This is a genomic window from Streptomyces sp. NPDC028308 (genome assembly GCF_055565855.1).
In genome coordinates this window covers 112,994-228,336 of record NZ_JBVHTO010000011.1, presented here as the reverse complement: position 1 = coordinate 228,336, position 115,343 = coordinate 112,994, and the positions used below count along the sequence as shown (strand labels likewise).

Annotated in this window: 85 protein-coding genes, 2 tRNA genes and 5 pseudogenes (2 of these 92 running past the window's edge); 55 read left to right on the top strand and 37 right to left on the bottom strand. The window is 70.6% G+C overall.

Features of this window, described 5'->3' with window-relative positions:
* A protein-coding gene (locus tag ACZ4VA_RS26050; RefSeq protein WP_468082624.1) for a hypothetical protein crosses the window boundary here: on the top strand, positions 1–974 show its 3' portion. Its footprint begins 94 nt before the window's first position; the window shows 974 of its 1,068 coding nt (coding positions 95–1,068); its start codon lies beyond the left edge, outside the window; the stop codon is at positions 972–974.
* Here ACZ4VA_RS26050 and ACZ4VA_RS26045 read toward each other — a convergent pair.
* Positions 944–1,756, bottom strand: coding sequence for an SURF1 family protein (locus ACZ4VA_RS26045; protein WP_356163796.1), 813 nt, complete (start codon positions 1,754–1,756; stop codon positions 944–946). The two genes, ACZ4VA_RS26050 and ACZ4VA_RS26045, sit on opposite strands and share 31 nt — an antisense overlap.
* Before the next feature lie 188 nt (positions 1,757–1,944).
* Here ACZ4VA_RS26045 and ACZ4VA_RS26040 point away from each other — a divergent pair, with 188 nt between their 5' ends.
* Positions 1,945–3,774: a S9 family peptidase gene (locus tag ACZ4VA_RS26040; protein ID WP_355781801.1), complete on the top strand. Its 1,830-nt coding sequence runs from the start codon at positions 1,945–1,947 to the stop codon at positions 3,772–3,774.
* 318 nt (positions 3,775–4,092) lie between these two features.
* On the opposite strand, the gene ACZ4VA_RS26035 is transcribed toward ACZ4VA_RS26040, so the two are convergent.
* Positions 4,093–6,165, bottom strand: a complete 2,073-nt coding sequence (locus ACZ4VA_RS26035; protein ID WP_468082769.1) for an NAD-binding protein — start codon at positions 6,163–6,165, stop codon at positions 4,093–4,095.
* 132 nt (positions 6,166–6,297) lie between these two features.
* Positions 6,298–6,744 carry a (2Fe-2S) ferredoxin domain-containing protein gene (locus ACZ4VA_RS26030; RefSeq protein ID WP_355781799.1) on the bottom strand — a complete coding sequence of 149 codons (447 nt, stop codon included), beginning with the start codon at positions 6,742–6,744 and terminating at the stop codon, positions 6,298–6,300.
* A gap of 231 nt (positions 6,745–6,975) precedes the next feature.
* Here ACZ4VA_RS26030 and ACZ4VA_RS26025 point away from each other — a divergent pair, with 231 nt between their 5' ends.
* The 9 genes and pseudogenes from ACZ4VA_RS26025 to ACZ4VA_RS25985 all read left to right on the top strand — a co-directional run.
* The gene (locus tag ACZ4VA_RS26025) at positions 6,976–8,370 is read left to right on the top strand and encodes a TerD family protein (RefSeq protein WP_468082621.1); all 1,395 of its coding nucleotides are present in this window, start codon (positions 6,976–6,978) and stop codon (positions 8,368–8,370) included.
* A gap of 239 nt (positions 8,371–8,609) precedes the next feature.
* Positions 8,610–11,114 carry an aminopeptidase N gene (gene pepN, locus ACZ4VA_RS26020; RefSeq protein ID WP_468082619.1) on the top strand — a complete coding sequence of 835 codons (2,505 nt, stop codon included), beginning with the start codon at positions 8,610–8,612 and terminating at the stop codon, positions 11,112–11,114.
* Between the two features lie 156 nt (positions 11,115–11,270).
* Entirely contained in the window at positions 11,271–11,678 is a 408-nt protein-coding gene (locus ACZ4VA_RS26015; protein ID WP_355781792.1) for a hypothetical protein, read from the top strand.
* Positions 11,679–11,804: 126 nt separating this feature from the next.
* A pseudogene (locus ACZ4VA_RS26010) lies at positions 11,805–12,032 on the top strand (ATP-binding cassette domain-containing protein); the annotation flags it as partial.
* A gap of 122 nt (positions 12,033–12,154) precedes the next feature.
* A complete protein-coding gene (locus ACZ4VA_RS26005) occupies positions 12,155–13,390 on the top strand; it encodes a sensor histidine kinase (RefSeq protein ID WP_468082617.1) in 1,236 nt (411 codons plus the stop codon).
* A complete protein-coding gene (locus ACZ4VA_RS26000) occupies positions 13,387–14,007 on the top strand; it encodes a response regulator (protein ID WP_452923678.1) in 621 nt (206 codons plus the stop codon). Before ACZ4VA_RS26005 ends, ACZ4VA_RS26000 begins: the two co-directional genes overlap by 4 nt.
* A 134-nt stretch (positions 14,008–14,141) precedes the next feature.
* Positions 14,142–14,714, top strand: coding sequence for a helix-turn-helix domain-containing protein (locus ACZ4VA_RS25995; RefSeq protein ID WP_468082615.1), 573 nt, complete (start codon positions 14,142–14,144; stop codon positions 14,712–14,714).
* Complete coding sequence (locus ACZ4VA_RS25990; RefSeq protein WP_468082613.1) at positions 14,707–15,351, top strand: hypothetical protein; 645 nt, start codon at positions 14,707–14,709, stop codon at positions 15,349–15,351. Before ACZ4VA_RS25995 ends, ACZ4VA_RS25990 begins: the two co-directional genes overlap by 8 nt.
* 231 nt (positions 15,352–15,582) lie before the next feature.
* A pseudogene (locus ACZ4VA_RS25985) lies at positions 15,583–15,845 on the top strand (site-specific integrase); the annotation flags it as partial.
* 65 nt (positions 15,846–15,910) lie between these two features.
* Here the strand turns inward: ACZ4VA_RS25985 and ACZ4VA_RS25980 are convergent.
* The 3 genes from ACZ4VA_RS25980 to ACZ4VA_RS25970 all read right to left on the bottom strand — a co-directional run bounded on the left by ACZ4VA_RS25980 (position 15,911) and on the right by ACZ4VA_RS25970 (position 18,104).
* Positions 15,911–15,984, bottom strand: a tRNA-Pro gene (locus ACZ4VA_RS25980).
* A 49-nt stretch (positions 15,985–16,033) separates the two neighbouring features.
* Entirely contained in the window at positions 16,034–16,801 is a 768-nt protein-coding gene (locus ACZ4VA_RS25975; RefSeq protein ID WP_468082611.1) for a Pr6Pr family membrane protein, read from the bottom strand.
* A 376-nt stretch (positions 16,802–17,177) separates the two neighbouring features.
* Complete coding sequence (locus tag ACZ4VA_RS25970; protein WP_355794703.1) at positions 17,178–18,104, bottom strand: metallophosphoesterase; 927 nt, start codon at positions 18,102–18,104, stop codon at positions 17,178–17,180.
* A 276-nt stretch (positions 18,105–18,380) separates the two neighbouring features.
* On the opposite strand from ACZ4VA_RS25970, the gene ACZ4VA_RS25965 reads away from it, so the two are divergent.
* On the top strand, positions 18,381–18,845 hold the full coding sequence (locus ACZ4VA_RS25965; RefSeq protein ID WP_355794705.1) for a GatB/YqeY domain-containing protein: 465 nt from the start codon (positions 18,381–18,383) through the stop codon (positions 18,843–18,845).
* 333 nt (positions 18,846–19,178) lie between these two features.
* Here the strand turns inward: ACZ4VA_RS25965 and ACZ4VA_RS25960 are convergent, their stop codons facing one another.
* Positions 19,179–21,476 (bottom strand): transglycosylase domain-containing protein, encoded by a 2,298-nt coding sequence (locus tag ACZ4VA_RS25960; RefSeq protein WP_356163798.1) that lies wholly within the window; start codon positions 21,474–21,476, stop codon positions 19,179–19,181.
* Positions 21,477–21,884: 408 nt separating this feature from the next.
* Between ACZ4VA_RS25960 and wblA the strand changes: the two genes are divergently transcribed.
* Entirely contained in the window at positions 21,885–22,223 is a 339-nt protein-coding gene (wblA, locus tag ACZ4VA_RS25955) for a transcriptional regulator WblA (RefSeq protein ID WP_059133594.1), read from the top strand.
* Between the two features lie 261 nt (positions 22,224–22,484).
* Here the strand turns inward: wblA and bagB are convergent, their stop codons facing one another.
* Both bagB and bagA read right to left on the bottom strand, forming a co-directional pair.
* Entirely contained in the window at positions 22,485–23,984 is a 1,500-nt protein-coding gene (gene bagB / locus ACZ4VA_RS25950; protein WP_468082609.1) for an ATPase BagB, read from the bottom strand.
* Positions 23,981–24,958, bottom strand: coding sequence for an ATPase BagA (gene bagA / locus ACZ4VA_RS25945; protein ID WP_356163799.1), 978 nt, complete (start codon positions 24,956–24,958; stop codon positions 23,981–23,983). The genes bagB and bagA overlap by 4 nt, the downstream gene beginning before the upstream one ends.
* A 72-nt stretch (positions 24,959–25,030) precedes the next feature.
* Here bagA and ACZ4VA_RS25940 point away from each other — a divergent pair, with 72 nt between their 5' ends.
* The 4 genes from ACZ4VA_RS25940 (at position 25,031) to ACZ4VA_RS25925 (ending at position 27,453) form a co-directional block, all read left to right on the top strand.
* Positions 25,031–25,192 (top strand): DUF4177 domain-containing protein, encoded by a 162-nt coding sequence (locus ACZ4VA_RS25940; RefSeq protein ID WP_010986011.1) that lies wholly within the window; start codon positions 25,031–25,033, stop codon positions 25,190–25,192.
* Positions 25,189–25,656, top strand: coding sequence for a RidA family protein (locus ACZ4VA_RS25935; protein ID WP_355791573.1), 468 nt, complete (start codon positions 25,189–25,191; stop codon positions 25,654–25,656). The genes ACZ4VA_RS25940 and ACZ4VA_RS25935 overlap by 4 nt, the downstream gene beginning before the upstream one ends.
* A 100-nt stretch (positions 25,657–25,756) precedes the next feature.
* The gene (locus ACZ4VA_RS25930; protein ID WP_355791570.1) at positions 25,757–26,626 is read left to right on the top strand and encodes an NUDIX hydrolase; all 870 of its coding nucleotides are present in this window, start codon (positions 25,757–25,759) and stop codon (positions 26,624–26,626) included.
* Positions 26,623–27,453 (top strand): MBL fold metallo-hydrolase, encoded by an 831-nt coding sequence (locus tag ACZ4VA_RS25925; RefSeq protein WP_468082608.1) that lies wholly within the window; start codon positions 26,623–26,625, stop codon positions 27,451–27,453. The genes ACZ4VA_RS25930 and ACZ4VA_RS25925 overlap by 4 nt, the downstream gene beginning before the upstream one ends.
* A 17-nt stretch (positions 27,454–27,470) precedes the next feature.
* Here ACZ4VA_RS25925 and ACZ4VA_RS25920 read toward each other — a convergent pair whose 3' ends face one another.
* The gene (locus tag ACZ4VA_RS25920; RefSeq protein WP_356163800.1) at positions 27,471–28,289 is read right to left on the bottom strand and encodes a nucleotidyltransferase domain-containing protein; all 819 of its coding nucleotides are present in this window, start codon (positions 28,287–28,289) and stop codon (positions 27,471–27,473) included.
* Positions 28,290–28,409: 120 nt separating this feature from the next.
* The gene (locus tag ACZ4VA_RS25915; RefSeq protein WP_016642758.1) at positions 28,410–29,084 is read right to left on the bottom strand and encodes a Crp/Fnr family transcriptional regulator; all 675 of its coding nucleotides are present in this window, start codon (positions 29,082–29,084) and stop codon (positions 28,410–28,412) included.
* 329 nt (positions 29,085–29,413) lie between these two features.
* On the opposite strand from ACZ4VA_RS25915, the gene nth reads away from it, so the two are divergent.
* The 3 genes from nth to ACZ4VA_RS25900 all read left to right on the top strand — a co-directional run bounded on the left by nth (position 29,414) and on the right by ACZ4VA_RS25900 (position 32,529).
* Complete coding sequence (nth, locus tag ACZ4VA_RS25910; protein ID WP_468082607.1) at positions 29,414–30,505, top strand: endonuclease III; 1,092 nt, start codon at positions 29,414–29,416, stop codon at positions 30,503–30,505.
* A gap of 133 nt (positions 30,506–30,638) precedes the next feature.
* Positions 30,639–31,316, top strand: a complete 678-nt coding sequence (locus ACZ4VA_RS25905; RefSeq protein ID WP_355788200.1) for an NUDIX hydrolase — start codon at positions 30,639–30,641, stop codon at positions 31,314–31,316.
* Between the two features lie 13 nt (positions 31,317–31,329).
* Positions 31,330–32,529, top strand: coding sequence for a MarP family serine protease (locus ACZ4VA_RS25900; RefSeq protein ID WP_355788188.1), 1,200 nt, complete (start codon positions 31,330–31,332; stop codon positions 32,527–32,529).
* A gap of 82 nt (positions 32,530–32,611) precedes the next feature.
* Here ACZ4VA_RS25900 and ACZ4VA_RS25895 read toward each other — a convergent pair whose 3' ends face one another.
* The 6 genes from ACZ4VA_RS25895 to ACZ4VA_RS25870 all read right to left on the bottom strand — a co-directional run bounded on the left by ACZ4VA_RS25895 (position 32,612) and on the right by ACZ4VA_RS25870 (position 40,891).
* Entirely contained in the window at positions 32,612–32,791 is a 180-nt protein-coding gene (locus ACZ4VA_RS25895; RefSeq protein WP_355788191.1) for a hypothetical protein, read from the bottom strand.
* Between the two features lie 153 nt (positions 32,792–32,944).
* Positions 32,945–33,895 carry an alpha/beta fold hydrolase gene (locus ACZ4VA_RS25890; protein WP_355788194.1) on the bottom strand — a complete coding sequence of 317 codons (951 nt, stop codon included), beginning with the start codon at positions 33,893–33,895 and terminating at the stop codon, positions 32,945–32,947.
* Positions 33,892–34,380 (bottom strand): phage holin family protein, encoded by a 489-nt coding sequence (locus tag ACZ4VA_RS25885; RefSeq protein WP_355788197.1) that lies wholly within the window; start codon positions 34,378–34,380, stop codon positions 33,892–33,894. Before ACZ4VA_RS25885 ends, ACZ4VA_RS25890 begins: the two co-directional genes overlap by 4 nt.
* A gap of 43 nt (positions 34,381–34,423) precedes the next feature.
* Positions 34,424–35,875, bottom strand: coding sequence for a Na+/H+ antiporter NhaA (gene nhaA, locus ACZ4VA_RS25880; protein WP_356163801.1), 1,452 nt, complete (start codon positions 35,873–35,875; stop codon positions 34,424–34,426).
* 212 nt (positions 35,876–36,087) lie between these two features.
* Positions 36,088–38,088, bottom strand: a complete 2,001-nt coding sequence (gene acs / locus ACZ4VA_RS25875) for an acetate--CoA ligase (protein WP_355779574.1) — start codon at positions 38,086–38,088, stop codon at positions 36,088–36,090.
* 403 nt (positions 38,089–38,491) lie between these two features.
* Positions 38,492–40,891, bottom strand: coding sequence for a bifunctional SulP family inorganic anion transporter/carbonic anhydrase (locus tag ACZ4VA_RS25870; protein WP_468082606.1), 2,400 nt, complete (start codon positions 40,889–40,891; stop codon positions 38,492–38,494).
* A 339-nt stretch (positions 40,892–41,230) separates the two neighbouring features.
* Between ACZ4VA_RS25870 and ACZ4VA_RS25865 the strand changes: the two genes are divergently transcribed.
* A complete protein-coding gene (locus ACZ4VA_RS25865) occupies positions 41,231–42,502 on the top strand; it encodes a polysaccharide deacetylase family protein (protein ID WP_355779567.1) in 1,272 nt (423 codons plus the stop codon).
* A gap of 3 nt (positions 42,503–42,505) precedes the next feature.
* Here ACZ4VA_RS25865 and ACZ4VA_RS25860 read toward each other — a convergent pair whose 3' ends face one another.
* Entirely contained in the window at positions 42,506–43,507 is a 1,002-nt protein-coding gene (locus ACZ4VA_RS25860; protein WP_356163803.1) for an ATP-binding protein, read from the bottom strand.
* Positions 43,508–43,607: 100 nt separating this feature from the next.
* On the opposite strand from ACZ4VA_RS25860, the gene ACZ4VA_RS25855 reads away from it, so the two are divergent.
* Positions 43,608–44,432, top strand: a complete 825-nt coding sequence (locus ACZ4VA_RS25855) for a Fic family protein (protein ID WP_355779561.1) — start codon at positions 43,608–43,610, stop codon at positions 44,430–44,432.
* 420 nt (positions 44,433–44,852) lie between these two features.
* Here the strand turns inward: ACZ4VA_RS25855 and ACZ4VA_RS25850 are convergent, their stop codons facing one another.
* Positions 44,853–45,686, bottom strand: coding sequence for an HAD family hydrolase (locus ACZ4VA_RS25850; RefSeq protein WP_355779558.1), 834 nt, complete (start codon positions 45,684–45,686; stop codon positions 44,853–44,855).
* 573 nt (positions 45,687–46,259) lie between these two features.
* Between ACZ4VA_RS25850 and ssd the strand changes: the two genes are divergently transcribed.
* The gene (ssd, locus tag ACZ4VA_RS25845; RefSeq protein ID WP_355779556.1) at positions 46,260–47,354 is read left to right on the top strand and encodes a septum site-determining protein Ssd; all 1,095 of its coding nucleotides are present in this window, start codon (positions 46,260–46,262) and stop codon (positions 47,352–47,354) included.
* A gap of 149 nt (positions 47,355–47,503) precedes the next feature.
* Positions 47,504–48,472 (top strand): annotated as a pseudogene (locus tag ACZ4VA_RS25840) (TadA family conjugal transfer-associated ATPase); the annotation flags it as partial.
* Positions 48,473–48,827: 355 nt separating this feature from the next.
* On the opposite strand, the gene ACZ4VA_RS25835 reads toward ACZ4VA_RS25840, so the two are convergent.
* Positions 48,828–49,718, bottom strand: coding sequence for a hypothetical protein (locus tag ACZ4VA_RS25835; protein ID WP_468082605.1), 891 nt, complete (start codon positions 49,716–49,718; stop codon positions 48,828–48,830).
* A 17-nt stretch (positions 49,719–49,735) separates the two neighbouring features.
* Here ACZ4VA_RS25835 and ACZ4VA_RS25830 point away from each other — a divergent pair, with 17 nt between their 5' ends.
* Positions 49,736–50,203, top strand: coding sequence for a hypothetical protein (locus tag ACZ4VA_RS25830; protein ID WP_468082604.1), 468 nt, complete (start codon positions 49,736–49,738; stop codon positions 50,201–50,203).
* 71 nt (positions 50,204–50,274) lie between these two features.
* Here the strand turns inward: ACZ4VA_RS25830 and ACZ4VA_RS25825 are convergent, their stop codons facing one another.
* Positions 50,275–51,186, bottom strand: a complete 912-nt coding sequence (locus tag ACZ4VA_RS25825) for an ETEC_3214 domain-containing protein (RefSeq protein ID WP_468082603.1) — start codon at positions 51,184–51,186, stop codon at positions 50,275–50,277.
* Between the two features lie 312 nt (positions 51,187–51,498).
* Complete coding sequence (locus ACZ4VA_RS25820; RefSeq protein ID WP_468082602.1) at positions 51,499–52,794, bottom strand: hypothetical protein; 1,296 nt, start codon at positions 52,792–52,794, stop codon at positions 51,499–51,501.
* Between the two features lie 332 nt (positions 52,795–53,126).
* Here ACZ4VA_RS25820 and ACZ4VA_RS25815 point away from each other — a divergent pair, with 332 nt between their 5' ends.
* Positions 53,127–53,357, top strand: a complete 231-nt coding sequence (locus ACZ4VA_RS25815) for a hypothetical protein (RefSeq protein ID WP_468082601.1) — start codon at positions 53,127–53,129, stop codon at positions 53,355–53,357.
* Between the two features lie 468 nt (positions 53,358–53,825).
* Here ACZ4VA_RS25815 and ACZ4VA_RS25810 read toward each other — a convergent pair whose 3' ends face one another.
* Positions 53,826–54,668, bottom strand: coding sequence for a DUF6083 domain-containing protein (locus ACZ4VA_RS25810; protein ID WP_468082600.1), 843 nt, complete (start codon positions 54,666–54,668; stop codon positions 53,826–53,828).
* Between the two features lie 209 nt (positions 54,669–54,877).
* On the bottom strand, positions 54,878–55,141 hold the full coding sequence (locus tag ACZ4VA_RS25805) for a helix-turn-helix transcriptional regulator (protein WP_468082599.1): 264 nt from the start codon (positions 55,139–55,141) through the stop codon (positions 54,878–54,880).
* Between the two features lie 615 nt (positions 55,142–55,756).
* Here ACZ4VA_RS25805 and ACZ4VA_RS25800 point away from each other — a divergent pair.
* A complete protein-coding gene (locus tag ACZ4VA_RS25800) occupies positions 55,757–56,320 on the top strand; it encodes a hypothetical protein (protein ID WP_468082598.1) in 564 nt (187 codons plus the stop codon).
* 319 nt (positions 56,321–56,639) lie between these two features.
* Here the strand turns inward: ACZ4VA_RS25800 and ACZ4VA_RS25795 are convergent, their stop codons facing one another.
* Both ACZ4VA_RS25795 and ACZ4VA_RS25790 read right to left on the bottom strand, forming a co-directional pair.
* Positions 56,640–61,652 carry a hypothetical protein gene (locus tag ACZ4VA_RS25795; RefSeq protein WP_468082597.1) on the bottom strand — a complete coding sequence of 1,671 codons (5,013 nt, stop codon included), beginning with the start codon at positions 61,650–61,652 and terminating at the stop codon, positions 56,640–56,642.
* A 191-nt stretch (positions 61,653–61,843) separates the two neighbouring features.
* On the bottom strand, positions 61,844–62,821 hold the full coding sequence (locus ACZ4VA_RS25790) for an S-4TM family putative pore-forming effector (protein ID WP_468082596.1): 978 nt from the start codon (positions 62,819–62,821) through the stop codon (positions 61,844–61,846).
* A gap of 93 nt (positions 62,822–62,914) precedes the next feature.
* Here ACZ4VA_RS25790 and ACZ4VA_RS25785 point away from each other — a divergent pair, with 93 nt between their 5' ends.
* The 4 genes from ACZ4VA_RS25785 (at position 62,915) to ACZ4VA_RS25770 (ending at position 70,085) form a co-directional block, all read left to right on the top strand.
* A complete protein-coding gene (locus tag ACZ4VA_RS25785; protein ID WP_468082595.1) occupies positions 62,915–67,627 on the top strand; it encodes a WD40 domain-containing protein in 4,713 nt (1,570 codons plus the stop codon).
* Positions 67,628–67,889: 262 nt separating this feature from the next.
* Complete coding sequence (locus ACZ4VA_RS25780; RefSeq protein ID WP_468082594.1) at positions 67,890–68,441, top strand: hypothetical protein; 552 nt, start codon at positions 67,890–67,892, stop codon at positions 68,439–68,441.
* A gap of 42 nt (positions 68,442–68,483) precedes the next feature.
* Positions 68,484–69,326 (top strand): hypothetical protein, encoded by an 843-nt coding sequence (locus ACZ4VA_RS25775; protein WP_468082593.1) that lies wholly within the window; start codon positions 68,484–68,486, stop codon positions 69,324–69,326.
* 351 nt (positions 69,327–69,677) lie between these two features.
* Positions 69,678–70,085, top strand: coding sequence for a hypothetical protein (locus ACZ4VA_RS25770; protein WP_468082592.1), 408 nt, complete (start codon positions 69,678–69,680; stop codon positions 70,083–70,085).
* Here the strand turns inward: ACZ4VA_RS25770 and ACZ4VA_RS25765 are convergent.
* The 7 genes from ACZ4VA_RS25765 to ACZ4VA_RS25735 all read right to left on the bottom strand — a co-directional run bounded on the left by ACZ4VA_RS25765 (position 70,031) and on the right by ACZ4VA_RS25735 (position 76,436).
* Positions 70,031–71,092: a serine/threonine-protein kinase gene (locus tag ACZ4VA_RS25765; protein ID WP_468082591.1), complete on the bottom strand. Its 1,062-nt coding sequence runs from the start codon at positions 71,090–71,092 to the stop codon at positions 70,031–70,033. The two genes, ACZ4VA_RS25770 and ACZ4VA_RS25765, sit on opposite strands and share 55 nt — an antisense overlap.
* Positions 71,093–71,097: 5 nt before the next feature.
* Complete coding sequence (locus ACZ4VA_RS25760) at positions 71,098–71,583, bottom strand: hypothetical protein (RefSeq protein ID WP_468082590.1); 486 nt, start codon at positions 71,581–71,583, stop codon at positions 71,098–71,100.
* A gap of 113 nt (positions 71,584–71,696) precedes the next feature.
* Positions 71,697–72,788 carry a helix-turn-helix domain-containing protein gene (locus ACZ4VA_RS25755; protein WP_468082589.1) on the bottom strand — a complete coding sequence of 364 codons (1,092 nt, stop codon included), beginning with the start codon at positions 72,786–72,788 and terminating at the stop codon, positions 71,697–71,699.
* A 37-nt stretch (positions 72,789–72,825) separates the two neighbouring features.
* Positions 72,826–73,461, bottom strand: coding sequence for a hypothetical protein (locus ACZ4VA_RS25750; RefSeq protein ID WP_103508594.1), 636 nt, complete (start codon positions 73,459–73,461; stop codon positions 72,826–72,828).
* Positions 73,462–73,746: 285 nt separating this feature from the next.
* Entirely contained in the window at positions 73,747–74,937 is a 1,191-nt protein-coding gene (locus ACZ4VA_RS25745) for a TniQ family protein (protein WP_468082588.1), read from the bottom strand.
* The gene (locus ACZ4VA_RS25740; RefSeq protein WP_468082587.1) at positions 74,912–76,183 is read right to left on the bottom strand and encodes a TniQ family protein; all 1,272 of its coding nucleotides are present in this window, start codon (positions 76,181–76,183) and stop codon (positions 74,912–74,914) included. The genes ACZ4VA_RS25745 and ACZ4VA_RS25740 overlap by 26 nt, the downstream gene beginning before the upstream one ends.
* 7 nt (positions 76,184–76,190) lie before the next feature.
* The gene (locus ACZ4VA_RS25735; RefSeq protein WP_468082586.1) at positions 76,191–76,436 is read right to left on the bottom strand and encodes a helix-turn-helix domain-containing protein; all 246 of its coding nucleotides are present in this window, start codon (positions 76,434–76,436) and stop codon (positions 76,191–76,193) included.
* A gap of 66 nt (positions 76,437–76,502) precedes the next feature.
* On the opposite strand from ACZ4VA_RS25735, the gene ACZ4VA_RS25730 reads away from it, so the two are divergent.
* The 4 genes from ACZ4VA_RS25730 to ACZ4VA_RS25715 are packed head-to-tail and all read left to right on the top strand — an operon-like array spanning position 76,503 to position 82,388.
* The gene (locus ACZ4VA_RS25730; protein ID WP_468082585.1) at positions 76,503–78,293 is read left to right on the top strand and encodes a TniQ family protein; all 1,791 of its coding nucleotides are present in this window, start codon (positions 76,503–76,505) and stop codon (positions 78,291–78,293) included.
* Between the two features lie 29 nt (positions 78,294–78,322).
* Complete coding sequence (locus ACZ4VA_RS25725; protein WP_468082584.1) at positions 78,323–79,057, top strand: TnsA-like heteromeric transposase endonuclease subunit; 735 nt, start codon at positions 78,323–78,325, stop codon at positions 79,055–79,057.
* The gene (locus ACZ4VA_RS25720) at positions 79,027–81,195 is read left to right on the top strand and encodes a Mu transposase C-terminal domain-containing protein (RefSeq protein WP_468082583.1); all 2,169 of its coding nucleotides are present in this window, start codon (positions 79,027–79,029) and stop codon (positions 81,193–81,195) included. Before ACZ4VA_RS25725 ends, ACZ4VA_RS25720 begins: the two co-directional genes overlap by 31 nt.
* Positions 81,196–81,200: 5 nt before the next feature.
* Positions 81,201–82,388 (top strand): TniB family NTP-binding protein, encoded by a 1,188-nt coding sequence (locus tag ACZ4VA_RS25715; RefSeq protein ID WP_468082582.1) that lies wholly within the window; start codon positions 81,201–81,203, stop codon positions 82,386–82,388.
* A gap of 123 nt (positions 82,389–82,511) precedes the next feature.
* Here ACZ4VA_RS25715 and ACZ4VA_RS25710 read toward each other — a convergent pair whose 3' ends face one another.
* On the bottom strand, positions 82,512–83,378 hold the full coding sequence (locus ACZ4VA_RS25710) for a TIGR02391 family protein (RefSeq protein ID WP_468082581.1): 867 nt from the start codon (positions 83,376–83,378) through the stop codon (positions 82,512–82,514).
* A gap of 130 nt (positions 83,379–83,508) precedes the next feature.
* Between ACZ4VA_RS25710 and ACZ4VA_RS25705 the strand changes: the two genes are divergently transcribed.
* The 7 genes and pseudogenes from ACZ4VA_RS25705 to ACZ4VA_RS25675 all read left to right on the top strand — a co-directional run.
* Positions 83,509–84,633, top strand: coding sequence for a TniQ family protein (locus tag ACZ4VA_RS25705; protein WP_468082580.1), 1,125 nt, complete (start codon positions 83,509–83,511; stop codon positions 84,631–84,633).
* 252 nt (positions 84,634–84,885) lie between these two features.
* Positions 84,886–85,209: pseudogene (locus ACZ4VA_RS25700) on the top strand (TadA family conjugal transfer-associated ATPase); the annotation flags it as partial.
* Between the two features lie 34 nt (positions 85,210–85,243).
* Positions 85,244–86,122: a type II secretion system F family protein gene (locus ACZ4VA_RS25695; RefSeq protein WP_468082579.1), complete on the top strand. Its 879-nt coding sequence runs from the start codon at positions 85,244–85,246 to the stop codon at positions 86,120–86,122.
* A complete protein-coding gene (locus ACZ4VA_RS25690; protein ID WP_356163805.1) occupies positions 86,119–86,901 on the top strand; it encodes a type II secretion system F family protein in 783 nt (260 codons plus the stop codon). Before ACZ4VA_RS25695 ends, ACZ4VA_RS25690 begins: the two co-directional genes overlap by 4 nt.
* A gap of 50 nt (positions 86,902–86,951) precedes the next feature.
* Positions 86,952–87,227, top strand: coding sequence for a DUF4244 domain-containing protein (locus ACZ4VA_RS25685; protein WP_468082578.1), 276 nt, complete (start codon positions 86,952–86,954; stop codon positions 87,225–87,227).
* A gap of 124 nt (positions 87,228–87,351) precedes the next feature.
* Positions 87,352–87,747 carry a TadE family type IV pilus minor pilin gene (locus ACZ4VA_RS25680; protein WP_468082577.1) on the top strand — a complete coding sequence of 132 codons (396 nt, stop codon included), beginning with the start codon at positions 87,352–87,354 and terminating at the stop codon, positions 87,745–87,747.
* Between the two features lie 211 nt (positions 87,748–87,958).
* A pseudogene (locus ACZ4VA_RS25675) lies at positions 87,959–88,840 on the top strand (Rv3654c family TadE-like protein); the annotation flags it as partial.
* A gap of 46 nt (positions 88,841–88,886) precedes the next feature.
* Here ACZ4VA_RS25675 and ACZ4VA_RS25670 read toward each other — a convergent pair.
* Entirely contained in the window at positions 88,887–91,487 is a 2,601-nt protein-coding gene (locus tag ACZ4VA_RS25670) for a DEAD/DEAH box helicase (RefSeq protein ID WP_468082576.1), read from the bottom strand.
* A gap of 81 nt (positions 91,488–91,568) precedes the next feature.
* Between ACZ4VA_RS25670 and bldG the strand changes: the two genes are divergently transcribed.
* The 12 genes from bldG (at position 91,569) to ACZ4VA_RS25610 (ending at position 109,621) form a co-directional block, all read left to right on the top strand.
* Entirely contained in the window at positions 91,569–91,910 is a 342-nt protein-coding gene (gene bldG / locus ACZ4VA_RS25665) for an anti-sigma factor antagonist BldG (protein ID WP_010986038.1), read from the top strand.
* 129 nt (positions 91,911–92,039) lie between these two features.
* Positions 92,040–92,483 (top strand): ATP-binding protein, encoded by a 444-nt coding sequence (locus ACZ4VA_RS25660; RefSeq protein ID WP_355786702.1) that lies wholly within the window; start codon positions 92,040–92,042, stop codon positions 92,481–92,483.
* Between the two features lie 315 nt (positions 92,484–92,798).
* Positions 92,799–95,207, top strand: coding sequence for a sodium-translocating pyrophosphatase (locus ACZ4VA_RS25655; RefSeq protein ID WP_468082575.1), 2,409 nt, complete (start codon positions 92,799–92,801; stop codon positions 95,205–95,207).
* Between the two features lie 205 nt (positions 95,208–95,412).
* On the top strand, positions 95,413–96,003 hold the full coding sequence (locus ACZ4VA_RS25650; protein WP_355786708.1) for a small secreted protein: 591 nt from the start codon (positions 95,413–95,415) through the stop codon (positions 96,001–96,003).
* Between the two features lie 346 nt (positions 96,004–96,349).
* Positions 96,350–97,867 (top strand): DUF7059 domain-containing protein, encoded by a 1,518-nt coding sequence (locus tag ACZ4VA_RS25645; protein WP_355780762.1) that lies wholly within the window; start codon positions 96,350–96,352, stop codon positions 97,865–97,867.
* 528 nt (positions 97,868–98,395) lie between these two features.
* Positions 98,396–98,593: a hypothetical protein gene (locus ACZ4VA_RS25640; protein WP_355780759.1), complete on the top strand. Its 198-nt coding sequence runs from the start codon at positions 98,396–98,398 to the stop codon at positions 98,591–98,593.
* Between the two features lie 259 nt (positions 98,594–98,852).
* Positions 98,853–101,666: a type I DNA topoisomerase gene (gene topA, locus ACZ4VA_RS25635; RefSeq protein ID WP_356163808.1), complete on the top strand. Its 2,814-nt coding sequence runs from the start codon at positions 98,853–98,855 to the stop codon at positions 101,664–101,666.
* 144 nt (positions 101,667–101,810) lie between these two features.
* A complete protein-coding gene (gene tmk / locus ACZ4VA_RS25630) occupies positions 101,811–105,125 on the top strand; it encodes a dTMP kinase (RefSeq protein WP_468082574.1) in 3,315 nt (1,104 codons plus the stop codon).
* Between the two features lie 316 nt (positions 105,126–105,441).
* Complete coding sequence (locus ACZ4VA_RS25625; protein WP_468082573.1) at positions 105,442–106,647, top strand: DNA polymerase III subunit delta'; 1,206 nt, start codon at positions 105,442–105,444, stop codon at positions 106,645–106,647.
* Positions 106,648–106,856: 209 nt separating this feature from the next.
* The gene (locus ACZ4VA_RS25620; protein WP_356163811.1) at positions 106,857–108,515 is read left to right on the top strand and encodes an alpha/beta hydrolase; all 1,659 of its coding nucleotides are present in this window, start codon (positions 106,857–106,859) and stop codon (positions 108,513–108,515) included.
* A 107-nt stretch (positions 108,516–108,622) separates the two neighbouring features.
* Positions 108,623–108,696: transfer RNA gene (locus ACZ4VA_RS25615), tRNA-Thr, on the top strand.
* Between the two features lie 319 nt (positions 108,697–109,015).
* Positions 109,016–109,621, top strand: a complete 606-nt coding sequence (locus ACZ4VA_RS25610; RefSeq protein ID WP_356163812.1) for a toll/interleukin-1 receptor domain-containing protein — start codon at positions 109,016–109,018, stop codon at positions 109,619–109,621.
* Positions 109,622–109,861: 240 nt separating this feature from the next.
* On the opposite strand, the gene ACZ4VA_RS25605 is transcribed toward ACZ4VA_RS25610, so the two are convergent.
* Positions 109,862–111,598: an AAA family ATPase gene (locus ACZ4VA_RS25605; protein WP_468082572.1), complete on the bottom strand. Its 1,737-nt coding sequence runs from the start codon at positions 111,596–111,598 to the stop codon at positions 109,862–109,864.
* A 1,039-nt stretch (positions 111,599–112,637) separates the two neighbouring features.
* Between ACZ4VA_RS25605 and ACZ4VA_RS25600 the strand changes: the two genes are divergently transcribed.
* Positions 112,638–115,088 carry a P-loop NTPase gene (locus ACZ4VA_RS25600; RefSeq protein ID WP_356163814.1) on the top strand — a complete coding sequence of 817 codons (2,451 nt, stop codon included), beginning with the start codon at positions 112,638–112,640 and terminating at the stop codon, positions 115,086–115,088.
* A 25-nt stretch (positions 115,089–115,113) separates the two neighbouring features.
* Here the strand turns inward: ACZ4VA_RS25600 and ACZ4VA_RS25595 are convergent, their stop codons facing one another.
* A protein-coding gene (locus ACZ4VA_RS25595) for a macro domain-containing protein (protein ID WP_468082571.1) crosses the window boundary here: on the bottom strand, positions 115,114–115,343 show its 3' end. Its footprint extends 823 nt past the window's final position; only the last 230 of its 1,053 coding nucleotides appear in the window; the start codon falls outside the window, past its right edge; its stop codon occupies positions 115,114–115,116.

Below are 115,343 nucleotides of genomic sequence, written 5' to 3'. Positions count from 1 at the left end.
CCGAAGGGCTCGGCTCCGACGAGCTGGCGCTGCGCAGGCTGCTGCACAGCGCCGTGGAGGAGATCGAACCGACCGACGGCACCCTGGACCACCTGCGCCGGGCGGTGCCGGCCCGGCGCGCCCGCAAGCGCCAGGCCGTGGTGGGCATGGCGGCCGCCGCACTCTTCATCGGCACCGCCGTCCCGGCCCTGGTGCACGTCTCGAACTCCAACGGCTCGAACGCCAACCCGTCCGTCGTGGGCAACTCCCAGGAGACGCAGGGGGGCGTCGGCCAGAGCAAGGGACAGGACAGCGGCAGCGGCGGCTCGGGCGGCTCCGCGGGCACCTCCAAGGACAAAAACAAGCAGGGCAAGGGCAAGCAGGACAAGGGCAAGGCGGGCGCGGGTGCCACGAGCGGCGCCGACCCGAGCGCCCCGGTCGTGGGCGACGCGCCCTGCACGGCCGCCCAGCTCGGCGCCAACGGATCGGCGGGCTCCCCGGACTCCACCGGCGTGGTCTACGGCTCGTTCTCCGTCTCCAACGTCTCCGGTGTTCCCTGCACCGTCACCGGGCCCGGCACCGTGGGCGCCTCCGCGCTCGGCGCCGCGGACCCGGGCAAGGTCACGGCGGTGCGGCACGTCGCGGGCGACGCGGCCTCCGGACTGCCCGACCCCTCCCAGGAACAGGCCGCCCTGCTGCTCAAGCCGGGCACCTCGTACGTGGTGAAGTTCGCCTGGGTGCCCTCGCAGACGTGTCCGCCCGCCGGCGGCGGCGACCCCTCGCCGGACCCGACGCCCTCGGGCGGCACGGGCGACAGCGGCGGCGGCACCTCCACCGACTCCGGCGTCTCAACACAGCTGGTCAGGGAGGACACCGTGGACGGCAGCGTCGCGGTCGGGTATACCGCGTCGGGCGGGGCCCCGTCGACCTCCACCGTGGTGGCCAACGCCTGCTCGGGAACGGTCTACTGGACCGGGCTGCTGGCCGGTTCCTGAGCGCTCCGGGGGGCGGACTCCTCGTCCGGGACCAGGCCCAGCTCCGCGTCCCGGGCGAACTCCGCCTCCCGGCGCAGCAGCCGGAACCACATGAAGACGACGAAGCCGGCGAAGACGAACCACTCACCGGTGTAGCCGAGGTTCTGGAACGCCTTCAGGTCCAGGCCCGTGCCCTGGGGGGCCGTCGCGGGCACCGCCCGCATCCCGCCGTCCGCCCGGTCGAGGGTGATCCACGCGTCGTACACGTCGTACGGCACGAGGTTCACCAGGGACGCGGTGCTGATGGCGCCGGTCTGGCCGGCGGGCAGGCCGCCCGCGGCGCTCACCCCGTTCGACCCGGGGCTCTCGGACGCCTGGAGGGCACCGGTCACGGTGACCTCGCCGGCGGGCGCGGCGGGCGCCTTGGCCGGGTCCGCCTCGCCGGGCAGCCAGCCCCGCACGACGGGCAGCGCCTTGCCGCCGTCGGTCCGCAGCAGCGTCAGCACGTAGTAGCCGCGCCTGCCGTCCAGTTCGCGGCCCGGCACGAGCAACTGCCTGCCGTAGCGGCCGGTGGCGGTGGCGGTGGCGCCGGAGGTGCTGCGGTCCACGGGCAGCAGCTCGTCCAGCGGGCGTGCGGCCTGCTTCTCGGCGGACGCGGCCTGCTCGGTCGCCGTCCGGTGGTCCTGCACCCGGTCCTCGAACCGGCCCAGCTGCCATGACCCCATGAAGACGCAGAAGGGGATGGCCAACAGCACGAAGACGTTGATCCCCCACCAGCGGGGCGTCAGCAGAAACCGGTACACGCCGTCCACGGTACGGGGCCGCCGGGCGGAGCAGGGCCGCGGGGTCGCTCCGCCGGGCCCTCCCGACCGGGTGCCGTGAGGGGTCGCCGAGGACTCCCGGCGCCCGTCAGGGCCGGACCGGCGCGGAGTTTTCCACAGGCTGAGGACCTCCTCGGCGCGATGCCGGCCGGGCCAGGCACTATGGGGCCATGACTGAGAGCAACGGGACCACGCAGGAGCACGGGAGCGCGCAGACCGGCGCGGCGATGCCCGACTGGGAGAAGCGTTTCCGGGCGCCGCGGGTGTCCCTGCCGGACTGGGCGGAGGACGCCCCGCACCGCGCGCTGTTCGTCTCGAACGCGACGGGGACGTACGAGCTGTACGCGTGGGACCGCGGCACGGGTGAGCAGCGCCAGGTCACCGACCGGCCGAACGGCACGACGGACGGCGTGCTCTCCCCGGACGGCGAGTGGATCTGGTGGTTCGACGACAAGGACGGCGACGAGTTCGGCGTCTGGCGGCGCCAGCCCTTCGGCGGCGGCCCCGACGAGCCCGCGGTGCCGGGACTGGAGCCGTCCTACCCCTCGGGTCTGGCGATCGGCAGGGACGGGCGTACGGCGGTCGTGGGCCGCTCCACGGACGAGGACGGCTCGACGATCCACCTCGCCAGGACCGGCGAGGACCCCGTCGAGATCTACCGGCACCGCGAGTCCGCCGGCGTCGGCGACCTCTCGCACGACGGCTCCCTGATCGCCGTCGAGCACACCGAGCACGGTGACGCGATGCACTCGGCGCTGCGGGTGCTGCGTCCCGACGGCTCGCAGGTCGCCGAGCTCGACGACACCGAGGGCGGCACGGTCGAGCTGGGTCTGGAGGTGCTCGGCTTCGCCCCGGTGGACGGGGACACGCGGCTGCTCATCGGGCACCAGCGGCGCGGACGCTGGGAGCCCCTGGTGTGGGACGTGTCGACCGGCGAGCAGACGGACCTGGCGCTGGACCTGCCCGGTGACGTGGGCGCCGAGTGGTACCCGGACGGCTCCGCGCTCCTCGTCTCGCACAGCTTCGAGGCCCGCAGCGAGCTGTGGAGGTACGAGACGGCGACCGGCGAGCTGACCCGGGTGCCCACGCCTCCCGGCACGGTGTCCGGCGCGACCGCCCGTCCCGACGGCACCGTGGAGTACCTGTGGTCGTCCGCGGCCGAGCCCTCGGCGGTGCGCTCGACCACGGGGGACGTCGTCCTGGACCCGCCGGGCATGAGGTCCCCGGGCTCCGTGCCGGTGGAGGACGTCTGGGTGGACGGCCCCGGCGGCCGCATCCACGCCCTGGTCCAGAAGCCGGCCGGGGTGAGCGGCCCGCTGCCCACGGTCTTCGACATCCACGGTGGCCCGACCTGGCACGACAGCGACTCCTTCGCGGCGGGCCCGGCGGCCTGGGTGGACCACGGGTACGCGGTGGTGCGCGTCAACTACCGCGGTTCCACGGGTTACGGGCGCGAGTGGACGGACGCCCTCAAGCACCGCGTCGGCCTGATCGAGCTGGAGGACATCGCCGCCGTCCGCGAATGGGCGGTCACCTCCGGCCTCGCGGACCCCTCCCGGCTCGTGCTCACGGGCGGTTCCTGGGGCGGCTACCTGACCCTGCTCGGCCTGGGTACGCAGCCGGACGCCTGGGCCCTCGGCATCGCCGCCGTCCCGGTCGCCGACTACGTGACGGCGTACCACGACGAGATGGAGGCGCTGAAGGCCATGGACCGCACGCTGCTCGGCGGCACCCCCGAGGAGGTCCCCGAGCGCTTCGAGGCGTCGTCCCCGCTGACCTACGTCGACGCGGTCAAGGTCCCCGTCTACATCTCCGCCGGGGTCAACGACCCGCGCTGCCCCATCCGCCAGGTCGACAACTACGTCGCCCGTCTCGCCGCCCGCGACGCCGTCCACGAGGTCTACCGCTACGACGCGGGCCACGGGTCACTGGTCGTGGACGAGCGCATCAAGCAGGTACGCCTGGAACTGGACTTCGCGGCACGGCATCTGGGGGGTTAGGGGGCCGGTGGGGCGGACCCCGACGGGACGTACGTTCCCCGGGGCGGACCTCCACGGGGACATACGTTCCCCGGGGGCGGCGGGGGTTTCGGTCCCCGGGGGCCGGGCCGGTTCCGGGCATGGCTCCGGGCGCGAGCTCGTGGACGAGGGCGAACTCGGCGACGTGCACCGCTCGGAGTCCCGCGTCTGCGTGGGAAGGGCCTCCGCCCGCCACAGGGCTCGGTCCTGCGAGGCCAGCCTGCCCCACGCGGGTAGGGCCCTGGACCGACCGGCGTTCGGGCTGGGGCCGCGGCACCACCCCTCCCTCCGCACCTCCGGTCAGGACCCCGTCCGGTCCCCGGGGCGGCGGCCCAGGAGTTCCGCCAGCCCACGCCGGGTCGCCGCCAGCACCACCCGGTCCTCGGGGCGCAGCACATAGGTGGACGGCAGGTCCCAGACCAGCCCCGAGGAGCGCTCCCCGCCGGAGGAGGTGCCGGGTGCCGCCGCCAGGTCGGCGTGGCGCCCGCCCGGCGCCGCCGTGTCCAGCGCGAGGACCCGCCAGGCGCCCGCCCGGAACGCCTCGCCGACGGTCCGCCCGGCGAGCTGCGGATGCCCGCCCACGCTCAGGGCGGCGAACAGCAGCACCCGCCGCTCGACGGGGATCGCCCCGAGGATCTGCCGCCCCATCATGGCCCCGGCGAACGCGGGCGCCGCGAGATGGGAGACGCTGCGGCTGCGGGTGAGCGCCTGGGGGTGCGCGGCACGCAGGGTGCGGTACACGGCGGTCGCGAAGTCGTCGTCGTACAGCCGCAGCACGACGCGCAGGTCAGGACGGAGCGAGCGGGCGTACAGGGCCGCTTCGAGGTTCGTCGTGTCGGCGCTGCTCAACGCGAGCAGCGCGTGCGCCCGATGGATCTTGGCGGCCTCCAGGACACCCTCCTGGGTGACGTCACCGAGCACCACCGGCACCCGTAGCCGCCGCGCGGTCGCGAGCCCGCGCGCCTCCGGGTCGGACTCGACGCACACCACGGGGATGTGCAGCTCCCGCAGCCGGGTCAGCACGCGGGTGCCGATCTTGCCGATCCCGAGCAGCACCACGTGCCCGGACAGTCCCCGCGGGGGCCGGCGCACGGCGGACGCGCTGCGGAAGGTGCCGAGCGCTTCCAGGACCGCGGCGAGCAGCACCGGCAGGAGCAGCAGGCCGACGAGCCCGGACAGCAGCTGGAGCAACTGGCGGCCGAGGTTCTCCCCGAGCGCGGGGTCGTTGATCGCGAAGAGGTCGAGCAGGGTCAGGTAGGTGGCGTGCAGCGGCTCCTCGCCGGTGACGGCCATCGACGCCACCGCCAGTGCGACCACGCAGGCGACCAGGCCCACGAAGGACCAGCGCAGCCGGCGCGAGAGCAGCGAGGCGAACGGTACGACGCTGCGGCCGCCGGACAGCGGGGGACCGGAGTACGACACCGTCTCCAGCACGACGGTCCCGCGCCCGGTGGCCGCGTTCACCGCCTCCTGGTCGGGCAGCAGCCGGGGGCCCTGGTCACCGCTGCTCTCGGAACCGTCGGCGCCGGCCGGGTCGTGGGCGGTGGCGGACAGCAGCGCCAGCGTGCACAGGCCCGGATCGGCGACCTGGCCCGGCGCCGGTGGCTGGCGCTCGACGGCGCGCAGCAGCAGCCCGTCCGTCTGGACGACCTTGCTGGTGCCGGCCACGGCCGTCGCGGCGAGGGCGGGGGCGGCCGTGTCGGCGTCGGACAGGACGGTGGTGGAGGCGTCGAAGCCGTAGAACCCCTCGGGGCTGCCCTCGACACCGGCCGCGGCGAGGGCCGACGCCTGGTCGAGGAGCGCCTCGATGTGCTGACCCAGGCGCCGGTTGTAGAGGCGCAGGACCAGCCGCAGGCGCGGGTTGAGCCGGCGGGCGGTGAGCGCGGCCCGGATGTTCGTCTCGTCGTCGTCGTACACCAGCGCCAGCGCGGCGGCCCGCTCCACACCCGCCTCGGCGAGCACGGCCTCGGTGGCCTCGGCGGCCTCCAACACCCGCTCACCGCCCACGCGTTCGGCGCCACGCACCGCTCCGGCATCGCGATGGCCACCCGTACGGGCCGTGCCGCCGTCCCGGTTCGCGGGCGTACGCGCCGCCCCGGCACCGGCGTTCCGGTTCGGTGGCGTACGTCCCGTCCCGCCGCCGGGGTCGCGGTTGGCGGCCGTACGGCCGTTGCCCGCGTCGCCGTTGCCCGCCGCGCGTGTGACGACGGCGGAGACCCGGTCGAACAGGGCGGTGGCCCGGGTCCGGCCCACGACCGGAGGCTGCCCGCGATGGGCGGCGGGCGGCACGACGAGGGTCACCTGCTCGCCGTAGACACCGCGCAGTTCGGCGGCCAGCCGGTGCGCGAGACCGTCGTCGCCGCACACCACCATGGGCGCGGCGGCTTCGGGCGACTCGCTCTGACTCGGAAGGCTCCCCACGGAGGAGAAGACTGCCGCACCGGCACCACCGGTTCCACACCGCCCGCCCGTCGCCGGGCCCAAATACCGCTGAACAGCCGGGAGTCAGCGGCGGGCGCGAGTCCGGGCACGCTTGCGGGTCTCACCGGGCGGGCTGACGAACTGCAGCTCCAGCGCGACCGGCGGGACGGCGATGCCGGGGCCGCCGGCGGTCGCCCAGTCGATCAGCTCCTCGGTGCAGTCGTCGCCCATCGCGAAGCCGACCCAGGTGGCACGGCCGCCCCGCCGGCGGCCGGCGGTGGAGGGCTGTACGACGACGACGTTGGCCTGGTCGCAGGGCCCGAGACAGTCCGTCGTCCGCACGGCGAACCCTCCGCCCGACGCCTCGGCACCGGCGCGCAGCCGCTCCAGCTGCCATTCGTGGTCGATGCCGGGGTACTTGCGCGGGTCGCCGCAGCAGCACCCGCGGCAGACGACCAGGGTGCAGGGCCGAGCCCCGGCGGCCCCGACGAGCACCGAACCGGCCCTGCGACGCGGGACGTTGACTGCCACGGTGAAAGACCCTTCGCGAAAAAACGTGAACGGCGCCCGAACCCGGACGACCGCATCGGTCGTATTGCCGACGGAGACGAACAGGCCCACCGACCACAAGGCCCGCGAACCCCAGTACGGACGCCACGACCGCCACCGTACGAGACCACAAGCCCAACGGGCCAACGGGCCCGCCCCCACCGTGGCAGAGTGGCGCGAGCCATGGGGCGGACGGGTACGGGGGTGGCGGGCATGCCTGAACTGGGCAAGGGCTCGAACACGGCGGTGGGCTCGGGGACCATCACGGTCGCACTGGACGCGGTGGGGGACCAGGTCGACCTCAGCGCACTGCTGGTCGGTGGTGACGGCAAGGTCAGGTCGGACGACGACATGGTCTTCTACAACCAGCCCGCCGCCGAGGAAGGGGCCGTACGCCATATGGCAGCCGACGCGAGAGACCCTGAGCGCATCGAACTGGACCCGGCGGTGCTGCCCGCCGACGTGGACCGGGTGGTGCTGGTCGCCAGCTGCGATCCCGACGACGTGACCCGCACCTTCCGCGAGGTGAAGGAGGTGACGGTACGGGCGACGCAGGAAGGCACCGAGCCGGTCGCCTTCCGCCCGCCGGCTCTCACGGACGGCGAACGCGCGGTGCTGCTCATGGAGTTGTACCGCCGCGGTCCCGGCTGGAAGCTACGTGCGATCGGCCAGGGGTACGCGGACGGACTGGCGGGCCTCGCCACCGACTTCGGCGTCCGGGTGGAAGAACCCGAGGCCCCGGACGACGAGGCACCGGACGGCGAGGTATCGAGCACCGACGGACCGGACACCGAACGGACGATGGGCGAGCCGCCAACGGGCCCCGCGACCACCGTGCGGCCCGGCGCCATGCCCACCGCTACGCGCGCGAACCTGGTGAAGCCGCCCCTCGGCGCCATCAGCCTCGACAAGGGCGGCCGGGCCGCGATCGGACTGGACAAGCAGGACCGCGAACTGGTCGTCACCGCGACGCTGGAATGGGACGGCGGCAGCGAGCAGCGCCGGAAGAGGGGCGCGGACCTCGACCTGTACGCCCTGTTCGTGCCGTCCGCGCAGGCACTTCGGGGCGACCGGACGCCCGGCACGCTGGTCAAGGCGGGGCATGTCGCACAGGGCGAACCGCTGCGACCGGGCGCGCACCCAGGGACGTCCGCGGCGACTGCGGGTACGGCGAAGAAGGGCAAGGACGCCGACGTCGTCTACTACAAGCGGCTCGGATCCCTGAAGAAGAGTCCCTTCATCCGGCTGGACGGCGACTCGCGCGTCCCCGGCCGCGAGACCCTACGCATCGTCCGCCCCGACGAGCACGGTTACGTCCTCCTGTGCGCGTACTCCGCGCTGAGCAACGGGTTCGGCTCCTTCCGCAGCTTCGGAGCGAAGGTCGTCGTCACGGACGGCCGGGGTTCCACCGTCACCGTGCCCCTCTTCGAGAACACCAGGACCCGTTACTGGGTCGCCCTCGCGCTGGTCGACTTCACGGCGGACGAGGGGGCGGCCATCCACCACGTCGAGGCGTACAGCGCCCGCATGACCGAGCGCCGCCCGGTCCTCCACCCGGACGGCACCATCGAGATGAACGGCGGCCCGGTGGAGTTCAAACGGCGCTGACGACTGGCTCGTCGGCCGCCGGACGGACTTCAGGACCGGGCGCCGAGGTGTGACGCCCGGCCCCGGCAACTCCACTCGCCGGCGCACCCGTTGATGCCCTGGTTGGCTGAACCGGCGGCTGCCGTGGCCTGATCCCGTGCGGCAACGGCAGCAACCCTCTGCGGCCTTGATCGGGCGTCTACGCTGCGAGCGGGGCCCGCAACCGCACCCGCATCCACACCCGTACCGGAGGAGCACGCATGGCGTCGACGCGCACCAGGAGTCTGACCCGGGTCGAGGCCGAGCGGCGGGGCGCGCTGCTGGCGGTCGAGCGGTACGACGTGGAGGTGGACCTCACCGGGCTGGCCGAGGGCCCGGAGGTGCGGTGCGTGTCCACCGTGACGTTCACATGCCGCGAACCCGGAGCGCGGACGTTCGTGGACTGCGCCGCGCAGGTGCTCGGCGCCACCCTGAACGGCGCCCCGCTCACCCCCTCGGAGGACGGCCGGATCCCCCTGCCCGGCCTAGCGGAGCGCAACGTGCTCCGGGTCGAGAGCGTCCAGTCGGACACCGCCACGGGGGAGGGCGTGCACCGCGCGGTCGACCCCGCGGACGGCGAGGTCTACGTCTGGACGAGCTTCGAACCGGACGAGGCCCGCTTCGTCTGGGCGTGCTTCGACCAGCCCGACCTGAAGGCCCCGCACGCGTTCACGGTGACCGCGCCGTCCGCGTGGACGGTCACCAGCAACTCCGGGGACCCCCGCGTCGAGGAACTCGGCCCCACCCGCCGCTGGCACTTCCCGGACACCCCGCCACTGTCGCCGTACAACACGGTCGTCAACGCGGGCCCCTTCCACGAGATCCGCCGCGAGGCCGGCGGCCACGATCTGGGTCTGTTCGCCCGCCGTTCGCTCGCCGCGGTCCTCGACCGGGACGCCGACGACATCTTCACCCTCACCGCGCAGGGCCTCGGCTTCTACGCCGAGGCGTTCGGGATGCCGTTCCCGCAGCGGAAGTACGACCAGGTCTTCGTGCCGGAGTTCGGCGGGGCGATGGAGAACTACGGCTGCGTCACCTGGTCGGACGACTTCCTGCGCCGTGCCGCGCCCACCCCGGCGGAACGCGAACTGCTCGCGAAGGTCCTGCTCCACGAACTGGCGCACATGTGGTTCGGCAACATCGTCACGATGCGCTGGTGGGACGACCTGTGGCTGAACGAGGCGTTCGCCGAGTTCGCCTGCAACTGGGCCGCCGAGCGCGCGACTTCGCACACCGACGCCTGGGCGGGACACCTCGCGGTCGGCAAGCTCAGGGCGTACCTCGCCGACCAGGGACCGACCTCGCACCCGATCCGCCAGCCCATCCACGACGTCGCCCAGGCCGCCTCCATCTTCGACGCCATCACCTACCCCAAGGGCGCCTCCGTGCTGCGGCAGCTCATGGCGTACGTGGGCGAGGCGGCCTTCGTCACCGGCATGACCGCCTACTTCGCCCGGCACGCCTGGGGCACGACCACGCTCCAGGACCTGATCGCCGCGCTGTCCGAGGCGAGCGGCCGCGACCTGGACACCTGGCGGACGGGCTGGCTGGAGACGGCCGGCACCGACCGGCTGTCGCTGGAGCGGGACGGCGACGCGTTCGTGCTCGTGGCGGACGGACCGGCCGGCCGTCCCCGCCCGCACGTCCTGAACGTGGGCGTCTACGCCCGCCACGACGGCGCACTGGAACGCCGGGCGCTGATCGAGGTGGAGGTCGCGGACACGCGTACGCCGCTCGACCTGCCGCCGGGCTCGGACCCGGACCTCGTCCTCCTCAACGACGACGACCTCACCTTCGCCACGACGAGGCCCGACCCCGCCACGCGCGCCGCCCTGCTGTCGTCCGCCGCCGAGCTGCCGACCGCCGTCTCGCGCGGCGTCGCGACGGCCACGGTGTGGGACATGCTGGTGACCGGCGAGATCACCGCCGTCGAGGCGGGCCGCTGCGTCACGGCGGTCCTGGGCGCCGAGACCTCCGACGCGGTCATCGAGCCCTACCTCGCCCTCGCCGCCGACATCGCGGACCTGTGGGCCCCGGAACACCGGCGCCCCGAACTCACCGCGCTGGTGGCCGCGGCCTGCCGGCGCCTCGCCGGGCACCCCGGCCGCCGCCAGGTCGCACTGCGCGGACTGGCCCGCACCGCGACGACGCCCGACGACCTGTCCTGGCTGCGGGCGCAGGCCGGGGACGACGTGGACCTGCGGTGGCGCCTGCTGACCCGAAGGGCCGAACTCGCCGCCCCGGACGAGGACTTCGACGACGCCTGGGCCGCCGAGATCTCGGGACTCCTGGACCGGGACCCCGACCCCGACGCCTGGATCCGCGCCCTGACGGTACGGGCGGCCCGCCCCGACGCGGCCGCCAAGGCGGAGGTCTGGCAACGGCTGGTCAAGGACCGCACGGTCCCCTTCGCCGCCGTGGGCCCGGTGGCGACGGCCTTCTGGCGCCCAGGCCAGGACGCCCTCCTCGCCCCCTACGCCCGCCGCTACCTGGACCTGGTGCCCGGCTTCGCGCGCGGCGGCATGATCCCGGCGATGGTGTTCACGAACCGCCTGTTCCCGCCGTACGCCGTCGACGAGCCCTTCCTCAAGGCGGCCCGCACGGCGGCCGAGGACGCACCCCCGGTGGTCCGCACGACGCTCCTGGACCGAGCGGACACTCTGACCCGCATGCTCAACTCCCGCACCACGGACGGGCCCCGCCCGACTGACAGCCGCCGGACGTGAACTCGAGCGCCCTGGAAGGAAGTTGAACCGAGCCGGAGGAGCATCCCAACGGCTCGGTTTCAGCGGAGAGAGAGGGCGTGATGCGACGAGGTACTCGGTAGCGACTGAGTACGCGCGCTCTGGGCGGCGGGACCGGGAGTCGCGAGGCTGGGACTCATGGAGCAACGCATACCGAACCTCGCCCGCCGCCTGGGCCCGGGCCTCTGCCTCGCCGTGCTGAGCGCGGCACTCTGGGCGGCCTGGCTGGGCTGGGACCAGCACCGCGACGTCCACCCCGACGGCTCGACGACCGGCCCGTACGAGGCATGGCAGGTGATCGGCCTGGTCCTGACCCTGCTGGCGCCGGTCTGCTGGGCGGCCTCCCGGCGCCACGCCACGGAGGCGGTGGTGGGCACCACGGTGGGACTGACCGCGGCGGCCTACTACGACTGGTCCGACGACGCCAGCGGCCTCTTCGTCATCGGCGTGGCCCTGGTCATGCTCGGCACCCTGGGCGCGACGGCGGCGGTCTCGGCGGTGACATCGGCCCTGACCCGGAGAGGCGGCCCGGCGACGGCGAGGTAGGCGACGCCGCACCTGCCGCAGGACAGGCCAGGCATGACAAATGTCATGGCTTCTCCGTGGATCCGTCGTGGAGATCGGTGAAACACGGCACTGTCGGTGCCCGTCTCGTGACAGAAGACTGGCCGCATGACAGCTCGTGCTCCAGACCGACAAACCGATGAGGTCGTGATCGACGCCCGGGACCTGCGCAGGAGGTACGGGACTCGCGGACGTACGGAGCACGAAGCGGTGCGCGGAGTGAGCCTTCAGGTGCGCAGGGGGGAACTCTTCGCTCTGTTGGGCACCAATGGAGCCGGCAAGACATCGACTGTCGAGCTGCTGGAGGGTCTGGCGGAGGTGCCGCGCTCTGGACGGCCATCGCCGTCTGGGCGGGGGCTCGGCTGTTTCGCTGGGACCCCAGAAAATGATCAATGTACTTGTGCCACGAATGCTTGAATGGGGGGCAGGGACTTCCTTGGCTGGGAGAGGGAAACCACGTGCCTCCGGTTCTGCGCGGGACGGCGCACCAGAAGGGTCCGGAACGGATCGACCTGTACACACACCTCTCGTTGTACCTGCTTGTGCTGCTGGAACCGATCCTGCTGATCATCTGGCTGCTGTCCGCGCCGCCGGAGGCCATGAGCCGGTCGTCGGCCTTGCCGTTGACCGCTTTGGGACTGCTGCAGACGGTGGCGTGCGTGGAGCTCTTGCGCGCCGGACTGGCCCCGCACGCGCCGCAGGGTTCACGGCATCGGTTGAGGGTCGCGTTCGCCGCGGCATCGAGTCTTGCGGCGACGGTGACACCGCTCGCGCTGTACCCTCGCCCCCCGCTACTCACCGCGGACGCAGTCGAGTTGATGGCCGGTGGTGCCCTGACGTTCCTGGCCGGACCGTTGGTCATGGCCTGGCCACTGAGTGCGGCACTGGCGCTGCTGACCGCGCTCGCGGTGTGCGGTGCGCTGGCGGCAGGGGCACTGGGCACACCAGGTGGGGTCATCGCCGAAGCAGCCGTGGTGGCCTTGGTCGGGGGAATGGCGTTCTGCTGTGCTCATTGGTTCTCCGGCTGGACGCTCGGCGTGGTACGTGAGTTGAAACGCACCCGTGAGGTTCAGGCCCGGCTGGCGGTGGCCGAAGAGAGGCTGAGGTTCGCACGGGACCTGCACGACGTGCTGGGGCGCAATCTGACGGTCATCGCGTTGAAGAGTGAACTGGCAGTGGCACTGCACCGGCAGGGCCAAGCCGGACAGGCAGCGGCGCAGATGGCGGAGGTGCAACTCATCGCCCGGGAGTCCCAGGACGACGTACGAGCGGTTGTCCGGGGTTATCGCACGGCGGATCTGTTGACGGAGATCGAGGGCGCCCGATCGGTGCTGCGAGCGGCAGGCGTCGACTGCCGCGTCGAGGGCGGCGCGGAGCTCGAGGACGAACGACAGTCGGCGCTGGCCTGGGCGGTCCGCGAGGGGACGACCAACGTGTTGCGACACAGCGAGGCGAGGTGGTGCGCCATCACGCTGGACGTTGAGAGCAGAACAACCGTCGTCCTGACCATCGAGAACGACGGAGTCGACCGAGGAAGCACACCGAAGGGGGGAGGCGGACTCGTGGGCCTCACCGAGCGACTGGCCGCATTGGGCGGCACGGTGGAGGCCGGTCCCAGCAGTGATGGACGTTTCGCCTTGCGCGTCCGGCTTCCTCTGGAGTCCTCGCAGGTACTGGAGACGATGCCGTCGTGACCGATGAAAGGCAGATCCGGGTTCTGCTCGCCGACGACGAGCAGCTCATCACAGGCGCTCTGGCAGCCCTGCTCGGCCTCACGGGGGATCTGACCGTGGTGGGCCAGGCATCCACGGGAACAGAAGCGCTGGCCATGGCACGAGCGCTCAAACCCGATGTCGCGGTCCTGGACCTGCAGATGCCAGGGCTCGACGGCCTCGCCGTCGCCAAGGCGATCCGTGACGAGCTGCAGCATTGCCGAACCATGATCATCACCAGCCATGGTCGGCCGGGATACTTGAAGCAGGCCCTGGAGATCGGGGTCCGTGGGTTCCTGCCCAAGACGGTATCGGCCCATGATCTGGCGGACATCATCCGGACCGTCCACGCCGGCAAGCGCTACATCTCATCGGACCTGGCGGCAGAAGCCATCAGCGCGGGAAACGGCCCGCTCACCCCGCGCGAAGGTGACTTGTTGGCCCTCGCGGCGGACGGCGCGTCGATCGCGGAGATCGCCGAGCGTGTCGGCCTGTCGGCGGGAACTGTCCGCAACCACATGTCCTCGGCCTTGAGCAAGCTCGGGGCGGAGAACCGTCACGCCGCGGCACGTATGGCGCGCGAGTACGGCTGGATCTGAGAGCGATCACGCTTTCACGACCAAGGACCAGTCTCTCTCGCGAGTGCCTGCCGAACGGCTTGTGACACATACGAGCGCGGTCGTAATGCCGTGTGCTCGTGGACTCGAATAGCAACGCAGAAACGAAACGGGGATTGACCGAAATGGGACGCCCAGAGACGCGCATAGATCCTTCCGAAGGGCCACTGCAGAGCTTCGCGTACGAGCTCAGAGCGATCCGAAGGTCTGCGGGCAACCCTTCGTACCGCGAACTGGCGAGCCGCGCCAACTATTCGGGGACGACCCTGTCGGAGGCAGCCCGGGGGCTCAGTCTCCCCAGCCTGGAGGTGACGCTGGCTTACGTCGCGGCGTGCGAGGGTGACGTCGTGTTCTGGAGGAGGTACTGGAAGGAGACCGACGCCGCCTTGCGCACGTCCGAAGCCTCTGGCCTGGACACCTCGGCAATTCTTTCCGAGCCGGTCCCCGCGCATACCGGCATGTCCCGTCCCGCCGGCTCGCCGAAGGCGTCTGACGCCACCTCAGACGGAATACGCAACCCGGAACTGAAGGTGATCCTGCCTGCCCTCGCGGGACTGGCCGGAGCGACCGGGATGGTCGGCGTGGCTGGACTGGTCGGCACCAAGTCGAAAGCAGCGGCTCTCACCTTTGTGGCCGGTACCTGCATAGCGTCCGGTTTCCTGCTCGGAAGGGGCTTGGGAAATGCATGACCACACCACTCCCGAGTCCGTCGGGACGGCATCGGTGGCCCGCTCGTCCTGGAGGCGTTGGACGGGCGCCATGCTGCGTGATCTGAGGGACTGGGCGGCTCGCAGACCGATGACGCTGCCCGAGGGCCAACTGCCGATCCCGCATTCTTCGGACGTGCGGATGATCGTCTGGGCCTTCGCCGGAACCGACTTGGTCACCGGCCTCGTCATCGACGCAGTGCTTCCGCCGGCCGGTCGAGCGATTCATCTGCTGTGGATGGTGTTCTCGCTCGTTCTCTCGCTGGGCTTCTGCGCGATGACCGCCCGCGCACCTCACCTGCTGGACGACAGGAACCTGCGCCTACGTACCGGGCCGTTCCGTGAGTTGACGATTCCGGTCGAGGCGCTCGGGTCTGTACGCGTCACGCACGGTGCCACCCGAGGGTACGGACTGCGCAGGGTCCCGGATGAGGACGGCGCGGTGGCCTGCACCGTCGGCAGTGCCCGCAACCTTGTCATCGACCTCGAAGAGCCCATGCCGATACGCATGCGAAAAGGCGAACCGGTGCTGTGCAGGCGGATCTATGCCACCGCCGACCATCCAGGAGAGGCGGCGCGCCTGATCAGCCGCTCGCGCACGGGAAGGGCGAAACCGTGACGGACGGGACCATGAGGCCCCTCCCAGAGACACCCTTGAGAGAAAGTTCTACCGCGCTCATGATCGGCAACTGCTCGATCGTGGCCTGTCTGCCCACTTCTCGACTCGGCTACCGCTCCGGGCATGCCTTATGCACTGGACACGCCTCCGGGAGCCGCGGAACTCGCCGAGTCCCTACCTCCGCAGCTCGGGCCGCTAGCTGCACACGCAGGCTGTAGCTGGCGAGCCGCTGATGCGACCGACCACCCACGTGCCTTCCGGGTGGCTCTTAAGAGCGTCGAGGGGATCAACGCCGACGAGTGGACGCCTCGGGAACTCCGGTACCGCTCGTCTCTGCTCTCCGACAGTCGGGTGCCTGGAGGAGATCTCCCGGCTCGTCGGCCACTCCAGGACCGCCGTGACCGAGGAGCTCTACCGGAAGCAGATCCGGCCCGTGATCCAGACCGATGCTGTGGTCAATGGACGGCAGCTTCAAGCGGGATCCAGAGGGGTAATCACGCAGAAACACAAGAAGACCACCTAGGAACGTCCCTAGGTGGTCTACCTGCTGTTTCGGCTGTCGGGGTGGCGGGATTTGAACCCACGACCTCTTCGTCCCGAACGAAGCGCGCTGCCAAGCTGCGCTACACCCCGATCGTCGCCGTTTGTCGCGGCGACGTCGTTTACTTTAGCCCACCGGTGGCTAGAGACGAAATCCGGTTTTCGCGCGGCGGCGGACCGGGTCCGGGCGGAGGTGGTCCAGGGCGACGAGGAGGAGGGCGAGGGCGTAGAAGGCCAGGCCGAGGAGCAGGGCGTTGCTGAGAACGCCCGGGTGGCCGTGGCGGTCCACGTCCAGGAACGGGTACAGGTACCGGCCCGAGGACGTCGAGGGGATCATCGCGCTGCGGGCGACGGAGAAGAGCAGGTAGGCCACGGGATACAGCAGCCACGCGGCCGCCTGGCTCACCCGCACCGGCGCCGGGCTGGTCAGCAGCAGCCAGTCGATCACCGCGGCGATCGGCGTCACCGTGTGCAGCAGATGGTTCGCGACCGCGTGCCAGCCGGTGGGCGGGCCGCCCGTCATCGAGAACGGGCTGGAGGCGTTGGCCAGGATCACGTGGTACACGAGCCCGGTGATCACGATGTAGAGCAGGACGCCACCCGTCAGCATCGGATGCAGGGGGCGCCGAGCCGACCACGCGCGCCGAGCCGAGACGAGGAGCACGACGGCCAGCAGCACGTTGCTCTGGATCGTGAAGTAGCTGAGGACACGGATGGGGCTGCTGCCCAGTCTCAGCTCCAGGGCCACCCCTGCCGCCGCCGCCAGCACCACCAGGAGGCGGAAGACGGCTGTCGCGCGGCGGCGTACGGGCGCCACCACCGCGGTCGCGGGGACGATGAAGGGGGCCGGCGCAGGGATACCGGGAATCGCGGGGAGGTCCGGTATGTCCTTGGGTATCGGGGCGGTCATGGCCTCACGCTAAGCGCGAGTGACGAAACGGGCGATACGGGACAAGCTGAGCGGGTTACGCCGCCCGGGGGAGCGTGAACCACTCAGGTCGATCCCGACCCCCTGCCGACTCCGTACCAGCTCTTTCCCGGCTCCGTCCAGGTCCCGGAGGCGGGTCCGGGGGCGCGCTCGGAGGCGGGTTCGTTGAGCCTCCGGGACCTGCCTCTTGAGCCTCCGGGACCTGCCTCTTGAGCCTCTGGGACCCGCCTCCTGAGCCTCCGGGACCCGCGCCCTGAGCCTCCGGGACTTACCCCCCCTCGGACCCTCCGGGCCGGCACCCCAAGCCCTCGTCCGCCCCCGACCCGGGCGGCGCCGCCCCAAGCGGCGCCCCATCCACCTACGCCCGCGGCACCAGCGTCAGCAGTGAGGCCTCCGGGGGGCACGCGAAGCGGACCGGCGTGTAGCGGCTCGCTCCGCAGCCGGCCGAGACGTGCAGGTATGACGTCTGGCCCTCCGCGTGGTGCCGCGACAGGCCCTTGACCCGGTCCGTGTCCAGGTCGCAGTTGGTGACGAAGGCGCCGTAGAAGGGGAGGCAGATCTGGCCGCCGTGGGTGTGGCCCGCCAGGATGAGGGGATAGCCGTCCGACGTGAAGGCGTCGAGGCTGCGCAGGTACGGCGCGTGCACCACGCCCATCGAGAAGTCGGCCGACTCCGAGGGGCCACCCGCCACCCGCGCGTAGCGGTCCCGCTTGATGTGGGGGTCGTCGAGGCCGGTCAGCTCGACCGAGGCACCCTCGATCTTCAGCGTCCCGCGGGTGTTCGTCAGGTTCAGCCAGCCCGCCGAGTCGAAGCCGTCCCGCAGGTCCTCCCAGGGGAGGTGGATCGCGTCGACCACCGGCGCGTTGCCGTTCAGTCCGTGGCGTCCCTGGGCCTTCTCGAACAAGTACTTGGCGGGGTTGCGGAGTCGGGGGCCGTAGTAGTCGTTCGACCCGAAGACGTACGCCCCGGGGAACTCCATGAGGGGGCCCAGCGCGTCCAGCACCTCCGGGATGCCCTCCGGATCGGAGAGGTTGTCCCCGGTGTTGATGACGAAGTCGGGCCGCAGCCCCGCGAGCGAGCGAAGCCAGCGCTGCTTCTTGCGCTGCCCGCTCACCATGTGGATGTCGGAGACCTGGAGCACACGCAGGGGGCGCATACCCGGTGGCAGGACCGGGACCGTCACTCGTCGGAGACGGAAGGAGCGGGCCTCGAAGCCCGCCGCGTACAAGAGACCGGCGGCGCCCACCGCCGTGATTCCCAGGGGTACTCCATATCGCGCGCGCATAAGTCCATCGTGTCAGACCTCCGGAGGACCGACGCACGCCTGTGGACGACCGCCGCGACCCTCGCCCCCCGACCGTCGGCACCCTCAGTCCCGTACCGCCGCGGCCCCCGCGCCCGCACCGCCGGCACCCCCGCATCCGTGCCCGCCGCGGCCCCCGCACCGCCCACCCCCGCACCGCCCACCACCAACTCCCCGCACCGCCAACCGCGCCGCGACCGGACGGGTCCCGTGAAATCAACGGGCGTTCGAGTCGGCACACCTGCGACAATCGACGACATGACCACGCTCAAGTCGAAGCTGCAGGAAGACCTCAACACCGCCATCAAGGAGCGCGACGAGCTCCGCTCCTCGACGCTCCGGCTGACCCTCGCCGCGATCACCAAGGAGGAGGTCGCGGGCAAGACGAAGCGCGAGCTCTCCGACGACGAGGTGCAGAAGGTGATCACCCGCGAGGCGAAGAAGCGCCGTGAGGCGGCGGACGCCTTCGCTCAGGGCGGGCGTCCCGAGTCGGCCGAGCGGGAGAAGGCGGAGGGCGAGGTCCTCGCCGCGTACCTGCCCAAGCAGCTGTCGGACGAGGAGCTCCAGCAGATCGTCGCCCAGGCGGTCGAGGAGGCCAAGGCGGCCGGTGCCGAGGGCCCGCGTGCCATGGGCCAGGTCATGAAGATCGTGAACCCGAAGGTGGCCGGTCAGGCCGAGGGCGGTCGCGTCGCCGCCGTCGTCAAGCAGCTCCTCGCCGGCTGAACCCCGGCGCCTCGGCTCCCGGACCAGCAGAGGCCCAGTACGCGCGGCCCGGCCACGGACGGAGTCCAGTACCCGAGCCTCGGCCACCGACGGAGTCCAGCCCACGAGCCCCGACTACCGACGGAGTCCGGTACACGAGCCCCGGCTTCAACGGAGCCCAGTACACGAAAAGGTGGGGGCGCCCCCGATCACCAGGGGCGCCCCCACCGCCGTACTCAAGGGGCGCACGACCCCCGACCGCTCGTTCAGCCGCCGAAGCCGAAGCCGAAGCCGAAGCCGAAGCCGAAGCCGAAGCCCAAGTCCGACCCCGGGCCCGCGCCCGAGCGCCCTCAGCTAACCCTTCCGGCCCCCAGGCCCGTTCCCGCCGTTGCCCTGGCCCTGGATGAAGCCCTCGGGGATCGAGAAGGACGGGGTCGGGAAGGTGCCGCCGTCGGTGCCGCCGTCCGTCGTCACGCCGCCGTCGGTGGTCATCCCGCCGTCACCGCCGCCCCCGTTGCCATGCCCGTTGCCGTGGCCCTTTCCGTCGTCGCCGTTTCCGCCGTCGTCGTTGCCCCGGTCGGGCTCGGGGTCCGGGATGTCGATGAGGTTGAAGTTCGGCGCGGGCTTGCCCTGGAGGGCGCCCGTCATCATGTCCCGCCAGATGGGGCCGGGGACCTCACCGCCGTAGACCTTGTCGCGGTAGACGCCGCCGATGGTGATGTTGGTCATCCGGCGCTTGTGGGCCGGGTCGCCGACCCAGACCGCGCCGGCCATGTTCGGCGTGTAGCCGACGAACCAGGCGGCGTAGCGGAAGTCCGTCGTACCGGTCTTGCCCGCGCTGGCGCGCCCGGAGAGCCCGGCCTCGGTACCCGTACCGTCCTCGACCACGCCCTTCAGCAGCGTGCTGATGGTGTCTGCGGTGGTCTCCGACATGGCCCGGGAGCAGGACGACTTGGGCACCCGCAGGGACTTCTTCTCGTCGCCGACGGTCTGGCTGATCGACTCGATCGCGATCGGCGTGCAGTACGTGCCGCGCGAGGCGAAGGTCGCGTACGCGTTCGCCATCGTCAGCGGGGACATCTCCTGCGTGCCGAGCGCGATGGACGGCGCCTGGGCGATCTTGCCGCCGTCGGCGCGGTTCACGCCCATCTTCTTCGCCATGTCGGTCACCGGGCAGATGCCGATGTCGCTGATCAGCTGCACGTAGTAGGTGTTGACCGACTTCGCGGTCGCTTCCTTCATGCCGTACGGGCCGCGCTCCGACTCGTTCTCGTTCGTGAGCTTCTCGTTCTGGAGGTTGGTCCAGTTCTTGCCGCCGCAGACGGAGACCGGGCTCGGGTACTCCATCTCGTACGGCGACGAGTACTGCTGCGTCGCCGACTTGCCGCCCTCGACCGCGGCCGCCGCCACGATCGGCTTGAACGTCGAACCGGGCTGGTAGCCGGCGCCGCCGCCCATCTCCTTGTCCACGGAGAGGTTTATCTGCGTCTCGTGCTTGCCGAAGCCGTACGGACGCGACTGGCCCATCGCGAGGATCTTGCCGGTGCCGGGCTCGACGATGGTGGCGGCGGTGGCCACGTCGTCGCTCTTGTTGACGTGCTCCTTGATCGACGCCTGGGCCGACTGCTGGGCCTGCGGGTCGAGCGTCGTGCGGATCGCCAGGCCGCCCTGGTTCCAGACCTTGGCGCGGGCCTCCTTGGTCTTCCCGAAGACCGGGTCGTTCAGGAAGACCTCGCGCACGTAGTCACAGAAGAAGCCGGCGCCCTTGACCGCGGTGATGCAGCCGTTCTTCGGCTTGCTGACGTGCAGTCCGAGCGGCTTCTTCTTGGCCTTCTCGGCCTCCTGCCGGGTGATGTCGTGCACCTCGGCCATGCGTGTGAGCACGGTGTTGCGCCGCTTGGTGGCCTCCGCCTCGTCGTTGACCGGGTCGTACCGGCTCGGCGACTGGACGATGCCCGCGAGCAGCGCGGACTCCTGGAGGTTCAGCTTCTTGGCGGACTTGGAGAAGTACCGCTGGGCCGCGGCCTCGACGCCGTAGGCCTGCTCACCGAAGAAGGTGATGTTCAGGTAGTTCTCGAGGATGCGCTTCTTGCCGAGCTTCTCCTCGATCTGGATCGCGTACTTCAGCTCGCGGATCTTGCGGCCGAGCGTCTGCTGCGTGGCCTCGGCGACCTTGGTCGGGTCGTCGCCCGCCTCCTCGACGAAGACGTTCTTCACGTACTGCTGCGTCAGCGTGGAGGCGCCCTGGGCGACCCCGCCGCTCTGCGCGTTCTGGTTCACGGCGCGCAGGATGCCCTTGAGGTCCACGGCGCCGTGCTCGTAGAAGCGCGAGTCCTCGATGGCGACGATCGCCTTCTGCATGTACGGCGAGATGTCCTTGAGGTCGACCACCGTGCGGTCGCGCGAATAGACCGAGGCGATCTGGCCGCCCTGGTTGTCCAGGATGGTCGTGCGCTGGCTCAGCGGGGGGCGCTTGAGATTGGCCGGGATCTCGTCGAAGCCTTCGACGGAACCCTTGGCCGCGAGACCGAGCGCGCCGGCCGCGGGCAGCGCGATTCCGGCCAGCACGGCTCCCGCGAGCACACTGACACCGAGGAACTTGGCGGCCTGCTGCGATGGGGACAGACCACCGCCCGAGCGCTTCTTTGGCATGAGGGCAGCCTACGTTCTCATTCGCCGGACACGCGTATATGCCTTGGCCTAAGCTGCTCTCAACTGTCACAGCAGCAGGGCCACGTATCAAGTACGTCCGGCGACCCCGAATCGTTCCGGAAGTCTCCCGATTATTTGTGGGGGGCGTGTCCGAATCCGCCTTGTGTGTCATCAGGCGTCCGTTGTGACTCAACTGAACTGTCCCGGTTGGCCGGGAAGCTCACGTATGTCCTCCGCTCACTCCCCCGGGTGATCTGCCGCTTACGCATAGTCCGTTCGGACCATTCAAGATTGGGCCCGAAGGGGGTGTTGCGCTGTGCCCACCTTCCGTAACGTCCTCAACTGGCGGCGGTGAATATGCCGCTGCCGCCGTGGGGGAGCCTCGATTCGGGAGAGGACGGCGCCGGTATGGGCTGGGTAACCGACTGGAGTGCGCAGGCGGCCTGCCGCACTACCGATCCGGATGAACTGTTCGTTCAAGGAGCAGCGCAGAACCGGGCGAAGGCGGTGTGCACCGGATGTCCGGTGCGCACGGAGTGCCTCGCCGACGCGCTGGACAACCGCGTCGAGTTCGGCGTGTGGGGTGGCATGACGGAGCGGGAGCGCCGCGCACTGTTGCGCAGGCGGCCGACCGTGACGTCCTGGCGCCGGCTGTTGGAGACCGCGCGTACGGAGTACGAGCGCGGGGCCGGACTGCTGCCTCTCGACGAGGAAGAGGTGTACGAGAACTACGCGGCGGTGGGCTGAGGGGACCGTCCCTCGGACCCGGACGCCGCCCCCTCGGGGCAGCGGCGGCGGGTCTGTCGGGTCCGTTCCCACCACCCCGCGGCACGAAGGGCGCGTCGCCCGTCGTGCACGTCAGGGGGTTTTACAGGCGCGGGCGCAGGGCTTCGGGCAGACGCCGGCCCCCGTGCCGCTCGGCCGGGCCTTCGGCCACACGCGCCACCTTCCGGGCGGTGCAGGTCGGCCGGGGGGCCTGGAGGCGTGCGCCGCCGGCCGTGCCTCGTCTCAGACGTCTGCTTCGGGCAGCTCCGGCCGATGGGCCGCGAGCCGGTTCCCGATGTCCCGCAGCCCCGCGAGGTCGTGTACGTCGCCGGGCAGCGCGCCCACTTCGGCCACCGCCACCTCGGGGTGGCGTGCGGTGAAGCGGTCGCGCGTGCGCTGCTCGCGGGAGAGCAGCCGCATGCGCTCGGCGTGCAGCCTCAGCAGGCCTGCGGTGAGTTGTTCGACTGCTCCGTCCGGGGCGGGGGAGCCTGCGGCGGGAGCGGGATTCTGGCCAGCGGGAGTTTCTGAACTGCCGTACGTGTCGGGAGAGTTACGAAGTCCAGCTTTCCCGTCCCCCTGATCCACAATGCCGGTGCCGTCAAGATTTTCTACGGCCGTGGAGTCGCCGCCCTCCCCGACCGCCGGGGCCGCGTCCTGCGTGGTCGCCGGGCCGGTGTCCCGCGTGGTCGTGGCCCCGTCGCCCGCGGCGAAGGAGCCGTCCTCGTCCGCGCCCTCGGGGGCGTGCTCAGCGGCGGCGAGGTCGAGGGTCTCCGCGGCGGCGAGGGCCCGCTCGGCGGACAGCTGGGCCGCGCCGCTGCCGTGCACGCGGTTCAGGACCAAGCCCGCCAGCGGCATGTTCTCGGCGGCCAGGCGCTCCACGAAGTACGCGGCCTCGCGCAGCGCGTCCCGCTCTGGGGCCGCTACCACCAGGAACGCCGTGCCGGGCGCCTGGAGCAGCCGGAACGTGGCGTCCGCGCGCGTGCGGAAGCCGCCGAACATGGTGTCCATGGCCGCCACGAACGTCTGGACGTCCTTGAGCAGCTGACCGCCCAGCACCTTGCCGAGGGTGCCCGTCATCATGGACATCCCGACGTTCAGGAACTTCATCCCCGCGCGTCCGCCGACCTTCGCCGGCGCCATCAGGACCCGGATCAGCTTGCCGTCCAGGAACGAGCCCAGCCGCTTCGGGGCGTCCAGGAAGTCCAGCGCCGAACGCGAGGGCGGCGTGTCGACGACGATCAGGTCCCACTCCTCGCGGGAGCGGAGCTGCCCGAGCTTCTCCATCGCCATGTACTCCTGCGTGCCCGCGAAGCCCGCCGAAAGCGACTGGTAGAAGGGGTTGTTCAGGATCGCGGCCGACCGATCGCGGTCCGCGTGCGCCTCGACGATCTCGTCGAAGGTGCGCTTCATGTCGAGCATCATGGCGTGCAGCTCGCCGTCGCCCTCGACGCCCTTCACGCGGCGGGGGGTGTTGTCCAGGGAGTCGATGCCCATCGACTGGGCGAGCCGGCGGGCCGGGTCGATGGTCAGCACGACCACCTTGCGGCCCCGCTCGGCGGCCCGCAGCCCGAGGGCGGCCGCCGTGGTCGTCTTGCCGACGCCGCCGGAGCCGCAGCACACCACGATGCGGGTCTTCGGGTCGTCGAGCAGCGGATCGATGTCCAGGACGTGTGCGGAGTCGATCGCGCGGGCCGTTTCGTGTGCGGGGCCGTGGCCCTGGGTGCGTGCCGGGTCCGGACTCATGAGATCCCTTGCTGACGCAGTTCCTTGGCCAGTTCGTAGAGGCCCGCGAGGTCCATGCCCTCGGCGAGCAGCGGCAGTTCGTGCAGGGGCAGGCCGGACTCCTGGAGCACGGCGCGCTGTTCGTGCTCCAGGACGTGCCGCTCGGCGTACTCCTCGGCCTGCTGGAGCAGCGGCTCCACGAGCCGCTCGGCGAGTCCGCCGCGACGGGCGCCGCCGAGCCCGGCCGAGGAGAGCGCCTTGGCGAGGGCGGTGCGCGGGACGGCACCGGCGAACTCCAGGTCGGCCCCGTCCAGTACGGCGGGACGCACCATGTTCACGATGAGCCGGCCCACCGGCAGTCCGGCCGCGCGCAGTTCGGCGATGCCGTCGGCGGTCTCCTGGACGGGCATCTCCTCCAGGAGGGTCACCAGGTGGACGGCCGTCTCGGGGGACTTCAGGACGCGCATGACGGCCTGCGCCTGATTGTGTATCGGGCCGATCTTCGCCAGGCCGGCCACTTCGTCGTTCACGTTCAGGAAGCGGGTGATGCGGCCCGTCGGGGGCGCGTCCATCACCACGTAGTCGTAGGCGAAGCGCCCGCTCTTGTCCTTGCGGCGCACGGCCTCGCAGGCCTTGCCCGTCAGGAGGACGTCCCGGACGCCGGGCGCGACGGTGGTCGCGAAGTCGATGGCGCCGAGTTTCTTGAGGGCGCGTCCCGCGCCGCCGAGTTTGTAGAACATCTGGAGGTAGTCCAGAAGGGCCAGCTCGGCGTCGATGGCCAGTGCGTACACCTCCCCACCGCCGGGAGCGACGGCGATCTTCCGCTCCTCGTAGGGCAGCGCTTCTGTCTCGAAGAGCTGCGCGATGCCCTGTCTGCCCTCGACCTCGACGAGGAGGGCCCGCTTGCCCTCGGTCGCGAGGGCGAGCGCGAGGGCGGCGGCTACCGTGGTCTTGCCGGTACCGCCCTTGCCGCTGACGACCTGGAGCCTGCTCACGTCTTCGAGCCTAACCAGTCCGCGCCCGGGCTACGCGGGAGGCTGTGGATAACAGCGGATACAGTCGGCCACATGACCAAGTGGGAATACGCAACCGTGCCTCTGCTCGTCCATGCCACGAAGCAGATTCTGGACACCTGGGGCGAGGACGGCTGGGAGCTCGTCCAGGTCGTGCCCGGGCCGAACAACCCCGAGCAGCTGGTGGCCTACCTGAAGCGGGAGAGGCAGGCATGAGTGCCGTCGAGTCCAGGCTCCGGGAGCTCGGCCTGACGCTGCCGGCGGTCGTACCGCCGCTGGCCGCCTACCAGCCGGCCGTGCGCTCCGGCGTGTACGTCTACACGGCCGGCCAGCTGCCGATGGTGGACGGCAAGCTTCCGGTGACCGGCAAGGTCGGCGCCGAGGTCACGGCCGAGGAGGCCAAGAACCTGGCGCGAATCTGCGCGCTGAACGCCCTCGCCGCGGTCAAGTCCGTGGCGGGCGACCTGGACCGCGTCGCGCGTGTCGTGAAGGTCGTCGGCTTCGTCGCCTCCGCCTCGGACTTCACCGGCCAGCCGGGTGTCCTGAACGGCGCGAGCGAGCTGCTGGGCGAGGTCCTCGGCGACAAGGGCGTGCACGCCCGCAGCGCGGTCGGCGTGGCGGTCCTGCCGCTGGACGCGCCGGTCGAGGTCGAGATCCAGGTGGAGCTGACCGAGGCGTGACCTGCCGCCCCGGGGCGGGCGTCCGGTCCGGGCGCCACCCCCGGGGGGCGGCCCGACGGCCGCTCTCGAACATCAGCGCGCCACGGGATAGCCTCCCGCCATGGCGAATGGGCAGTGGTACCCACCGGAGTGGCCCGAGCGGATCCGTGCGCTCGCGGACGGCACCCTCACACCGGCCGCCCCGCGACGGGCGGCCACCGTCATGCTGCTCAAGGACACCGAAGGCGCCCCCGTGGTGCACATGCTGCGCAGACGCGCCTCCATGGCCTTCGCCGGGGGCGCGTACGCGTATCCGGGCGGCGGCGTGGACCACCGCGACGACGAGCGCCACATCCGCTGGGCGGGTCCCACGCGCGCGTGGTGGGCGGACCGGCTCGGCGTGGACGACACGTCCGCCCAGGCCGTCGTCTGCGCGGCGGTCCGGGAGACGTACGAGGAGGCCGGTGTCCTGCTCGCCGGGCCCACCCCGGACACCGTGGTCGGCGACACCACGGGCGAGGACTGGGAGGCGGACCGCGCGGCCCTCGTCGCCCGGGACCTGTCCTTCGCCGAGTTCCTGGACCGCAGGGGACTCGTCCTGAGGTCGGACCTGCTCGGCGCCTGGACCCGCTGGATCACCCCCGAGTTCGAGCCGCGCCGCTACGACACCTGGTTCTTCGTCGCCGCCCTCCCGGAGGGGCAGCGCACCCGCAACGCCTCCACGGAGGCCGACCGCACGGTGTGGATCACGCCCGCGGACGCGGCGGCGGGGTACGACAAGGGCGAGCTGCTCATGATGCCGCCGACCATCGCGACGCTGCGTCAGCTGCTCCCGTACGGCACGGCGGCCGAGGCCCTCGCCGCCGCGCCGGACCGCGACCTGACCCCCGTGCTGGCGCGGGCCCGCCTGGAGGGCGACGAGGTGGTCCTGTCCTGGCCGGGGCACGACGAGTTCACCAAGCACATCCCGACCGGTGGAGCCCCCGCATGACGGAAGCAGCAGCCCTTCCCGGACAGCCGCGCGGCGGGGTCCTGTCCGGCCCCGCCACCGAGCGCGCGGTGAACGTCCTGGCCCCCAACGCGTCCGCGATGACCCTGGACGGCACCAACACCTGGCTGCTGTCCGAGCCGGACTCCGACTTCGCGGTCGTCGTCGACCCGGGCCCCCTGGACGAAGGACACCTGCGGAACGTCGTGGACACGGCCCGGCGGGCCGGCAAGCGGATCGCGCTCACGCTGCTCACGCACGGCCATCCGGACCACGCGGAGGGCGCCGCGCGGTTCGCCGGGCTGACCGGCACGAAGGTGCGGGCGCTGGACCCGGCGCTGCGGCTCGGTGACGAGGGGCTCGCCCATGGGGACGTCATCACCGTCGGCGGCCTCGAACTGCGGGTCGTGCCGACGCCCGGGCACACCTCCGACTCGCTGTGCTTCCATCTCCCGGCCGACCGGGCCGTCCTGACCGGGGACACCGTGCTCGGTCGCGGCACGACCCTCGTGGCCCACCCCGACGGCCGCCTGGGGGACTATCTCGACTCCCTGCGGCGGCTGAGGTCCCTGACGGTCGACGACGGCGTCCACACTGTCCTGCCGGGCCACGGGCCCGTCCTGGAGGACGCCCAGGGCGCGGTCGAGTTCTACCTCGCCCACCGGGCCCACCGGCTGGCGCAGGTGGAGACGGCGGTCGAGAACGGCTTCCGTGCACCTGAAGAGGTCGTCGCCCACGTGTACGCAGACGTCGACCGCTCGCTGTGGCCGGCGGCGGAGCTGTCGGTACGGGCCCAGCTGGACTACCTCCAGGAGCACGGTCTCATCTGACGTCCCCTCGGGGGTGCTCAGGGCCGGGGCGCTTTGACGCCGTGCACGCGCGCGTACTCCCCGGCCAGCCACGGCCCCAGGTCGTCGGTGTACGCCCGCAGGACGGCGAGGTCCCCGCGCGGCTCGTACCCGAGAAGGGCCGCCTCGCGCATCTGCGGGGCCCGCTCCGGGTGGTACGTGCCGAACGCCTCGGCCATCTCCCGCAGATCGCTCGTCCAGCCGTTCCAGCGCGGCATGACGAGCGTGAAGCCGGTGCGGACCAGACGGCGGGACATCCCCCGCACCAGCGGGCGCAGCGCCTCCTCGCGGTCGCCCGCCTCCCGGACGCGCTCACGCCAGCCGGGCAGCAGCAGCGCGAGGTCGCCGTTGGTCTCCCGGGCGAGCAGGGAATCGGGGCGGTAGCGCGGCAGATGTACGGCGAGATCCGCGCCGAGCAGGGGCGTGCACAGGCAGGCGAGGAACCAGCCGAGGTCGTGCCGCTCCAGATCGCTCACGGCCTGCACGCGGCTCACCAGCAGGGTCCCGGCACCGTCGATCTGGTCGAACTCCCGGTCGAGGGCCGCGTCGAGGAGCCGGGCGTCGGCCCGGTCCGCCTCGGTGGGCTCGTCGCGCAGCACGAGTAGCAGGTCCAGGTCGCTGCGGCCCGGGCGCGCGGTGCCGCGCGGGACGGAGCCGTACAGGTACGCGCTGTCCAGTCGAGCCCCGAAGACGTCGGCCACGCGCGTGCGTGCGGCGGCGACCAGGGGCCGGAAGGCGGGCGGGACCTTCGCGAGCGACCCCTCGCGGGCGATGTACCCCTGGGCGTCGAGCCCCCTGCGCCGCACACGTCCGTCCACGCCCCCACTCTGCCCGACCCCTCGGACGCCCGATCGGCGGAGGGCGGGAACGGGCGGCCACGACGACGACGGGGCCACGCCCGGAGGCGGGACCCCGTCGTCGTACGGCGGAAGAAGGCGTCAGCGCGAGCGCTTCGCGAGGCGCTCCACGTCCAGGAGGATCACGGCGCGGGCCTCCAGCCGGAGCCAGCCGCGGCCGGCGAAGTCGGCGAGTGCCTTGTTGACCGTCTCGCGCGAGGCGCCGACCAGCTGGGCCAGCTCCTCCTGCGTCAGGTCGTGCACGACGTGGATGCCCTCCTCCGACTGCACGCCGAAGCGGCGGGAGAGGTCGAGCAGCGCGCGGGCCACGCGGCCCGGCACGTCCGAGAAGACCAGGTCGGACATCTGGTCGTTGGTCTTGCGCAGGCGCCGGGCGACGGCGCGCAGCAGGGCGGCGGCCACCTCGGGCCGCGCGTTCAGCCAGGGCTGGAGGTCGCCGTGGCCGAGGCCGAGCAGCTTGACCTCGGTGAGCGCGCTGGCCGTGGCCGTACGCGGGCCCGGGTCGAACAGCGACAGCTCGCCGATCAGCTCACCGGGGCCGAGGACGGCCAGCATGTTCTCCCGGCCGTCGGGGGAGGTGCGGTGGAGCTTCACCTTGCCCTCGGTGACCACGTACAGCCGGTCCCCGGGGTCGCCCTCGTGGAACAGAGCGTCACCGCGCGCGAGGGTCACCTCACTCATGGAGGCGCGGAGCTCCGCGGCCTGCTCGTCATCGAGCGCCGCGAAGAGCGGGGCGCGCCGCAGAACGTCGTCCACGAGTTCTCTCCTTGTCGACCTGCTCAGGGGATCTTGCTCCCCCGTGTGCCAGGGGACCGTGTTCCCCATTTTGCCGGGCGGTCCAAACAGTGTGATCAGTCACAAGTCTGCCGCACCGGCGTCCTGGGGAGTGCGGCAGGGGGCCAATTGGGGGCCGATCTTCAGGGTCCGGGGCGGATGTCGGTGCCGGGCTTTAGGCTGGCCGGGTGTCCAAATCGCCGGTGAGAGCACAGGCCAAGGGGGCTGGGCGGGTGGTTGTACGTCGTGATTCCGCTGTGGGCGAACAGGCCACGGACGGAACCGGTAATCCGACAAATGCGGCGGCGTCGGTGCCGGCGCGGTCCGCCGCCGAGACGCCCGCCGCCGCTGTCGGCAGCCCTGCCACCGAGAAGCCAGAGAAGCCCGCGAAGAAGACGAAGGCCACTGTGAAGAAGCCGGCGCCCGCCGAGAAGACCACCGCCCCGACGGGGGCCGCAGCGAAGAAGGCGGCCGCCGAGCCCCGGACCGCCGCCGCGAAGAAGGCGGCCCCCGCCAAGAAGGCGACGAAGGCCGCGAAGGCGCCGGTCGCGAAGACGCCGGCCAAAAAGGCGACCGCCAAGAAGGTCCCGGCCGGCAAGGCGCCCGCCGCCAAGAAGACCCCGCCGCCGGCCAAGCCCGACCCCGCACTCGTCCGCCGGGCCCGCCGCATCAACCGCGAGCTCGCCGAGGTGTACCCGTACGCCCACCCGGAGCTGGACTTCGAGAACGCGTTCCAGCTGGTGATCGCCACCGTGCTGTCCGCGCAGACGACCGACCTGCGGGTGAACCAGACGACCCCGGCGCTCTTCGCGAAGTACCCCACCCCCGAGGACCTGGCCGCCGCCAACCCCGAGGAGGTCGAGGAGATCCTGCGGCCCACCGGGTTCTTCCGCGCCAAGACCAAGTCGGTCATAGGGCTCTCCAAGGCCATTCGGGACGACTTCGGGGGCGAGGTCCCCGGCCGTCTGGAGGACCTGGTCAAGCTGCCCGGAGTCGGCCGCAAGACCGCCTTCGTGGTGCTGGGCAACGCCTTCGGACGGCCCGGGATCACCGTGGACACCCACTTCGGGCGGCTCGTGCGCCGCTGGCAGTGGACCGAGGAGACCGACCCGGACAAGGTCGAGGCGGCGGTCGGCGCCCTCTTCCCGAAGAGCGACTGGACGATGCTCTCGCACCACGTGATCTTCCACGGCCGCCGCATCTGCCACGCCCGCAAGCCCGCCTGCGGCGCCTGCCCCATCGCCCCACTCTGCCCGGCGTACGGGGAGGGCGAGACGGACCCCGAGAAGGCGAGGAAGCTCCTGAAGTACGAGAAGGGCGGCTTCCCGGGCCAGCGGCTCAAGCCCCCGCAGGCCTACCTGGACGCGGGTGGCATCGCGGCACCGCCCCTGGGCACCGGATGACCTGCGGCGCGGAACGATCCGCGGCCCCGCACGCGTTGAGACCGGCAGAACGGGGGTGGCGATGACGCACGCGAGTCATACGCACCAGGGCCACGACACACACCAGGGCCACAACGCGCGGCACGGACACGGCATGCCCGCCGACCCGATCGCGCTGAGCAAGGACGGCCTGCCCGGCTGGCTGGAGCCGGTGGCGCGCGCCGCGGAGACGGTCAAGCCGCTCCAGCTGAGCCGCTTCCTGCCGCCCGCCGACGGCGCGGGCCGCCAGTCCGCCGTGCTGGTCCTCTTCGGCGAGGGGGAGCGCGGCCCGGAGCTGCTGCTCATGGAGCGCGCCAGCTCGCTGAGATCGCACGCGGGCCAGCCGTCGTTCCCCGGCGGCGCCCTGGACCCGGAGGACGGCGACCCCGAGGGCGACGGCCCGCTGCGGGCCGCGCTGCGCGAGGCCGAGGAGGAGACCGGCCTCGACCCGAGCGGCGTGCAGCTCTTCGGCGTGCTGCCCCGCCTCTACATCCCGGTGAGCCACTTCGTGGTGACACCGGTGCTCGGCTGGTGGCGCCGCCCCACCCCGGTCGACGCGGTCGATCCCGCCGAGACCGCCCGCGTCTTCACGGTCCCCGTGGCGGATCTCACGGACCCCGCCAACCGGGCGACGACGGTTCATCCGAGCGGCCACCGCGGCCCGGCATTCCTGGTCGAATCGGCCCTCGTGTGGGGCTTCACGGCCGGCATCATCGACAGGATCCTGCACTACGCGGGCTGGGAGCTGCCCTGGGACCGGGAGAAGCAGGTCCCGCTCGACTGGCGCGCATGACAGGGTGGCCTCCGTGAATGTGCTGGACATCCTGTTGCTGGTCGCCGCCGTGTGGTTCGCGATCGTGGGCTATCGCCAGGGCTTCGTCGTCGGCATCCTGTCGGTGATCGGCTTCCTGGGCGGCGGGCTCGTCGCGGTCTATCTGCTCCCGGTGGTCTGGGGCGCCATGACCGACGACTCCGAAGTCAGTACGTCGGCGGCCGTCGTGGCGGTGATCGTCGTGATCGTCTGCGCCTCCGTCGGCCAGGCCCTCACCACCCACCTCGGCAACAAGCTGCGCCGGTACATCACCTGGTCGCCCGCCCGCGCCCTGGACGCGACGGGCGGCGCCCTGGTCAACGTGGTGGCGATGCTGCTCGTGGCCTGGCTCATCGGCTCGGCCCTCGCGGGCACGACGCTGCCGACGCTCGGCAAGGAGGTCCGCAACTCCAAGGTGCTGCTGGGCGTCTCGCGGGCGCTGCCCGCCCAGGCGGACACCTGGTTCGCCGACTTCTCCTCGGTCCTCGCGCAGAACGGCTTCCCGCAGGTCTTCAGCCCGTTCGCGAACGAGCCGATCACCGAGGTCCAGCCCCCGGACCCGGCCCTCGCCAAGAGCGCGGTGGCCACCCGCGCGAAGAAGTCCATCGTCAAGGTCATGGGCACCGCGCAGAGTTGCGGGAAGGTCCTCGAAGGCACCGGCTTCGTCTTCGGCGAGCGCCGCGTGATGACCAACGCGCACGTGGTCGGCGGAGTCGACGAGCCCACCGTCCAGATAGGCGGCGAGGGCCGGCGCTACGACGCGACGGTCGTGCTCTACGACTGGGAGCGCGACATCGCCGTACTGGACGTGCCGAACCTGCGCGCGCCGGCCCTGCGGTTCACGTCCGACGACGCGACCAGGGACGACGGCGCGATCGTCGCCGGCTTCCCGCAGAACGGCTCGTACAACGTGCAGCCCGCGCGCGTGCGCGGCCGGCTCACCGCCAACGGCCCGGACATCTACCACCGCGGCACGGTCCGGCGCGACGTCTACTCGCTGTACGCGATCGTCCGCCAGGGCAACTCCGGCGGCCCGCTGCTCACCCCGGACGGCAAGGTGTACGGCGTGGTCTTCGCGAAGTCGCTCGACAACGACGAGACCGGCTACGCGCTCACCGCGGACGAGGTCCGTGAGGATGTCACCAAGGGACGCAGGGCCAACCAGCAGGTCGACAGCGACAGCTGCGCGCTCTGACGCGGAGTCTGTCCGAGGAGGAGCGGTCCGCGGGGTACGGCGAGCCGCCCGGCCGGAAGTGCCCTGACGCCCCGGCGGCGGGTCAGCCGCGGGTGTGACGGAGCCGCGCCGAGACCCAGCGGGCCCGGCGGCGCAGAATGTGCGGGATCCCCAACCTGAGGTCCGTGCCCGGCAGCTGCGGGGCACCCCTCTGGTGGGAGCTCAGGCCCGTGGCCGAGCGACGGGTGCGTGCTGCGTCACTGTAGTCGTGCGTCCAGCCCATACCCCGACGTCTGCCCGGGCCTCATGGTCGGTAACCGCCTCCCGGGCCCCCAATTGGCCTATGCGCGGGGCATTTGGCTGTTCGAAGGACAGGCGTTCGCCGACGGGTGCCGAACGTGTCCAAACGGTCACCGACCGGACGCGCGCGGGGAGTTCACCGGTCGGGTTCGGGGTCCTGCAGCCAGTTGATGAGCTCGGTGGAGAACGCCGTCGGGTCCTCCTCGTGCGGGAAGTGCCCGAGCCCGTCGAACAGCCGCCAGCGGTACGGGGCTTCGACGTACTGCCCGGAACCGGCCGCGCTGCGCGTGCGCATCACGGGGTCCAGCGAACCGTGCAGATGCAGCGTCGGCACCCGCAGCGGCCGCTTCATCCGCCGGTTGAACTGGATACCGTCCGGACGGGCCATCGAGCGCACCATCCAGCGGTACGGTTCGATCGCGCAGTGCGCCGTCGAGGGGATGCACATGGCACGCCGGTACGCGTCCACGGCCTCGTCCTCCGGCGGGCGCGGCCCCGACCATTCGCGCATCAGACGGCCCACCAGAGCGGCGTCGTCGGCCACGAGTTGGCGCTCGGGGACCCAGGGCCGCTGGAACCCCCAGATGTAGGAACCCGCGGCCGTCTGCCTGACGTCCGAGAGCATCGCCGACCGCCAGCGCCGGGGGTGCGGCATCGAGGACACCGCGAGCCGGCGGACGAGCTTGGGCCGCATCACGGCCGCCGTCCACGCCAGGTAGCCGCCGAGGTCGTGGCCGACCAGCGCGGCGTCGGGCTCGCCCAGGGAACGGACGACGCCGGTGATGTCGAGCGCCAGGTTCGCCGGGTCGTAACCGCGCGGGGTGCGGTCGCTGCCGCCGACTCCCCGCAGGTCCATGGCGACGGCGCGGAAGCCCGCGTCGGCGAGGGCGACCATCTGGTGGCGCCAGGCCCACCAGAACTGCGGGAAGCCGTGCAGCAGCAGGACCAGCGGCCCGTCACCGAGCTCCGCGATGTGGAAGCGCGCGCCGTTGGCCGCGACGTCCCGGTGGACGACCTCTTTCCCGCCGGGCACGTCGAGTCGTACGGCCGAGGCGGGTTGAGCCGAAGGTGTGGCGGGGTCCGTCATGAGGATGAGCGTGCCACAGCCTCGATGGCCTCCGGGACACGCTGCTGCGCCGCCACCTCACGGGGGTGGGGCTTGGCGTTCTGCAGGACGCCCGCCGACTCCTTCATCGAGGCGGCGACCTTCTGCGGGCCCTTGCCCTTCTTGGCCTTCTTCGCGAAGACCGTGCCGATCAGCGCGAGCACCCCGGCGACCAGCACGTTCGCGGCGAAGGAGAGCAGGAAGCAGACCGCGAGGTTCCAGTCGCTCCAGGTCCGGATGCCGTACGCCAGGGCGAAGCTCAGCATCGGCAGGGAGAAGATCAGCACCGCGCCTGCCGCGGAGAACGCCCCGCCGCTGGCCGCCCCGCGCTTGACGTCATGCTTGAGCTGCGCCTTCGCCAGTGCGATCTCGTCGTGCACCAGTGCGGACATCTCGGTCGTCGCCGAGGCGAACAGCTGGCCGATGCTGCGTTCGGCGCCGACCGGGCTGCCGTCGGGTGCGCTCATCGCGATCTCCCTCTTCTGCGTGTGATCGTGCGGTCCTGTCAGATCATGCCGGACCGGCGTTCTCCTCGCCTGCCCCGCCCGTCACTTCGGCAAGCGCGCGTCGCTCGGCCTCCATCTCCGCGGCCAGCCTGCGGTGCTCGGCTGCCTTCCCCTCGTGGATGGCGGCCATGCGCAAGTGGTACTCCGGGTTGTCCAGTTCGTAGATGTCGGGGATGCCGTCCTGGTCCTCGTCGCGGTCCTCCTCCTCGCACAGCCCGCGGTACTTGGCGTTCCGCAGCTTCAGCAGGACGGAGGCGAGTACGGCCGCGATGAGCGAGCCGAAGAGGACGGCCGCCTTGACCTCGTCGGCCAGCACCGGGTGGCCCTTGAAGGCGAGTTCGTCGATGAGCAGCGAGACGGTGAAGCCAATGCCGGCGAGGGAGGAGACCGCGAAGACGTCCGGCCAGGCCAGGTCCTCGCTCAGGGAGGCCCGGGTGAAGCGGGCCGTCAGCCAGGTCCCGCCGAAGATGCCGACCGCCTTGCCGACGACGAGGCCGAGGATCACGCCGAGCGTCTCGGGCCGGGTGAAGACGTCGCCCAGCGCGCCCCCGGAGATCGCGACACCGGCGCTGAACAGGGCGAACAGCGGGACGGCGAGCCCTGCCGACAGCGGGCGCACCAGGTGTTCGACACGCTCGCCGGGGGACTGCTCCTCGGGCTTTCCGCCCGGTCCGTCCTCGCGCCGGTGGCAGCGCAGCATCAGGCCCATGGCGACACCGGCGATGGTGGCGTGGATGCCGCTGTTGTACATCAGGCCCCACACGACGAGGGCCAGCGGGACGTACACGTACCAGCCGCGTACGCCCTTGCGCAGCAGCAGCCAGAAGACGGCGAGGGCGGCGACGGCGCCGCCGAGCGCCGCGAAGTTCAGCCGGTCGGTGAAGAAGACCGCGATGATCAGGATGGCGAACAGGTCGTCGACGACGGCGAGCGTCAGCAGGAAGGCCCGCAGGGCGGACGGCAGGGACGTGCCGATGACGGCGAGGACGGCCAGCGCGAAGGCGATGTCGGTCGCGGTCGGCACCGCCCAGCCCTGGAGGGAGCCGCCGCCGGTGACGTTGACCAGGGTGTAGACGAGCGCCGGTACGGCCATGCCGCAGATCGCGGCGACGACGGGCAGCAGCGCGGCTTTCGGGTCCCGCAGGTCGCCCGCGACGAGCTCGCGCTTGAGTTCGATGCCGGCGACGAAGAAGAAGACGGCGAGCAGGCCGTCGGCCGCCCAGTGTTCGACGGACAGGTCGAGCCCCAGGGCGGAGGGCCCGAGGTGGAAGTCGCGGACGCTCTCGTAGCTGTCCTGGAGCGCGGGTACGTTCGCCCAGACCAGCGCGGCGATCGCGGCGACGAGCAACAGGACGCCGCCGACGGTCTCGGCGCGCAGCGCGTTCGCGACGAAGTTCCGCTCGGGCAGGGAGAGGCGGCCGAGGAACTTGCGGGTGGCGGTGCTGGGCGCGGTCACGGGGGAGACCTCCGGTCGGTAGGCAGGGCAGAGCACATGCCGACCAGACTTCCCGGCGCACCTAGGTCCACGTATCACGATGTTGACGTGTTCTTTAGCTTACCTAAGGTGCCGCGGGACGGATCCGGTGATCGTCACAATAATGACAAAAAGGGCAACCGGCGCGCGCTGCCGGTTGCCCTTCCCGTGTCCCGCGGCCCTCGGGCCCGGACTCAGTCCTCGCTCGGCGCCGCAGGGAGCTTCTGCTGGATGAGGTCCATCACCGTCGAGTCGGTGAGCGTGGTGACGTCACCGAGCTCGCGGTTCTCGGCGACGTCGCGCAGGAGCCGGCGCATGATCTTGCCGGAGCGGGTCTTGGGCAGCTCCGCGACCGGCAGGATCCGCTTCGGCTTGGCGATCGGGCCGAGCGCGGTGCCCACGTGGTTGCGCAGGCCGGCGACGAGTCCCTCGTCCTCGGCGGACGCCGTCCCGCGCAGGATGACGAACGCGACGATGGCCTGGCCGGTGGTCTCGTCCGCGGCGCCGACGACGGCGGCCTCGGCGACCGAGGGGTGCGAGACGAGCGCCGACTCGACCTCGGTGGTCGAGATGTTGTGCCCGGACACCAGCATCACGTCGTCGACCCGGCCGAGCAGCCAGATGTCGCCGTCGTCGTCCTTCTTCGCGCCGTCCCCGGCGAAGTACCTGCCCTCGAAGCGCGACCAGTACGTGTCGAGGAAGCGCTGGTCGTCGCCCCAGATGGTGCGCAGCATCGACGGCCACGGCTCGGTGAGGACCAGATAACCGCCGCCGCCGTTCGGGACCTCGTTGGCCTCGTCGTCGACGACGGTCGCGGAGATGCCCGGCAGGGCGCGCTGGGCGGAGCCCGGCTTGGTCTCGGTGACCCCGGGCAGCGGCGCGATCATCATCGCGCCGGTCTCGGTCTGCCACCAGGTGTCCACGATCGGGGTGCGGTCGCCGCCGATGTGCTTGCGGTACCAGATCCACGCCTCGGGGTTGATCGGCTCGCCGACGGAACCGAGGACACGCAGCGAGGACAGGTCGAACTTCGCGGGGATGTCGTCGCCCCACTTCATGAACGTGCGGATCGCGGTCGGCGCCGTGTAGAGGATCGTCACCCCGTACTTCTGGACGATCTCCCAGAAGCGGCCCTGGTGCGGGGTGTCCGGAGTGCCCTCGTACATGACCTGCGTCGCGCCGTTGGAGAGCGGCCCGTAGGTGATGTAGGAGTGCCCGGTGACCCAGCCGATGTCGGCCGTGCACCAGTAGACGTCGGTCTCCGGCTTGAGGTCGAAGACGGCGTGGTGGGTGTACGACGCCTGGGTGAGGTAGCCGCCGGACGTGTGCAGGATGCCCTTGGGCTTACCCGTCGTCCCCGACGTGTACAGGATGAACAGCGGGTGCTCGGCGTCGAAGGCCTCGGGGGTGTGCTCGGTGGACTGCTCGGCGGTGATCTCGTGCCACCAGACGTCCCGGCCCTCGGTCCAGGCGACGTCCTGGCCGGTGCGGCGCACGACCAGGACCTTCTCGACGGCGTCGGTGCGGCCGACGGCGTCGTCCACGGCCGGCTTCAGGGCGGAGGGCTTGCCGCGCCGGTAGCCGCCGTCCGCGGTGATGACGAGTTTGGCGTCGGCGTCCGCGATCCGGGCCGCGATCGCGTCCGCGGAGAACCCGCCGAAGACGACCGAGTGCGCGGCGCCGATACGGGCGCACGCGAGCATCGCGACGACCGCCTCGGGGATCATCGGCAGGTAGACGGCGACCCGGTCGCCCTTTCGGACGCCCAGTTCGGTCAGCGCGTTGGCCGCCTTGGACACCTCGTCCTTGAGCTCGGCGTAGGTGATCGCGCGGCTGTCACCCGGCTCGCCCTCGAAGTGGATGGCGACCCGGTCGCCGTGACCTGCCTCCACGTGGCGGTCCACGCAGTTGTACGCGACGTTGAGCTTGCCGTCCTTGAACCACTTGGCGAACGGCGGGTTCGACCAGTCGAGGGTCTCGGTGGGCTCGGTGGCCCAGGTCAGCCGACGGGCCTGCTCGGCCCAGAAGCCGAGCCTGTCAGCCTTGGCCTGCTCATACGCCTCCGCGGTGACATTGGCGTTCGCGGCCAGGTCGGCGGGCGGCGCGAACCTGCGCTCTTCCTTCAGCAGGTTGGCCAGGCTTTCGTTGCTCACGACATCTCCCTTTCCCAGGGTGTCCGTTGTGTCCCAGGCCACAGCTCATCAGACCGGGGGGCCCGATGACAAGGGCCGATCCCAAATTGGTTTAGACCTATTCAGGTGCTGTGGGGTCACTCAGGGGCACGGACGGACGGGCGGCCGGGTTCAGTCTGCGCCGCGCCGGCCGCAAGGGGCCGACGGCGCCGCGGAGAACCCCGCTCGATCTCGCCCGGTCGCACCGACGCGACGGCGCCGACCGGGCGGTGCTCAGGGAAGGGGTGTCGTCGCGGAGAGGGCGAAGGGGAGGCCGGGGCGCGGACGCTTTGGCCGTACGGGGATTGGGCCCCTACGGGGTCGGGTCCGTACGGGGTCGAGGTCACGCCCGTACGAGCGTCGAGGCGAGGCTGTGGCGAGCGGGGTGCGGCCGGGTCGGTCCAGGCGGCTGCACCCCGCGCCGGGGTCACGCGGGACTGCGCAGGTCCTCCGGGGCGTCGACGTGGTCGAACAGTTCGGTCCCGTCGGAGCCCGAACCGGCGTCCGCACCGGTCAGCAGGTACGACTGCGCCTCGCCCACGTGGAAGTACATCCCGTGCAGCTCCAGCGCTCCCGCCTCCAGGGCGCGGCGCACGGACTCGTGCGCCCGCAGATGCTCCAACTGCTGCACCACGTTGGTCAGGCAGAGCTGCTCCACCGCGTCCGCCGGGGCCCGGCCGGCGAGCCGGGGCCAGGCCCGCTCGGCGGTGGCCATCCGCTCCAGGCTGGGCGTTCCGTGCCGCAGCCAGCGCTTCAGGGGCGTCTGCGCCCCGCCCGGTTCGGAGTTCAACAGGGCCTGCATGGCGCCGCACCCGGAGTGCCCGCACACCGTGATGGACCGCACCTTCAGCACGTCCACCGCGTACTCGATGGCGGCCGCCACCGAATCGTCCCCGCTCTCCTCGCCGGGCGGGGGCACGAGGTTGCCCACGTTGCGCACGACGAAGAGGTCGCCGGGGCCGCTGGACGTGATCATCGACGTGACGAGCCGTGAGTCGGCGCAGGTCAGGAAGAGCTGCGACGGCCGCTGTCCCTCCCGCGCGAGGCGGGCCAGCTCACTGCGCATCAGGGGCGCGGTGTTGCGCTGGAACGCGCTGATGCCACGGGCCAGTTGGTGCTGGCTGCGACGAGGGGAGCCGGCCGCCGCGCCCGTGTCTCCCGGGCTGTCCGGGTGCCCGTCGGCCGCCATGGCCTGCGGGCTCGTGCCGGGCTCGCAGTGGTGGTTGCGCCAAGGGGTCCAGGGACGGCACCGGCAGTGGGAGCCGTCCGTGGGCTCGGCGATCCGGGTCCCGGGCCGCCGCCCGGCGATCTCGACCTTGCCGCCCTGGGCGAGATGCGTGTTCTGCCAGTCGTGGAGCGACTCGTAGGCCGCGTGGTCCATGAAGGAGCCGTCCAGCTCCACGACGACCGAGGAGCCGCGGGGCACCAGATGCAGGGTTCGGCTGAGCCGCGGCACGGCGAGGAACGTCAACTGCCCGCGCACACCGACGTGATGGACGCCCTCCCTCTCCTCGTGCGTGATCCGGGTGCGGGCGAGGCGGTGCAGGGCGACACCGACGGCCGCGGCGACTCCGATCGCCACGCCTTCCAGGACGCCGAAGCCCACGACGCCGAGCGTGGTGAAGACGTACACCAGCACTTCGCGGTGGCGCGTGACCGTGCGGATGTGGTGCAGGGACACCATCTGGACGCCGACGGCCATCACCAGGGCGGCGAGCGAGGCGAGCGGGATCAGCTCCAGGAACGGGACGAGCAGCAACGCGGCGATCACTACGAGAACGCCGTGCAGCATCGTGGAGTTCCGGCTGACGGCACCGGCGTTGACATTGGCCGAACTGCGTACGGCGACTCCGGCGACCGGCAGTCCGCCGAGTGCTCCGGACACCACGTTGGCGGCGCCTTGTCCGAGCAGTTCACGGTCGAGGTCCGACCGGCCGACGTGGGCGTGCCCGTCCCCTCGCCCGGCCACCAGCTTGTCCACGGCGACGGCGCCCAGCAGCGACTGCACGCTGCACACCAGGGTCACGGTGAGGACGGCGGCGGCGAGACCGAGGACCGGACCCTCGGGCATCCCGGCCAGCGCGTGGCTGCTCCAGGACGGCAGGTCGACCATGGGCAGGCGCAGCCCGGCGAGTGAGGCGGTGACGGTGGCCCCGGCGACGGCGACGAGCGCGGCGGGGACTTTGCGCAGGGCGCTCCCGACCCGCCCGGGCAGCCGGGGCCAGGCCAGCAGCAGAACCAGCGTCAGGGCACTCACCGACACGGCCGCGGGCTGCAGCTGAGCCAACTGCGCGGGCAGCGCGATCAGGTTGGCCGGGACCGAGCTCTGCGGGGTGCCGCCGAGCACGATGTGCAGCTGCGCGACGGCGATGGTCAGGCCGATGCCGGCGAGCATGCCGTGGACGACGGCGGGGCTGACGGCGAGCGCGGTGCGTGCCACGCGCAGGCAGCCGAGGGCCAGTTGGGCCACGCCCGCGAGGACGGTGATGGCGCAGGTCGTACGCCATCCGTAGCGGTGGATGAGCTCGGCGGTGACCACCGTGAGGCCGGCGGCCGGGCCGCTCACCTGGAGCGGGGAGCCGCCGAACCGTCCGGCGACGAGCCCGCCGACTGCCGCGGCGACGAGTCCCGCCTGGAGCGGCGCGTCGGTGGCGAGGGCGATGCCCAGGGACAGGGGGAGGGCGATCAGGAAGACCGCGATGGAGGCCGACACGTCGGCGCCGGCGATACGGAACCGGCGGGGCGGGGTCGGCGGGGGGCTGTGGGACTGGTGGGGGTGCGCGGGCCGAGTCGGGTCGGCGGCGCGGGTGGGGACGCAGGCAGACATGTTTCCCGTCTCCTCCGGGGCAGCGCGGTCGCGGAACAGGTGGTCCCCCGCTCGGTGGCGGGGGGCGGGTCGCGGCCGTGGGTCACGGCGTGCAGCGGCGGGATGATTCAACGCTCGGTAAATGGATCGTAATGCTAAGTAAAGGGCACGTGTGGGCGATACCGGCAAATGGGGCAGTAAATCACTCACGCGAGTGAATGCTGATTTTCATCGGCTTGTCATACAAATCTCCCCGGAAGTCCGTGCGACCTTGACGGCGCTGACGGCACGCCCCTGCACGTCACCCCGAGAACGCCCTGAGCAGCGTTGCCCTGACTGAAGGAAGAAGGTGGGCGGAAGATGGCCACCACCCAGAGGATCGCCGCGGGTGTCGCGCTCGCCGCGGCCTGCGCCACGGCACTCGCCGGCTGCGCCACCGGCACCACCGGTTCCGAGGAAGGCGCGCACGGTGCCAGGAAGCCCGCCGCGGCCCCGGCGCCCAAGAAGGCGTTCCGCCTGATCGGCGACGGCTCGACCGCGTACACCGGAGCGCAGCCGCACCTGCCCAGACCCGAGCGGCTGAAGCCCGGCCAGAAGCCTCCGCAGTTCGTGGTCTTCTCCTGGGACGGCGCCGGGGAGGACAGCCAGAAGCTGTTCTCGCACTTCCGCGAGGTCGCCAAGGACAACAACGCGACGATGACGTACTTCCTGAGCGGCGTGTACATGCTGCCGGAGGACAAGGCCGACCTCTACAGGCCCCCGCAGCACTCGCCGGGCCGCTCCGACATCGGGTTCAACGACGAGCGGGGCATCAAGGAGACCGTGAAGCAGCTGCGCCAGGCGTGGCTGGAGGGCAACGAGATCGGGACCCACTTCAACGGCCACTTCTGCGGCAGCGGAGGCGGGGTCGGCGAGTGGTCGGTCAAGGAGTGGAAGAGCGAGATCGCCCAGGCGAAGTCGTTCGTGAAGTCGTGGAAGACCAACACCGGTCTGATGAAGGCCGCCCCGCTGCCCTTCGACTACGACAAGGAGCTCATCGGCGCCCGCACCCCCTGCCTGGAGGGGCAGAAGAACTTCATGCGCGCCGCCCGCCAGCTGGGCTTCCGCTACGACACCAGCGGCGTCAACGACCAGGTCTGGCCGAAGAAGAAGGAGGGGCTGTGGGACCTGTCGATGCAGCTCGTCCCGGTCCCGGGCCGTGGCTTCGAGACGCTCACCATGGACTACAACTTCATGGTGAACCAGTCGGGCACCACGACCCAGGGCGACCCCGCCAAGCAGGAGTACTGGGGCGACCAGATGCGTGACGGACTGCTCCAGGGCTTCGAGCGCGCCTACAACGGCAACCGCGCCCCCCTGGTCATCGGCAACCACTTCGAGTCCTGGAACGGCGGCACGTACATGCGCGCCCTGGACCAGGTCATCGAGGGCGTGTGCACCAGGTCCGAGGTGCGGTGCGTGTCCTTCCGGCAGCTGGCCGACTGGCTCGACGCGCAGGACCCGGCGACGCTGGAGAAGCTGCGCGGCCTCAAGGTCGGCGAGGCCCCTAAGGAGAGCTGGGCCTCGTACCTCTCGGGCAGCCCGGCCCCGGCTCCCAAGGGAGTCCCCGGGGCCCCCGCCTTCCAGCCGTAACGGCTACACGGTCGCGTCGAGGGCCGGAACGGCCGCCACCGCGTCCTCACTCAGGACGAAGCCGGGATCGACCTGCGCCGCCAGGTCCGTCCCGGTCTTCGCGTTGCCCCAGGAGCCGGCGTTCTTCAGATGGAAGTGCACCATCTGGCGCGTGTAGCGCTCCGGGTCACGGAGCTCGTACGTGGCGTCCGCGGCGGTCCGCAGGGTGCGCAGCGCGCGCTGGTTGACGTCCTCCAGGAGCTCGAACCGGGGCGGCCGGCCCTTCTCCATGGCTCGCACCCAGTCGGAGTGCCCGACGGTGACCAGGAGGTCGTCGCCGACCTCGGCGCGGAGGAAGTCGACGTCGTCCGGGCCCTGCACCTTGTTGCCGACGACCTTCAGGGTGACGCCGTAGTCGCGGGCGTACTCCTTGTACTGGCGGTAGACGGAGACCCCCTTACGGGTCGGCTCGGCGACGAGGAACGTCATGTCGAAGCGGGTGAACATGCCGGAGGCGAAGGAGTCCGAGCCCGCCGTCATGTCGACCACCACGTACTCGTCGCGGCCGTCGACCAGGTGGTTCAGGCACAGCTCGACCGCGCCCGTCTTGGAGTGGTAGCACGCGACCCCGAGGTCGGCTTCGGTGAAGGGGCCGGTGACCATCAAACGGACCGTGCCGCCGTCGAGTTCCACCGGCCGCGCGCAGGCGTCGTACACCGGGTTGTCCTCGCGCACCCGCAGCAGCCGGGAGCCCTCCCCGGGCGGCGTCGTCTTGATCATCACCTCGGAGGAGCCGATCCGAGGGTTGGATCCGCGCAGCCAGTCCTTGATCAGCGGCAGGTGCGCGCCCAGCGCGGGCAGGCCCGCCGCCACGTCCTCGTCGAGCCCGAGCGCGGCCCCGAGGTGCTGGTTGATGTCGGCGTCCACGGCGACGACGGGGGCGCCGGCGGCCGCCAGGTGGCGGACGAAGAGGGAGGACAACGTGGTCTTGCCGCTGCCACCCTTCCCAACGAAAGCAATTTTCATGTTCAGGAAGATAGTGCGGAGAGGGGTCTCACGCGCGCGTGGACGTGAAGAAGACCACTCCTTCGTGGGGAGGGCGGCCGGGGTGCGTAGGGTCGTACTCATGAGTACGACAGGCGCGACCGCAGATCCGCTCGCGGCCCTTGGCTCGCTGCCCGGAGTGGCCGAGTCCGTGGAGTCCGTGCGCAAGGCCGTGGACCGGGTCTACGGACACCGGATCATGCGACGCCGCAGCAACGAGATCACGTCCGAGGCGGCACTGCGCGCCGCGCGCGGTTCCGCGGCGCTCTCCGGAGCCGACTGGGCCCTCGAGGAGGTGCGGCGGCGTACCGACTTCAGCGGGGACGGCGAGGCCCGCACCGTCGGCTCGGCCCTGCGGCTGACGGCCGAGGCGGGCCAGCTCCTCTCCATCTGGCGCCAGTCGCCCCTGCGGGTGCTGGCCCGGCTGCACCTGGTGGCCGCCGCCGACAACGCCGACGAGGTGGGGCGGCCCCGCAAGGACGGCGAGCCGGTCGACGAGCCGCTGGTCGAGCTGCCGCTGCCGGACGCGAACGAGGTCGCGGGCCGCCTCGAAGGACTCTCCCGGCTGGTCATCGCCGGAGGCTCGGCGCCCGCCCTGGTGACGGCGGCCGTCGTCCACGGCGAGCTGCTGGCCCTGCGGCCGTTCGGCTCGCACAACGGCCTGGTGGCGCGGGCAGCGGAACGCATCGTCCTGATCAACAGCGGCCTGGACCCGAAATCCGTGTGCCCGGCCGAGGTCGGCCACGGCGAACTGGGCCGGGCCGCCTATGTGGCGGCCCTCGACGGCTACGCATCCGGCACCCCGGAGGGCATGGCGGCCTGGATCGCGCACTGCGGCAAGGCGGTCGAACTCGGCGCCCGCGAGTCCACCGCGGTGTGCGAGGCGCTGCAGCGCGGCGCGGCCTAGGAGTCGCGGCACATGAAAAACGCCCTCCCTGGGAGGGCGGAAAACTACCCGGACAGGGTTGCGGCGGTACGAGTTCTCGTACCGCCGCTGGCATGTTCACCGGGTTACCAAGCGTCCTCGAGTGTTGCCCATCAGGTCGGGAACTCTTGCCCGTCACCTGGTGCGGCTGGCCCGTAATCGACGGGTCGACGTCGCGTGGGTGCCTGGTGTCCATGCTCGGTCCGTGGGGCCTTGGTGCGTTCTAAGGTGATCCTCTCGGATGTCCTTGGTCTCGCGGGCCGTTAACTTCTTTGTACTCCAGGTTCGGAGGAAGCGGAACCCCTGGCCGTACTTCTTTACTTTTAGCCCTAAAGCGGTGTGAATGGGGCGGCGTTTCGCGCGCCGCAACTCCCGTACCTCGTCGCCTGCTGGTCGCCGCCGTCACACGGCGGGCGTCCGGCGCCGGCTCGCGTACCAGACCAGCCCCGCCGTGGCCGCGGCGCCGCCGATCGCGGCCATGGCGACGAGCGCCGGGCGCGGCGGCACCGACAGGGCCGGCAGGCGCTTCTTCAGCCGGACCGGACGGTGGAAGTCCAGGATCGGCCAGCCCCGGGCGACCGCCTCGCGCCGCAGCGTGCGGTCCGGGTTCACCGCGTGGGGGTGGCCGACGGAGCCGAGCATCGGCAGGTCGGTCGCCGAGTCGCTGTAGGCGTAGCAGCGGGACAGGTCGTACCCCTCGGACGCGGCCAGCTCCTTGATCGCCTCCGCCTTGGTGGGGCCGTACGCGTAGTACTCCACCTCGCCGGTGAAGCAGCCGTCGTCGCCCACGACCATGCGGGTCGCCACCACGCGGTCGGCACCGAGCAGTTCGCCGATCGGCTCGACCACCTCCGCGCCCGACGTGGACACGATGACGACGTCGCGCCCCGCCGTGTGGTGCTCCTCGATGAGGGACGCGGCCTCGTCGTAGATGATCGGGTCGATCAGCCCGTGCAGTGTCTCGGCGACGATCTCCTTGACCTGCTGGACGTTCCAGCCGCGGCACATGGCGGACAGGTACTTCCGCATACGCTCCATCTGGTCGTGGTCGGCGCCGCCCGCCAGGAACACGAACTGGGCATAGGCGGTGCGCAGGGCGGCCCTTCGGTTGATCAGCCCGCCTTGGTAGAACGACTTGCTGAACGTGAGGGTGCTCGACTTCGCAATGACCGTCTTGTCCAGGTCAAAGAAGGCAGCTGTACGGGGCAAGGAGTGGTTTTCCACGAGGCAGAGCATAGGCGCCCACCATTCGGCGTAGTGTGGGGCGCGTGGGTTTGCCTGAGAGGGCTCTCGGGTACACCATGGAAGTCACGGATCGTTCGCGACCGTGCTAACCCGGCCCGACTCCTCCCCCCCCCGAGTCGGCCGTGGGGACGACCCCCGCTCTCCCCCCCGGCGGGGGTCGTCGCATGTCCGGGTGGGTTTCTCCCTTTACGTTCGCAGTCTGTCCGCATCCGGGCCCACTTCTCGGGCCTGTCGACGCGTGCCCATGATCCGTTACTGCGCGTAGTCGTACCACTGCTCTGCGGAAGTTGTACAGAGGTCACCTATGAGAGTGACGGCGATATTCACAGCCTCTGAGTTGTCCACAGTTATCCACCAAGATCCACAAGATTTCCGTGTTCGTTGCACCGTGATTCCAGCGCGACCACTCGCGGCGAGTTCATGGCCGGTTCCGTTTGTCGGACGCGTTTTGGCCGGTTCGTATCGGCCGTTCATATGGGGGCCGGTTGCCGGCTCTTCACACATGAAGGAATCGCGGGGCCGTTCCACGCCCCGCCGAGGCAGCATCGAAGGGGGCTGGAGATCGTGGCCGGAGCCATCACCCACGGCCGGCCGCCCACCGCCGAGGGGCGGCAGGGCGGACCGTTGATCGTCACGGAGGACGTCGAACTGCTGGACGACCTGCTGCGCCTGTGCGCGGCGGCGGGCGCCCGGCCCGAAGTCCACCCGGGGGTACCGGAGCGCGGCGGCGGATGGGAAGCGGCTCCGCTTGTCCTCGTCGGGGACGACGCGGCGGCCCGGGTGCGCGGAGCCGCCCGCAGAAGGGGCGTGGTGCTGGTCGGGCGGGATCAGGACGATTCCGGGGTCTGGCAGCGGGCCGTGGAGATCGGCGCCGACCACGTCCTGATGCTTCCGGACGGGGAGCGGTGGCTGGTCGACCGCATCGCCGACGTGGCCGAGGGCGTCGGCAGGCCCGCGCTCACCGTCGGCGTGATCGGCGGCCGGGGCGGTGCCGGGGCTTCCACACTGGCCTGCGCCCTCGCGGTCACCTCCGCGCGGCAAGGACGGCGCACGCTGCTGGTCGACGCCGACCCGCTGGGCGGCGGACTGGACGTGCTCCTCGGCGGAGAGACGGCCGAGGGCCTGCGCTGGCCGGCCTTCGCCGCCTCCCGCGGCCGGGTCGGCGGCGGAGCCCTGGAGGAGTCGCTGCCCGAGCTGCACGCCCTGCGGGTCCTCAGCTGGGACCGCGGCGACGCGGTGACCGTCCCGCCCCCGGCGGTCCGGGCCGTCCTCGCCGCGGCCAGGCGGCGCGGCGGCGCGGTCGTCGTCGACCTGCCGCGAAGGATCGACGAGGGCGCCGCGGAGGCACTCGCCCAACTGGACCTGGGAGTACTGGTCGTCCCCGCCGAGCTGCGCGCGATCGCGTCGGCCGGACGGGTGGCGTCGGCGGTCGGCATGGTGCTGCGCGACCTGCGCGTCGCGGTGCGCGGGCCGTACGCACCCGGACTGGACGACCGCGAGGTGGCCCGCCTGCTGGGACTTCCCCTGGTCGGCGAGGTCCCCGCCGAGCACCCCCGTCCGGACGGCGGCGTACCGCCGGGTGGCGCCGCACGAGGCCCGCTCGCCCGCTTCTGCACGGCCTTCTGGGAGCGCGTGCCGGCCGAAAGGGGTGCCGTATGAGCCGGCCTCAGAGGATCGGCGAGCGTAAGCGGCTCGGGGCGTACGGGGTCTCCGGTACGGGGCACCGGGTGCGCGGGGTCGCGGACGGCTCGGGCGTGGGACCGGGAGTCGGAGGGGCGGCGAGTGCCGGTTCCGGAGGGATGCCGGGCATGAGCGCGGGCCCGACCATCGGCCGGGGGAGGGGCACGGGAGTCGATACCGGTCCCGGTGGTGGGGCGGGCGCGTACGTGGCGGCGGGTCCCGGTGGTGGCGCGGGCGCGGGCGGGTCAGCGCGGCTGCTGGACGGCGTGCGGCAGTGGCTCGCCGAGAGCGGGGGCGAGCCGACACCCGCGCGGGTGGCCCAGGCGCTGCGCGCACAGGGGCAGGTCCTCGGAGACACGGAAGTACTGGGCGCCGCACACGAGTTGCGCTCCGAACTGGTCGGCAGCGGCCCCCTGGATCCGCTGCTCGCGGACCCGTCGGTGACCGACGTCCTCGTCTCGGCGCCGGACCGGGTGTGGGTCGATCGTGGCGGGGGCCTGGAGCTGACGACCGTCTCATTCCGGGACGCGGCGGCGGTACGGCGCCTCGCCCAGCGACTGGCGGCGGTGGCCGGCCGACGGCTCGACGACGCCCGTCCCTGGGTGGACGCCCGGCTGCCCGACGGCACCCGGCTGCACGCGGTCCTGCCACCGGTCGCCGTCGGCTCCACCTGCCTCTCGCTGCGGGTCGTCCGCCCGCGTGCCTTCACGCTCGACGAGCTGGTGGCGGCGGGGACGGTCCCACCCGGCGGCGACCGGGTGCTCCGGGCCCTGCTGGACGCCCGGTTGTCGTTCCTGATCAGCGGGGGGACGGGGACGGGCAAGACGACGCTGCTCAGTGCCCTGCTGGGGCTGGTCGGCCCCGGTGAGCGGATCGTGCTCGCCGAGGACTCGGCCGAACTGCGGCCCGACCATCCGCACGTGGTCCGTCTCGAAGGGCGGCCCGCGAACCAGGAGGGCGTGGGCCAGGTCGAGTTGCCGGATCTGGTGCGGCAGGCGCTGCGCATGCGACCGGACCGGCTGGTCGTCGGAGAAGTGCGGGGCCCCGAAGTGGTGTCCCTGCTGGCCGCGTTGAACACGGGGCATGAAGGCGGGTGTCGGATGGCTCTGAAGATTTCAGTAGCGCAAGATTCATTTCAGTGGAGATTTCAGTAGCGCACGAAAGATTTCAGTGCGCTCACCCAGGGTGATTGTGGTCCGGCGGGCGTGGAAATCTTGTACCCGCTCCCAGCAGGTAGCGGGGCAGCGGGGTAGAGCCGTCTCCTCGTGCGCCGCTCTGCCAAGGGTGGAGGTGAGCACTGCTGGAGGTGATGCCGCTCGGGGCTGTGATCATGGTGAGGAATTGGTTGAGCTGCGCGGTTGCAGCGTTCACGGAGAAGATGACTGTGTTCCGCCTCACAGGCCAGCTCCGGGTCTAGGAGGTTGTCATCGACAGGCGCTCGCCAAGGTCAGTTCACGTCGCCGGGTTGCCCATCGCCTGCGCGGTGACGGTTGCCAGGACCTTGGCTCCGGGGTAGCGCTCTTCCAGTTTCTTGACCAGAGACTGCACCCGGAGCGGCGTCTCACCGGGGCTGACTCCCCGCAGCAGTGGAAGGGATGGCGGGTCCTCGCCGTTCGACCATTGCCCCTCGACGACCAGGTCCGGCCCGATCAGTCGCCACCCTTGCTCGTGAGCCTCCTCGGCCTGTCGCGCGGGCGGCGGCGTCCGCGTTACTCGCAAGGTCAGTGTGTGCCCGACGTATGGTCCCTCCCGGACCGGTTCCGGCAGCGCTGGCTGAGCGCGGCGGGGCTCGAGCGGGTGCCCTCGGCCGATGGGCCACAATCGCGGCGCGTGCCGTTCGGAGTCGTAGGCCGACAGGTACGGCCGGCCGGTGACCGGATTGACCGTCTTGCGGGCCTGTTCGATCCACCGCTCCAACTTGCGGGAGTACTGCGCACGTTCCCCGGGCGCTTCTGTGACTGGGAGCCCGTAGACCTCGGAGATAGCGCGCTTGGGAGAGAGCCCAAGGCGCAGCGCGTACCCGTACAGGGTTGCGATGGTCTCGGCGCGCAGCCGCACCCCGTTCTTCTTCTTCCCGTGGGGCGAGGGAAGTCCCAGTGAGACAAGCCAGATCGAGCTGCGGGGCGCCTCATAGGACGCCTCGGCAGCCTTCTTGATCCGCTGTACCAGCTCAGGGTCGTCGCATGGCCGCCGGGCGTTGCGCCTGGTGCGCGGGGGAGGGATGTCCCGAACCTCCCCGGCGCTCCAGGTCCGCCAGCTGATATCGACCTCGATTACCCACCCCGGCCACCCGTAGAGGTCTCGCAGGACGAGGCCTTGGTTGGTCAACGCTCCCGACGCCACCTGTCCACTATCGCAAAGTGCCCGGTGTCCGATGGCTTTCCGTCGCCCTGCAGAAAACCCCCGATTTTGTCGGCCAGGATCTGGCGGTGATCGTCGCGAGCCTTAGCGCAGGGCTCCTGGCACTTCCGCCCAGGGGTTACGAGCAGAGCCTGCTCGCTCCCCGCCTGGACAGTGCTGTGAGCAGGCCCGAGCCGAGAGGCGCAGGGATGGATACCTGGCACGTCGACCTAGACCTCGTTGTCTTGCTCCTGGTCGGTCTGCTGACCGCTTACGCGGCCTACAAGTGGAAGGATCTGGCAACTCCCCTCACCGTGGGGGCCGTCGTCGTGACGCTTCTCGTGCTCCTCCTGCAGGGACAGGACGGAGGAAGCTCCGAGCAGCGGGTACCGCCGACCTCCTGCGTCTACGAGGTCGAGCGCTGTCAAGAAGATGGTGGAAGGGCCACCGCGACGCCGATCAGCACTCAAGGGCCTGCCCGCGAGTGATGCTCCCCGATCTGGCTGGGTACGGGCGGCTCGAGCTGCGACGGCCTGTCCGCACCCAGCGCGCAGCACCGTCACTGGTCCTGCCGGGCCTGTTGCTCCTTCTCCCAGCGGTGATAGCTCCAGGTCCCGCGCCACGCCCGGATGCGCCGGTGGGCGCTACCGATCCGGCTGTCGAGGACGTGGTACTCGGGATCGGCCAGTCGGACCAGGTCCTGATCGACGCCCAGGGAGATGCCGAAGAAGGTGCCGTCCTGGACCTCCTCGTACAGGGCATTGCCGCTGACGACAACCGTGTTGATCGGAGCCTTGGCCCGGTATGCCTCACGCCGATCGGGCAGGAGCACTGTGTGGGAGAGGTCTGAGAGATCGAACCAGTCATCAGCGAGGGGGACGGCGTTGTAGCCGAAATCGTTGACTCCGAGGTACCACGATCGGTAACCGCCGACGTTGCCGAAGTAGTGCTCCTCGAAGTAGCCGAAGCGGCGGTTGCCGAGCCAGGCTCGATGGATGACGGCATTGTCGGCGAGATCCGCGAAGGTGCTCTTTCCCAGCCGGATACGCGTTTCATGGACCCGCACCCAGGGCCGGAACCACCAGCTGGCCGTGGTGATCCCGTACATGACCACGATGTCGTCCTCGCACCATGTGACCAGGTAGCAGAGCTTCGACAAAAGCCAGGTCCGGACAGTGAGTTCTACCTGCCGCCCCTCGGCGTCGGCTCCTTCGCGCTCCTCTGCCGGGGCAATCCGCGTGCAGTGCATCGTTGACTGCCATGTCGGTTCACCGAAAAGGGACTCGACATAGTCGTGCCTGACGCCTGGCGCGATCTTGCGCAGGCGGATGGTGGCATAGAGCCGGCGGCCGACGGTACGGCGCCACCCTTCAGTCAGGGTCTTGATAAGGGTCCAGCTAGCGACCAGCACTCCTGCCAGAGTCCAGAGGTTGAGGGTGGTGCTGTACCAGGGCTCGGGATCGGGCTTCATCGCTGAAGAATGCCGTATGCCCCAGGTCCGCAGCAGTCTGCTGTGGGTGGCCAAGCAGGTCAGGCGCATGCCGCCGGGGATGTACAGCGCAACTGGGCGTGCGGGTACAGGCGTTCTCTGCATACGAAAAGTCGCATGTACTTGAGCTGGGTGCAGCTGCCCGAGGCGAGCAGTCCGCAGTCAGCCCGGAACTCCGCCGCTCCCGTCCCAAGAGGGCTCGCGTAGCTGCAAGGTCCTTGGACTGGGTGACTCGTGAAGCCGGCCTCGAGGATGAGGCCTTGGCGCGGGGCTTCGGCGTGTGGTCGGGCCCGGTCAGAACATCTCGTGCGGCAGGCGGTAGCTGATGTCCATCCGCTGTACGGGGATGGACAGGTTTCCTCGGACAGTCCCACTCACGTTTGTGGCAGTGGCACACCACTCGACCTGGACAGGCTCCGATGCCTCTCTCGTGCTGTGAAGAGCCACCGGATCCAAGGTCATGGTGGCGTGCGGCCGCAGGTCTACGGCCGGGTAGCGGATGACCAAGTGGCCGTCCTCGTACTCCATTTCTGGATACTGGGAGTCCGTCCGGGCGTAGTTGAAGTACCCGACGGGACCCAGGGTGCTGGTCAGATTGTGAAAGCCCCGGGATCCGAAGGTCACAGGTGGGGTGGGCCAGTCCACCTCCTCCTCAGCGACGAGACAGGCCTGCACCGTGTCGGGAATCCTGAGAATGACTTCGACCTGCTCGATGAATGTCTCCCCGGGGTTGGCCAGTCTCAGGCGCAAGGGTGAGCCGATGCGGTCGATCTCGCGTGCGAGCGACAGATCCATAGTGGCCTCGAAGGCGTCCAAAAACTCCTCCACCTCGTCTCGGAACTCTTCGCGGGATCGGCGCTCCGGAGTCCCGACCAGGCCGCTCATGGGGCCAAAGGGAGGAGGTTTGGGCTGCGGCTCGTCCAGCTGCCTCAGCAGGCCCTTTTGGAGCAGATTCCGTGCCTCCTGGCGGACTCCGTCAAGCGCGCTGTTCACGGCGATCGTCGCGTTGGCGGGGTCGACGGTGACGTCGATCCGCTGAGCCGCGCGTCGGGCGCGGTCGGTGAGAGCCTCGATCTCGGGTGGCCGGGCAGGCTGGGTCTTGCCCGCATACCGGTGGAAGACGGTTCCCGGGTAGAAATTCTGGAACTCCTTGCGCAGTGTGTGAATCGGGTCACCCCAACGTGGTGGGAAGACATCGACCAGCATGACCTGCTGCGTTCCTTCACCGTTGTCGAACGGGACGTAGGTGAACTGGTAGCGGTCGAAGTCGCCGAGATAACGCCCCAGCCAGGAGTCGACCTTCTCGATGTCGTGTGGCGTCACGCCGTAGAGGGCCTTTTCATCAACGCCTACCAAGAGGTAGGCATGGCCGTCGGCCCACCGAGCTGCCACATCAGGCGAGCGGTTGGCGAACCCGAGGACCGCCTTCGAGACGGCGAAGGCTCCCTCGGCTTTCGACACGTCATGCTGCGACTTCCACTCCAGCCAACGCGACTCGTCTGCGCTGCTCGCGCCGAGGACGGCTCTGATCAGCGCCTGCTGTCTCTTTAGCCCTACTACTGGCTGATCTGCCTCGAAGTTCAACGTCACGGTCGATCCAGAGTCCTTGTCATCAGGTGAACTTCCAGGATGGATGGTCACACTGACAACACCGACTGGTTTTCGCGGGCGGCACCGACCCGGGAAGGCCTGACGACGGCCATAGCGCCCGAGCTGGCTGCCCGTCCCCACCGCCGGCACACCGGCACGGTCAGGGCACAGTGGGTGCGTCGCCGGACAGTCGCTCGTGGCCGCGGGCCAAGCCGCCGCGCGGGGGGCAGGTGCCCGAAGCCGGGCGCCGCAAGTTATCCACAGGCCGGCGCGTGACCGGCCGCAGGCCCGTACGGTGTGGGCTTCGCTGATCACGAGCACGGGGGTGCGTTGTGCCGTACGAGGTTGATCTGGCCATCCAGGCGGAGGATGCGCTGGATGAACTGCCGCCGGAGGGACGGCAGGAGGTCATGGAGACGATTGCCGCGGCGGTGGTGCGGCCGCGCGCGTGGCCAGAGCCCGGCGGGTGGCATGCGGCGGTGGTGTTCGGGCCCCGCTCGTGGGTGTCGTTCACCGCGTTCCTCGGCGGCATCGAGGTGATCGACGTGGGCTGGGCGGGCTGACGCAGTCCGGCGTCCTCGAAAGGAGCGCGGCCGCGCAAGCCAGCACGTCTTGCGGAGTGTGCTGGGAGAGTAGACCGTGCAACTGCGACTCAAGACGGTGACGCCTCTCGCGTCGCTCGCGGGCGAGACCGGTCGTGATCCGCTCGCTCAGGACGTCCCGAGGGCGCCGGCCGCTGGCTGCCGCCTCCCGGCGGATCGCGGCATCGACGTCCTGGGGGAGGTCGACATTGAGCAGGACGCGGCCATCGCGATCTGGGTAGTGCGTGGTCAGCACGTCGATCGGCAGAACATCGTCCAGCCGGCGCCGCAGCCGGTGCAGGGCGCGGCCCGGACTCGTGCCGCTGTGCACCGTCATCAGCCGGGTGCGGTCGGCGTTCGCCGCGAACGACATCCTGCGACGTGCCCGGTCGAGCTCCCGGGCAGTGGCGGGTCTGGTCAGGGAGATCTCGACGGCGTACTGGCGCATCGTCACGAGTGGGCCTGCCGCGGTGCGGGACTGCCGGGACCGGGACGGCGCCGGTGTGCGGGCAGGCGCGTGTGGATGTGCTCGTGGTGGCGGAGCGGGTCGAAGGGCTCCCAGTCGGCTACGGCGAGATCACCGGCCGTGGGGGTGGCGTCATGCTGAAGGCACCTCTGGCTGCGCCAGCGCAACTGCTCCTGATACGGCAGCGCGGACAGGCTGTAGACGGCCATGACGTCCGACGGCAGCGCCAGTTGACCGCGCTGCACGCTCACGGGCACCAGACTCCACACGCCACGCGGAGCACCAGAACCGAGCACCTTGGCGCTGCAGCGCTCGCGGCGCCGGGTCTGGGTGACGCACTGGATCTCCTCGATGGGGCAGGCCGCCAGGTAGCGCAGGTACAGCAGTTGCACCACGGGCCTGGCCGGGCGGCAGACCTCCTCACCCGGTCGCGGGCCGTTCGGCGCCGGTGCCGCCGACGGGGCGAAGACCCCGGCATCCAGCAGTCTGCGCGTGCGCAGCGCAAGACAGCGCCGCAGCCCGGACAGCTGCGGTGCCTCCGGCGGTGCCGGACGCGCGGGACACAGCACGGCGTGCGGCAGGCGGCACCAGCTGCTTCCGTCGCCCGAGGGATGAGCGACGCCGGAGCTGACGTGCCAGCGGCATGACTCCGGCACCCGGCTGGCGGGCATCTCGTGCGGATGCAGCCGCACCCGGCGCTCGTTACTGCGCACGTACCACTCGACCGGATTGCCGCACTCGCGGCAGGACGCGGTCTGGCCGCAGCGCAGCAGCCGGCTGACGCCCTCCGGGTCGACCCGCAAGGACCTGCGGGGTAGGGCGCTCACGCGGCTGCCGTCCCAGCGCCGCGCAGAAGGATGAGGCGAAGAGCACATGCGGGCGAAGCTGCCAGCCAACACGCCGCGTCGACAGCACCCGGCCCGCCGGGTCCCCCGGGCAGCCCAAAGCGGGGCGACAACAGTGCGAACGGCTGATCGCGCGTTCGATGTGCCACTGCCGGTTCGGGTGATTCGCGGCAGCCCACGCCGCCCTCCGATCAGCCGTCGGTGCCCCGGGGCGGCTCGTGTCCGCGACAGAGGGTGGCGAAGAGCTCGTCGAACGGCGTGTCAAAGGCATGGGCGAGGGCGTGCCACGTCTTGAGCGTGCCGACGGTGCGCCCCTGCTCGATCTCGATCACAGTGCGCCTGGCCAGGCCGCTGCGGGCCGCGAGCTCGTCGTAGCTCCACCCGCGGGCGGCCCGCAGCCGCGCCAGCTCCAGCCGTAGCGCGTCGAGGTCCGGATCGGGCGGCAAGATCGTCACCCGCCCATCCGACGGTGCAGACCCCTGCCCTGTCAGTGCAGACCTCTGCCCTATTTCTCCCGGTGGCCTCGGCGGCGAGAGTGCAGATGTCTGCACTACGGTGGCCGCCGCCCGCCACAGGTGAGGAGGGTCCGGTGCGGGATCGGGAAGGAGGCGCGCTTGTCCATGCGACTGCGCACGGCGTGTTCTGCGGCGCCGCGTGCCTGGACGGTGGAGCTGCGGTCCCAGGCCGGCCGACTGGTCATGACATGCCAGCAGTGCCCCCTAGCCAGTCGGCCGGTCACCGCGGCCTCCGCCCGGTCGGCCGCACTGGCTCACCTTGCCCGGCACGCCCGCGGTGATCTGCGAGCACCTCATCTACGGACGTGCCACTGCCATGAACGCGGCTGCCGCTGGCACCGCCGCCACCGCGGGTGCGACGGGCCCATCCGCCTGCTCCTGGCCTGCGAACGCGGTGGCCGGGTATGGCGCCTGGCCGACGCTTGCGGTGCGTGCGCCGCCGCAACAGACCAGGCCGCCGTCGTTCCCGACACCGTGCTCGCCGGTTCCCTCCGTCCGTCCTCCGAACGACCGCGCCGACCCCGGCCCGCGAGGGGGCCGGGCGAGCGCGTGAGAGTGGGCGAGATCCTCAGCTACCTGGCAGCGGCCCTTCCCGCGGACGCATCCGCCGATTCAAGGCTTCTCGCCCTTCAGTGCGCGCTGCGCATGAACACGTGGATGCGGGTCGTTCTCCCCAGGGGCATGCTGCGAAGTCTTGGCATCGACGCGGCGGAAGCCTGCAGCGAGCTGGGGCAGACGCGGTGGCTGAACAGGGTGGACGGCCCCGGAACGGGAGGGATTGCCGCGCAGCTGCGCGATGCCGCGCTGCTGGCCCAGCCGCCCGCCCGCCCCGACCGACGGCAGGCTGCGGACTGGGCATTGCGTAGGGGGAGCCCGGTGCGGATGGGTGTGGCGGAGCCACGCCAGCGGCTGCTGGGCGTCTATCTCATGGCTCACAGCGATCCGTGGTCAGGAGCGGGACTACGCGAGTGTGACCAAGTCCTGCGTAACTGCGGTATGCCTGTTCAAGAACTCCTCGGCGCGATGAGCCGCCTGACAGACAGCGGTGTTCTGGAAGCGTGGCAGATCTGCCCGAGCTCAGGCGACCTGCACTGGACTCTTGTACCGGCACAACGATGACATCGAGCCAACGACCTCGTATTTTCCCGCCCGTCCGGTGAAGCTCGACTTTCGCCGTTCTGACTAATCGCCATGTCAGGTTTGCGCTGGCTGAGGCTCATGGCTCTTGCACGGCGCGGATTTCGGTATCTGTGGGCTGACCGGCGTCGATGGGCACAAATCGGGTCGCGATGATCGTTCGACGGAGCTTGGCGGTTATGTCGGAGAACGCCGGGTGCGTCTTGGTGAGGTACCACGGGGCCTGTGCCCGGTGCTTGGCCGTGTCCGTGAGACGGCCCAGGCATGGTGGGACGGCCCGGGGCACGGTGAGACGGTCCGGTCAGCGGGCGTTCTCGACGGGATCGAGGGGCGGGAGCCAGCGTCGGCGACTGCGCTCGGTGCGCAGGAGGGTGCCCACGCGGACCGTCTCCCGGATCATGTCGGGCCAGGGACTGGTGTCGGCGATCGCCAACAGGTGTGCCCCCGGGTCGTCGGGGCGCTTGCGGATACCGGCCCGGATCAGCACACGCAGGATCTCCTTGGGGCCTTCCCAGGAGCCCTTGAGGAGTTCCTCCCACTGTTGGGGTGTGGCGCGTTCGGCCAGCCGGGACAGCGGGCGGTACCAGCGCTGGGCCAGGGACATCAGCTTTCCTCTGGGCAGGGCGCGCAGCGTGCCGCAGGCCGCGCCGACCAGGTCGACGGCATCCTGGGGCGACACTTCGGCGAGCCGCTCGACGAACCACCCGAGTACCGTCACCTCGTCCACCTCGGTGGCCCTCGCCAGATGCGCCCGCGCGCTCGCACACGCCGTGGCAACACGCCAGGGCGTGTCCAGGGGGTGGTGACGGCACACCAGGCCCGTGAGACATCGGCGGGCCACCGACCGTGTGCCCTCGTGCTGGCCCGTCCCGCCCCGCCCGTCCGTGGCGGTGGGGCGGGCGAAGTCGCGCAGGGTGTCTTCCAGTCGCCGCCAGTCCTCCGTGTCGAGCGAGCCGCTCGGGCTGTGGTCGATGACGGTCGCGACAAGGAACAGCGCCGCCCTGACGTGGTGCGGATGGCCACCCCGGGCGAGGATCTCACCGAGACGCACCGCGGCTGGGGGACGCAGGACACCCCGGACGACGAGTTTGGCCCGCAGATGGAGGGAGCTCTTGGCGTTCGCCGAGCCGTAGTCGCCGGTCCAGGTGAGATCGCACAGCCGCTCCAGCGTGCCAGCGTGCCGGAGCAGCGCGGCGGTCAGCTGCCGGTCCACGTCCGCTCCGGGGCGCCGCAGGGCCTCGTTTAGCCAGCCGGGGTCCAGCCGCGGGTCGAGAGTGCCTCCCGCGAGCAACTCGTCGAGCAACTCGGGATGTTCGGGCACCAGCCGCTGCAGATTGATCCCGATCTTCTGGTCCTCCTGTGTCACCCCCTGATTCCGGGTGTGGCCCGTGGCGTGCCCCTTTGCCGCCCGGTCGGCACGCCACAGCCGCAGAGCCTGTCGGGCGTGCGGGTGTCCGCCCGCCGCGGCGGCCACCAGCAGGTGGACGGCGCTCTGTTCGGAGAGCCAGATCCGGCGTAGCCGCCCATCGTCCTGAGCCTCGCCCTGTGGCTCGGCGCGTCCGTGGTCCGGTCCGTGGTCGTCGCGTGGCCACGCCTCGTCGACCAGCCGGGCCGTGGTGGCCACGTCGAGGCCACGGCTCCAGGTGTGCTCCGCCAGGACGTGGGCGAAGTCGGCGGGGGCCGGACGGTCCATTGCGCGCAGGCTGCGGGCCAGCCAGGTGCGGACCGTGCCGGTGGCCATGGGTTCGGCGTCGGGGGTCCGGCTCGACGGTGTGTCGCCGCCGATCGTGTCGACGGTGCCCGACGTGGCGGTGAGGAGGGGCAGCAGCAGGTGGTCGGTGAGCAGGGTCATCGCTGCGGGGCCCGCGGTGCGCGCCACGGTGTCGAGCAAGTGGCGTACCTCGTCAGACGACGCCCGGACCGCGACCTCGCTGACGGCCCGCACCTGCGGGTACGACATCGGCTCCTCCGGACGCTGGACCGCCGCCGTCAGGACGGCCTCCAACGAGGGCTGTTCCTCGCGGGTCGCCCAGGCGGCGGCCGTCAAACGGCCGAGCGCGACCTGGAGTTCGAAGCCCTCCTTGTTGCGGGGGCGTTCCCGGCCCCAGCGGTGCCGGACGACGGGCCGGACCGTCGGGTAGGGGCGCTCCGGCCAGTCCTGCCGCCGTGCCGCGAGCCGCAGACAGCGGGCCATCGGGACGAGGTCGCTGTGCGGATCCGTCATCAGCGTGCGCAGCCGGGGCCACACCCAGTCGGGCCGCTTGGGCGCCAACGCCTCCAGTACGGCCAGGAACTTGAAGACCTCGGACTTCTCCCGGGTCAGCAACCAGGCCCACAGGCACTCCTGGGGCACACACTCGGTGCCGCGGCAACCGCCGTCGCTGCGCCCCAGGGATGGGCATGCCTCGTCGATGACCGCGATCACGCTTTCGGGCAGGGTCTCCGCCAGCCAGCTCAGGGCGACGATCAGAGGTTGTCTCAGTTCCTCGTGTCCGCCCCGCCAGATGCCGAGCAGTTCCTCGACGATCCGGTCCCGGTCCTGATGGCAGGTCGTCGGCAGTGCCTCCAGATAGATTCGGCCCAGGACCGGCGGCAGCGCGGCCACGGCGGGACCGAAGTGTCGGCGCAGTTCGGGGTCGGGGGCGGGCAGTCGTGCGTAGACGCGCATCTGCATGGCCCGCAGGCCGTGCAGTTCGGGCGGCCCGTCCCGGGTCTCGGCGAGGAGACCGGTCAGCAGCGCGGTGCCCGCCTCGGCCGCCCGGCCGCCGACCCGGCCGGCCTGGACGAGTGCCTGCTCGGCGACGGCCAGTCGGAACTGATCGTCGGGGTGCTCCTTCAGCCAGTCGAGCAGCAGCCCCAGATGGGACGGTCTCCCGGGCGAGGCCGTCCGGGCGAGCCGACGGCCGGCGGCGTATTCGAACAGGGTCTGGTGGAAGTAGGAGTACCGCTCGGTGGCGTTCACGCCCTGGCGTTCGACCACCCCGCGCGCCACGAGCCGCTGGAGGTCGTCCAGGAGGCCGATGCCCCGGGAGCCGCCCCGGCGGTCCGCTCCCACCTCTGCGGCCGTCAGGTCCAGTCGGCCTTCCTCCAGCATCAGCCGGGCCACCTCCTCACCGGCGTCGGAGAGGTCGGGCGGTGGCGCCGTGTCGGGCGCGGGGGCGTCCCCGGCCCGCTGGTCCCGGCCGACGCGGTGCTCCCAGTAGAGGTCGTAGAGCGTGGTGGCGTCGATCTCCTCCACCAGCGGCACCTTGGGCGCGAACGTCTCGAAGAGCATGCGCAGGGTGAGCGGGGCCCGGCACACCTCCCGCATCGGCAGGCCCCGCACCGCCGCGTGGGAGACCGTACGGCAGACCTCGTCCACGGAGACCTCGGCCAGGCCCTCGTAGAAGTACCGGGCGTGGGAGCGGATGGCCGCCTCCTGCTCGCGTGCGCTGTACGGGCCGAGCACCTTCCCTTCTAGGGCGAAGTCGCTGAGGTACGGCCGCAGGGCGCGGGCCTCCTCCCTGCGGCACGTCATCAGGACGGGTACGGAGTGCTCGGCGAGGACGGTGAGCAGTTCATGCAGCAGGACGAGGCCCGAGGTGTCGGAGACCAGCAGGTCGGCGGTGTCGAGCAGGAAAACCGTCGGGCCCGGCAGACCACCGCACGCCGCGCGTACGGTCTCCAGGGTGAGTCCGGTGCCGGGCGAGGGGTTCCAGAGGTCGCCGGAGCGCAGGAAGTACGGCCTCGGTCCGCTGGGATCCCTGGACAGCTCGCCGTGGAGCCTCCACAACAGGGTGGTCTTGCCGGTGCCGGGGTCACCGGTCACACACACCGAACGGCCCTCGCCCAGCAGCTCCAGCAACGACCGTTCCAGATCCCTGGGAACGGCCAGCGCGGCCAGATCCAAGGGCTGCGCCCCGGCACCGGAAGCGCCCTGATGTCCGGCGGCGACGACGGCGGTACGGCTGTAGGTCTTCAGACGGAGGAGTGCGGCGGACGGGGCCGTGGAGGCGGTAGGGGCAGTGGGGAGAGCGCTGGGCGGGGTTGTGGCGGCGGGGAGCGGGGTGGGCTGTGGGGGCTGTTCGCCTTGCGGTTCGCGGGAGGTGGGGTCGGTCGGTGGCGCGTCAGCCGGTGGCGGGGTCTCGACCGGGAGTCCGGCGGGGCTTGGGCCTTCCTCGTACGGCCTCAGCAGTTCCCCGCTGGCGTGGGCGGCGAGCCGGAAGTACCACCAGCGTCCGGCGTCCCCCATGTTCGCGTATGTGCTGAAGCGCAGTCCCGTGGCGACGAGGGAGAGCATGAACTGGGCGTTCCACACGTCGTACAGGCCCCCCTCGGCGGCCTGCGCACAAACTTCGCGCACCGCACGCACGAGACGACTCGTCGCGGGCGGGATCCGGTCGGAGAGGTCCTCGTGCGGGCGGACGAGATACCGGAGCAGGGTGTCGTCGCCCCTGGCCGCCTCCGCCGGGACCTCCGGGGCCAGGGCGGACAGGAGCAGCGTCGCGATGTCACGGGAGAGCGGGGCGTCCTCCGTAAAGGTCGCCAGGTCGATGAGCTGGAAGTCCTCGTACCGGGGGCGGCCTTCCCGGTGCGGCACCATGATGTTGTGCAGGTGGAGGTCGCCGTGGGCCCGTCCGCGCGCGAGGTAGAGGGTGGGGTCGGGCAGCCGGGGGTGGCCGGTGGCCAGGGCGAGGGGGTTCGGCAGGTCCCGGCCGTCGATCCGGACGCGGGACGTGTCCGGATCCAGGTCCTCGATCCGTGAGGCGTACGCGAGCGCCGAACCGCCGTGCGAGACGAGCGCGCCGAGTTCGCCGCGCAGCAGTGTCGAGAGGTTCGCCGGAGCGGTCCCGTCGATCTGGAGCCCGTCGTTCCACCCGGTCAGCAGCCACCGGGTCACGAAGGCGCAGGCCTCCGGCAGTTCACGGCCGCTCAGATACGCCATCGTGTCCACGTCGTACAGGCTCTCGCAGGCCGGTGACTGGAACGTCAGCATGCGCCCGTCACCCACCGGCCACGTCCACCGCAGCCGGGCCACGCGCTCCGGTGCCGTCAGCCGGGCGCGGGCATGGTTGTGGCCCTCGCCGGCCTGGTCGGGGGCGGACACCTTGACCACCACGGCACCGGGGCGCGGAGTGACAAGCACCGCCGACAGCAGGGCCCCGCTGGCGCTCACCCCGGAGGGCCGCCAACGCGGTTCGAGCGGCCGGACGGTACAGCCGTGCCCTCCGTCGCGGGCCCACTGGATCAGGGCGTCGGAGACCGGTTCGTCGTGGAACAGATCCCTGAGACCATTGAGATTCCTCGGATCCCCGAGGTCGTCCTCGTACTCCACCGCGCCTTCCCCCGTCCAGGGACCGCCCTGGGCCCTGTCCTGGCCCGACGCCGCGCTCGGCATCGGCTTCGCGGGTGTCCGGACGTCGCGTCCACGTGAGCAGACGCCGACGGTACCTCACCCGGCGGGACCGCCGTCCCGGGAATCACGAGGTCTCCCCGGTCCTGCCGCGGGCTCAAGCCGGCCCACTGTCAGCCGGGTTGGGGTGTGGTGCGGGCGACGACGTTCTGCAAGTCGTGCATCGCGGCCTGGAAGTCGGCCCGGTCCGCGCTCTTGAAGCGGCGGAAGAACCAGCCGGGCACCCGGGTGTGCCGCTGCCGGGACTGGAAGATCACGTCCTGGATCTGCCGGGCGAAGACCAGCAGGGCGGCCGGGTCTCCGCCGACGGCGACCCGGGCCTCCAACAGCTCCATCACCCGCTCCCGGTCCATGATCACCTGCCACTGCGTGCGGCACACCTCCACACCCATCATCACCGCGCCGAGCGAGGGCACGTACCAGAGCAGCAGCAGGTCGAGCACGCTCATACGTGCCGAGAGACCGATCGCGAGCCCCAGCCCCAGCCACACCAGCAGGGACGTAAGCACGGTCCGGGCGTAGCGGCGGCGGACCCGGGCGCCCCACCCGAGGTTCTGCTGCTGGCAGGCCAGCACGTCGTACGGGTGCGGCAGTTCGGGAATCTCGTAGTAGTCCCGCAGTTCGGCCTCGTCGCCCGTGAAACGCCTGCTGAGGCTGCTGATCAGCTGCGGGGAGGGCGGGGATCCCGCCGTCGCGCCGTTCCACTCCAGATGGAACAGCCGTACGTCGAACGACTCCTGGAGCAGCGCCGCGCGGCGTGACTCGTTGCTCTCCCACGAGGTGAGGCCCACGGAGTGCGCCACGGCCCAGACCCCACCCAGCACGGTGACCGTCACGGTGAGTTCGGGAAGGAAGACGGTGACCAGCCCGGCCGCCGCCAGCAGCACCGACACTCCTATACGGGCGTTGGCCAGCCGCTGGGCCCGCCGATGGGACACCGTCATCGCCCGCAACCGCTGCCGGGCCGCCTCCTCGTTCTGTTCCGCCAGAATGCGAGAGCCCCCGCCCGCCCCGCCGCCCATGACGTCCCCCTCGCCCTCGGCACACTCCCCCAACTCTGCCCGCGGGGCCTCCCGGTGTACACACTGCATCGGGCCGGACTCCGCCCTCGGCGGTGCCACAATGGCTCCGATCGTCGTGCGGCGAGCCGTCAACGGTGTGCCGACTCTTCGGGCTGGGGGACGATGACCGGACTTGCCGAGCTGACCGTGTGCCTGGGGGACGAGGCCGCGGCACGGGCTCTGCTGCGCTGGGCCGAGGACACGGGGACGACGATCGCGCCGGTCAGGCCCCGTTGGAAGCCGTCGGGGGAGGGCTACACGGGCGCGGCGCTCACGGCCGTGTCGGTCATGGGGGAAGGCGTGGTCGTGGTCAAGCTGTGTCCTGTCGACCAGCGCGCGGAACCCGCCACCCACGAGCGGGCGTTGCGCGTCTCCCGGCTCCGGGGGGACTTCGCCGAACGGCATCTGACCGAACGGGTCTTCCCTCCGTACCCCGTCGGCGACGGCAGGCTGCTCACGTTCCAGCGCCCGGCCGGGGGCAGCCTGCGCGATGTGGTGACGATGGCCCGGCTCGAAGGGGAGGACCTGCTGGCCGTCTTCCGCGCCGTGGTCACGGGGCTGGTGACGGACTGGAACGCGGGAGTCGAGAACCAGGAGGCCCAGGAGGTCCCCGTGTCCCGGTTCCTGCGCGGTGAACTCGGTGCGTCGGTTGAGGAGAACGGTGAGGTACGGGCGTACGCCGCCCGGGCCGGCGCGCTCCCGCCGGACGCGGCGCGGTCGGGGTGGATCGAGAGCGAGGGCGTCGTCCTCCCGAACCCGCTGCTCATGGCCCTGGGCGACCACAGGCTGCCCGACCCGCCGTTCCAGGTCGTGCACGGTCTGGCCCATTCCGACCTGCATCGGCAGAACGTCATGGTGCCGTCCCCTCGGGGAACCCTCCGCCCTGACGCCTACCGGTTCATCGACCTGGCCGACTTCGCCGAGACGGCCCCGCTGACGCGGGACGTCGCGACGCTGATGCTGTCGGTGCTGGCCGACGTGCCCGTGGACCTCCACGTGCGGCAGGAACACGCGCTGCTCTCCCATGTGGTGAACCCGCGGGACGTCCACGCCCGCCAGCTCGTCCCCTGGATGCGGGAGCTCGTGGACGGTCTGCACGCCGCCTGCGCCGACGTCGTCCCGGACGGCTGGGCGGACCTGTGGTCGGATCAGCTGCTCCTGTCCGTCCAGGCGACGGCGCTGCGCTTCACCACGTACACGAACCTGGGCGACGCCCGCAGATGGCGGTACTTCCGCCTCGCGGCCCACGCGGGCGGCGAATTGCTGGCGCGGCACGAGGTGGCACCACCGCCGTCCGCACCGAGGATCGTACGACCGGCGTCCACGGAGGCCGTCACCGTGGCCGGACGGGATCCGCGTGCACCCGTCGCGGAGACCGGCCCGTCGTCCGGCTCACCGTGGCCGACGGGCACACCGCACATGGCACCCCCCGTCCCCTCAGACTTCGTCGAACGGCCCGAGCAGGGCGACCGCGTGGTCAGGTCGCTACTGGCGGCCGCGGAGGCGGCGGCCGGGTCCGCCGACGCTCCCGCCCCCGTGGGGCTGACCTCCACCGTGACCGGTGTCCACGGCACCGGTGGGTTCGGCAAGACCACGCTGGCAGCCTGGGCCTGCCATCACCCGGACGTACTGGCGGCCTTCCCCGACGGCGTGCTGTGGGCACAGCTCGGCCAGGACGCGTCGCAGCAGGGGATCAGCACCATGGCACGCGACCTGGTCAGACTGCTCACCGGCGCCGAACCCCCCGGCTACGCGACCGTGGAGGCGGCGGGTGTGGCCCTGGGGGCGGCGCTCGACGGACGGCGTGTCCTGCTGGTCGTAGACGACGTGTGGCGGCGGGAGGATCTAGAGCCGTTCCTGCGGGGCGGCAGCGGCTGCGTCCGGCTGGTCACCACCCGCAGACAGGGGATCCTCGACCGGTCCGCGCCGCTGGTCCACGTCGACCGGATGTCCTTCGCCCAGTCGCTGAGCCTGCTGACAGCAGGGATCGACGAGGCCGAAAACACCACCGTGCTGCCGCTGGCCGAGCGCTCCGGCAGCTGGCCGCTGGCCCTGCGCCTGTTCAACGGCGTCCTGCGCAGCATGGTGCAGCGCAGCGGGATGGGCCTCGCGGACGTCGTGTCCGCCATGGCCGAGGAATGGGACCGCCGAGGGCTGCTGGACCCGATCCACCCCGACCCCGACCCCCACACTCGCACGGTTGAGGCCACCATCGACCTTAGCCTCGTCGAGCTCGCCAACATCCCGTTCACCGGCCGGGACTCCCTGGCCCGGCTGCTGGCCACGGCCTGTTTCCCCGAGGACCAGCACATCCCCTACCGCTGGCTCGCCCGGCTCTGGGGAGTGTCCGAGCTGACGGCGCGACAGGAGTGCCTGCGCCTGGATGACCACTCCCTGCTGGCCCAGCTCGACGCCGAGGGCGTACGGCTCCACGACGTCATCCGTGAGGCCCTCCGGCGCCGCGAGCCGCACACGGTACGGCAGGCCCATCGCACCCTGCTGGACGCGCACGCCCCGCTGTGCGGCGATGCCGGCTGGCACGCCCTGGCCGAGCCCGACGCGGACCCCGAGTTCCTGGACCAGGTTACCTACCACCTCGCGGAAGCCGACGACGGTGTCGGTCTCGACCGCACCACCACCGATCTCCGCTTCCTGGTGGAACGGATCTGGCGCAGCGGCCCCACGGCCCTGGAGGCGGAAGCAGTCCGCCGCCGGCGGGCCCTCCTGCCGCTGGGCATGGACGGCTACGCGACAGAACTCGGTCAGTTGGTCTACGGGGAGGCCCATCTGCTGACCGGGCACGCGCGGCGCGTCGATCTCGCCGTCACCCTGTACAGCCGCTGCGTGGCTTCGAAGGAGCTGCTGCGGCGGCTGCACCACACGGACGACCTGCTGGTCGGCGGACTGATCGCGAGGGCGCCCTTTCCCGACGGCCCCGACGGCCGGTTGTGGCGGGTGCTGACCGGTCATACGGGCGCCGTGCACGCCCTGTGCTGGAGGCCGGACGGCCAGCTGCTGGCCACGGGCGGCGACGACGGCACCGTACGCGTCCGGTGGATCGACGAGGACGGCAGAGCGGACCTCGTGGTGGACGTGGCGGGCGACGGACAGGGCCCCGGCGGGGATGCGGCGGCCGGCCCCCATGCGGTCCTCGGGCTGTCGTGGAGCCCGGACGTGGTGTTCCTGGCCGTGGGCACCGACCGGGGTGACGTCCTGCTGGTGGACCCGTCGGAAGGGCGGATCGCACGCAGGCTGACCGTCGGCGACGACGACCGTCCCCGGGTCCAGGTGGCCTTCGCCCCCGACTCCCAGACCGTCGCCGTGGCCTGCGGCAAGGACGTACGGCTCTGGCACGCGCCGTTCACCGAGGAGAGTCTCGGGCCGCCCCTGCCCGGCCGTCGCGACACCACCTGCACGGTGCTCGGCTGGCATGCGCGCGGCGGGTTGGCCGTCGGCCTTGGCGACGGCCGGGTCCAGCTGTGGCGGGGCGCTGCGGAGGCCGAACCGGTGGTGCTCGACACCGGGCAGTCCGTGGTCCAGGCGCTGGACTGGCACCCGGACGGGAATCTGCTGGCCGTCGCCGGGCACTCGGCGAAGGTGACCCTCATCGACTGCGACGGGGCCGACGCCGTGGCCCGGGTCTTTGGGGAGGATCCCACCCGGACGACCTGGCTCCGGTCGCTGGCGTGGACGGGGTCGGGCGACACCCTACTCACGGGCGACAACGACGGGACCGTCTTCGTCCAAAAGATCTCCTGGTGGGCGAACACACCGCGCCTGGAACTCACCGACAGCTTCTCCGCCCGTGGTGTCCAGGCGAAGGCGATCGCTCCGCATCCCCGGGAGGACCGCGTCGCCGTCGCCACCCGTCAGCCCGTGGTGCGTCTGTGGACCCCTGAACGCCAGGACTCCCCCGACGCCGGACTCGCTGACCGGGTGAACACCGTGGCCTGGTCGTCCCGGGGTGCCCTGGCCGCAGGAAACACGGGAGGACAGCTGATGTCCACTCCGGCGGGCGTCACGGATATGCCGGTCTGGTCGCAGTACGCGGTGTCCGCCCACGACAGCGACCTGCGGGCCGTCGCTTGGTCGCCGGACGGGCGGCGCCTGCTCAGCGCTGGCGACGACGGCCAGTTGCTGCTGTGGGACACCGAACGGCATGAGGTGATCCGCGTCTTGGCCCGGAAGCTGACCTACTCGGGCGCGGTCGCCTGGAGCGCCGACGGTCACTGGGTGGCCGCTGGGGACGGCGGTGATGTGCTGCTCTGGCGGACGGATCAGTGGCAGCGGGCCGGTACGGTGTCGGGGGGCGCCGGTGTCAACGCCTTGGCGTTCGCACCCGACGGGTCACGGCTGATCGCGGCCACCACCTCCCGGGAACTGCGCGTCGCCCGTCTCGACCCGGCCGGCCGACCCACCGGGACGGTCGACGAGTGGGAGGGTCATGTCGGTTCGATCGGTGGCGTGGCCTGGTCGCCCGACGGCCGGCACCTGGCCACCGCCGGGTACGACGGCCACGCGGTGCTGTGGGATCCGGCGACGGGAGAGCCCCGCCGAGTGCTAGAGGGCGACGGCACGGCGGTGTGGTCCGTCGCCCTGTCGCGCGACGGGAGCCATCTGGTAGCGGTCACGATGGGGGGCTCGGCCCTTCTGTGGAACACCGCGTCGGAGGCCGAGCCCTGCCGGCTGCGCGTGGACAACCACCTGTCCTCCTGCGCGTTCCACCCGCACGACGACCGTGTCGTCCTCGGTGGCTCGGCCGGCCTCTACCTGTGCGAGATCTCTCGGCAGTCGGACGGAAGCGCTCACCATTTCCTGAGGGAGCCGGGGCGGTAAGTGCTGTTGCGTAACCGGCTACGTATTCGTGGGGTGGGGGCCTCGGTAATCTGCTGTCGCGGTCCAAGGCCGGTCCGCCCACCGGCACCCGCATCGTCACGCGACTGCGAGACCTGCCCGGCGAGCTGGCCGACCTCCAGGCCCGGATACACCCCGCTGACGGTGGCTCATAGGACTTGACTGGGCCGCCCCTGACGCCGACATGGAGGATCTCCCCGCTCTTGCACCGCGTCACCCTGCCGCGTGATCGGGGGAAGGCGTGTTGAGCGGTCCGGACACCGAAGACTTCAGCCCGCAGCTGCACACCGCGTTGATGCAGCTCTTGTACGACCTTGCGGTACCGCCGGTCTCCGCCCGTACCCTCCTGCTGTCCTCACTCACCCTCGATGAGGACCAGCTGCACGCAGTCCGTGACCAGATGGTGGCCACGCCGTGGGGGCGGATGGCCGCCTCCGGCTCCCCGGGCCGTCTGGACGTACAGGTCTGCGCCCCGGCGGATCTCCCGCTGCGCCGCCGCCTCCACCTTCTCGACAAGGCCCACGTCGGCCACACCCTGCACGAGCCGTTCCTCGGGACCGACCAGGCACGGAACGTCGAGATCCCGCTGCCCGGCGAGGCCGCAGGAGTCCAGCCGGACTCCTGCCGGTGGCAGGTGGACATCCTGGACCCCAAAGCCGTCCTTCCCGCCCGGTGGGCCCTGAACGACGTGATCACCGCCGACGGCACCTCCTGGGGAGTCCGCTCCAGCACATCCGGGATCAGCATCGACTCCCACGGCCGGATTTTCACCGTCACCGGGACCTCCCTGGCTTAACTTCTGGTCCAGGTAAGGCTGCGGCTTCCCACAGCCCGCCAGGTGTTCAGCACCCTCCTGGCCGGGGCGGGCATCAACCTGGAGGAATCCGACAAGGGCCGCTACACCCGGCGCATGATCGAACTGTGGGGAGACTTCGCGGCCCTGGCCGCCGACCTCAAGGAGGGTCCCGCCGCGAACCTCCTGTCCGGGTGGATCTCCGCCGGGAAAGAGCCCGGGCGCGTCTACCAGGACCGCAAGTACCTCACGCTCGCCGACGTCCGCACGATCACCGGCGGGAGTGAGGAAAGTGCCCGGCAGCTGCTGGACGGCTACCTGCAGCGGTCCATCGCGACGCGGGGCCTGCTGTTGACCTGCGGGCAGTGTGTCGGCACGGCCTTCTACCGGCTGGAGGACATCGGAGCGCATTTCCGCTGCCAGCGCTGCCGGCAGCACAACCCCATCGTTCGGTCGGCCTGGAAGGGACAGGAGCTGGAGCCGCAGTGGTACTACGGCCTCGACGAGGTGGCCTACCAGGGCCTGCGCTCGAACGTCCAGGTGCCGATCCTCGCGCTCGCGGCGCTCGCGGAGCCGGCGCACTCCTTCCAGCACATGCCCGAAGCGGTCGTCCGCCGGGACGGCTACCCGGACCTCGAGGTCGACCTCTGGGCCATCGTCGACGGCCGGATCGTCATCGGCGAAGCCAAGATCAGTGATCGTCTCGAGCAGACGAAACACGCCGAAGCGCGGCGCTGCGCCGCTCTCAAGGGCCTGATCGACGAGCTCAGCGCGGACGAGTTCGTCATGGCCACCAGCGGCTCCGCGTGGGACCGGCGGACCGAGACCCTGGTGAACGAGAAGATCGCGCCGGCGGCCAAGGTCACCTGGCTCACCAACCTGCGCTGATACCCAGCGCCGCTGCAGCACCACGACGCGCTCCGCCCCCCCGGGGTGCCGCGCTTCAGCCTCCTGCCGTCGAAGCGCCGTGTCCGGTGACCGGCGGCAGCAACGGGCGGGGCAGACGGACAGAGCCTGTGCTGTTGGCGTCAGCTGTGGCGACTGTGCTCGCCGGAGCAGTCAAGGGCTAGTGCGTCCCGCCTTGCCGAGACGGACTCAACGCGATCAAAATCGAACAAGTGTGCAATAAGTCATGACGGTGAGTCTTGCGCGTCTGTAGCCTGTCCGGCACGCTGAAAGGACAAGTCCTCTGCAGACTGTTGACTGAGTAACGCCGCTGCTATTGAGGAGGAGCCAGCTGTGGAAGCGCTCTCGCCTCAAGGCGCTCTGCTCGTGTCGTGCATTGCCCGACTGCCGGAGCGTTCCCTGCCGCGGCATGCGTGGGCGGCCGAAGTCCTTGTGGAGCAGCTCTGGGCAGCATCGCCTGGCGAGCATGCCGAAGCGTTGTGCGAGGTACTTGCTCCGATGATCGGGCGAGGCGGCGTTGATGCGCGGCGCGTGCGGGCCGAGATCTGGGAACTCGCGCGCTCGGGCGCGCTGGTGCCTGTCGGCGCGGGAAACGCGGCGAGGTACGAGGCGGCCGACTTCGCCGAGGCTATGGCCGACAGGGACCTGTCACCGCAGGAGGAGCAGGTCGTGGAGTTCGCTGTGCGTCAGCTGACGGCCAGACTGTTGGCACTCTCGAAGACGGCCCGCGCGGCGCTGTGATCCAGGCTGGGGACCGTTGCGTCCTTTCCCACCCGGCGCCATGAGAGCGTCTTCTTGCGGTGTGTGGCCAGGATGATCCCTCCCTCTTGAGAGGGTTTCGCGGTGATGCGCACGCGGGTCTTCGGGCTGAGGAGGAATGGTGCTTCCCAGGTCTGTTCCTCCGTCTCCTGCCAGTCCGCGATGCGGATCTTGGCGATCTGGTCGCTCATCTCCCGGGCCGTCTGGAAGCGGCGGGCCGGGTCGGGGTCGGTGGCTTTCTGAACCAGCTTCCGCAGCGACTTGCACACCCATGCGGGCAGGACCGCGTCCTCCTTGCGCAAAGGTGGCTGGCCGGCCAGGAGCGCGTCGACCACGTCGGTGGTCGTGTACGAGGCATAGTCGAATCTTCCCCGGAGCAGTTCGAGAAGGACCACGCCCAGGGAGTACAGGTCGGAGGAGCGGGTCAGTGCCTCCCCGGTCAACAGCTCAGGCGGAGCGTACAGGTGAGGCGCGTTCACACAGGGGGCTCTGCCTGTGTCGTCCATGGCGCCGGCCAGGCCCAGGTCGCCGATCTTCACCGTGTCGGCGTCGCCGGTGAGGAACAGGTTCGGGCTCTTCACGTCGCGGTGAAGGATCTTGTACCGCTCGTGCATCTCGGCCAGGCCCTGCAGGGCCGCGCGGATGATGCGCAGCGACTGGGCTGGTGTGAAGTGCTCGCCCTCGAGCATCGCGTCGGTGATGCTGCCTTTCTCGTAGTAGGGCATGAACACTTCGACTACCTGCATGGGCGCTTTGTAACTGGGGATGCTCGCGACCGAACGCACCTTCACCACGTTCGGGTGGTTGATCATCTCCATGACCCGGGGCTCCACCAGGTCCGCGCCCTGGACTTCGGACAGGTCAATGCGTTTGCCGACCAGCCACGTCTCCAGGACCGGATCCAGCCACACGCGCACCTCACGCAGGCCGCCCGGCATGCTGTGGAGGCACTCGTAGTCCAGGATGAGCGGTCTCTCGCGCTCGTTCACTGCCCTTATCCTTCGCTGCTCTCGCTGGACATCTCGACGACGTAGGCCTTGGCCGCGGCGAACGCCTGCACGCGCCCGGCCGCCCAGTACAGGGGGAGCTGAGCGAACCCGGCCTCTTTGCAGTCGAACGAGGCCAGCTTGGGCGCGGGGACGCCGACGAGCTTACCGATCCGCTCCGTGCTCCACTCTTCGCATGTGACCCCCTGCTCCACGCAGGACAGCATGAGTGCTGAGATCAGCGAGATGCGGTCGAATGCTTCGCGGTACACCCACTGGTTTTTCCTGCGGGTCGCCACGATGATCACGGCGTCGGGCTGCAGCACACGGATCTCCTGGGCGATCCTCTGGTGGGTGTCCCCCAGTCGCTGAGCTCCCGTCAGGCCGAGTGCGGGCACCAGGCGTTCCGGGGCCCCTGGCGGGTGAGAGATGTCCTGCGTGCCCTGGTCGGCAGTGAGTGCTCCGTAGTGGATCGCGCCTGCTGAGACAGCCACACCCAGGACCTTCATGCGTCACATCTTTCCGGGAGGTCCCGGCCTGCGGCCCTTGAGGGGCAGGCCGGTTGAGAGCGGATCGTTGTCATGCCTGCGGCGGTCAGCCGCGCCAGCTACCCCTTGATCAACCGCAGGTCGGGCCGCACGGGCGCCGACTGCCTGCCGCCTCCGTCGACGCCGATGGGGACCAGGCCGAAGACGTACTCATTGAGTTCCTCAGGATAGATGTTCAACTCGGCCGCGACATCTGCCGGCGACATGCTCAAGGGCTGACGCAGCGCCTCGAACACCTTTGCGAGCAACTGGCTGCTCTCTCGGACGAGGGAAGAGCCCGGCTCGTCTCGGCGGTATCCCCTGCGCGCGAGCTCCTTGACGGTCTGGGTGTAGCGCCATTCGGAGAGCAGCTCGAGTTTGCGCAGCCGGTAGGTCAGGGCCATGGCCGACACGCCCCACTTGCGCTTGGCGCTCAGTATCCGGTCGAGGGAGGCGTTGTTGAGCCTCTGGGCGAGGATCCCGGCCCGCGGCATGAGGAAGGCGGAGGCGAAGTCGTTGGCCTCGCCCTCGGAGTCTCGCCCGTGGGGGATGCGGTGCTCGCAGTGCAGTACGAGATGACCGAGTTCGTGAGCGGCGTCGAAGCGGCCCCGTTCCCCGGTCTTGCGGGTGTTCAGGAAGACGTAAGGGGTGCCCGCGTTGATGGTCGAGAAGGCGTCGATGTCCAGGCAGTCCGACGGCAGGGAGAACACACGCACACCGTTGGCCTCCAGCAGGTGCACCGTGTTGGGGACGGGCGCCTCCCCGAGCCCCCATGCGGCGCGCACCTGCTCGGCCGCTGCCTCCGGCTTGAGATGGGGATAGGTCGGCACGTTCGGCCTTGGCAGTTTGAACAACCCTGCCAGCCAGGTGTTGAGCGCCACGGCCACGGCCCCTGAGCTCAGCGCGCTGTCACGCTCCGAGGCTGTCATTTTGGACGGCGCCCTGAAACTGACCGCGTCCAGCTGCAGTTGGGCCGGCGGAGGAGCCTCGAAGAACGCGACCGGGTACTGAAGCGCGGCCGCGAGGGAGGAAAGCGTCTCCGGCGACGGCGGTCTGCGGTGGTTCTCGAACGCAGTGATGCTCTGCGCCGAGAACCCCGACCGACGGGCCAGCTCGGCCAACGTCATCCGTCGCCTCTTACGGGCAAGGACCAGCCGTTCAGGGGTGAACACTTTCCTCAGCTCCCACGTCCGCACTCCTACATTCCGGTTAGCCCCCCAGCAGCTCCACGACGACGTCCGGGCCGCTGTCGTCGCCCGGATCGTCCAGCAGCGCGATGTCCGCACCGGGGTCGCCCAGGTCGGGCAGCACCAGAGGGATGCGCTCCTGCCACTCATCGACGAACTTCCCGTTCATCTTGATCGGCAGGGACAGCTCGGCGGAGATCACTCCCTTGTCCCACTTGTAGAGCAGGCACCACGTCGGGATCTGGTCGAGCTCACGGCCGTACAGCACCTCGTCGTGGCTGAGGAACGCGAACTGGCCGTTCCTCTCCACCAGGCGGGCCATGGCAGGACCCTTCGGGTTCTTCGACTTCACCCGGGCATTCAGATCGCCGACGCCTCCCTGGGCGCTGATCGCCGTGACCGCGTGACTCATGCTGGGGTGGATCATCCGGAGGATGCTGTCCCGCGAGGTGTGGCCCCACCCGTCCGGGTCGAGCGTCTCGGCGAGGTACCGGTTGGTGCGGCTCCAGAACGTGAACCCGGCCATGGCCGGCGCATCGAAGTCGGTGCAATTGCGGACATCGGCCGCCGCCAGGTCGAGCGCCCCGTGGAAGAGGTCATTCGAGAAGTCGAGCTGCGCGAGCCGCTGCACGCACCACTCGGGATCCAGGTTCTGCACAGCCCCTCCAGACAACCGTGGGTTTCAAAAACCATACCTCATTCGAGGTGGTGTTTTTGAAACCGCGATCATCATCGCATGTCAGTTCGAATATGTCATCTCGTCGGGTCCCGCTGCGGACGTCCGCCTGGGACCGGGTGTCAACGGGGGATGTGTGACAGGGCACTCGTGATCATCTTGTCTCGACGGACTTCTCGGGTCTCCTCCGCCCGGGGCAGGCGGCTTCCGCCGCCCCAAGAGGGCGTGCCTGATCGTCCCTGATCGCTGGTCCGCCTGCGGGAGTGGTCAGGTCGCAGAGAGTTCGGCGAAGGCATGCTCGTCGAGGGCCTGGCTAAGGAGTTCGTGCAGGTGGGGGCTAGCCCGGTGCATGTACGGGGGCAGGCCGGGGTCGAAATCGCGGAGTGCTGCTGGGTGAGGGGCGCGGAAGACGCGGCGGGCGGCATCGGCGGGGTCCGGGCTGTCGAGGACCTCGCCGATGACGGTGAGCTTGGCGGCCGAGGTGACCGGGTCGCGTTGCCGCCTGGAGCTGCTCGGTGAGGTGCGGCGCCAGGGGTAGAGGAAGCCGGAGCCGGAGCGCTGCCAGCTGACGATGCGGTCGCTGTCGTCCAAGTGGTCCCAGCGCATGGAGGCTTCGCCGCCGTCGAAGCGCTGCCGGAGGGCAGGGTCGGTGCTGGTGAAGACCTGGACACGCAGCGCGTGAGGTTCTTCGAGGAGAATCCTCAAGGTCCGCAGGTCGTCGTACCACTGTTCAAGGTCGGGGTGAGCGGCCGTGTCCTCGGCGTCGAGCCGGACCAGGCGTTGATGGATGGAGCGCACGGCGGGGTCGGTGACGGGCGGCGTTTCGATCTCCCACAGGGGCCGGCCACAGCGTTTGCGCTTGGCGCGGCGCCGGCCAGGCGGCGCGAGAGTGTTGTCGTCGCGCCGCAGGAATCCGGGGCATGTGCCCGGGGCGTCACCGCGCAGGAGCAAGGGGGAGAACGGTGAGCCGCAGTCCGGGCAGTAGGACACGGTGTAGCAGTCGTGTGTGGGGCACATCACCGCCCAGGAGTGGTACCACCACAGGGGCCAGCGCGCGGGAGGTTTCAGGCACTGGGGGCAGAATGCCCAGGTCTCTTCCGGGGCCCAGCGGAAGTCGGGATGGCGAGGCACCCTGCCCTCGCTGCGTTTGACGATGCCGAAGAGAGTCAGGGCACGCAGCTGCTGGGGGTCGAGGCCGGTTGCGGCGAGCAGCGGGAGGGCCAGGGCGAGGGGGAGCTCGGCCGTGTGGCGGGCGAGCCGGGCCGCGTGCGCGGTCGAGGGCTCCAGCCCGAGCCGGTTCATGGTCTGGGTGCGGTCCGTCTCGTATGCGGTGGCCAGGTGGTCGACCCAGCTGAATAGCGATTCACCGGCCTGCGGTAGCGGGACGACGGGCAGTCTGCGGGCCATCTTGCGTGTCGGCTGCGGGCGGTCCTCACCGGTCGGGTGCGGCTGCGGCATGGGGATCCTGTTCGGCCTGGTCGATCCGAGACGGCGGCAGGCGCGGTTGCCGCCGGTAGGGGAAGGGTCTTGGCGATATGAAGTTGCTGCTGGAGGGGCCGGGATGGTGCTCGGGTGTCAGTGTCCGTCGGGACCGCTTGAGCGTGGCGAACTCGCCGGGGCCGAAGACATCGTCGAGGAAGCGGTGCAGCCGGACACTGGCTGCTCTCGGATCGGGGGACCGGTACGCCGTCAGGTAGTGGCGCATCCTGACGCGGCGTCGTATATCCAGCAGCTCTCGGGCGGTGGCGCTCATGTCGCGGGAGCCCAGGATCCTTCCGAGCACGCTGAGCCTGCAGGCCCTCGTGATCGGGTCGCGGTGGGTCAGGTGGGTGCCGTCGGAGAGGGTGCGGCCGGGTTCCAGGAATCCGCTGGAGTCGACCACATAGCCCGGGGCCGTGGCGCGCCGAGGTGAGTAGCGGCGCTGCAGGACGGGATCGGGGCTGTCGAAGGAGCGGACGTCGAAGACGGGGCGGTCGAAGAGCGCGTTCAGTACGTGGTAGGTGCGCAGCCACGCGCGGGGCCGGGCGCGGGAGGTGAGCCCGTGCTGCAGGTGGTTCACGGCATCGAGTACGACGGGGTCGCTGACCGGCGTGGTGTCGATCTCCGACAGGGTGATGCCGCAGTGCTCGCGGCGCGTGCCGGGCGGGAGGAGGTGGGGGTAGGGGTCGCGAAAGCCTCTGCACCGCGGCGCGGAGCCCCACCGTGAGCTGGTCCTTTCCGGCGTGAACGGGGTGTCGCAGCGGGAGCAGAAGGAGACCAGGTAGCACAGGTGTACGGGGCAGGCCACGGCCCACGGCTCGTACCACCACAGCGGCCAGCGGCCCTCGGGGGTCAGGCACTTCGGGCAGAACGCCCAGGTTTCCTTCGGCATCCGGGACGCTGAGATGCCGGTGTAGGGGGGCCCGATGTCCTCGAGTGTCATCACGGCGAGTTCCCGGGAGGTCAGGCCCGTCGCCGTTTCCACGACCCGGGATGCTTGCGCAGGCAGCTGCATCGTGTAGCGGATCAGATCCCGCGCGGCCCATTGCGGCGCGGTCTGCACCAGGCCCAGCGCGTGCATCATCGGGCCGCGGTGGACCTCGTAGGTGTTGGCGAGGTGGTCGACCCAGCTGAAGAAGGACTCCCCGGACAAGGGCAGCGGGACCGCCGGAAGCCGCCTGGGCAGCCCGCGGGGGATGCTTCGGTAACTGACCTGCGTGGACACGTGAGTTCTACTCCTCGTCGTGGTCCTGGAACAGCTCGTACGGCTGGACGCCCAGGGCCTGGGCGAGTGCCGGGATCCGGTCGACGGACACGCTGTGGACGGCGGCCTCGACCTCCGCGTAGAAGGAGCGGTCCATGCCCGCGGCCTGGGCCGCCGCGGTCTGGGTCAGCCCCGCGCGCCGGCGCAGGGCCCGCAGCCGGGTCGCGAAGGCCAGCCGCTGGGCCGGGATACGGCCGGAATCGCTGTTCGCCACAGAGGAAACCGTAGTACGGTCCCAGGTTTGTAGGAGATCTCCTACAAAGGGCGTGTGGAGGGGTGCGTGCGGGAGGGCGGACGGCCGCGGCGGCTGCCCGCGGTGCTGGTACCGCAGGCCGGTGAGTCGTTCGCGTCGTGGCTGGCGAGAGCATCGGTGGACTGGGAACTCTCCCCGGGGCGTGCGGCGCAGGCCATCGGGCTGGAGTGCCGGCCGGGCTCGGGCGTATGGCCGGCGTTGTTCGGTATTGCGCTGACGCGCCGCAGTCTTGCCGGGGCCGAGGCGGCCACGGGGCTGGACGCGCGCACCCTCCAGGCGATGCAGCTGACCCGCTACCGCGGGACGGTGCTGGACTTCGCCGGGTGGAATCCGGCGGTGGACTCCTCGCTGGCGCCGGTGGTGCGCCGTGAGTGGGCGCTGTTCTCCTCCAGCCGGGTGTGCCCGAAGTGCCTGGCCGAGCGGCCGGTGTGGCCGTTGTGGTGGCGTCTGGGCATCGCCGCGGTCTGCCCGGTGCACCGGGTGCTGCTGGTGGACAAGTGCCGCCGGTGCGGGGCGCGGGCGGGCCGCGGGCACAACGGCCATCCCCGGGGCCTGATCACCCGCCAGACGGTGTCCGACCCGGCGCGGTGCTGCAACCGGCGCGCGGCGGGAGGGCGGCGTAAGGCCGGGCTGTGCGAGGAGCGGCTCCAGTTCCTGCCCGCTGCGCCGATGCCCGTCGCGCTCGCGGACCTGCAGGAGCGTGTGCTGGCCGTCGCCGAGGGCGGCAGGGATCGGGTCGCGGGTGAAACGGTGGGACCGGCCGAGTTCTTCGCCGCGCTGCGGTTCACGACGGCGGTCATCCGTCTGGTCGCCTCCGCCGACGACCTCTCTTCTTGCACTGCTTTATCCGAAGCCGGGGGGCTGGCGGAAGCCTTCCTGGCCGACCGGTGGGTGCGTGAGAAGGCACGGCGGGGAGGCGCGGGGACCCAGCTGGGAGTCAGTCCCGCGAGCGCGGCTCACGCCGCGAGTGTGCTCGCGCTGAGCGCCACGGTGCTGTTCGCCCGTGACCGCGCGGCCGCCGGTGAGGTGCTGGCCGACTGGACGCGGCGGGCGGCGAGCCAGCGCCGCGACCCCGGCAAGAGCGACCCGCTGCGGCCTCTGTCCCCTCCGGCGTGCCTGGACGCGCTGGTTCGGGCGGCCCGGTCGCCCTCCTCGCGGGTCGCCGGCGTGCTGGCCGTGCGTCCCGCATCCCGTGTGCGGATCACCGCCCGGCATGTGCCGCATCTGGTCGACGCCGGTGACTACACCGACCTGATCGCCCCTCACCTGCCCGGCACCGCGCCGGCCAGCGGCCGGTGCCTGGCCGCTGTGGCCCTGGTACGGCTCGGCGGCGCGGTGAGCTGGCAGCGGGCCGGAGCCGACTTGGATATGAGCGCTCAGCGGGCGGCCCGGGTGACCAGCACCCTCGTCCAGCGCATCAGCGACCCGCAGGCCTTCTGGGCGGACATCGAACGGCTCGGCGCCCGCCTGGAGGAGCGGGGCCGGGTCGACTACGCCGCCCGGCGGGAGAGGCTGGCTGCGCTGACCTCGGTGCCGCACGCCGTCCTGTATCCGGTGTGCCGGCCGCTGGAGCACGACGTCACCCTTCAGCGGCGGCGTCACGCCGCGGCCTGGGTGTGGCAGCACTTCACCGGCGGCGACGTCCGCGAAGCACCCGCGTACGCCGCCGAGCTGTGGCCGCGGACGAGCACCGAGTCGGTGCGGGAGGGCTGGCGGCGCTTTGCCACCAGGATGCCCGCCCCCGTCACCGCCTGCCTGGCTTCCTTCGGGCACAGCCTCCTTCAGCACGACGTGCCCGATGCGACAGGAGGGCCATGACCCCGAGAAGACCACAGACCCTGCGGCCGATGCGGCATGCCTCCCGTCAGCTCTACCTGCACTTCTACGACGAGGGCGGCACTGAGCGGCTGCTGCCCGCCGACCAGGCCCGCCAGGTGCGCTTCGAGACCTGCCTGCCCGCCCGCGACTTCCCCACCTACGAAGGCCAGCAGCACACTCCCGGCTCCTACTGGGCGGCCAGCAGCGACACCATGCTGGACTACGAGAGCTACCTGGAATCCCGCTGGATGAAACTCCTCGACTTCGACGCGAAGGTGGCCTGCTTCTCGGCCCAGCCGTTCATCTTCGAAGGCGTCGACGGCGACACGACCTGGACCCACTACCCCGACCTGTTCGTCCGCCGCACCGACGACTCCGTCCTGCTCCTGGACGTCAAGAACCCCGAACAGATCGACAAGCCCAGAGAGCGCCTCCAAGCCGCCCGGACCCAGGCCGCCTGCCGGCAGCTCGGCTGGGACTACCAGATGGTGGGCGAGCCGGATGAGCAGCTGTGGGCCACCGTCGAATGGCTCGCCGGCTACCGCAGACCCCTGAACGCCGCAGCCCCCGTCGCTCCCGTCCTGCTCTTCCGCGCCCAGCAGCCCCTCAGCATTGCCGAACTGCTGTCCCTGTGGCCCGAGCCGGACATCGAACGGGCCGTCACCTACCACCTCATGTGGCACCACCGTCTGCTGTTCGACGTCACCCGCCCGCTGCGCGAGACCACCATCGTGTGGGCCGCACCCGAACCGGAGCACACCTGATGGACCAGCGCTACCGCATCGCAGCCGAAGACTGGATCGAGTTCGAGGAAGAACAGCACCAGGTCACCGGTCTCACCGGTGCACTCGTGCGGTTGCGCTCGATCTCCGGACACCATCAGACGATCATGCTCAGCGTCCTGCTGACCGACCCCTCCTTCCGCGCCCTGGCCGCCCCGCCCGAGACCGTCGACAACACTGCCGCAGGCCTGGACCCCGGCGGTGTCCTGGCGACACTGCAGGACAAGAAGGCCCGCGACGACGCCCTGGAACTCGAAGCCCAACTGCACGAGGCCACCACCGGCTACCGCTCGGGCTCAGAGTTCGACGCCGCACCCGACGAGCCACGCCCGCAATACCACCCCGGACTTCCTCTGAGCGAGCGCGTCGCAACCAAGGCCGCCGAGCTGGGCCTGACCGAGCGCCGCGTCTGGCAGCTGATCGAGGCATGGCAGGAGAAGGGCCTGTGGGGGCTGGTCGACGGTCGCAAAGCCCGGCTGAAGAACCCGCTGCGCAACATCGACGAACGGGTGATCACCGCGATCCGCGAACAGGCCAACGTCGAGCGCCTCGACAGCTCCTCCAGCGTCTCCACCCGCTTCCAGCGCCGCTGCCAGAACCGGCTCGACGCAGATCACGGCACCGGCGCCGTCCCGCTGCCCAAACCGGACACGTTCCGCCGCGTGGTCAAACTCCTCCTGCACCGCAGCCCCTCCGACCCCGCCTACCAGCGGATCTCGGACGCAGGCCAGCCCGACCGGACCTTCGGCCACGTCATCGCCCACCGGCCCGGCCAAGTCGTCATGCTCGACACCACCCCGCTCGACGTCCTGGCCTACGACCCGGCGACGAACGACACCTACAGCATCGAACTCACCGTCGCCATCGACGTCGCCACCCGCTCCATCCTCGCCTGGCGGCTCACCCCGCTGGGCACCAAGGCCATCGACATCGGCCTGCTGCTCGCCGACGTCATGACGCCCGAGCCCATGCGCCCGAAGTGGGCCGACGCCCTGCGCTACCAGATGCTGCGCATCCCCTACGAGCGCCACCTCAGCGTCGACGAACGCCTCGCCGAGGCCGCAGCCCGGCCGGTCGTCTACCCCGAGACCCTCCTCTTCGACCACGGCAAGCCGTACAAGTCCGATGTCGTCAAGCGCGCGTGCCGCACATGGAAGATCGACCCGCAGGACGCCCGCAAACTCAAAGCCAACGACAAACCCCAGGTGGAACGCCTGTTCCTGACGATCCGGGAAAAGTTCTCCATGCACGTCGCCGGGTACAAGGGCTTCAACGTCGCCCACCGCGGCAAGAACGTCGAGGAGCAGGCCCGCTGGACTCTGGACGAGATCGCCGAGTTCTTCGCCGAATACGTCATCGCGGTCTACCAGAACCAGCACCACCGAGGGCTGCACCTGCACGGTTTCCCCGACCTGCACGTCTCACCCAACGAGGCGTACGCCATGGCGCTCGGCTCGGCCGGCTTCGTCGACTGCCCCCGAGATCCCAATCTCTACTACGAGTTGCTGCCCATCGCCGACAACGGCCGCGTCATCAACCCCTACGGCGTCGAGCTCAACTATCTGGTCTACGACGCTCCGGTGCTGTATCAGTTCCGCCGGGCCAAGTCGCCCTACGACAACGGGCTCTGGCCCATCCGCTACGACCCGCGCAACCTGCTGCACGCCTACTTCCACAACCCCCGCGACAACACCTGGCACACGCTGGGATGGACCAAGGCCCTCAGCGACCTGCAGCCCTTCACCGACATCACCCTGCGGGAGGCCAAACGCCTGGTCGAACTGCGCGGCGGCGACCCGAAGGACAAGGAGTACCAGCAGCAGATCGCCGAAGCCCTGCGGGACCTGCAAAACCGTATTGACGCTCCCGAGACGTGGACCAAGACCGACCGCAAGCGCCACACACGTGACCGGCACCGCGCCGACGCCCAGGCCCAGGACGAAGCACGCTCCGCCCCGGCCGCCCCCGCGCCACCACCGCGTCCCGTCACGCCGGCCGCGAAGCCGACCGTTCCCGCCCTGCACGCCGTTCCCGACCTGTCCGGCGAGGACGACGACTTCAACCCGCACGCCGTCCAGCCCGCCGAGGTCTGGACTCCCCGCACCAGCCAGGAGGGCTGACCCCCGTGACCTCCCCCGACCCGTCCGACGAGCAGCCCGAAGAAGCCTACGGACCAGGCGACTTCAAGCACCCCGGCCTGTCCGAGCCCCGGACCAAGGAGGAATGGCGCGAATACCTCGACTACGTTCTCCCGCCGAAGCCGCTTCTGCTGCCGCTGGAGGTCTACGAACAGCTCAGCACCGAGGAACAACGCCGCCACAACGCGGCCCGGGTGGCCCACCACAGCGCCCTGGTCATCGTCCGCACGAGCCAGATGAAGTCCATCCACCACCAGATCCGCCGCCGGATGATGACCAACAGCTTCCAGCCGGCCGGCGCCCGACGCGGCATCGTCCTCGACGGCCCCGCCACCCTCGGCAAATCCACCCTGGTCAAGACGTTCGCCTACGACTTTGAGCACGAACTGCGGCTGAACCATCCCGACCGCTACGACAAGAAGTACATCGTCGACGGGCGGATCATCGACTACACGCCCGTCGTCTACGTCAACATCCCCTCCCAGGCCACGCCCAAGGACCTGTCCATCGCGCTCGCCGAGTACCTCGGCCAGCACTACCGCTCCGGTGCCACCAAGAGCGACATCACCCGCCTCGTCCTGGAGAACATGCGCCGCGTCGGCGTCGAACTCGTGATCATCGACGACGCCCACTTCATGGACCTCTCCCTCAAGGAGGGCAAGGTCGTCAACGACCACCTCAAGCACATCGCGAACCACACCGCGGCGACCTTCATCTACACCGGCGTCGACCTCAAGCACTCCGGCCTCTTCCTCGAAGGCACCGGCGGCCGCCGCGCCACCCAGACCGCCGGCCGCAACCTCCTGCTCCACATGACCCCCTACGGCATCCGGACCAGGGCAGAGAAAGAGGACTGGGTCTCCGTCATCACCGCGATGGAAGAAGCCCTCGTCCTGTACAGACACCAGCAAGGCACCCTCGTCGGCGAGTGGAAGTACCTGTACCGCCGCACCGGAGGCAACATCAGCTCCCTGGCGGAACTCCTCCGCGAAGCGGCCGCCGACGCGGTGCTCACCGGCACGGAGCGGATCGACCGCGCCCTCCTCGACACCATCGTGATCAACGAGCACGCGCAGAGCACGTACGACGCGATGTGGCACGAAGAGCCCCTGCCCCCCTCACCGAAGCAGCGCCACAACCCCCAAGACGAAGACGGCGAGGCCGCCGCCGGCTAGATACACCCCCTCGCCACGCCGTGGCGAGGGCCAGAAGGCAGATGCAGCCGACCCGAACGAGCCAAGACCCGCTCGCCAGTCGGCGTCATCCGTCGGGGGATCTGGCCGGCGGCGTGACGCAGCTCAGGTGCTTTGCGGGGCTTCGTCGACGCGGCGGAATTCGCACTTGTCGAGGAGACGGGCGAAGTAGCTGTAGGCGGCGAGGCGTTCCATGCCCTCCTGCTCGGTCAGCTCGTCACGGGTGTGCGTCGTGACGTTCCTGACGGTGAGATTCAGTCCGGTCGCCAGGCTGTTCAACGCCTTGCCCAGTGGCTCCAGCCCGCCACGCATGCTCCTGGTCGTCTTGTCCGCGGGATCACCGGGCCACGCGAGCTTGGGCCTGCCCGTCTCAGGCTCACCCGGCGAGAGGGTCTGCTGCCAGAACGGGGTGTCGTCCACGTCGTGGCGGCCCAGGCGCGTCTTCCAATGCACGGTCAGCGCCTCCGACGCCTCACGCACCGCGACCCGGTACTGATGGGTCGTCCAATGTGCCGCCGCCGCGGTCCAGATGACCGGATGTAGCTCAGACGGGGCGAATCCTGGCACAGCCGTCTCCGTGGCCGTCTCGGCCTCGTCGATCATCATGCCCAGCCGGCCCCGGACCGTCGCCGCTGTGTTGCGGACATCCTGCGGCGAGAAGAGTGCCTTCGGAGCCGACATGAGAGACCAGTTCGCGATCGGATCGAGCGCACCGAGTCCGGCAACACCGATACGAGCCCCGGTGACGGCGACAGCCCGCGCAGCAGCTCCTGCCGTCTCCGCCACGTCGAGCTCATGCTCCCGCACGGTCCCCTGATCCTGCCCGTCCTTCACATGGACCGTCGGGTACAAGCCACGAGAGGTACGAAGATCCGACTCGACCTGAGTCTCCATCCAGCGTTCGAAGGCCCGCTCGAACCTCTCCACCGCTGCGAGCAGTCGCTTCAGGTATTCAGCGCCGTACGTCGCCATGCGCTCCCCCTCCTCTGATCGTGTCCGCCTTACACCGAGAGCCTAGGAGAGCACCGCGCAACGGCCTCCTTCCCCATGGGCGGTGGCGGTTCCCGCCGATGGGCAGAGGCGTGCCGTCGTATCGTGACGTGTGCCCGACCCTTCCGCTGCCCGCTGCATCCGACGTCTGCCGGTTGTGCCTGTGCCGCTTCCGAGGGAGTCGCTCCTCAGCTGGCTGGGACACATGAGCGCGGTCTGCGAGGTCTCCCGCACATCGATGGCCACGGCGTGCGGGCTCCTGCGGCCGGGCGACAACGTGGCACGCATCGCCGACTCGGGGCCGACGTCGCTCGTGTACGGCCTGGGTGACGAGGACGTTCTTCGCGTCGAACAGGCAACCGGACTGTCAGGCGACGAACTGCAGGCGATGACCTGGATGCGCTTCCTGGGGACCGCCGTGAAATTCGATCTGGTCAAATCCACCCCGCGGAACCTGTTCCGGATCATGAAAGCGAGCTGGATCGACCCGCGCGAATTAAAATTCTGCCCTTCTTGCATCGAAGAAAACGATGGGCGCTGGCCCTTGGAATGGTGCACGCCATGGATGTTCGCATGCCTGCGGCATCGGTGCTACTTGCTGGCCGCATGCCCCGAATGCCACACCCCGCTGCCCGGGGCCCACGTCAACCTCGGCCAAGGAAGCTGCCAAGGCTCCGAAAAGCACCGGCTGACGGATGTCCTGCTCTGGCAATGCGACACCGAATACAAAAAGTGGAAAGCTCCTGAACTGCACGACGAAGTCCTCGCTGACCTGCAAAAATTCATCGAAGAACGCCTTGCGTGGGCACGACCGGAGGCCGTTCATCTGCGCGGTGTCTTTGCAGATCTGGCGGCAATGGCAGACTTTGCCTTTCATGTAGCCAGACCGGAAAATATGGAAGGTGCCGACCCGGTTGTCGCCGACGGTTTCACCGATTTCTGTACGCCGTCCAACCCGGGAGTCAACCCGACCAGGATTGCAGGGCCAAAACCGATGGCTCAAACAGCGGCACTGCGAATTGCGGCCCAGATTCTGTTCAGCGGCGACCCGTGGTCGGCCGCCCGGGAGATCGTCGACTTTGCAGCGCGCCCGCTCCCGGTTCGAGCGCGGTCACTGAATGTGGCATGGCGTAAAAGGCCGCCACGGGACACGACGCGACTCCTCGCTCGAATCGTCGAGTCGGTCCGGGTCGCTGCCCCCTCCGTGAAGGGGCACGACGGCCGGGTTCGACGGTAGGCGCCGACTTGTTGCGCTGACGATCAGGCTGATGTCCCACCCCATCGAACGCGCCATGCGACGTTGACGCTTCAGGCCCGCGACCCTCCGGTGACCTGCTGCTTTCACGGTGAGTGACGATCCTCCCGGGCGTGACCTGCGCGTAGATCGGACACTGAAATCTTTCGTGCGGCAAGTGTGATGTAGGTCACCGCACAAAAGATTTCAGTTCCCTGGTCAGCGATGTGCCAACTGAAATCTTTCCTGCCATCCGACAGCGGGTGCGGCACGGTGCACGCGAACGCCGCGGCCCAGGTGCCGGCCCGGCTGGAGGCGTTGGGCACGGCTGCCGGACTCGACCGGGCGGCGCTGCACAGCCAGTTGGCGGCTGCTCTCGCGGTGGTGCTGCATCTCGTGCGCGACCGGGCCGGAAGACGCCGGATCGCCGAGGTGCACGTCCTGGAGCGGGATTCGGCGGGCTGGGTGGTGACGGTGCCCGCGCTGCGGTGGAGCGCGGAGGCGTTCGCGTACGAGCGGGGATGGGAGCGGCTGCGGGGGCTGCTCCGGTCCGGGACCGAGGGGAGTCAGGCGTGGTGACGGGGGAGCGGCGGGACGTGGGCGGAGGCACGGGATGACGGCGACCGTCGGTTCGGGCGAGGTGGCGATGAGTGGGGCCATGGCCTGTGCGGGACTGGCGGCCTGGCTGCTGGCCGAGCGGAATGCGGAGGTGAAGCGGGCCCGGGTGCTGTGCGCGGAGGACGGGGCCTTGGAGGTCGGGCCGCCGGCGTGGGAGCGGGCGTTCGTCGAAGCGCGGCGGCTGTGGGGACGGCTGACGCCGGAATGGTGGTCATTGGCCGCCGGGTTGCTGGTCGCGGTGTTGGGAGCGTCGGTACTGCCCTTGCTGGCCGGTGCCGCCGGTGTGCCGCTGTTGCGGCGTGCGCGGCGGGCTCGGGAGAGACGTCGGGAGGGCGAGCGGCGGGGCGACGCGGTCATCGCCCTGTGCGGGGCGCTCGCCGGAGAGGTGCGGGCCGGACGGCAGCCGGGGGAGGCGCTGCTGCGTGCCGCGGCCGACTCGGACGGGCTCGGCGAGGCGCAGGGGCTGGTGCTGTCTGCGGCGCGGTTCGGCGGGGATGTGCCGGGCGCCCTCGTCGTCGCGGCCGGGGAACCAGGGGCCGAAGGACTGTCGGGGCTGGCGGCGTGCTGGCGGGTGGCCGTGGACCGGGGCGCAGGGCTCGCGACGGGCCTCGACCGCCTCGAAGGAGCCCTGCGAGCTGAGCGGGACCAACGCGCCGACCTGAGATCCCAGTTGGCCGGGGCCCGTTCCACGGCGGTGATGCTCGCCGGGCTGCCCGTGCTCGGGCTGCTCCTGGGCACGGCTCTCGGCGCCGACCCGCTGCACGTGATCCTGCACACAGGGCCGGGCCTCGGCTGCCTGCTCGTCGGTGCGGTGCTGGAGGCCGTGGGGCTGTGGTGGGCGCTGCGGATCGTGCGGGGAGCTGAGGCGGTATGAGCGCGGAGGTTGTCCACAGGCTGGGGGTTGTCCTGTGCGTGGTGTCCGTCCTCGGATGGCTGGTCGGCGCGGCGGGACGGAAACGAAGGGCACGACGGAGACTCGCAGCAGTGCTGTGCTTGGAGAGGGTGGCGGCCCAGAGGCGCGACCTGGACGTGCGCGTGCGCCATGCGGTGCGGCGGTGGCTGCCGGTGGCGGGAGCGGTCGGTGCCGGCTGGGTGCTGATCGGGGGTGTCGCGGGCCTTCTGGTCGGACTCGCCGCCGGGTTGGGGGTGTGGCGCCGGTGGCTCAGAAAGGGGGCGGGTTCGCCACCCGAGTACGACGCGGCTCTCGCCGCCCGGCAACTCCCGCTCGCAGCCGACCTGCTGGCGGCGTGCATCGCGGCCGGCGCGAGCCCCGTCGCGGCCGCTCGTGCGGTGGGAGAGGCCCTGCGCGGACCGGTGGGGGAGCGGTTGGCGAGAGGCGCTGCCGAGGTCCGCCTGGGCGGTGAACCGGCCGACTCCTGGCGGGCGCTCGCGTCGATGCCCGGAGCCGCCGGGCTGGCCCGGCTGCTGGAACGCGCGGGCGAATCCGGGGTACCGGCGGCGACGCCCGTCGCCCGCATCGCCGCGGAGGCCCGCGCCGAGTGGGGCCGCGCCGCCGAGGCCGGCGCGCGCCGGGCCGGGGTCATGGTGACCGCCCCGGTCGGGCTGTGTTTTCTGCCCGCGTTCATCGCGGTCGGAGTGCTCCCGGTGGTGATCGGCCTGGCGGAAGGCGCGTTGGGAGGTGCGGGCGGATGACAGGAGCGCGGACGGCGTGACGGCGGTGGCGTCGACGGTGACGAAGACGAATGGCAACGAGTGCGGACCTCACGGGGGTTGAGATGAACAAGGCGGTACGGGTGGTACGGGCGGGGCTGACGGCCCTGGTGGACGGGCTGCGTGCCAAGCACGGGGACCTGGTGCGGGCGGCGCGGAGGGACACGGGGATGGTCACGTCCGAGTACGCGATGGGCATCATCGCGGCGGTGGGATTCGCCGCCGTGCTCTACAAGGTGCTGACCAGCGGGCAGGTCAGCGGGGAGTTGCAGGAAATCGTGGGGCGAGCGCTCGATGTCCGGATGTGAGGCGGGCGGGGCGGGCCGTCCATCGGGAGTTCGCCGGCAAACGGGGGCGCGGCGGGCGTGGGGCCGGGGTTCGGCCGGGCGGGGGCGGCTGGAGTTCCGGGACGGCTCGGATCATGCCCCGCGAATGACGCGGGACCGGGGATTCGTGACGGCGGAGACCGCGGTGGTGCTGCCCGCTCTGGTGCTGTTCGCGATGGCCCTCGTCTGGGCGCTGCTGGCCGCGTCCGCGCAGATCCAGTGCGTGGACGCGGCGAGGGCGGGAGCCCGGGCAGCGGCTCGCCAGGACCCGCCCGAAGCGGTGGCGGCGGTGGCACGCCGGGCGGCACCCGGGGGAGCGCGGGTGACGGTGCGCCGTGAGGGCGACCTGGTCCGCGTGACGGTCGCGGCCCACCCGCCGGGCCCGGACGGCCTGACCCTCGAACTGCGCCACGAGGCAGTGGCGTTGGCGGAGGAGACGGTGGGCGCGTTCGGGTCGAGTGGGGTGGTTGCGGCGACTGGGGTGACCCGGACGGCTGGGTGACCGAAACGGGTGGGGTGGCTGGGAGCGATGGGGCGCCTGGGATGACGGGAGCGTCCGGAGTGACGGGGATGACAGGGGAGTCAGACGTGACGGGGGTGACGAGGTGAGGAGTACGAGGAGCGGCGGGGCGGAGACGGGGGCTGAGAGGGGGCAGTCGGCGGTTCTGACAGGCGGCCGCCGGCATCGGGAGCGGAACGGCGGGTCGCTCGCGATGGTTCGGTCCGGCAGCGGCAGCGGCAGCGGCAGCGGCAGTGGCTCTGGCGGAGGCCGCGGCCGCGGTCCTGGAAGTGGCGGCAGCACCGGCACCGGCACGGGCGCCGGCCCCACCACGGGCACGGGCCCCAGCCCCGGCACGGGCCCCAGCCCCAGCCCCAGCCCCGGCACGAGCACCGGCCCCGGCACGGGCACCGGCCCCAGCCCCGGCACCAGCGCCAGCCCCGCCACCAGCCCCAGCCCCAGCCCCAGCATCGGCACCAGCACTGGCACCTGCACCGGAAGTGACCGCGAAAGTGGCGGCGGCCTGGACCGTCCGCCCGCTGCCCTGTCCGGCGTATTCCTGGCGCGAACCCGGCCCGGTACGGTCACGTCACCCACTCGGCCTAGCCGGGCCTACCTGCCCTTGTCGTCTGGCAGAGCGCCGGCGCCTGTCCAGCTCCGTGGGCGGTCCGTGCCCTTGGACAGGCGCCGACCACCCGTTCGGCCGAGTACGGCTTCCCCGTTCATGTCGTCGCGCAGTGGCCCGGCGCCCGTCCAGCTCCCCCGGGTCTGCGAGCCGTCGGACATCCGCAGGGCACCCGTTCGGCGCAATCAGGCGGCATCTGTTCGGACGGCCGGAGCGTCCGACCAGGGATCCGCGTCCGTCTGGGTGGTCGGGGCCGTCGCCGTGCTCTGTGCTGTGTTCGGGGTCGTGCTGGGCGTGGGGCAGGCCGCGGTGACCCGGCATCGGGCGGCCGCCGCGGCCGACCTCGCGGCGCTCGCGGCGGCGGACCACTGGGCGAAGGGCGGCACGTCGGCCTGTGCCGGCGCGGAGCGGGTGGCACGGGTGCAGGGCGCCCGCCTCGTGCGGTGCGACCTCGTGGGCGAGGTCTCGGACGTCACGGCGGCGACCGGCCGGGGGCTGTTCGCCACCGAGGTGCGGTCTAGAGCGGGGCCTGCGGGTCTCCCCGTTCCTCGGGGTCGCCCAGGCCCACCGGTGCAGGCGGACCCAGGGGATCCGGCCGGTCCTGCGGGTCCCTCGGGTCGGACGGGGCCTGTTCCGGCGGACCCTGCGCCGGGCGGTCGGACGCCTCCGGCTCGGGGGCGCCCTGGAGCAGCACCGTGAGCAGCCGCACGGCACCCCGCTTGTGCAGCGGATCGTTGCCGTTGCCGCACTTGGGGGACTGGATGCAGGACGGGCAGCCGGCGTCGCACTCACAGGAGGCGATGGCCTGGCGGGTGGCGGTCAGCCAGGCGCGGGCGGTGTGGAAGGCGCGCTCCGCGAAGCCCGCACCGCCCGGGTGGCCGTCGTAGACGAAGACCGTGGGCAGGAGGGTGTCGGGGTGCAGCGGCACGGAGACGCCGCCGATGTCCCAGCGGTCGCAGGTGGCGAACAGCGGCAGCATGCCGATCGAGGCGTGCTCGGCGGCGTGCAGGGCGCCACCGAGGATCTCCGGGTTCACCCGGGCGGCATCCAGCTGGTCCTCGGTGACCGTCCACCAGACGGCGCGGGTGCGCAGCGTACGGGGAGGGAGGTCGAGTTTGGTCTCGCCGAGCACTTCGCCGGTGATGAGCCGGCGGCGCAGGAAGGAGACGACCTGGTTGGTGACCTCGACGGAGCCGTAGCAGAGCCGGCCGTCGCCCCAGGGGACTTCGACGTCCGTCTCCAGGACGGAGATGGAGGTCGTGTCGCGGGCGACCGTCGAGTACGGCGGAGCGGCTTCCTCGACCAGGGCGACGGAGTCCTCGAGGTCCAGTTTCCGGACGAGGTAGGTGCGGCCCTGGTGGAGGTGGACGGCGCCCTCGTGCACGGCCATGTGCGCGGCGCCCTCGTCGACGGTGCCGAGGAGCCGGCCGGTCCCGGACTCGACGACCTGGACGGGGCTGCCCCCGCCGCCGCGGATGTCGGTGAGGTCCGCGGCGCGTTCCCGGCGGGTCCAGTGCCAGGCCTTCGTGCGGCGGCGCAACAGCTTCGCGGCCTCCAGCTGCGGCAGCAGATCCGTCGCCGCGGGTCCGAAGAGTGCCAGGTCCTCGTCGGTGAGGGGTATCTCGGCGGCGGCGGCGCACAGGTGGGGGGCGAGGACGTAGGGGTTGTCGGGGTCGAGGACCGTGGACTCGACGGGCTGGTCGAAGAGCGCCTCGGGGTGGTGGACGAGGAAGGTGTCCAGCGGGTCGTCGCGGGCGACCAGGATGGCCAGCGCGCCCTGCCCGGAGCGTCCGGCGCGGCCCGCCTGCTGCCACAGGGAGGCACGGGTGCCGGGGTAGCCGGCGATGACGACGGCGTCGAGGCCGGAGATGTCGACGCCGAGTTCGAGGGCGGTGGTGGCGGCGAGGCCGAGGAGCTCGCCGGAGTGGAGGGCGCGTTCGAGGGCGCGGCGTTCCTCGGGGAGGTAGCCGCCCCGGTACGCCGCGACACGCCGGACCAGGGAACGGTCTGTCTCGGCGAGCCGCTCCTGGGTGATGACCGCGATGAGCTCGGCGCCGCGGCGGGAGCGCACGAAGGCGACGGAGCGCACGCCCTGGAGGGTCAGGTCGGTGAGGAGGTCCGCGGTCTCGGCGGTGGCGGTACGCCGTACGGGTGCGCCCTTCTCGCCGTGCAGCTCGGTCAGCGGGGGCTCCCACAGCGCGAACACCAGCTCGCCGCGGGGGGAGGCGTCGTCGGCGACCTCGACCACGGGGAGGCCGGTGAGGCGGCCCGCGGCGACGGAGGGTTCGGCGGCGGTGGCGGAGGCCAGCAGGAAGACCGGGGAGGAGCCGTAGCGGGCGCAGAGGCGGCGCAGGCGGCGCAGCACCTGGGCGACGTGCGAGCCGAAGACGCCGCGGTAGGTGTGGCACTCGTCGATGACGACGTAGCGCAGGGAGCGCAGGAAGGAGGACCAGCGGGGGTGGGAGGGCAGTATCCCGCGGTGCAGCATGTCGGGGTTGGTCAGGACGTAGTTGGCGTACTGACGTACCCATTCGCGTTCCTCGACCGGCGTGTCGCCGTCGTAGACCGCGGCGCGCACGGCGTTTCCCAGCGGTTGTGAAAGTTCCTTCACGGATCGGCACTGGTCCGCCGCCAGGGCCTTGGTGGGGGCCAGGTACAGGGCGGTGGCACCGCGGCCGTTCGGGGCCTCGGCGCCGTCCAGGAGGGCCGTGAGGACGGGCGCGAGGTACGCCAGGGACTTGCCGGAGGCGGTGCCTGTGGCGACGATCACCGACTCGCCGTCCAGGGCGTGCTCGGCGGCGCGTGCCTGGTGGGCCCACGGGTGTTCGATGCCGGCGGCCTGCACGGCTGCGATGACCTCGGATCGGATCCGGTCGGGCCAGACGGCATGGCGACCCGCACGCGGGGGCAAGTGCTCCGTATGAGTGATGCGCGAAGCCCGGCTCGGCCCCGAGGCGAGCCGGTCCAGGACCGTGCCCGGCGAGGGGCTGGAAGCGGTGTCCGTCCGGGTGTGATCGGATCGGTGATTCTTGGCCATCGGGACCGAGTGTGTCACTGGCGTGACGGACAATGGAGCCAAGGCGTCGTGCACGCCTGCCGGTAAGTGATTGAATGCCATCGCGGCTGGCGAACCGTCCCGGGGGCTCTGCCGAGGTGTCCCTTGGGATGACCGCTCGATTAGCAAGGTGCTGGAGGATCCGTGGACCTGTCCCTGTCGACCCGTACCGTCGGCGATCGTACGGTCGTCGAGGTCGGTGGCGAAATCGATGTATATACCGCGCCCAAGCTGCGCGAACAGCTGGTCGAGCTGGTGAACGACGGCAATTTTCATCTTGTCGTCGACATGGAGGGCGTGGACTTCCTCGACTCCACCGGGCTCGGCGTGCTGGTCGGCGGCCTGAAGCGTGTGCGTGCCCATGAGGGCTCGCTGCGGCTGGTCTGCAACCAGGAGCGCATTCTGAAGATCTTCCGTATCACCGGCCTCACCAAGGTGTTCCCCATCCACACCTCCGTCGAGGAAGCGGTGGCGGCCACCGACTGACCCCGTCCCGGGGCCCGCGTGCCACAGGACGGCAGCAGTCGCGCGCCCAGGACGGCAGAAGCAACGCGGGGGGACGGGTCTCGGCGGCCCGGCCCCCTGACAGCACGCCCGTAGTTCTTAGGGGGATGCATGGCCACCGTTGAACTCCGCTTCAGCGCGCTGCCCGAGCACGTCAGGACCGCCCGACTGGTGGCGGCAGCGGTGGCGCGCAGGGCCGGAGTGGACGAGGCCGTACTCGACGAGGTCCGACTCGCCGTGGGCGAGGCCTGCACCCGTGCCGTCGGACTGCATCAGAGCAGCGGTACGTCGGCGCCGGTCCGGGTGTCACTGATCGAGGACGAGAAGCAGTTCTCCATCGAGGTCGGTGACGAGGCGCCACGTGCGGCTCCGGGCGACCGGGTGCCCGGCGCTCGTGGCGCGTCCGACGAGCCGGACGTGGAGACCGAGGAGGACGAGATGGGCCTCGCGGTCATCAGCGGTCTGGTCGACGACGTCGAGGTGACCGCCGGTGAGAACGGCGGACTGATCAGGATGAGCTGGCCGACCACGCCGCCCGCCGCGCTCATCCCGTAACGCCTTCGGCGTAACCCCGTAGGACACAGACGTTCCATCCGTAGTACCTCAAGGGCCCTGCTCAGCGGGGCCCTTTTTGGTGCGCCGTGCGGCGGGGTGCCTTTTCGTGAATGCATTCACGATCAGTTCCGGGCCGGGGAACTCGGGCGTCAACGCTTTTGGGCCATTACCACTTTCGGGTTCCGTGTTCACAGGCGATCATTTACCGAAGGGCCTGTGAAGGCCAATTCTGTTTGCCGCACACTGTTTTGATCAGGTTCCGGTACCTACAATCCGTCCACATCTTGAGCTCAGCCCAAGCGTCAAGGAGGACGAATGGCGGGGCTTTCTACCCCTCATGAGTTTGACCACCCCACAACCCTCGCAGCCGCGGTACTGACGGACGACAACCGCATCATCGTGATGGTGATCGGGGTCGTCGCGCTCGCGGCACTCGTGGTCGCCGGAATCCTGGTGCGCCAGGTCCTCGCCGCGGGCGAGGGCACCGACAGCATGAAGGAGATCGCGAAGGCGATCCAGGAGGGCGCCAATGCCTACCTGGGGCGGCAGATGAAGACACTCGGCGTATTCGCCGCCGTGGTGTTCTTCCTGCTCATGCTGCTGCCCGCGGACGACTGGAATCAGCGGGCGGGCCGATCGATCTTCTTCCTGATCGGCGCGGCGTTCTCGGCGGCCACCGGTTATATCGGCATGTGGCTCGCTGTACGCAGCAATGTCCGTGTGGCCGCCGCCGCACGGGAAGCGACTCCGGCGGAGGGTGAGCCCGAAAAGGATCTCACCGCCGTCTCGCACAAAGCCATGAAGATCGCTTTCCGCACGGGCGGCGTCGTCGGCATGTTCACGGTGGGGCTCGGTCTGCTGGGCGCCTCCTGCGTGGTGCTGGTGTACGCGGCCGACGCGCCGAAGGTCCTGGAGGGCTTCGGCCTCGGTGCCGCGCTGATCGCGATGTTCATGCGTGTCGGCGGCGGCATCTTCACCAAGGCCGCCGACGTCGGCGCCGACCTGGTCGGCAAGGTCGAGCAGGGCATTCCGGAGGACGATCCGCGCAATGCCGCGACCATCGCCGACAACGTGGGCGACAACGTCGGCGACTGTGCCGGTATGGCCGCGGACCTGTTCGAGTCGTACGCGGTGACGCTCGTCGCCGCGCTGATCCTCGGCAAGGCCGCGTTCGGCGACTCCGGGCTGGCGTTCCCGCTGATCGTCCCGGCGATCGGCGTCGTCACGGCGATGATCGGCATCTTCGCGGTGGCGCCGCGCCGGGCGGACCGCAGCGGGATGAGCGCCATCAACCGCGGCTTCTTCATCTCCGCGGTGATCTCGCTGGCCCTGGTGGCGCTGGCCGTCTTCACCTATCTCCCGTCGTCGTACGCCGATCTGGACGGGGTCACCGACTCGGCCATCCAGGGCAAGGGCGGCGATCCGCGGATCCTCGCGCTCATCGCCGTCGCGATCGGCATCGTGCTGGCCGCGCTGATCCAGCAACTGACCGGCTACTTCACGGAGACGACCCGCCGGCCCGTGCGGGACATCGGCAAGAGCTCACTCACCGGCGCGGCCACCGTCGTCCTCGCCGGCATCTCCATCGGTCTCGAATCGGCCGTCTACACCGCCCTGTTGATCGGCCTCGGCGTGTACGGGGCGTTCCTGCTCGGCGGTACGTCGATCATGCTGGCGCTGTTCGCGGTGGCGCTCGCCGGTACGGGGCTGCTGACCACGGTCGGTGTGATCGTGGCGATGGACACCTTCGGCCCGGTCTCCGACAACGCGCAGGGCATCGCCGAGATGTCCGGCGACGTCGAGGGCGCCGGCGCCCAGGTGCTCACCGACCTGGACGCGGTGGGCAACACCACCAAGGCCATCACCAAGGGCATCGCCATCGCCACCGCCGTCCTCGCGGCCTCGGCGCTCTTCGGCTCGTACCGGGACGCGATCACCACGGCCGCGGACGAGGTGGGCGAGAAGGTCTCCGGCAGCGGGGCGCCGCTCAACCTGATGATGGACATCTCGCAGCCCAACAACCTGGTCGGGCTCATCGCCGGCGCCGCGGTCGTCTTCCTCTTCTCGGGGCTGGCGATCAACGCGGTGTCCCGGTCGGCGGGGGCCGTGGTCTACGAGGTGCGGCGGCAGTTCCGCGAGCACCCCGGGATCATGGACTACAGCCAGAAACCCGAGTACGGGCGCGTCGTCGACATCTGCACCAAGGACGCGTTGCGCGAACTCGCCACGCCCGGGCTGCTCGCCGTGCTGACGCCGATCGCGATCGGGTTCACGCTCGGGGTCGGGGCGCTCGGCTCGTTCCTCGCGGGCGCGATCGGTACCGGCACGCTGATGGCGGTCTTCCTCGCCAACTCGGGCGGCGCCTGGGACAACGCGAAGAAACTCGTCGAGGACGGTCACCACGGCGGCAAGGGCAGCGAGGCCCATGCCGCGACCGTGATCGGCGACACGGTCGGCGACCCCTTCAAGGACACCGCGGGACCCGCGATCAACCCGCTGCTGAAGGTGATGAACCTGGTGGCGCTGCTGATCGCGCCCGCGGTCGTCAAGTTCTCGTACGGCGACGACAAGAGCGTCGGCATGCGGGTACTGATCGCGGTGTTGTCGTTCCTCGTGATCGTGGGCGCGGTCTACATCTCGAAGCGGCGCGGGATCGCCATGGGCGACGAGGACGACCAGGCGGAGCGGTCCGCCAAGTCGCCTGATCCGGCGGTGGTTTCGTAGCTCCGGGAATCCCACGCCGGACCGGGTGTCGGTCAACGGGCGGGCGGGTGGCGCGCATTGACGTGCCGTCCGCCCGCCCGTGTCCGTTCACGCTGTCGTCGTGAGCCTTATCTCGCTTGGTGCAAATGGCTGCAATAACGGATCAAGCGGACGTTCGTCACGCGGTTGTCCCCCACTTGGCGTGTATGTTCCGGGGCCGAGAGCCATGGAAGGGACCAATCCGGTGAACAAGAAGCTCGCGGCCGCGGTGTCCGGCGGTGCGGTACTGGTGATGGCGCTGTCGGGATGCAGCAGCGACGACGGCAACAAGGAGCTGGACTCCTGGGCCAAGAAGGTCTGTGACGCGGTGAAACCGCAGGCGCAGAAGATCGAGGCCGCCAACGCCGCGATCCAGAAGGAGACCTCGGACAACAGCACGCCGAAGGCGGTGCAGTCGACCGACTCCAAGGCGTTCCAGGACATGTCCGACGCCTACAAGGCGATCGGCACCGCCGTGGACAAGGCCGGTCCGCCGAACGTCGACGACGGCGAGAAGAAGCAGACCGACGCGGTCAAGGAACTCAACGGGATCTCCGCTTCGTACGCCGACCTCAAGAAGCAGGTCGACGGGCTGAACACCAAGGACCAGGCGAAGTTCGCCGACGGTCTCAAGGACATCGCCACCGAACTCGACAAGCTGAGCAAGAGCGGGAACGACGCTCTGAAGAAGCTCGAGGAGGGTGACGTGGGCAAGGCCATGGCCCAGCAGGAGAGCTGCAAGAGCGCCTCCGGCTCGCCCGAGGTCACCAAGGGCTGAGCCTCCCGGCCCGCCTGACCCTGACACGCCTGATCCCGGCCCGCCTGACCCCGGCCCGCCTGACATCGACCGGGCCGGGGTGCGGCGCCTGCCCACCCACGGCGCCCTCGCCTGACAGGGGGCCGGGTGTCCGGCGTGCGCCCGCTGTGTCGTCGCCCTTTGGGGGTGCGGGCTGCCGCCCACCGCACCGTCGCCTCGTAGGGACGCGCGTGCCAGGGCCGCCCGCGGCGCCGTCGCCCCGTACCGGCGCGTGTGCCGGCGCTCACCGCGGCCCCGGGCCGGTCGCCGGCGCTGGTGAGCGTGCCCGGCACAGCGCCTTCCGGGGCTCGCGGGTCACAATGGGGTGGTGAGCCACACCACCCTGTCACCGCTGCCCTCGTCCGACCGTCCCGATGTCGCCGCCCGGCTGCGGGACGCCCTGCTGCGGGCGTCCTACACCGCCGACGGGATGCTCGACCTGCTCGGAGCTCCCGCGTACGCGGCGCTGGCGCGCAGCGAGACCGTGCCCGCGCTCCGGGCGACCCGTGGGGACACGCCGCTGGAGGCGCTCGTACGGCTGTTCCTGTTGCAGCAGCCCGTGCCGCACGCGCGCGTGGCGGACGTGCTGCCGGTCGCCGAGTGCCTCGACAGCGGCTGGCTGACCCCGGTCGGCGGCGACGAGGTGGCCGCGACCGTCGACATCCGGCCGTACGGCGGGACCGACGGCGAGGACTGGTTCATCGTGTCCGACCTCGGGTGCGCGGTCGGCGGAGCCGGCGGCATCGGCAGCCGCGAGGAAGGCGTCGTGCTCGGCGTCGGCGGGGCGTCCACCACGCTCGCCGGCATCACCGTGCGCACGCCCGTCGCCTCCGCGCTCGACCTCGGCACCGGCTCCGGGATCCAGGCGCTGCACACCGCCCAGCACGCCACGCACGTGACGGCGACCGACCTCAACCCCCGCGCCCTGCACATCACCGCGCTCACCCTGGCGCTGTCCGGCGCCCCGGCGGCCGAGCTGCGCGAGGGCTCCCTGTTCGAGCCGGTCGGCGACCGGACGTACGACCTGATCGTGTCGAACCCTCCCTTCGTGATCTCGCCCGGCGCCCGGCTGACCTACCGGGACGGCGGGATGGGCGGGGACGATCTGTGCCGCACGCTCGTTCAGGAGGCGGGGGAGCGGCTGAACGACGGCGGGTACGCGCAGTTCCTCGCCAACTGGCAGCACGTGGAGGGGGAGGACTGGCAGGACCGGCTCCGCTCGTGGGTGCCGCGCGGTTGCGACGCGTGGATCGTGCAGCGCGAGGTGCAGGACGTCATGCAGTACGCCGAGTTGTGGCTGCGCGACGCGGGCGACCACCGCAGCGATCCCGCCGAGTACCAGGCGCGGTACGACGCCTGGCTCGACGAGTTCGAGGCGCGCAAGGTGAGGGCCGTCGGCTTCGGGTGGATCACGCTCCGCAAGACCGGCGCCGCCGAGCCCTCGATCACGGTCGAGGAATGGCCGCATCCGGTCGAACAACCGCTCGGGGACGCGGTGCGGGCGCACTTCGAGCGCGTCGACTTCCTGCGTGAGCACGACGACGCGGCCCTGCTCGCCGGCCACTTCCGGCTCGTGGCCGAGGTCGTCCAGGAGCAGGTCGGACTGCCCGGCGCCGAAGACCCCGAGCACGTGGTGCTCCGTCAGCACCGGGGGATGCGCCGGGCCACCAAGGTGGACACGGTCGGCGCGGGTTTCGCGGGCGTGTGCGACGGCACGCTGAGCGCGGGCCGCATTCTGGACGCCATCGCGCAGTTGGTCGGCGAGGACCCGGTCCTGCTGCGGGACCGCACTCCCGAGCAGATCCGGCTGCTGGTGGAACAGGGATTCCTCGAACCGGCACAGTGACGGGGCCGCCCCGGCCGGGTGCAAGCGCGGCCGGGAGCCTGGCCCGCCCAGGCGGGATGGAAGCGTGCCGGGTGTCGGGATGGAAGTCTGGCCGCCCCGTCCGAGTGGAAGCGTGGCCAAGCTCCGGGATGGATGCTCGGCCCCCCCCGGCCGGGCGGAGGCGGCGCCTCGCACCGGGTTGGAAGTCGGTCCGCCCCGGCCGGGTGCAAGCGACGCCGCGCGCCGCGATGGAAGCGTGGCCCGGCCGACGGGATGAAAGCGTGCCGCGATGGAAGCGGGCCCCGCGTCGGGGCGGGACCTTGCCAGGTGTGCGGACTCGGGAGTCCCGCGAGCTTCCGGTGAAGACGGATTCGACACACCGGCGTGCGGGCGGCGGCTCCCGCTCCCCGGTGGCGACCCACCGCCGCCGGTCCCCGCGGGGCCGGCCGGACCCGCCCTCCGCTCCCCGTTCACCGTGGGTTTCCCCGCTCGCCGTCCGGGCGTGCCAGCCTCCCGAGCCTGGACCACCGGGGCGGGAAGGACACAGCGATGGAGAGCGGACCGGCGATCTTCGCGGGGACGGCGTTCGCCCTGTTCGGAGGGGGACTGCTGGCCTGGACCGCGGTACGGCTGCGGCACCGCGAGCCCGTCGCCCTCGGTGTGAACCCCGTCGCATCGGCGACGCTCGCGAGCCTCGCCGCGGTCGGCGCGCTGGTGCTCGGCGTGTGGTGCTTCACGCGCGCGTAGGGAGGGGCTCTCCGGCCTCCGCGCGGACGTCCGCCAGTAATTGAGAGGTCACGCTCCGGATGGGGCCGAAACAGCCGGTGTCCACTCCGGGCGGCAGGAATGGCGGTAGTCGGGTTACCGTTCGAGTGGCCGTTGCGGGCTTTTCCCGTTTGACACGGGGGCGGGATGTACCGTCACACTCCGCAGCGTCAGCACGACACGACCCCCGGGAGCAAGGCCTGGGGAGACCCCCCGCGTCGATCCGGAGAGAAGAGCGAAGTTGTCCCCGACCAGCGACACCGCACACGGCGGCCGCCGACTCGTCATCGTCGAGTCGCCTGCCAAGGCGAAGACGATCAAGGGCTACCTCGGCCCCGGCTACGTCGTCGAAGCGAGCGTCGGGCACATCCGCGACCTCCCGAACGGCGCCGCGGAGGTGCCCGAGAAGTACACCGGTGAGGTGCGCCGCCTCGGCGTCGACGTCGAGCACGACTTCCAGCCCATCTATGTCGTCAACGCGGACAAGAAGGCGCAGGTCAAGAAGCTCAAGGACCTGCTGAAGGACTCCGACGAACTCTTCCTCGCCACCGATGAGGACCGCGAGGGCGAAGCCATCGCGTGGCACCTGCTCGAAGTCCTGAAGCCCAAGGTCCCGGTCCACCGGATGGTCTTCCACGAGATCACCAAGGACGCGATCCGCAGCGCCGTCGCCAACCCGCGCGAGCTCAACAAGCGCATGGTCGACGCCCAGGAGACCCGCCGCATCCTCGACCGCCTCTACGGCTACGAGGTCTCGCCGGTCCTGTGGAAGAAGGTCATGCCGCGGCTGTCGGCCGGCCGTGTGCAGTCCGTGGCCACCCGTCTCGTCGTCGAGCGGGAGCGCGAGCGCATCGCCTTCCGTTCCGCCGAGTACTGGGACCTGACCGGCACCTTCGGCACCGGCCGCGCCGGTGACGCCTCCGACCCGTCGACGCTGATCGCCCGCCTGACGGCGGTCGACGGCAAGCGCGTCGCCCAGGGCCGCGACTTCGACTCCCTCGGGCAGATCAAGAGCCCGAACACGCTCCACCTGGACGAGACGAACGCCCGCGCCCTCGCCGCCGCCCTCCAGGACACCGCCTTCGCGGTCCGCTCGGTCGAGTCCAAGCCGTACCGCCGCTCGCCGTACGCCCCCTTCCGTACGACGACGCTCCAGCAGGAGGCCTCGCGCAAGCTCGGCTTCGGCGCGAAGGCGACCATGCAGGTGGCCCAGAAGCTGTACGAGAACGGCTTCATCACCTACATGCGTACGGACTCCACCACGCTGTCGGACACGGCGGTCGGTGCCGCCCGTGCCCAGGTCACGCAGCTGTACGGGGCCGACTACCTGCCGGCCCAGCCGCGCACGTACGCCGGGAAGGTCAAGAACGCACAGGAGGCGCACGAGGCGATCCGTCCCTCGGGTGATCGTTTCCGCACCCCGGCCGAGACGGGTCTGACCGGCGACCAGTTCCGCCTGTACGAGCTGATCTGGAAGCGGACCGTCGCCTCCCAGATGAAGGACGCGGTCGGCAACTCCGTCACCGTCAAGATCGCCGGCCGGGCCTCCGACGGCCGCGACGCCGAGTTCAGCGCGTCCGGCAAGACCATCACCTTCCACGGCTTCCTCAAGGCGTACGTCGAGGGCGCGGACGACCCGAACGCGGAGCTGGACGACCGCGAGCGCCGGCTGCCGCAGGTCGGCGAGGGCGACGCGCTCTCCGTCGAGGAGATCACCGTCGACGGCCACGCCACCAAGCCCCCGGCCCGCTACACCGAGGCCAGCCTCGTCAAGGAGCTGGAAGAGCGCGAGATCGGCCGCCCGTCGACGTACGCGTCGATCATCGGCACGATCCTCGACCGCGGATACGTCTTCAAGAAGGGCACGGCGCTCGTCCCGTCGTTCCTCTCCTTCGCCGTGGTCAACCTCCTGGAGAAGCACTTCGGGCGGCTCGTCGACTACGACTTCACCGCCAAGATGGAGGACGACCTCGACCGCATCGCGCGGGGCGAGGCGCAGTCCGTGCCGTGGCTGAAGCGGTTCTACTTCGGCGAGGGCGAGGCCACCGGCGCCGCGGAGGCGGGCAACGGAGACGGCGACCACCTCGGCGGCCTCAAGGAACTCGTCACCGACCTGGGCGCCATCGACGCCCGCGAGGTGTCCTCCTTCCCGGTCGGCAACGACATCGTGCTGCGCGTCGGCCGCTACGGGCCCTACGTCGAGCGCGGGGAGAAGGACGCCGAGAACCACCAGCGCGCCGACGTCCCCGAGGACCTGGCCCCCGACGAGCTGGACGTCGAGTACGCGGAGGAGCTGCTCGCCAAGCCGAGCGGCGACTTCGAGCTCGGCGCCGACCCGGCGACCGGCCACCAGATCATCGCCAGGGACGGCCGCTACGGCCCGTACGTCACCGAGGTGCTCCCCGAGGGCACCCCGAAGACGGGCAAGAACGCCGTGAAGCCGCGTACGGCCTCGCTGTTCAAGACGATGTCGCTGGACACGGTGACGCTCGACGACGCCCTCAAGCTGATGTCGCTGCCGCGGATCGTCGGCAAGGACGCCGAGGGCGTGGAGATCACCGCGCAGAACGGCCGCTACGGCCCGTACCTGAAGAAGGGCACGGACTCGCGGTCGCTGACCTCCGAGGACCAGCTCTTCACCATCACGCTCGACGAGGCGCTCGCGATCTACGCGCAGCCCAAGCAGCGTGGACGCGCGGCCGCCAAGCCGCCGCTCAAGGAGCTCGGCGAGGACCCGGTCAGCCAGAAGCCGGTCGTGGTGAAGGACGGCCGCTTCGGCCCGTACGTCACCGACGGCGAGACCAACGCGACCCTGCGGTCCGGCGACAGCGTCGAGGAGATCACCCCGGAGCGCGGCTACGAGCTGCTCGCCGAGAAGCGCGCCAAGGGGCCGGCCAAGAAGACCGCGAAGAAGGCGCCGGCCAAGAAGGCCGCCACCAAGAAGGCCCCGGCCAAGAAGACCGCCGCGAAGAAGACGACGGCTTCGAAGACGACCGCCAAGAAGGCTCCGGCCAAGAAGGCCACCGCCAAGAAGACGGCCGCCTCGGAGGGCTGAGACCGCCCGCCGGACCCCACCGGCACCCGGCTGGAACCGACTTCGGCTACCCGCCGGCGAGCGCCCCTACACCTTCCGGTGTGGGGGCGTTTGTATGTTCGGCCGCCCCTTCGGGGAGCTGGCCCCTCCGGATAGGCTGTCAGGATGACGCGAGCCGAGCAGCCAACGGCCCACCACCGGGCCCCCGACGACGCCCTGGTCGCAGATTCCCGGGAGCGCGCCGTGCGCGCACTCCTGCGGCGACCCCAGTTGAAACGGCTGTGGAGCGCACAGCTCGTCAGCGGTGTGGGCGATGCCCTGGCCCTGCTGGTCCTGGTCGTGCTGGCCCTCCAGGCCGCCATAGCCGAGGGCTCCTTCGGCGGCGGCTACCGCGGGGTGAGCATCGCCGTCGCGGCCGTCTTCGGCACGCGCATCCTCGCGACGCTCCTCTTCGGGGCCGTACTCCTCGGGCCGCTGGGCTCCCTCACCTCCCAGGAGGGGCCGCTCGACCGCCGCTGGACGATGGTCGGCGCGGACGGCGTGCGCGCCGCGCTGCTGATCGTCGCGCCGCTGTGGATCGACTGGACCCCGGACGACGCGCTTGCCGCCCTCCTGGTGACCGCCTTCGTGACCGGGGTCGCCGAGCGCTTCTGGACCGTGTGCCGCGAGAGCGCGGCGCCCGCACTGCTGCCCGCGCCGCCCCTGGAGGGTGCCACGGTGCGCCCGCTGCCGGACCACATGGACGCCCTGCGGCGCCTGTCGCTGCGTACGGCCTTCGTGACGGTGCCGCTCGCGGCTGCCGCGCTCGTCGTGGTCTCCCTGTTCAACAACCTGCTGGGCGCGGGGATCGACTGGTTCGAGCAGCACCAGGCGGCCCTCGCCTCGTACGTGGCCGCCGGACTGTTCGCCGCCTCGCTGTCGGTGCTCGTCTTCCTGGAGCTGCCCGACACGCGGACGCCCCGTGCGCGCTCCCCGCTGGAGGGGCTGCGCCGGCCCAAGACGGGCACCGGCGTCGACAAGGGCCGCACCGGAGCCGTACCGCTGCTGGTGCCGGCCTGCGCCGCGGTCGCCGGAGCCGTCGCGGCGGCCGTCGCCGTCTTCGTGCTGCACGCCAAGGACCTCGGCGGCGGGCCGGTCACCTACGGGCTGCTGGTGCTCGCGCTGACCGGCGGCGTCGTGCTCGGCATCCGTACGGCCCCGTCCCTGCTGCCCGCCCTGTCGCGGCGCCGCCTGCTCGCCCTGGCCATCGCCTTCACCGGCGTCGCGCTGCTCGCCGCCGGACTCGTGCCGGACGTCACCTCGGTGCTGCTGATAGTGGGCCTCGCGGGAGTCGGCGCGGGCGTCGCCGCCAACACCGGGCACACGCTGCTCGACCAGGAGACCGAGGAGTACCGCCGGCCCCGGACGACCGAGCACCTGCACGCCGTCGTACGGGTGTTCGTGGCGCTCGGTGTGCTGATCGCCCCGCTCGTGGCCGCCGCCATCGGGCCGCACCGCCTGGAGAACGGCAAGTTCGTCTTCGCGCACGGCGGTGCCGCCTTCACCCTGATGCTGGTCGGCGCCCTGCTGCTGCCGGTGGCCGCGCTGGTGCTCGCCAAGGTCGACGACCGCTCCGGCGTCCCGCTGCGGCACGACCTGCGGGACGCGCTGCGCGGCGGGGACGACCCCGCCCAGGCGCCCGCCGCCGCCGGCTTCTTCATCGCGCTGGAGGGCGGCGACGGCGCCGGAAAGTCCACGCAGGCCGAGGCGCTCGCGGAGTGGATCCGCGCCAAGGGCCACGAGGTCGTGGTCACCCGCGAGCCGGGGGCCACGCCCGTCGGCAAGCGGCTGCGCTCGATCCTGCTGGACGTGTCCTCCGCCGGCCTCTCGCACCGCGCGGAGGCCCTCCTCTACGCCGCCGACCGCGCCGAGCACGTGGACACCGTGGTGCGCCCGGCGCTCGAACGCGGTGCCGTCGTCATCTCCGACCGCTACATCGACTCCTCGGTCGCCTACCAGGGAGCCGGCCGCGACCTGTCGCCGACCGAGATCGCCCGGATCTCGCGGTGGGCGACGGACGGGCTCGTGCCGCATCTCACGGTGCTGCTCGACGTCTCCCCGGAGACCGCCCGCGAGCGGTTCACCGAGGCGCCCGACCGCCTGGAGTCCGAGCCGGCCGAGTTCCACGCGCGCGTGCGGTCCGGTTTCCTGACCCTGGCCGCCGCCGACCCCGGGCGCTACCTGATCGTCGACGCGGGCCAGGAGCCCGAGGCGGTCACCACGGTCGTCCGGCACCGGCTCGACATGATGCTGCCCCTCTCCGAGGCCGAGGTGAAGGCCCAGGAGGAGGCGCGGCGCAAGGCCGAGGAGGAGGCCCGGCGCAGGGCCGAGGAGGAGGCCGCGCGCAAGGCGGAGGAGGAGCGCCTGGAGCGGGAGCGCCAGGAGCAGCTCGCCAGGCTGCGCGCCGAGGAGGAGGAGCGCAAGCAGCGCGAGCTGGAGGAGGCGCAGCGCCGCGAGGCCGAGCGTCAGGCCGAGGAGGCCCGGCAGCGTGCCGAGGAGGCCCGCCGCCGCGCCGAGGAGGAGCGCGTCCGCAAGCTCGCCGAGGAGCAGGCGCGAGCCGCCGAGGAGGAGCGCAGGCGCAGGCAGGCCGAGGAGGAGGCCCGACTGCGGGCCGAGGCCGAGGAGCGGCGCCTGGAGAAGCAGCGCAAGGCCGAGGAGGCTTTGATGCGGGCGGAGCAGGCCCGCCGGGCGGCGGCGGAGGCCGCGGCGGCGTCGGCGGCCGCGGTGAGCGCCGCCGCGTCGCTCGGCTCGGCTCCCGCGACCCCCGCGCGGTCGGCGTCGGACGACGACCTGACCGTGCCGACGCCGGTCGTGACCCCGTCGAACGCCACGGGAGGCCCGGCGGACGAGACCGCGGTGCTGCCGCCCGTGCGGCCCGGTGAGCCCGGTGAGCGGGACGCCGGTGCGCGCCGGGACGGCGGGTCCCGCTCCGGTGGCGGATCGCGTCCGGACGTCGAGGAGACGGCCAGGCTGCCGAAGCCGCCCGCGCCGCCCTCCGCGGCGGAGGAGACCGCCGTACTGCCCCCGGTGGCGCCGGGCGCCGCGGACGAGACGGCCGTGCTGCCTCCGGTACGCGCGGACCGCCCGGCCGACGAGACCGAGGTGCTGCCGCCCGTACGTGACGCCGGCGGGCCTCCCGCGCGCGGCACCGCGGCCGACCCCTCGGACCGTGTGCCGCCGGGCTTCTTCCGCGACGAGCCTTCCGCGGGCGACGGACGCCGGCGGAACGCGGGCGGGGACGCGGGCGAGAACGGCAACGAACGCACGCGTGAGCTGCCGCAGATCGACGAGACGGGCACCCCGCGCCGCCCGCGCTCCGACTGGGCCGAGGAGACTCCGCTGGACGACCTCCCGACCCTCGCGGACGAACTGCTGGGCCCGCGCGACGACGAGGACCGGGACGAGGGCCGCGGCGGGCGCCGGGGACGACGGGGGCGCTGACCCGGCGTGACGCGCCCCGCGTCCGGCGTCGGGTGGTTCCGACGCCGGACGCGGGGCGCCGTACTGCTCGGCGCCGACGCGGGCGAGTCCCGAGCGGTGTGTGAGGCGGGGAGTCCGGTGGGCTCCCCGCCTTCGTCGTCTCCGGGCGGGGGACGGGTGGGGGCCGGGGGTGTCGCCGGGCGAGGCCGGGCGAGGTCGTTCTGGGGCCGGGCGGCGTCGGGGCGGCCGTCGCGCACCTGCGCCCGGCGGGAATGTCAGTCCGCTCCCGCACAATGGGACGCGGCAAGGCGACGTGTGACGAAAGGGCGGTGCTCCCATGCCCGTGTGGGACGACCTGGTGGGCCAGGAGAAGGTGACCGTGCAGCTCGTCGGCGCCGCCCGGGACGCCGACGCCCTGGTGACGGCGACCGCCGAGGACACGGCGCCGCCGGAGGCGTCGAAGATGACGCACGCCTGGCTGTTCACGGGGCCGCCCGGCTCGGGCCGGTCCACCGCGGCTCGGGCGTTCGCCGCGGCGCTCCAGTGCGTCAGTCCCGACCGCGCCCTGGGCGGAGTCCCCGGCTGCGGGTTCTGCGACGGCTGCCATACGAGCCTGGTGGGCACCCACGCCGACGTGCAGATCGTCCGCACCGACCTGCTCTCCATCGGCGTGAAGGAGACCCGGGACCTGGTCCGCCACGCCCAGATGTCGCCGGCGACCGGCCGCTGGCAGGTCATCGTCCTGGAGGACGCCGACCGCCTCACGGAGGGCGCGGGCAACGTCATCCTGAAGGCGGTCGAGGAGCCGGCCCCCCGGACGGTCTGGCTGCTGTGCGCCCCGTCCATCGAGGACGTCCTGCCCACCATCCGCTCCCGCTGCCGCCTCCTCACCCTGCGCACCCCGCCGGTGGACGCGGTCGCCGACATCCTCGTGCGCCGTGACGGCATCGAGCCGACGGTCGCGGCGGCCGTCGCCCGGGCCACCCAGGGGCACATCGGCCGGGCCCGCAGACTGGCCACGGACGAGCGGGCCCGCGCGCGCCGGGCCGCCGTCCTCAAGCTGCCCCTGCGGATCGACGACGTCGGCGGCTGCCTCAAGGCGGCCCAGGAGCTGATCGACACGGCCTCGGAGGACGCCAAGCAGCTCGCCGAGGAGGTCGACGTGAAGGAGACCGACGACCTCAAGGCGGCGCTCGGCGCGAGCCAGGGCGGCCGGATGCCGCGCGGCACCGCCGGGGTCATGAAGGACCTGGAGGACAAGCAGAAGCGGCGGCGGACGCGTACGCAGCGCGACAGCCTCGACCTCGCGCTGATCGATCTCACCGGGTTCTACCGCGACGTCCTCGCCCTCCAGCTCGGCTCCCGCGTGGCCATCGCCAACACCGAGGTGCAGGACAGCCTGGAGCGCATCGCGCGCGGCAGCTCGCCGGAGGCGACCCTGCGCCGGATCGACGCGATCGCCGCGTGCCGCGAGGCCCTCGACCGGAACGTGGCCCCGCTCCTCGCGGTGGAGGCGATGGCGGTCACCCTGAGAGCGGGCTGACCGGCCGTCGTCGGGGACGACCTGGGGTGGGGCAGGCGCCGATACCGAGCCGGCGTCGGACCGTCGCCGGCGGTGGCTTGGGGTGGGACCGGGGCGTCGGTCGTGGCCCGGTGTCGACGTCCTGTCGGGACCTGTTGACGGGGTCACTCGTACGAGGCGGTTCCGCCACTGATGGTGACCGATTCGTCGCGCAAGGTTACGCTCGCGGGATGCACCTCAGGCGCTTCCCGCGGCCGTCGCGGTCCCTCCGGCCGACCTGGTCCCTCCGTTCCGCTTCCGCCCGGTCCCCCCGCCCGGCCCGGTCCACGGGCGTCACGGGCCCTCTGCGCACGGGCGGCACGCTGCTCGCCGTCACGGCCCTGCTGGTCTCCGCGTGCTCCTCCGGCGGCTCGACGTCGGCGTCGACGGCGGACGTGGCGCTGGCGGCGCTCCCCACGGCCACACCCTCGGCCCTCTCCCCGTACTACGGGCAGAAGCTGACCTGGCGCGAGTGCGGTGTCCCCGGTTTCCAGTGCGCCACGATGAAGGCGCCGCTCGACTACGACAAGCCCGGCGCGGGGGACATCAAGCTGGCCGTCGCCCGCAAGAAGGCCACGGGCCCGGGGAAGCGGATCGGCTCGCTGCTGGTGAACCCTGGCGGGCCGGGCGGCTCGGCGATCGGCTACCTGCAGCAGTACGCGGGCGTCGGCTACCCGGCGGAGGTCCGGGCGCGCTACGACATGGTGGCGGTCGACCCGCGCGGCGTGGCCCGCAGCGAGCCGGTCACCTGCCTCACCGGCCCCCGGATGGACGCGTACACGCAGACCGACGTCACCCCGGACGACCAGAAGGAGCAGGGGCAACTGGTCGCCGCGTACAAGGAGTTCGCGGAGGGCTGCGGCCGGCGCTCGCCCAAGCTGCTGCGGCACGTGTCGACGGTCGAGGCGGCCCGGGACATGGACGTGCTGCGCGCCGTGCTCGGCGACGAGAAGCTGCACTACGTCGGCGCCTCCTACGGCACGTTCCTGGGGGCGACGTACGCCGGGCTCCACCCCGACCGGGTGGGGCGGCTCGTGCTGGACGGGGCGATGGACCCCTCGCTCTCGGCCCGCAGGCTGAACGAGGACCAGACGGCTGGGTTCGAGACGGCGTTCCAGTCCTTCGCGAAGGACTGCGTGGCGCAGAGCGACTGCCCGCTGGGCGGCTCGGGCACCAGCACGGCACAGGCCGGCAAGAAGCTGCGGGCGTTCTTCGACGGGCTCGACCGGACGCCCATCCCGGCGGGCGACGCGGACGGCCGGATGCTCGGCGAGGCGCTGGCCACCACCGGCGTGATCGCGGCGATGTACGACGAGTCGGCGTGGCCGCAACTGCGCGAGGCCCTCACCTCGGCGATGAAGGACAAGGACGGCGCCGGCCTGCTCGTCCTCTCGGACAGCTACTACGAGCGCGACGAGAACGGCCGGTACACGAACCTGATGTTCGCCAACGCGGCGGTGAACTGCCTGGACCTCCCGGCGGCCTTCTCCACCCCCGAGGATGTGGAGAAGGGGCTCCCCGCCTTCGAGAAGGCGTCCCCGGTCTTCGGCAAGGGACTGGCGTGGGCGTCCCTGAACTGCGCGTACTGGCCGGTGAGGGCGACCGGGGAGCCCCACCGCATCGAGGCGAAGGGCGCGGCCCCGATCCTGGTGGTCGGCACCACCCGGGACCCGGCCACCCCCTACGCCTGGGCACAGGCGCTGGCCGACCAGCTCTCCTCCGCGACCCTTCTCACGTACAACGGCGACGGCCACACCGCCTACGGCCGCGGCAGCACCTGCATCGACTCCGCGATCAACCGCTATCTGCTCCAGGGAACCGCTCCCGCCAAGGAGAAGCGCTGCTCGTAGCACCGTCGCCCGCCCCGGTGCCGTGGGCCCCGGGGCGTGTGCGGAGCACTCCTCGAAACTGTGTAGACTTACCGACGTTGCTGATCGCACCATGGTGCGGACAGCGCGCCGCCTTAGCTCAGATGGCCAGAGCAACGCACTCGTAATGCGTAGGTCTCGGGTTCGAATCCCGAAGGCGGCTCTGCCGAAGCCTCAGGACTCACTCGCCGTGACCTGGGGCTTTTGCTTTTACCGGATGCGGCGGCGCCGCCGGGCGCGGGCCGCGCGGCGCTGTGGGTCTCAATTCTGGTCTCAATGCCCCGATCGGGGCACTTGCACGGGATGGCTGCTCGAACTCCCGGCCGCCGGCAGCAAGCCGACCGCCGTCGCTGGCGTCTCGGACGCGAATGTGTGGACCTGATCGGCATGGAGGCCGAAATCGTCCCAGCGAGCGTGCGGCACCCACGGGATAGTTTTCGTCGTATTGACGATTAGCTGTCTGAGGTGTCAAGCTCAAGTTCATGCGCGCGTTCATCTCGCACAACCACCGTGACAAGCCCGCGGTGAAGCCGCTCGCCGCCCGCCTGCGGCTCCTTGGTGTCGATGTATGGCTCGACTCATGGGAGATCCGCCCGGGAGACACCATCCCGGGTAGGGTCAACCAAGCGCTCAGCGTGGTCGACACTGTGATGGTCTTTTGGTCTGAGAATGCCTCGAAGTCTCGATGGGTGCACACAGAGTGGGAGACGGCCCTTACGCGGAGCCTGGACGATGACTCTGTCCGGGTCATTCCGGTACTCCTCGACGAGACCCCTCTGCCGGCTCTTCTGCGGCGGATCATGTGGGTCTCTATGACAGACGACGATGTGGATCGTGCCGCGCGAGAACTCGTGGGCATCGAATCTCAGGCCGACTTGGTCAAGACAATGCAGCAGACCGTCGAAGAATCGGGCCTCGAATACCAATACTTCCAGGGGTACGGGGTGGCCGTGGGTTGCCTCAAGTGTGGGGCACCAAGCTCAAAGCTGGAGGGATGGAGTGAGGTGGACTACTCACGCGATGATCTTTATGCGGGGGTTCGGTGTACCCAGTGCGGCTGGAATGAAGGTGGCGAAACCTTCTGGTGACAGCTGAAAGCCTGGCTCAGGCCTTCTCTGAGCCAGGTCTTTCGTTCAGCGGATACGACGGCGGCGGGCACGGGCCGTGCGGTGGGCCGAGACCTCAGATGCGGGTTCCCGGCGCGGCTCCGTTAGACGCTCTGGGTACGCGCTCTCCCCTCTCCTGCCTGCCTTGGTTCCAGCTTCCCATGTGGGCGTCGGCGCGTCAGGGGTGGCCAACTGGGCAACACATGCAGGACGTGTACGCGGCTAGAACTCCTGTTCAATCCCCGCATTGGCCTCTCTGATGAACGCGATGCATCGCTTCACCATCTTTTCGAGGTTGCTTCGAGGTGCTGGCCGCTCCGCCCAATTCTCGCAAACCTTGCGGGCGATCTTATTCTTGTCAGGCGCGGTGGATCTACCTGTTTTTGCGTTCTTCAGAACCAGCGGGTTCTGCCATTTCTCACCCTGCCATTCCAGGGGTCTAGCCTGGGGGTGCACTTCTGCCACTGCGGCCTTCAAGATTGCAGGAGGTACGTAGTTTTCGACAGTGTAGCCGTCCGTAATCCAGGTAAAACCATGCACTTCGGCACCGTTGAACTCATCCCTTACGCGCTTCTTCGTTTCGTTGAGGGATTTTCCTGCGTACGTCCTGTCGCTGTCGATGACGATGGCAAGACGTCTATTTAGACGGCGTAGGTTGATGAAGTCTGTGACCTCTTCGTCCACCGATGTAAGTTGGTTTAGTAGTCCGCCACCATAGAACATGATGGAATAGTGGATTCCTTCAATTAAGTCGTCAGTGTATCGCTCGATCCAGTATTTCAGATAGGTTCGATCCGAAGGACCCTCAACCCAGATGATGGCGTTTGTCTGCAAAATGTCGGAAGGTCGATATCCTAGATCAGAGCAAATGTTTGAGAGGGTGGAAGGGCTCTGTGCCGGGGTGAGCTTAGTGCTTTCTCCGTCGTGTGAGACGTGAATGATCGAGGCTCTTTGATAGTCGAGTAGGTGAGCGGAGTGAGTTGCGATAACGTACTGATTACTTGTTTCGTTGGCGAGATACCTGATAAATTTTCGCTGCAGCACTGGGTGCAGATGTACTTCGGGCTCCTCGATGCAGACCACAGTATGCTCCAGCACGGTGGCCGCTACAGCCAGGATGACTACCTGATGGATTCCTGTCCCGAGGTGCTCCAATGGAAGCATCTTTCCGGCGTGATGGACGTTCAACGTGGTGGCATTGTGCTGCACCTCAAGCTGCGCTGACTCGTCATCGAGGATGTTCTTCAAAAATCTGTTGATCGCGGCGAATCTTGCTGAGTCCTCGCGATGTTTCTCTGCGCTTGGGTTCTGCAAGCGCTGCAATTTGTCGAGTAGTCCAAAGCCCTCATGTGACCCCTCCGCTGTCATTCCATCAGCGAGTGGCTGGATCTGGCGGAAGGATTCGATGGTTTCGACTTGGAAATTTGGATTCCTCGTTCTCAGGAGCCATTGAAAGATGGTTTGCGCATTCTGTCGCCCTGCAGACAAGGTGTGCCCCTGGCTGTATTGGCTCACCAATGTTCCGGCCAGACCGGCTAGATCGCCATACTTGCCCACCAGTTCATCGAACTGGGTGGCAACAAGCCTGCCGCTCTCATCGAATTCGAGCCATGTCAGACCGTCGTCGAATTTGCGCAATGATGGGTGAGTGAGGAGATTTTTCAGCATTCCCGTGGCTGACCGCTGTTGATCGCTCATTTTCGTAATTACCTGATCAGGGTCAAACGGCAGCGCATAGCGGCAAGGGACGTTTCCTCTCGCTTGGGGGCGGTCCAGAGAACCTAGCGAAAGACTCCCCCCGGAAGCTGCCCTTTTCAGAAAGCGAAGGAAATTCGACTTCCCGGCGTTGTTCTGTCCGGCAAGCAGCGTGACTGGGGCCAACTTTCCGCTGTACTGCATTTCTTCGCCGAAGCTTCGGTAGCCGGCGATGGCGAGGCCGGGGAAGATCAGTTCAGCCATGGTGCCCCCTGGTGCGCTAGATGCCACCCAAGTAACGCGTGTAATGGTCCGAGCAGCATAGCTCCGAGTGAAATGCGTGCGGGACCTAGCGTGATGGTGAGGGCGACGGCGTACTGAGTCGTTCGACTGCACAACAAGCACTCAGCGGCCAGTGCAGTTGTGGGGGTGCTGCGTCAGGCAGGCATCGGGTTTGGCGTCCTCGCAACCGTTGATCGAATGGCGAAGGATGGGACTGGGTCAGGTGGCTGTCGATTGATGGCAGGGGCAGGCACGTCTCCCGTCGCTGAGTCTGGTCTCAATCGCGGTCTCAATCCGCCTACGACCCTGGCGTACCCGTCGTCGTCCATTGACGTCCAAGGTCCGGCCTGATCAGGCATGATGCCTGTTTCTCGGATGTCCACGGACGCCCCCGGACCAAGATCGGACAACTCGTAATGCGTAGGTCTCGGGTTCGAATCCTGAAGGCGGCTCTGTGGAAGCCTCAGGACTCACTCGCCGTGACCTGGGGCTTTTGCTTTTGTCGGGGGCGGTGCGGACGCAGCGGCGCCGCCAGGCGGCCCGCACGGCGGTCCCAGTCTCAGTCGCAAGCCTGTGCCGCAAGATCTTCATGATCGTGGGCATGTCCACGCCCATCTCGTTCAGGATCGTGCTCGCTGTGTGACGCTGTGTCGCCTCCCGTCGTAGAGGCACCCGTCGGCACTGCCCGCTTCCGTTGACGATCACCGCCGCGGGGGGAAAGTCGTCACCCAACAGGTCGAGCCTCCCGAGTCCCTGCCAGACCTGCGCAAGCTCTTGGACAACGAGCTCTATGACCAGGCGGTCCCCGAAGTCGGGATCGCGGCTGGGATGCGACGGCCACCCTGGCCGTCGCATCCGCCTCAAATACGGCCTGGACTCGGTACGATCTGCCTGACCGGGGGTCGCGAACTCACCCATGCACCCGGCCCGTTGGGCTGACTGACCGCTCGAACCCGGCATGGGGGCACTCACGCTCTGGCGCGCAGCACCGAGCTCACGCATCTCAAGAAGGGGGCGGGTCTTGCCAACACCGTGGATGTCGGCCGGGCAGTGGGACAGCATGATGCGGGCCATCACCGAGTCGAAGTACCAGCTGCTGCTGGGCGCCGGCGCCAGCCTGGATTCGGAGGGGCCGCTCGGGCGACTTCCCGGCGGCTGGGACCTCGCCCAGGAGATGGCCACGGCGTTTTCGCTGCCCGGCAATCCGCGCGGGAACCTGCGCCAGGTCTTCTCGATGGCGAGGTCGCGCGTCACGGCGGACGGCCAGAACGTCCTGGCCTATATGGCGGACCGTTTCGCGAACTGCACCGCCCCGTCGTGGTACGCCGACCTCGTCTCGATCCCGTGGCGGTACATCTGGTCGCTGAACATCGACGACTCGGTGGAGAACGCGTACAACAAGCAGTTCACCGAGCACACGGCCAAGGAACTCGTCTCCGTCTCCTGGACGGACCCCCACCGCGTGCCCTCGGGGCACCAGGCCATCCTTGTCCACCTGCACGGTGTCGCCTGGGCGAAGAAGACAGACGACCTCGTCTTCGACATCTCGTCCTACCTGTACGCAGTCACCCAGCGGCACCGCTGGCACAGCATCTTCGCCGACAGCTACTTGGAGACGCCCACCATCATCCTGGGCGCGAGCCTCAACGACGAGATCGACCTGGAGAATGTCCTGGAGAAGGGGCGTGTGCAGGGCGGCTCGGAGCCCTCCGTCATCGTCATGCCGACGATCGACGACTTCGACAAGGAACGCTTCCGTGAGTGGGGTCTTATCCCGGTCGAGGCCACGGCCGAGGAGTTCCTCGCCAGGGTCCGGGCCAGCTGGCCGGACTACTTCCAGCAGGCCGACGTGTCGGCGGACAACCCCAGCCGCATCAACCCCAACGTGTTGAGCTTCCTGAGCCAGTGGCATCCCATCCGCACGGGCCACGAGTACCGCGTCGACGACCGGCACGACTTCTACGCCGGGCACGAACCCCTCTACTCCGACATCCTGCGCGACCTCGACTCGGACCGCGTCCTCACCGACAGCGTCTTCCGCGAGGCGAGGTCGGACGAACCGCAGAAGGTCGTCTGCCTGACCGGTTCCGCGTTCACGGGAAAAAGCACGATAGCCCTTCGAGTCGCGAGGAGACTCGCGGAGCAGGACTGGACGCCGTATCTACTCGATCCCGAACTGCGTCCCTCCCTGGAGGCCACCTTGTGGTGGCTCAGACAGCATCCGCGGACCCTCCTCATCGTCGAGGGCGCCGCCGACTTCGCGAACGACCTCGCCGACATGGCCCTGCGCGCCAAGGAGCGGGGCATTCCCTTCAAGCTGCTGGCCGTGGAACGGCGCTCGCGCGCCCGGGAGGTTCGCCGGAGCTTCACGGGCGTGGGGTTCGCCGACGCGGAGGTCTCCGACAAGCTGAAGGACACGGAGATCGATGCTCTGATCCGGCAGCTCAAGGGGCACGGACGGCTCGGCATCGTGGCCGACGCCGGCCACACCGAACAGGTCGAGTACTTCACGCACAAGCACCGCAGGAACCTCTTCTCGGCAATGTCGAATCTGGAGGAGGCCGACGGGTTCCGCAGCAGGGTGCGGACGGGCTATTCGCGCCTGAAGAGCGAGACCGAACGAGCGGTGTTTCAGGCCGTGTGCATCACCTCAGCCCTCGGATACGGGCTGCCGATCGGCGCTGCGGCGTCCGTCTGCGGACTGCCGGCGAACCAGCTGAACGCTCTGCTGCAGTCCGAATCGGTGCTCGCCGACTTCATCCGCGTCGCCGGGGGGCGTCTGCACCCGCGGCACCGGGCGTTTGGCTCGTACATGTTGGAGAGCGCCTTCAGCGCGCAGGAGAACTACGACGTCACCCTGAAACTCGCCCAGCACTACGGTGTGCAAATCTCCCCGGCGGCGATCGTGTCGCGCACGTTCGCCTACCGGATGGTGCGCCAGCTTCTCGACCACGAGATTCTCACCGTCTGGTTGGGAGTGGAACGCCTGGACGCCTGGTACGAGGCACTGCAGGAGACGTACGCCTGGAACGCCAGGTACTGGGAGCAGCGGGCTCTCGGAGCGAGCAAGCGGGGGCGACACGCCCCGGCCAGTTCATGGGCCCGGCAGGCCATCGCTCAGCACCGTGACGCGTTCGCCCTTAACACGCTGGCCACTGTGCTGTTCCGCAGGTACCTCGCCGAGGGCGGGCCGGAGCACGGCAGGACGGAGAACCTGCTGGAGGTGGCGGCGTACCTGGAGGAGGCGCGCGCCATGGCGGCCGAGGACTCGGAGTACCCCTACATCACCTTCTTCAAGTACACCCTCAACTGGGCGGAGCGGGCCAAGAAGGCGAACGGGCCCATCGACAGGCGTATCGTCCGCCGGTGGAACGACTGGATGCACCTTGTAGAGATATCCCCGATCACGCGTTCGCCCGAGGTCAGGGAGCAGTTGAAGTCGTTCAGCAGGAAGTGGCTCCTGCTGGCCTGAGGACCGTCGGCTCTCCGGGTCAGGGTCAGCTCGCGCTCTCCGGCGAGAGCGCGGGCTCAGAGTCGAGAGCCGCCCGGCACACGGTGGCCTGTGCGTCCGTGTAGGCGAGCAGGTAGACGACGCGGATACGCGATGTCGCGTGGGAACGGAAGTAGCTCACGGTGGCGGCCAGCAGGATGTTCACGGTCTTGCCGAGGTGGCTGCTGCCGCCGCCGGTCCCAAGGAGCGGCAGCACCACGGAGCGCAGAGGTTCTC

Coding starts and splice junctions, on each gene's coding strand:
- ACZ4VA_RS26040 (WP_355781801.1), top strand. CDS start 1,945: ATGACTGAGAGCAACGGGACCACGCAGGAGCACGGGAGCGCGCAGACC.
- ACZ4VA_RS26035 (WP_468082769.1), bottom strand. CDS start 6,165: ATGGTGGTGTGCGGCGACGACGGTCTCGCGCACCGGCTGGCCGCCGAA.
- ACZ4VA_RS26025 (WP_468082621.1), top strand. CDS start 6,976: ATGCCTGAACTGGGCAAGGGCTCGAACACGGCGGTGGGCTCGGGGACC.
- pepN (WP_468082619.1), top strand. CDS start 8,610: ATGGCGTCGACGCGCACCAGGAGTCTGACCCGGGTCGAGGCCGAGCGG.
- ACZ4VA_RS26015 (WP_355781792.1), top strand. CDS start 11,271: ATGGAGCAACGCATACCGAACCTCGCCCGCCGCCTGGGCCCGGGCCTC.
- ACZ4VA_RS25990 (WP_468082613.1), top strand. CDS start 14,707: ATGCATGACCACACCACTCCCGAGTCCGTCGGGACGGCATCGGTGGCC.
- ACZ4VA_RS25975 (WP_468082611.1), bottom strand. CDS start 16,801: ATGACCGCCCCGATACCCAAGGACATACCGGACCTCCCCGCGATTCCC.
- ACZ4VA_RS25970 (WP_355794703.1), bottom strand. CDS start 18,104: ATGCGCGCGCGATATGGAGTACCCCTGGGAATCACGGCGGTGGGCGCC.
- ACZ4VA_RS25965 (WP_355794705.1), top strand. CDS start 18,381: ATGACCACGCTCAAGTCGAAGCTGCAGGAAGACCTCAACACCGCCATC.
- ACZ4VA_RS25960 (WP_356163798.1), bottom strand. CDS start 21,476: ATGCCAAAGAAGCGCTCGGGCGGTGGTCTGTCCCCATCGCAGCAGGCC.
- wblA (WP_059133594.1), top strand. CDS start 21,885: ATGGGCTGGGTAACCGACTGGAGTGCGCAGGCGGCCTGCCGCACTACC.
- bagB (WP_468082609.1), bottom strand. CDS start 23,984: ATGAGTCCGGACCCGGCACGCACCCAGGGCCACGGCCCCGCACACGAA.
- ACZ4VA_RS25940 (WP_010986011.1), top strand. CDS start 25,031: ATGACCAAGTGGGAATACGCAACCGTGCCTCTGCTCGTCCATGCCACG.
- ACZ4VA_RS25935 (WP_355791573.1), top strand. CDS start 25,189: ATGAGTGCCGTCGAGTCCAGGCTCCGGGAGCTCGGCCTGACGCTGCCG.
- ACZ4VA_RS25930 (WP_355791570.1), top strand. CDS start 25,757: ATGGCGAATGGGCAGTGGTACCCACCGGAGTGGCCCGAGCGGATCCGT.
- ACZ4VA_RS25925 (WP_468082608.1), top strand. CDS start 26,623: ATGACGGAAGCAGCAGCCCTTCCCGGACAGCCGCGCGGCGGGGTCCTG.
- ACZ4VA_RS25905 (WP_355788200.1), top strand. CDS start 30,639: ATGCCCGCCGACCCGATCGCGCTGAGCAAGGACGGCCTGCCCGGCTGG.
- ACZ4VA_RS25895 (WP_355788191.1), bottom strand. CDS start 32,791: ATGGGCTGGACGCACGACTACAGTGACGCAGCACGCACCCGTCGCTCG.
- ACZ4VA_RS25890 (WP_355788194.1), bottom strand. CDS start 33,895: ATGACGGACCCCGCCACACCTTCGGCTCAACCCGCCTCGGCCGTACGA.
- ACZ4VA_RS25885 (WP_355788197.1), bottom strand. CDS start 34,380: ATGAGCGCACCCGACGGCAGCCCGGTCGGCGCCGAACGCAGCATCGGC.
- ACZ4VA_RS25870 (WP_468082606.1), bottom strand. CDS start 40,891: ATGTCTGCCTGCGTCCCCACCCGCGCCGCCGACCCGACTCGGCCCGCG.
- ACZ4VA_RS25865 (WP_355779567.1), top strand. CDS start 41,231: ATGGCCACCACCCAGAGGATCGCCGCGGGTGTCGCGCTCGCCGCGGCC.
- ACZ4VA_RS25860 (WP_356163803.1), bottom strand. CDS start 43,507: ATGAAAATTGCTTTCGTTGGGAAGGGTGGCAGCGGCAAGACCACGTTG.
- ACZ4VA_RS25855 (WP_355779561.1), top strand. CDS start 43,608: ATGAGTACGACAGGCGCGACCGCAGATCCGCTCGCGGCCCTTGGCTCG.
- ACZ4VA_RS25850 (WP_355779558.1), bottom strand. CDS start 45,686: ATGCTCTGCCTCGTGGAAAACCACTCCTTGCCCCGTACAGCTGCCTTC.
- ACZ4VA_RS25825 (WP_468082603.1), bottom strand. CDS start 51,186: ATGAAGCCCGATCCCGAGCCCTGGTACAGCACCACCCTCAACCTCTGG.
- ACZ4VA_RS25790 (WP_468082596.1), bottom strand. CDS start 62,821: ATGCAGTGTGTACACCGGGAGGCCCCGCGGGCAGAGTTGGGGGAGTGT.
- ACZ4VA_RS25785 (WP_468082595.1), top strand. CDS start 62,915: ATGACCGGACTTGCCGAGCTGACCGTGTGCCTGGGGGACGAGGCCGCG.
- ACZ4VA_RS25745 (WP_468082588.1), bottom strand. CDS start 74,937: ATGCCGCAGCCGCACCCGACCGGTGAGGACCGCCCGCAGCCGACACGC.
- ACZ4VA_RS25725 (WP_468082584.1), top strand. CDS start 78,323: ATGCGGCATGCCTCCCGTCAGCTCTACCTGCACTTCTACGACGAGGGC.
- ACZ4VA_RS25710 (WP_468082581.1), bottom strand. CDS start 83,378: ATGGCGACGTACGGCGCTGAATACCTGAAGCGACTGCTCGCAGCGGTG.
- ACZ4VA_RS25695 (WP_468082579.1), top strand. CDS start 85,244: ATGACGGCGACCGTCGGTTCGGGCGAGGTGGCGATGAGTGGGGCCATG.
- ACZ4VA_RS25690 (WP_356163805.1), top strand. CDS start 86,119: ATGAGCGCGGAGGTTGTCCACAGGCTGGGGGTTGTCCTGTGCGTGGTG.
- ACZ4VA_RS25685 (WP_468082578.1), top strand. CDS start 86,952: ATGGCAACGAGTGCGGACCTCACGGGGGTTGAGATGAACAAGGCGGTA.
- ACZ4VA_RS25680 (WP_468082577.1), top strand. CDS start 87,352: ATGACGCGGGACCGGGGATTCGTGACGGCGGAGACCGCGGTGGTGCTG.
- ACZ4VA_RS25670 (WP_468082576.1), bottom strand. CDS start 91,487: ATGGCATTCAATCACTTACCGGCAGGCGTGCACGACGCCTTGGCTCCA.
- ACZ4VA_RS25660 (WP_355786702.1), top strand. CDS start 92,040: ATGGCCACCGTTGAACTCCGCTTCAGCGCGCTGCCCGAGCACGTCAGG.
- ACZ4VA_RS25655 (WP_468082575.1), top strand. CDS start 92,799: ATGGCGGGGCTTTCTACCCCTCATGAGTTTGACCACCCCACAACCCTC.
- ACZ4VA_RS25650 (WP_355786708.1), top strand. CDS start 95,413: ATGGAAGGGACCAATCCGGTGAACAAGAAGCTCGCGGCCGCGGTGTCC.
- ACZ4VA_RS25640 (WP_355780759.1), top strand. CDS start 98,396: ATGGAGAGCGGACCGGCGATCTTCGCGGGGACGGCGTTCGCCCTGTTC.
- tmk (WP_468082574.1), top strand. CDS start 101,811: ATGACGCGAGCCGAGCAGCCAACGGCCCACCACCGGGCCCCCGACGAC.
- ACZ4VA_RS25625 (WP_468082573.1), top strand. CDS start 105,442: ATGCCCGTGTGGGACGACCTGGTGGGCCAGGAGAAGGTGACCGTGCAG.
- ACZ4VA_RS25620 (WP_356163811.1), top strand. CDS start 106,857: ATGCACCTCAGGCGCTTCCCGCGGCCGTCGCGGTCCCTCCGGCCGACC.
- ACZ4VA_RS25610 (WP_356163812.1), top strand. CDS start 109,016: ATGCGCGCGTTCATCTCGCACAACCACCGTGACAAGCCCGCGGTGAAG.
- ACZ4VA_RS25605 (WP_468082572.1), bottom strand. CDS start 111,598: ATGGCTGAACTGATCTTCCCCGGCCTCGCCATCGCCGGCTACCGAAGC.